The organism is Fictibacillus solisalsi (assembly GCF_900103485.1).
In the GTDB taxonomy this organism is placed as follows: domain Bacteria; phylum Bacillota; class Bacilli; order Bacillales; family Fictibacillaceae; genus Fictibacillus_C; species Fictibacillus_C solisalsi.
In genome coordinates, this window is sequence record NZ_FNHW01000001.1 from 1,127,548 (window position 1) to 1,242,510 (window position 114,963).

A 114,963-nucleotide genomic window follows, 5' to 3' on the forward strand; every position below is an offset into this window, starting at 1 on the left:
AAAGTTTACCAATCAATATCCACATATAAAAATAGATATTATGGAAGGGAAACAGGAGGAAATTTCTCAATGGATTTCTCAGGGAATCGTAGATTTTGGTTTTTTGATGCTGCCTGCAGCAGACTTGGAGATCCTCCATTTAAAAAAAGAACTCTTATTCTGTGTTGTTCCGGAAACGCACCATCTCGCAGCCGAAGAATTTATAAAGCCGGATGCACTTAAAGAAGAGAAGCTGATCCTTCAAAAATCTACTCTTAAAACCATTCGCAACTTGTTTAAAGCACTTAAACTTAACCCTGAAATTTCGTTTCACTTAGATGATGAACAAGCTGTGATCTCAATGGTAAAACATTCACTTGGTGTTGCCATCCTTCCGGAGATCGCTTTGCATCATCTTCCTGAAGGGGTCAAAAGAATACCACTTTCAGATGACCGGGCCATTTGCTCGATGGGCATTGGTTCCAATTCCTTTAAAAGTCTTCCTCCGGCTGCTGAAAAATTCATCGCAGCCTCGACGTTATGGTTAAATGAACATTTTACATAATTACCTTCATACTTTCCTGTTCAAACTCTGCCGTTCCCCTTTAACAAAAGAAAAGGCAGGCTGTGCCTGCTATTTCTTAAGATGAGGAGGAAGATATTCCCTTTTTCATGGAAGGGGCAGGTTGCTTATATGGTAAGACTTAAAAAAAGGTGATTCCCTGAAGAAAGGAATCACCCCTTTTTTTTATTTATGAGCATGAAGATTCCGTCTTGTTGTCTTGGTGAGCACTAACGTCTTCCGGTTTACAAGATAGATGCTTGCGATGATCAAAAAGAGGCCGGCCAGCAGGGAGTAGGTAAAAGGCTCGTCCAAAAACAAAATACCAATCAAAATGGAAATCAACGGGACGAGAAAATTAAAGGAGGCGATCTTGCTGGCATTTCCTGTGGAGATTAAATGGAAATAAATGAGCCAGGCAATGGCGACTGAGAATAATGCCAGAAAAAATAACGTTAAGAGCAATGAAGTGCTCCAGGCGATGGCAGATAAGCCTTCTACTCCGCTCCCTGTTCCCGTCATGATTAAACCGCCAAAAATGCTTTGGATGGCGATCAGCCAGATACCATCGACCTTCACACTAATTCTTTTCATATAGACAGTGCCAACTGCCCAACTTAAGGAGGTCAGAATCCCAAGTATAATCCCGACGGCTGAAATATGTGCAGACAGTCCTCCAAGACTGATTGTTGCGACACCTGTAAAGCCAAGCAGCAGCCCGGTCAATTTTAGGGCGGTCATTGCTTCTCCGATCCACAGCCAGGCGATAATACCGATCAGCACAGGCTGCAGGTAGACGATCGCACTGAACAGGCCTGCAGGAACAAAAAGAAGGCCAATCGTCTGCAGACCATAAAAAAGCACAGAGTTAAACAAAGCAGACAAAAAATACATTTTCCAATTTTCTCTGAAGTGCAGCTTGTCCAAACGATTTAATGAAAAAATAAACAACAGGATGCCTGCACCGAGCGAGCGAAACCCGGATAAAAGAATGGGAGGACAGTCAGTTAAAGCTACCTTTGAAATTGGCCATGTGACCCCCCAGGTCATGACCAGAACAGCAATTAAAAATGCATTTAACCATGGAGACATTTTTTTCATAGAGCATTCTCTCCCGTTTCAATTAAACATTTAAGTATGTAAAATATACTCTTATTTTCTGACATTCCAAATGGAATTGCAATAGATACCATACTTTCCGGTATCAGTAAGAAATAAAAGAAAAATCTACTATTTTATCTTGAGTTAAGATAATTGCTCAAAAAGACACAGTACATGCTGTGTCTGTATCTTCTTTTAAATAACAGAAGGGTATGCTTGATGGATGACCTGCAAAAAAGCGGAGACGTTTCTGTTTTCCTGGACCAGCGGGGCATAAATATAGGAAAGCTTTCGGTGAAAGGTGTGCTGGTTGATTTTGATGATCGCTAAATTGCCAGATTGCAGGTCCCTCTCAATTACACTTTTTGATAAAAGGGAAAGCCCAAGCCCATGTATGACCGACTCTTTGATGCCTTGATTGGAACTGATCGTAAGAATCGATTTTGTCTTCAGGCCGTTTGAGCGGATCACATGATTTAAATAATCGCGTGTCCCGGATCCCGCTTCTCTCGATACCCATTTCTGGTTTTGCAGATCATCCATGGTGACCTTACCCTTGGAGGCAAGCGGATGGTTTGGAGAAGAAACGATAAAGAGTTCGTCTTTCATAAAGGGTTGCACAGATACTTCTTTTTCATTCGTTTGTCCTTCGATTAATCCGATATCCACTTTATAATTTCGAACAGAAGACACTATTTCTTCTGTGTTTCCAATTAACACCTGAAGCTGCAGCTCTTGATGGTTTTTTTGCAGCTGAAATAATAGAGCAGGTAGAATATACTCGCCGATGGTAAAACTGGCTCCGATCTTCAGTTCCCCTTTTATGGTTGTGTGGTGCTCAAGGATTTGCTGCCTCGCTTGTTCATAAACGGTTAAAATCTGTTTTGCACGATCGTATAAAAGTTCACCAGTAGGCGTGATTTGAAGAAATTTCGGCGACCGGATGAACAATTGGGTTTGAAATTCTTTTTCCAGGTTTTTAATGTGCAGGCTGACGCTCGGCTGTGATATTCGGAGCCGTTCGGCAGTCTTTGTAAAGTTCTTTACTTCTGCAAGGGTAACAAAAGTTTTTAAGGCATCATAATACATAATAAAATACGTCCTCATCGATTAGACTTTTTAATAGTAATAATAATTAATATGTATTTTACTAATGTTATGGTCTGCGGTAAAGTAGATACTGTAAATTTTTTTAAGGGTTCTGACTATTTTTAAGATTAAAACCGACTTAATAGATCGATTTAATTGAGACTTAGTAGGGTGAAACCTTAATTTATAAAATGACGGGAAATTTATATGTGAGGTGTTATCATTGCAACTTCAGGCAAAAAACAGTCCATTTACCCAGGAGCAGGCAGAGCTGCTTAACAAGCTTTTGCCATCCCTGACAGAATCTCAAAAAGTATGGCTTTCCGGCTTTCTTGCTGCATCACAGCTAGTGCCTTCAGCAAGCGGCGACACGCCACAGGCGCTTCCTGCACCCGTAGCTCAACCGGTTTCAAAAGAAATTACCATCCTGTATGGATCACAAACTGGGAATGCCCAGGGGATTGCGGATAGCAGCAGCAAAATGTTAAAGGAAAAAGGGTATGATGTGACGGTTTCATCCATGAGTGATTTTAAGTCCAATCAATTGAAGAAGCTTAAAAACCTTTTAATCGTTGTCAGCACCCATGGAGAAGGAGATCCTCCCGACAATGCGATATCTTTTCATGAATTTGTCCATGGCAAACGGGCTCCAAAGCTTGAAGATCTTCGTTTTTCCGTATTGTCTCTTGGAGATAGCTCTTACGAGTTTTTCTGCCAGACAGGAAAAGAATTCGATAAAGTGCTTGAAGATCTTGGAGGAACCCGCCTGACACCTCGTGTAGATTGTGACCTTGATTATGATGAGCCGGCAGCCGAGTGGCTTTCAAATGTGGTGGAAGCATTGAATGATACACAGGAAGTAGCGGCAAGCGGAGCTACATCGGTTAATGCGCCGGCAGCCTCAGGGGAATCGCAATATTCACGAACCAATCCATTTCATGCCGAAGTGTTGGAAAACATCAACCTGAATGGACGTGGATCGAATAAAGAAACACGGCATCTCGAAATCTCTCTTGAAGGGTCCAATTTATCCTATAAACCGGGAGATAGCCTTGGAATCTATCCAGAAAACGACGCCGCTTTGGTCGATATGCTGCTGGATGAGCTTAAATGGAATCCGGAAGAAATTGTCACTGTAAACAAGCAGGGCGATGTGGCGCCTCTGAAACAAGCCTTGATAACCAATTTTGAAATTACCGTTCTGACCAAACCGCTTCTGCAGCAGGCTGCGCAGTTTACCGAAGATGAAAAACTGCATGAAATGTTGTCGGCTGGACATGAAGAAGAATTGAAAAACTACCTTTCCGGCCGCGATCTGCTGGATCTGATTCAAGACTTTGGTCCATGGGCAGCTTCACCGCAGGACTTTGTCAGCATCCTGAGAAAGATGCCTGCCCGTTTGTATTCCATTGCCTCAAGTCTTGAAGCCAACCCGGAAGAAGTTCATCTTACCATTGGCGCTCTAAGGTATGAATCGTATGGACGAAGCCGGAATGGTGTATGCTCCATTCTTTGTGCGGAACGGCTGGAGCCCGGTCATACACTTCCGGTTTACATCCAGCATAACCAGAATTTCAAGCTGCCTGAAAATGGCGAAACACCAATCATTATGGTTGGTCCCGGAACAGGGGTGGCGCCATTCAGAGCCTTTATGCAAGAGCGTGAGGAACAGGGAGCATTGGGGAAGTCCTGGATGTTCTTTGGCGATCAGCATTTCGTCACTGATTTTCTCTATCAGACAGAATGGCAAAAATGGCTTGAAGGCGGTGTGCTGACGAAAATGGATGTCGCCTTCTCACGTGATACTGAAGAAAAGGTATACGTGCAGCACCGCATGCTTGAACAAAGCAAGGAATTCTTCCAGTGGCTTGAAGCCGGAGCGGTTCTCTACATTTGTGGAGATGAGAAAAACATGGCCCATGATGTACATGAAACATTGATCGGCATCATTGAAAAAGAAGGAAACATGACACGCAAACAAGCAGAAGATTATGTTTCCCGTATGCAGCAGGAAAAACGATACCAGCGTGATGTGTATTAAGCGGGGACAGAAAGGAGTTTTATAGATGTCAAATCCTATTTTAAAAGCACCGGACGGCAAACCAAGTGATGTAGAACGTATAAAAGAAGAAAGTAATTATCTGCGGGGCACGCTGAAGGAAGTGATGCTTGACAGGATCAGTGCAGGTATACCGGACGATGACAACCGTCTCATGAAGCATCACGGCAGCTATCTTCAGGATGACCGTGATCTTCGCACCGAGCGGCAGAAACAAAAGCTTGAACCTGCTTATCAATTTATGCTTCGCGTGAGACTCCCTGGTGGTGTTGCTACACCAGCACAGTGGCTCACCATGGACCAGCTGGGAAACCAGTATGGAAATGGAACTCTGAAATTGACAACAAGGCAGACCTTCCAGATGCACGGCATTTTGAAGTGGAATATGAAGAGTACGATTCAGGCCATCCATGCTTCTCTTATGGATACGATTGCTGCATGCGGAGACGTGAACCGGAATGTGATGTGCATTTCAAATCCTTATCAGTCCGAAATTCATTCAGAAGTATACGAATGGTCCAAGAAACTGAGTGAATACCTTTTGCCGAGAACCAGAGCGTACCATGAGATCTGGCTTGACGAAGAAAAGGTGGCAGGCACACCGGAAGCAGATGAAGTAGAACCGATGTACGGGCCGCTTTACTTGCCGCGTAAATTTAAAATCGGCATTGCTGTTCCACCATCTAATGATATTGATGTCTTTTCACAGGATCTTGGGTTAATTGCGGTTGTTCAAGATGGTAAGTTGACTGGTTTTAATATTGCGATTGGCGGAGGCATGGGTATGAGTCACGGGGACAAAGAAACCTACCCGCAGCTGTCCAAAGTGATTGGTTTTTGCACACCTGACCAGATCCTTGAGGTGGCGGAAAAAGTTATTACCATTCAACGAGATTACGGAAACCGTTCCAAGCGAAAAAACGCCCGTTTTAAATATACAGTTGACCGCCTGGGGGTTGAAAACGTAAAGGAAGAATTGGAAAACCGACTGGGCTGGAGACTGCCCGAAGCTAGAGACTTTTCCTTTGAGGATAATGGAGACAGATATGGCTGGGTTAAGGGTCTTCAAGATCAATGGCATTTTACGCTGTTTGTTGAAGGTGGTCGTATTACAGACTTTGAAAACTATAAGCTGATGACCGGCCTGCGTGAGATTGCCAAGGTTCACACCGGGGAGTTCCGTTTAACTGCGAACCAGAACCTGATCATTGCTAATGTGTCCGAGGACAAGAAGCAGGAGATCACCAATCTTCTCAATCAGTATGGAATGCTCAACAGCCAGAACGTTTCTGCCATCCGCCGTAATTCCATGGCTTGTGTAGCACTTCCGACGTGCGGCCTTGCAATGGCTGAAGCAGAGCGCTATCTGCCATTGCTGATGGACAAAATTGATCAAATTGCAGATGAAAACGGGTTGCAGAACGAGGAAATCACCGTTCGGATGACCGGCTGCCCTAATGGATGTGCAAGGCATGCACTTGGTGAAATCGGCTTTATCGGCAAGGCACCGGGGAAATACAATATGTATTTGGGTGCTGCATTTGACGGCAGCCGTTTGAGCAAAATGTACCGTGAGAATATAGGGGAAGAAGAAATACTAAAGGAATTAAAGATTCTTTTCCCCAAATATGCGAAAGAGCGCCTGGAAGGGGAACACTTCGGAGATTTTGTCATTCGAAGCGGAGTCATTGAAGCAACTACAGATGGCACAAACTTTCATCATTAATAAACAAACAGCGGTCCGGCATAACTGCCGGGCCGCTGTTTGTTTATTTTTAGTGTAAAGTGCGGTACACCCCGATTACTTTTCCGAGGATGGTCACGTTTGGAAGAAGGATGGGTGATAAAGAAGCATTTTCAGGCTGCAGACGGATATGATCTTTCTCTTTAAAGAACCGTTTAACGGTTGCTTCATTCTCTTCTGTCATCGCAACGATGATGTCACCATTTTCAGCAGTAGGCTGCTGCTTCACGACAACCAGGTCCCGGTCATATATGCCTGCTTCAATCATACTATCTCCTTCAACAGTTAACATAAAAACATTATCGTCTCCAACTACATGCTCTGGAAGAGAGAAGTAATCATCTACATTTTCAATGGCCGTAATCGGAGATCCTGCAGTAACTTTACCGATGATCGGTACATTTACGGATCGTGATTTTGTGATGATCTGGTCGGATTCAAGCCCCAATACTTCAATAGCCCTTGGCTTGGTAGGGTCCCTGCGGATCAGACCTTTTTTCTCCAAACGCGAAAGATGGCCATGAACGGTAGAGCTGGATGCCAGCCCGACCGCTTCCCCGATTTCACGTACGGAAGGAGGGTATCCCTTTGCATTTACTTCCTCTTTAATAAATTCGAGGATATCAATCTGTCTTCTGGATAACTTTGTCATTATATTCGCACCTCATTCACTGAATACTCTTGAAAAAAGTATAGCATTTAAAAACAAGATATACAAACATAAGTTCGAAAAAAACCCTTGAAAAGAACAACTGTTCCCATTATAATGAGAACAAATAAGAACAAACATTCGCAGGGGTGATAGGAAATGAAGGGATTTTCACCGATAGTTATGCTAATATCAATTGTGGCAGCAGGCTTTTTTATGTTTGCTCATCAGACACATGTTGAAGGCTCAAAAGAATATATGGAGATTACAGTTTATAAAGGAGACTCACTCTGGGAAATAGCAGAAAAATATAAAAAGGATCACAAAAGCAACTGGGAATTTGTAGACTGGGTGGAAAAGAACAACGGAATACAGGCAGGGGCCATTACACCGGGGCAAAAGCTCATCATTCCTATTAAAGCAGAAAAAGACAGGTGATGTTACTTGAACGCGATTATTTATTGCAGGGTGAGTACGAACAAGGAGGAGCAGGCCGCTTCACTTTCCCGGCAGGAAGAAGAATTAATAAGATTGGCCAAACAGCATGATTTTACGATTGTTTCCGTCATCAAGGAACGGGAAAGCGGATATAGCCTCGAACGGGAAGGTTTGCTGCGCATCATTGAAATGGCTCAGAACAGTGAATTTGAAGTTCTTTTGGTATCAGATGATACCCGGCTGGGCAGGGGGAATGCCAAAATTGTACTGCTTCATGAACTGCTGAAACGTGAAATTAAAGTGTATACCTTCAGCAGCCAGGGAGAGTATCATCTTTCCGAAGCAGAATCGATGGTGCTTGAAATTGTTGCTGTTGTAGAGGAATATCAAAGAAAACTCCACAATTTAAAAATTAAGCGTGGAATGAAAAAAGCGGTTCAAAAAGGATACAAGCCGCAAAAAAATTTAAAGAATATCCACAATGGCGGCCGAGAGCGCAAAGAATTGCCGATTGAAGAAATTATTCGTCTTCGCAGGATGGATCTTACGTTCGCTGAAATTGCAGGAACCCTCCGGGGATTCGGGTATGAAGCATCCAAGGCAACAGTTCACAGACGGTATAAAGAGTATATAGAAAGTGCTAAGACTGGAAACCCTACCTGATATTCGTTTATGATAGGCATATCGAATATAAAAGGAGAGGTGTTCATGCTTACACCAGACAAATTGGAACGGATCAACATTCTTGCAAAAAAGTCGAAACAAGAAGGTTTATCTACTGAGGAAGCTGAAGAGCAAAAAAAATTACGAGAAGAATATCTGAAGAATGTCAGAACTTCTTTTCAAAATAGATTGCATTCATTGACCATCATTGACCCTGAAGGCAATGATGTGACTCCGGAGAAGCTGAAAGAAAGCAAAAAAAGCCAAAAAAATATAAAACATTAAAACGAAGCCTGATTTCATTTGAAATCAGGCTTTTTTTCTTGTTGCAAAATTCTGACTTTCCTATATACTGTACTATAACAACTCTGGAAGGGGAGAACAAAGTGGCCTTTTCAATAACTGATTCTGTTGTCAAATTGTATCGTGAAATCGATCTCAATGAAGGTGAAGCCATTCGGCTTTTCGCACGGTATGCAGGAAGCACTAGCCATGGCGGATACTCTGTGGGCGTAATCCCGGCAATGCCAGGTGAAGGAGATCAAATCCATGAAGTGAGCGGCCTGACGTTTTTTGTAAGACCGGATGATGAGTGGATTCTAGAGGAAATGAAGCTGGACTATGATGAAACGGAAGACATCTTCTACTGTGACCTTCCCGCACTGGCTTAAGTGATACGGCCTGTATTATAACAAAAGTTATAATACAGGCTTTTTTGTTGTATGAAGAGAATGGTTTAAGGGAAACTAATGAAGGGCATTGTGCTTGTATTAACGGGCTAAAATGTTTATGATTGAATCGACAAATCTTTTACATATGTTCATATGTAGATGAAGGGATGATGAAATTAATGTCTACAGCTTCAATTGATCAATTATCAATTAACACAATTCGTACTTTGGCTATAGATAGCATCGAAAAAGCCAAATCTGGTCACCCGGGAATGCCTATGGGTGCAGCACCTATGGCTTACAGTCTTTGGACAAAGTTCATGAACCACAATCCTGAGAACCCGCAGTGGTTCAACCGTGACCGTTTTGTACTGTCTGCAGGACACGGTTCCATGCTTTTATACAGCCTGCTTCACTTATCTGGCTATGATCTTTCCATGGATGATCTTAAAGAGTTCCGTCAGTGGGGAAGCAAGACGCCTGGACATCCGGAATACCGCCATACTGCCGGTGTTGATGCGACAACTGGCCCACTCGGACAAGGTATTGCGATGGCAGTGGGTATGGCCATGGCTGAACGCCACCTTGCTGCCACTTATAATAAAGATGGTTTTGAAGTGGTTGACCACTTTACCTACTCCATCTGTGGTGACGGAGACTTGATGGAAGGCGTTTCTGCTGAAGCCGCTTCTCTTGCAGGCCACCTTGGACTTGGTAAACTGGTTGTTATGTATGATTCAAACGATATTTCACTCGACGGTGATTTGGACCTTTCATTCTCTGAAAGTGTAGAAGACCGTTTTAAAGCATACGGCTGGCAAGTGCTGCGTGTCGAAGATGGTACGGATCTAAATGAGATCGAAAAAGCGATTGCTGAAGCGAAAAAAGATACGAAACATCCAACACTCATCGAAGTTAAAACGGTTATTGGTTTTGGATCTCCAAACAAATCCGGTAAATCAGCTTCTCACGGTGCGCCGCTTGGAGCAGATGAAGTTAAATTAACGAAAGCTGCATATGACTGGGTATTTGAAGAAGACTTCTACGTTCCTGACGAAGTAAGAGATCACTTTGCTTCCGTAAAAGAAGAAAACCAGAAGAAAGAAGCGGAATGGAATGATTTGTTTGCCCGCTATGAAAAAGAGCACAGCGAAGCAGCTGCTCAATTAAAGTTGGCAATTGACAATAAGCTTCCAGAAAACTTTGATGCAAACCTTCCTGAGTTTGATAAAGCGATCGCCACTCGTGCTTCTTCAGGAAATGCATTAAATGCGTTTGCCCAAAACATTCCTTGGCTGTTCGGTGGCTCTGCTGACCTTGCAGGATCCAACAACACCATGCTAAAAGGCGAAACCAACTTCAGCCGTGAAGATTACAGCGGACGCAACATCTGGTTTGGTGTTCGTGAATTTGCAATGGGTGCAGCGGTCAACGGTATGGCGCTTCACGGCGGATTAAAAGTGTTTGGAGCAACATTCTTCGTATTCTCCGATTACTTGCGTCCAGCCATTCGTCTTGCCTCCATCATGGGGCTTCCTGTAACCTTTGTATTCACACATGACAGTGTGGCTGTTGGGGAAGACGGACCAACTCACGAACCGGTTGAACAGCTTGCGTCTCTTCGTGCGATGCCTGGATTGTCTGTAATCCGTCCTGCGGATGCATATGAATCCGTAGCAGCATGGAAATTGGCTCTTGAGAGCACAGATACACCAACGGCTCTTGTGCTTACAAGACAAGCTCTCCCAATTTTACCTGGAACTAAAGAGAATGCATATGAGAACGTTAAAAAAGGTGCATATGTAATTTCTGAAGCAGAAGGGACTCCACAAGCGATTCTTCTTGCTTCTGGATCTGAGGTAAGCCTTGCAGTTGAAGCTCAAAAATCTCTTAAAGAAGAAGGTATCAGCGTTTCTGTCGTTTCCATGCCTTCTTGGGACCGATTTGAACAGCAATCTGCAGAGTACAAAGAAAGTGTATTCCCTTCTTCTGTACGCGCACGCCTTGGCATTGAAATGGCTGCTTCCCAAGGCCTTCATAAATATGTTGGTCTTGAAGGAGACGTATTAGCCATTGATAAATTTGGCGCGTCTGCACCAGGAAACAAAATCATCGAAGAGTATGGCTTCACTGTTGAAAATGTTTCTAACAAAGTTAAAGCATTGTTAAAATAATAAAAAAATGGCCCGGAGGAAATCTCCGGGTCTTTTTGTGTTCGACAAAAGTAGTGCTTTCAATCTTCATCATCAGACAACTATTTTATTGGACATGCTATATACTGGGGAAAAAGCGAGAGTAGGTGGCGGGGGCTTGAGAGAGTATTTCATTTATAAGCTAAAAGAAGAGGTTGCTGAACAATACTTTGGAAAAGAGTCAAAGCTTTTTCAGCTCTTTTTAGAGGAATACAAAACCTTTACCGCACAGAAGAATGTCCTGCAAAAGCAAATCGAGTACATCACGTCTCCGCTTCATATCGATCCTTTACAAACCTTTTTAAAGCAGATGCTGCTCTCCAAAAAGGGATTCCATACGGAAGTTCATTCCTTTTTACTGGAAAGTGACAATAGTTCTGCCAGGCTCAGCTTTTCAGATCGCTACCTCATTCTTCAGAGCGTGGGTGGTTTTGAAGCGGAAACTATTATTTTTGAAACGATGCGCAAATACGAGCGCTGCTTTTTTGCCATGGATTTTAAATATTACCGTTATGGATGGCTGAATCCGTTGAAAGCGAAGACCGGGTACGGCTCATAAATATTTTAGTGTCCATCTTGTATATGTTTATCACTTTATAGTAAACTAGTGCTAGACAACATGAAGGAGGAAGTTTTACTATGTTTTATTATATCCTTGTGGGTATTCTAGCGCTTCTTGCAGGCGTAGCTATCGGCTTTTTTATTGCCCGCAAATACATGATGAGTTATCTGCAAAAAAATCCGCCAATTAATGAAAACATGCTTCGGGTCATGATGATGCAAATGGGCCAGAAACCATCCCAAAAGAAAATTAACCAAATGATGCAGGCAATGAACAAACAAATGAAGTAATGAATCAGTGACAAGCTGATTTTTCTTCAACGACGATAGAGAGTTGATCATTTCTTACGTCACTGGTTAAATTCATCTTTATCCTTGATACCGGATTTGTTCTTCTTAGATCTCGTAATCAGCCGCCTTATGGTCCATGTGGACTGTAGGGCGGCTTTTTTTATTACAGGAAAGGATTTTTAAAATTTTCATTATTTGGTAAAATAAAGAGGGGTTTTTGGGAAGGGGATGTATGGTTTGAATGTGTTTTGGGACTTGATGTGGTACTTCAAACAGGAAAAAAGAAGGTACCTCACGGGGATTGCTTTGCTTGCACTTGTGTCGCTGTGCCTTCTTATTCCGCCAAAAATCATTGGCTATACGGTGGATCTTATAAAAAATGATTCGTTGAGTGGGAAACGGCTTGGGAGTTACATGCTGATTCTGGCGGTGGTGGCAATTACGGTATACATATTGCGCTTTTTCTGGAGAGTTCTGATTTACGGAGCCTCCATTCAGCTGGCTTTGCTTCTGCGGAACCAGCTTTATACCCATTTTACGAACATGTCTCCCCGCTTTTATCAAAAAAGAAAAGTAGGGGATTTGATGGCTCACTCCACCAATGATCTGCAGGCGATTCAGCAGACTGCGGGGGACGGGGTTCTGACGCTCGTTGATTCCTCGATGATGGGCGGCTTTACACTGATTACAATGGCAGCTACCATCAGCTGGAAGCTGACGCTCATCAGTCTGCTCCCGCTCCCGTTTATGGCCTGGTCGACCAGCCGGTATGGTACCATGCTTCACGAGCGCTTCCATAAAGCGCAGAAAGCTTTCTCGGAAATGAACGATAAAGTGCAGGAAAGCATTTCAGGAGCACGGGTCATCAAAGCGTTTGGCCAGGAAGAGCAGGACGTGGATGCCTTCAAGAGGCTATCGAAGGGTGTAATCCAAAAAAATATTTCGGTGGCCAAGGTGGATGCTTTGTTTGATCCAACGATATCCCTCGTTGTCGGCGCTTCCTTTTTTCTTGCAGTTTCTTACGGCTCTTCACTTGTCTTAAACGACGAGCTTACGATCGGACAGCTTGTGTCCTTCACCAGCTATCTTGGTCTCTTGATCTGGCCGATGCTGGCATTCGGCTGGCTGTTTAATATCGTTGAAAGAGGAAGAGCTTCCTATGACCGGGTGACAGCTCTATTAAAAGTGGATGATGTGATCTCTGAAAAAGAGGAAGGATTTCAGGATCCGCCTGTCGGCTCGGTCGTTATGAATCTGTCATCCTTTTCATATGAAAATTCTGGTCCGTTAGTTCTAAAGAACATTCACTTTGAACTGGCGGAAGGGAAAACCATGGGGATTGTTGGAAAGACAGGCAGCGGAAAAACGACTCTTTGCCGGTTGCTGCTCAAAGAGTTTGAAGTGGGAGATCAACAGATCATGCTGGCCGGGCACGATATAAACGATTACAGACTTCATGCGGTAAGAGAAGCCATCGGCTATGTGCCGCAGGATCATTTTCTCTTCTCTGCAACCGTTGCAGAGAATATTGCCTTTGGAAAATATAACGCTTCTTTTCAAGACATCAAACAGGCAGCAAAGGATGCGGCTGTTTATGAGGACATCGTTCAATTTAAAAATGGGTTTGAAACCGTAGTGGGCGAGCGTGGCGTAACTCTCTCCGGCGGGCAGAAACAGCGCATTTCTATCGCACGTGCCCTGCTGACAGACCCGGAGTTGCTCATCCTTGATGATTCGCTTTCGGCGGTTGATGCACGGACAGAAGAAGACATTCTGAAAAACCTGAAACGTAAGCGGAAAGATAAGACGACAATTATCACTGCTCACAGGCTGTCCAGTGTAGATCATGCCGATCTGATCCTTGTGCTGGATGAAGGCCGGATGATCCAAAAAGGAACACATGAAGAACTGATTGCCAAGCCCGGATGGTACAGGGATACATACGAACGCCAGGCACTGGAATCAATGATCGCAAAAGGAGGATGAACATGGACCAGGCAAATACAAAAGAAATCAAGCAGCGGGCAGTGTTCAACCGGCTCCTCTCTTATCTAAAACGTGATCAGAAAAGGCTCATTACTGCTTTTGTACTATTGATAATCGCGACGGGAACCGATCTTCTCGGTCCGATTATTATTAAAGTATTTATCGACGAGCACCTGACTCCGCGAAATTTTGATCATAGCGTCATCCTCCTTTTGGCTCTGGGATACATCAGTATTATCATATTGTCTTGTATTCTGAATTACATTCAGCTTGTTTTGTTCCAAACGGCGGCCATGAACATCATTCAGAGCATGAGAATCGATGTGTTTACGAAGGTGCACAGCCTTGGACTTCGTTTTTTTGACCGCACACCTGTAGGAAGCCTCGTTTCAAAAATAACGAATGACACAGAAGCGATCAAGGATCTTTATGTTAGTGTTCTTTCTGCATTTGTCCAGAATATCGTATATTTAGCGGGCATATTTATGGCGATGTTTTACTTGAACGTAAAATTGGGACTGTTCTGCCTGGTGCTATTGCCGGTGATTGCTTTCATTATGGTCTTGTACCGCAAATACAGCTCCAAATCGTTTTTGCTTATGCGCGAAAAACTCAGTGAACTGAATGCCAAACTTAATGAGTCGCTGCAGGGGATGAGCGTTATCCAGGTTTTTAACCAGCAGAAGCGCCTCAAAAGAGAGTTTGCGGATGTTAACATGGAACATAATGCAGCATGGATGAAAAATATTAAATACAATGGCCTTTTGCTTCGGCCGGCGGTAGATCTTGTGTATGTTCTCGCCATCATGATTGTTCTTACGTTTTTTGGGATCAAATCGTTTTCGAGCCCGGTTGAAATCGGCGTGATTTATGCGTTTGTTAATTATATGGACCGCTTTTTTGAACCCGTCAATATGCTCATGATGAGGCTGTCCATGTTTCAACAGGCCATAATTGCCGGTGGCAGAGTATTTGAACTGCTGGATGAAAACGATGAAGCACCTGGGACAAAGGGCGGCAGTCATCCTTTCATCACCGAGGGTTCCGTTGAGTTTAAAAATGTTTCGTTTTCGTATGATGACAAGCACCTGGTTTTGAAAAACATTTCGTTTCATGCCCGTCCCGGTGAAACGGTGGCCCTTGTCGGGCATACCGGAAGCGGCAAAAGCTCGATCACCAATTTGTTAATGAGGTTTTATGAACTGAAACAGGGAGAGATTACAATTGATTCTGTTCCGCTGTCACATTTCAGAAACCCGGAATTAAGAAGTAAAATGGGGCTGGTACTGCAAGACTCATTTCTTTTTGCCGGTAATATCGCCCATAATATCTCCTTATTCAATACGAACATTACAAGGGAGCGGGTGAAGGAGGCAGCTGACTTCGTACAGGCTTCCGAATTTATTGAAAAATTGCCTGGAGGGTATGATCAGGAAATCGGCGAGAGAGGCTCGACCTTCTCTACTGGTCAGCGGCAGCTTATTTCGTTTGCCCGTACTATGGCTTTTGAACCGAAAATTCTTATTCTGGATGAAGCCACCGCAAATATCGATACACAAACAGAAGATGCAATCCAGCATGCCCTGCAAAAGATGAGGGCAGGAAGAACCACCATTGCGATTGCCCACCGGCTGTCAACCATTCAAGATGCCGACCAGATTCTTGTCCTTCATAAAGGAGAAATTGTGGAACGGGGAACTCACCAGCAATTGATTCAGATGAAAGGGCTTTACTTTAAAATGTATGCTCTTCAGCAAAAAGACAAACTTTCGGAAGAGGTGGGCTAGAAATCTTTTTTTCATTGAAGAACAGGTCCACTTTCATTTAAACTTAAAGTATTACATATAGAGGAGTCGACACAATGGACTTAAACATTTGGCTCGCTTTCGGAGCAGGATTGCTTTCCTTCATCTCACCTTGCTGTCTGCCGCTCTATCCGGCCTTTCTTTCCTACATCACCGGAATTTCGGTCCGTGATTTGAAAGAAGAACATGGAATGAAAAAGAAGCAGGCGCTGCTGCACACGTTTTATTTCCTGCTCGGATTTTCAATTATCTTCTTCGTGCTTGGACTATCGTCATCGTACATCGGCGGTCTTTTTGCACAGTACAAAGATTTCCTGCGTCAGTTTGGCGCCATTATCATCGTGGTCTTTGGACTCCTGGTGCTCGGCGTATTTAAGCCTGCTTTTTTAATGAAAGACAGGAAGCTGACGTTCAGAAATCGTCCTACGGGATATCTTGGTTCAGTGTTGATCGGAATTGGATTCTCTGCAGGATGGACACCGTGTACCGGTCCCATCCTTGGTGCGGTGATTGCACTCGCGGTCTCCAACCCGGGAGCGGGCATGCTGTATATGGGCTGCTATGTGCTCGGTTTTGCTGTTCCGTTTTTCTTTTTAAGCTTCTTTTTGGATAAACTAAGCAGTATTAAACGGTACAATGTGCAGATCATGAAATCAGGCGGTTTTCTAATGGTTGCCATGGGGGTCGTGTTATACTTTGATTGGATGACGAAATTTACTTCATTTCTTGTGAACCGGGTGTTTGGCGGCTTTCAAGGATTTTAAGGAGGTATAGCTTGGATAGAGGCAGTAATGATCTTATTTTAAAAACCACCACGAATATTATTGTGTTTATCATTCTTGCTTTTTCGGTTAATTCCTTTTTCTCCGGCCATAACGCGCCGGGCGGCGGATTTATTGGAGGATTGATGGGAGCGGGAGCGATTGTTCTTTTATATCTGGCATACGGTATAGGACCCATCAATCGTGTCATTCCCGTGAATTATCGAATCGTGCTGGCAGCAGGTCTGTTAATTGCCTTTTTGACAGGGATGGGTTCGTTTGTGTTTGGTGTTCCGTTTTTAAGCCATTCATTTGGACACTTTCACCTGCCGCTGCTCGGTGATACCGAGCTTGCTACAGCCATGCTGTTTGATCTTGGCGTTTATCTTACGGTGCTTGGCGTAACCATGACAATTATCTTATCGATCGCAGAGGATGATGGGGATACATCTGATTAAGAAAGAAGGAAAAAATGTTGTTCTTCATTGCGAGCAGTATTGTGGCAGCTGTCATGGCTGTAACTGTTATTTTTGTCCGTTTAAAAGCTACGAAAAAACCGGCTTCTTTAAAAAAAATTATCCTGCCTCCGTTTTTCATGTCCACCGGTTTTCTGATGTTCGTGGTTCCCATGTTTCGGGTAACATGGATGGAAGCAGGGGAGGCCTTTCTGGTAGGCTGTCTTTTTTCCATATTCCTTATCAAAACGAGCAAGTTTGAGAAGAGGGGAGGGGAAGTCTATCTGATCCGGTCAAAGGCGTTTGCCGCGATTTTGATCATTCTGTTTTTGATTCGGATGGCGATGAAAACCTACCTGGGACATCAGATATCTTATCCAGAAACAAGCGGGTTGTTTTTTATCGTGGCGTTTGGCATGATTCTCCCCTGGAGAGTGGCCATGTATTATGGCTATAAAAAAGTGCTGCAATCATAAAAAACTCGATCACCAATTGGTGATCGAGTTTTTTTTATCCCAGTAAGCTCCGGTAAGGGGAGAGGTCGATCTGTTTTTCGTTCAATTTTTTAACGAGCCATTTGTGGTCACGTTTGGGAGTGGCGATAATGTATCCACGAACAATCAAATCCTGAGTCATCACTGGAGCTTTCTCGGAAAGAGCGAGTTCCCCGATTTTCCCTGCTATTTTTTCGCGTGCCACGTCCCGAAACAATTCGGGTACCGGTGAGACGAGTTCTTCCAAAAATTCTTTTTGTTTCGGTGTCCATAGGTGTTTCGTTTGGGAGATGTAATACTCCTGCCAATCAAGTATGGACTTGCCGTCTTCTTTAGGAAGGCGTTTTAAAAACTTTCGAAACATAAAATATCCGCCGATCGCAAACATAGAGATTAAAAAAACGGTCCAAAGTGCGATGAACAGAAAAAAGCCTGTAGACATGTATGTCACCCCGATCGATATGGTTGCCAGAAACCACATTATGTATCCTTTCTTTATTATAAAGGGGGAAAGCGCTTTAAATCAATATCCATCTGTTAATGGGTGGAGAGAGGGGAGAAGCTCGGGAAATAATTCGAGCGACAGCAAACGACAAGGTTTTCAGACTGTAACAGATAAGAAATTTGAACTATAACAGTTTGCAGGATGGTACAGAAGGTTATAAACATTGATACAGGGGCAGTTGTGGATAAGTGTGAATAACCGAAACTGTGGATAAACATGGGGAAAACTCGGTATGTATAAATATTCATCGGTGCATAAAATAAATATACATCCATGCATAAAAGTGGTTTTGTTTTGGATGAAAGGGAACGATACCCCCCTACTGTGTCAGGGTTTTGGGAAATAGAAGATCCTCGGCTTGACTTCTGTCCGTAAGCAAGGGTACGCTGTCCGTACAAACAATCATTATTTTGGAGGTGCTTTGAAGCGTGCGGTTGAATAACAAAAGAATTTTAAGTTTTGTACATCATGACTTTGAAGATTTGGAATTGTGGTATCCTGTTTTGCGTTTGCAGGAAGAAGGGGCATCAGTGGACCTTGCCGGGGAAAAAGCAGGAGAAGTGTACAAAGGGAAATATGGAGTGCCTGTCACGGCTCAGCTTTCGTTTGATGATGTTGATCCGTCAAATTATGATGCGCTGCTCGTTCCTGGAGGCTGGGCGCCGGACAAGCTCAGACGTTTTCCAAAAGTAATCGAAATTGTGAGGCACATGGAGGAGCATAAAAAACCGATCGGACAGATTTGTCACGCGGGCTGGGTGCTGATTTCCGCTAAAATTCTTGAAGGCAAAAAGGTAACAAGTACTCCCGGAATTAAGGATGATATGGAGAATGCAGGTGCTGAGTGGCTCGATGAAGCCGTGGTGGTTGACGGTCATTTGGTATCAAGCCGCCGTCCGCCAGATCTGCCACACTATGTTAAAGCATTTGCCGATGTGATTGCAGGGGATCACAAGGGACAATAAAAAAAGAAGGCGGCGCTGGCGCTGCCTTCTTCTTTTTACCTTTTATTTATAATCTAATCATTTAAATTGGCGGGACCATGTGGGAATCGAACCCACCGGAGACGGCACGCGCCTCCCAAAAAGTTTTGAAGACTCAGGCAAGCACCAGCTACGCTTCTGGCCCCGAGAAAGTAGTATTATTTTTTGGCGAGTTCTTCTTCAAAATAAAAAGTAGATGGGTTTTCTTTTACCACATAGGAATAACGCTTCATATTTTTGATAAACTTGCAGCGTAATACAGTAACCATCTCATCGGTCGCTTTGATTTTTACGGATTCCCCCGCAGTAAACAGGTTTGTTTTCAGTTTTGCTCTCTCCTTTGTTCATTATAAAAAATGGTTATTCTTTACGTGAAAAAAGAGTGAAGAATTCACTCTTTTACTACTTTCCAGTCATATAAATCCTCAACCTGGCAGTCAAGTTCTTTTGCGATGGCCATTGCATTGCTCAAGCTCATGACTTTTTTTGATTGATAATCGTTTAATTGATCCACTGAAATATTCGTACTTTTGGAAAGAGCTTCAATCTTCATTTTCTTCTTTGCGATCAATGATTTCAGGTTGCTTTTCTTCGGCTTATAATTGCTCAAAACGCCACCTCACTTTTATTAAGTATAGCACAATGCAGGCAGGATAGATAGTTTTGATAACATGATGACGGTACGGCATGATAAAATGAACCCAAATAAAAACAAAAGGGGAGCGGGAACTTTGGCAACAAAACATATCACCATCGGCATTGCCGGCCATATCGATCACGGAAAAACCGCCTTGACGAAAGCGCTCAGCCAGGTGGATACCGATACGCTGAAAGAGGAAATAGAACGAGGCATAACGATTGAGCCGGGGATCGCCCCTTTTTCGTTAAGTGAAACGATTTCCGCTGCCATTATTGATGTGCCGGGGCATGAAAAGTTTATTCGACAGATGATTGCAGGTGTCGCCGGAATTGACTTGGTGATCCTTGTGATCGCGGCTGACGAAGGCATTATGCCGCAAACTATTGAACACTTTGAAATTTTGCAGTTCTTAGGTGTTACAAAGACGGTTTGTGCCGTGACCAAAAGTGATAAAGCCGATCCCGAATGGAAGGAATTGCTGAAAGACGAGATTGAAGAGCTCACAAAAGGGACAACTCTTGAGGAGCTACCTGTTTACTTTGTTGACAGCCTGAGCGGGACGGGAATAGCATCTTTTAAAGATCAGCTGGTTCGGCTGGCGCAAGCCGTTCCATCTAAAATTCGTTCGGGTCCGTTCCGGCTGCCCGTTGACCAGGCATTTACTGTTAAAGGGCAGGGAACGGTGGTGCGGGGAACAATCGTTGAAGGGCGGGTCACAACCGGTGACATGATCGCACTGGAACCGGGGGAGGAACACGTACGGATCCGGCAGCTGCAAGTACACAATAAAGTGGTTGAGTCTGCGGGAGCAGGCCAGCGTGCGGCATTGAACCTGGCAGGTGTGGGCAGGGAGAAGGTCAAACGGGGACATGTCCTCGTTTCTCCCGGTCAGTATTCGGTAAGTGATTGTTTGGATGTTCTGCTGATTCTTTCGAAAAACGCAAAAAATCTGAAGCAGCGGCAGCTCGTTAAGTTTTACATAGGAACGTCTGAAGTAATGGGGAAAATTGTTTTCTTCGACCGGAATGAGACCAGGGAAAAAGAGAATGAAATTTATTGCCAGGTGAGATTGGTGCAAACGATAGTCGCCAGAAAAGGCGATCGGTTTATTCTCAGGCGGCCTTCCCCGGAAGAAACCATAGGCGGTGGCGAAATCATCGATCCCATGGGGAGGAAATATAGGTTTGGCATGTCTACCGTCAATCGTCTAAAGGAAAAAAAGGAAGGAACACCGATGGAGTGGGCAGCCAGGGAACTAAAACGCAGTGGTGCTTTATCAGAAGAAGAACTTTCTACCGTTCTCGGCATGAAAGAAGGTTGTTCAGAAACCATAAAAGAACTTCAATTAACTTCTTTCATTACAGAAATCCAAAAGGGTGTTTATGCGTTCACTGAAAAAGTGAATGAAATGAAAGAAGCGCTGATCCGCCGTGTAACAAACTACCACCAGCAGCATACTCTTCGCCTGGGGATGGACAAAGCGGAACTGCTTCACAGCTTCCGGGATGAAAAGGAAGAATTAATGCAATATTGTCTGAAAGAATTGCTGGCCGAAGAGGTTCTTGTGCAGAAAAATCAGTACATCCGCCATCAGTCATTCGCACCCCATGTGCCGGCAGGCTGGGAAAAACGCTTTGAGCAGCTTGAGAAAAAAATGCTCAGTCAGGGAATGGAAGCTCAGCCATTTTATGATCTATACCAGGATGGGCAGCTTCCTGCTGATCTTTATCAGGATGTTGTCCAGTTTATGATCCTCTCGGATGCAGCTTATAAACTTGATGATGACAGGCTGATCCATGCCCTTGTGGTCCATAAGCAAATGGAAGAATTGGAGAAGATATTCCCTGAATCCTTTTCTGTACAAGAAGCCAAAACGTTGCTTGGGGTTTCGAGAAAATTTTTAATACCATATCTCGAGCTATTAGACAGGATGGGTTACACTGTACGCGATGATGGGAAACGAAGGTGGAAAAATAAAAAAACTCCGAAATAACGGAGTTTTTTTAGTAGTTGACATGAATCAGTTTTTCATTTCGTTTGGATACGGTTCCGATTTTGGCCGCATGAACCACGCCGGTTCGGTGAAGATCAGCAAGGCAATCATCCGCTTCCTCTGCAGGTATACTGATCAGTAGCCCGCCTGATGTAACGGCATCGCATAAGATCCATTGATCACTTTCCTGCAAATCGCTGTGATAGGTGATCAGATCTTTTATCCACCTGTGATTTGCTTTGGTTCCCCCGGGAACCACGCCATCAAGAGCGAGCTCTTTTGTTCTCTCTACGACCGGAACGGCAGAATACGTAATGTTCATTGAAACATCCTGACTGCCTTTGGCCATTTCGCTAGCATGCCCGAGCAGCCCGAAGCCCGTAACATCGGTCACGGCATTGGGATGATAAGAACCCAAGACTTCGGCCGCTTTTTTGTTCAGACTGGCCATGATTTCAGAGACCTCTTGAATTTGTGTATCGTTCAACCGTCCCTGTTTAATGGCTGTCGTTTGGATGCCGATACCAATAGGCTTGGTTAAAATAAGCACATCTCCCGGCTTGGCCCCGACATTTTTATAAATGTGGTCAGGATGGACAAATCCTGTAACGGAGAGCCCGAATTTCGGTTCCTGGTCGTCAATGGAATGTCCGCCGACGATGGCTGCACCTGATTCTTTTACCTTATCAGCCGCGCCTTTCATGATTTCAGCCAACACGTCATGTCCAAGTGTCTTTAATGGAAACCCGACAATATTGAGAACAGTCTTTGGCGTACCGCCCATCGCATATACATCACTTAACGAATTGGCAGCCGCAATTTGGCCAAACATATAAGGATCATCAACGATTGGTGTGAAAAAGTCCACCGTCTGGATCAAAGCGAGCTCATCGCTTACTTTATAAACCCCGGCATCATCGGATGTTTCGAGTCCTACGATCAGGTTGGGGTCCGGTTCTCTTTCTGGTAAATGGCACAAAACTTGTGCCAGGTCCTCTGGACCAATTTTGCAGCCTCAGCCGCCTTTTGTGGAAAGCTGGGTTAATCGAATTTTATCCTGGCTTGTCATGTGCTACACCCCCTTAAGAATTAGTATAATCATTTTTGCGCGAAAGTGCGAAAAAGGGAGCTTGGCTTGAGAAAAATTACTGAGATAGAAATGAAAGGAAGTAATACTCTATGGAAGAGTTACGATTGCTGCCTTCTGTTCATGCCGTTTTGCAACAGAACGATTGGGAAGGCGGTGAAAAGGACATACCCGTCTCTGTTATTAAAAAATGGGTGCAAGAAGAAATTGATGCACTGCGCCTTTCTTTATTGAAAGGAAGCTATGGGAAAGATCGCGAGAGGGAGCGTTTCATGGCTATTGTAAGTGCCGGAGTCTGCAAAAAGATGGAGATCAATGGGGCTTATACTTTAAGAAAAGTTGTTAATGCAACAGGGATAGTACTTCATACGAACCTTGGACGGGCTCGATTAAGTTCGGCTGCGGTGGCACATGTGATGTCGGCTGCTTCTTCTTATACCAATTTGGAATACAGCCTTGAACAAGGAACACGCGGATCGCGCCACGATATTATCGAGAATCAGATTTGCGATATTACTGGCTGTGAGGCCGCGTTGGTGGTCAACAATAATGCCGCTGCTGTATATATGGTTTTATCCGCATTGGCCAAACAAAAAGAAGTAATTGTTTCGAGGGGAGAACTGGTGGAGATCGGAGGTTCTTTTCGCATTTCTTCCATTATGGAAGAGAGCGGTGCAATTTTGAAAGAGGTGGGAACAACCAACCGGACACACCTTCATGATTATTCCGCGGCGATCAATGAGGAAACGGCCATGCTGATGAAAGTACATACAAGCAACTTTAAGATCACCGGATTTACCAAAACGGTTTCCTCCAATGAACTTCTTACTTTAAAGGAAAAGCACCAGGAGCTGATCGTATACGAAGACTTGGGAAGCGGCTCATTATTTCCTTTTCCACGGTATGGAATTGGAGAAGAGCCTGAAATAAAAAGCAGAATATATGCCGGGCTAGATCTTGTTTCGTTTTCTGGTGACAAATTGATCGGGGGACCACAGGCTGGCATCATTGCAGGAAAGAGCAAATGGATCAATCACTTGAAAAAACATCAGCTGGCAAGGGTGCTTCGAGTAGACAAATTGACATTGGCGGCCCTTGAAGCCACCCTGCTTTCCTACCACAAGGAAGAAGCGGCCAAAGAAATTCCTGCCATTCGCGATATAGTCAGGTCTGAAGAAGAAATAAAGATTCAGGCCGAGCGGATTAATGAGAAGCTTGCCTCAGAGTACGAGTGCCATATCATCAAGGGACATTCCATGGTTGGCGGGGGAACGATGCCTGATGTTGTGCTGCCTACCTATATTATAGAAGTAACACATCCCGCATTTTCTGCCTCCGAGCTTTCAAGGAGGCTGAGGGAAAAAACTGTTCCAGTGATTGTTACCGTCAAAAATGATTGTTGCCACATTGATCCCAGGACCGTGGATGAAGCGGATGAGGCTGCCCTGCTTTCTGCTTTTCTTTCCCTTTAAAAAAAGCCAGCTTTTTTGGCTGGCTTACATTTTTCCGCCATGATTTTGGCGGGTATGATTTCGGTTTTTCACTTTCTTTGAACCGCTTAACGGTTCCGGCTGCCCGGGATTTTCACCCTTCGGGGCATTTTTCCGAATATCTTTAAACCGGTTATGCTCTGTCATAGGTGACCTCCGAAAATTGAATAATTTGCCGCTTGTTTTGGCATAGTAAATGCATCTCAATCAAAAAGGAGAACAACAATGCCGTATCATAAAGACAAGCAACAAGCGTTTCAGGATGCAGAAAAAGGATATTCGCAAGCCGTTGAAGCACATCAGCTGATTCAATCAGATGCTGCGGACTATGGCACAAGAGTTAAAGAACTGAGAAAAGAGGCAGAGGAAGCTCTTCAGCAGATCGATAATGCCCTTGAAGTGTCTTCCGAACATCAAAGACAGCAGCTTGAGCAATACCGTGACGAGCTTAAGGGCTACATAAACCAGTACCCGAATTAATGACGTTTTTTCGTCTTTTTATTGTTTTGCTTTTGGGCTTCGGTCAACGGTTCATTATGTGCCTGCAGCTGTTCATTGCCGAACTCTGTATTATAACCTGCACCGCCGCCTTGTGCTTTTGCTGCGTTCATGCCGGGACGGACATGATTTGCTTTTCCTTTAGGCTTGGACATTTGTATTCCACCCCCTTGTCTGTTAGTCTGCGCAGTAGCACGAAAAAAAGCACTCCCTATTTCTGGAGTGCTTTTTTTAAAGTGGTAATTTTGGTAATTCAACTATTTTTTCCTGAACCAATCGATCAGGAGCCAGAGTCCGCTCAAACCTACGAGGACATAAATGACCTGCCCGGTTGTGGAACCGCTTCCAAAAATAGCGCTGACTACATTAGTATCAAATAATCCGATTAATCCCCAGTTCAATGCTCCGATAATCGCAAGCAATGTGGCCAAATGTTTTAAGATCGCCATGCCGTCGACTCTCCTTTCAGTATCTTTTTGAAGTCTTTATATCATACGAAGACCTAGCGGTTTGGTGATTATTTTACTTTATAAGATTTACTTATATCGTTTAATAACTATTCTGTACTTTACTTATTGAAAGCACTTTCGTATGATAAGTAAGGGAAAAGATTGTAGAACAGATAGAGCGAATATTGCATGGGATTTAGCAATTTTTCGACAATTTTTCTCTGAATTAGTGTATGATTGGTATGATGGTTTTTTTGAAGGAGGAGAGTGGAGTAATGAGTAAACAACAAAATGATGTTTTCAAGGCGCGTTCATCATTCAGCGTCAATGGAAAAACCTACAACTATTATCGTCTAAAGGCACTCGAAGAAGCGGGTGTGGGCAATATATCCAAATTGCCTTATTCCATTAAAATCTTGCTTGAGTCTGTCTTGCGTCAATATGACGGCCGAGTAATATTGAAAGAACATATTGAGAACCTCTCTAAATGGGGAACTTCAGATGTCAAAAATATCGATGTTCCTTTCAAACCGTCCCGCGTTATCCTGCAGGACTTTACAGGTGTTCCGGCAGTGGTTGACTTGGCTTCCCTTAGAAAAGCCATGAAAGATATGGGTGGAGACCCTGCACAAATCAATCCTGATATTCCAGTTGACCTTGTCGTTGACCACTCTGTCCAAGTTGATAAATTTGGTACAGCTGACTCTTTAAATGTAAACATGAATCTTGAATTTGAACGAAACGAAGAACGTTACAAGCTGCTTAGCTGGGCACAATCCGCGTTTGACAACTACCGTGCGGTTCCACCTGCAACAGGTATCGTTCACCAGGTAAACCTTGAGTATCTTGCATCCGTTGTTCAAAGCCATGAAATTGACGGAGAGCTTGAAGCATTCCCTGATTCATTGGTTGGAACCGATTCCCATACGACCATGATCAATGGTCTTGGCGTACTTGGATGGGGTGTTGGTGGAATCGAGGCGGAAGCCGGAATGCTCGGACAGCCGTCTTATTTCCCGGTGCCTGAAGTAATTGGTGTGAAGCTTGTTGGTGAACTTCCTGACGGCGCAACAGCAACTGACCTTGCGCTTAAAGTTACCCAAGTGCTTCGTGAGAAAAAAGTAGTCGGCAAGTTTGTAGAATTCTTTGGCCCTGGACTTGCGGAAATGCCTTTGGCTGACCGTGCGACCATCTCTAACATGGCTCCTGAATATGGTGCTACTTGTGGATTCTTCCCGGTTGATGAAGAGGCGCTTAACTATCTTCGTCTGACTGGAAGATCTGAAGATCAAATCAAGCTTGTTGAAGAATATAGCAAAGCCAACGGGTTGTTCTACACTGCAGGTTCTTCTGAAGATCCAATTTTCACTGACGTGGTGGAAATCGATCTTGCTGAAATCGAATCCAATCTTTCCGGACCAAAACGTCCACAAGATTTGATCCCTCTTTCTAAAATGAAAGATGCCTTCAATAAAGCACTTGTTTCTCCACAAGGAAATGCCGGATTTGGCTTGACTGAAGAAGAGATCAATAAAGAAGCAACCGTTAAGCATCCAGATGGCGAAAAATCCGTGATGAAAACTGGTGCTGTTGCGATTGCTGCGATCACAAGCTGTACCAATACCTCCAACCCTTACGTAATGCTTGGTGCTGGTCTATTGGCGAAAAAAGCTGTTGAAAAAGGATTAAAAGTACCTGGATATGTGAAAACTTCACTAGCTCCGGGATCCAAGGTTGTTACAGGCTACCTGGAAAATGCAGGACTTATGCCTTACCTGGATCAACTTGGCTTCAACCTTGTTGGATACGGGTGTACGACTTGTATCGGTAACTCCGGTCCTTTGTCACTTGAAGTAGAACAAGCGATTGCCAAGAATGATCTGACCGTCACTTCTGTACTTTCTGGTAACCGTAACTTTGAAGGACGTATTCACCCGTTAGTGAAAGCAAACTACCTGGCTTCTCCGCCGCTAGTTGTTGCTTATGCGCTTGCAGGAACAGTTGATATTGACCTTCAAACGGATTCTTTTGGAAAAGACAGCGAAGGCAATGATGTATACTTTAAAGACATTTGGCCATCTTCTGCAGAAATTAAAGAAGCAATGAGCCAGGCGGTAACTCCTGAGTTGTTCAAAAAGGAATACGAAGATGTATTCGATGAGAATGCACGCTGGAACGCATTAAAAACAACTGGAGATAAGCTGTACAGCTGGGATGATAAGTCCACTTACATCCAGAACCCGCCGTTCTTCGAAAATCTTTCTGCGGAACTTAAAGAAATTCAGCCGCTTAAAGACCTTCGCCTGATTGCGAAATTCGGAGATTCTGTTACAACTGACCACATTTCACCAGCTGGGGCAATTGCCAAAGATTCTCCTGCAGGGAAATACTTGATCAGAAATGGTGTAGAACCACGTGAATTCAACTCATACGGTTCCCGCCGAGGAAACCATGAAGTCATGATGCGCGGTACGTTTGCGAACATCCGTATCCGTAACCAGATCGCTCCTGGAACTGAGGGAGGATGGACAACATACTGGCCGAATGAAGAAGTCATGAGCATCTATAAAGCAGCGATGAAATACAAAGAGAACAATACTGGCTTGATGGTCATTGCCGGTAAGGATTATGGAATGGGAAGCTCCCGTGACTGGGCAGCTAAAGGTACAAACCTTCTTGGAATCCAAACCGTTCTTGCTGAAAGCTTCGAGCGTATTCACCGCAGCAACCTTGTATTGATGGGCGTTCTTCCATTGCAGTTTAAAGAAGGCGAAAACGCTGAAACGTATGGTCTGACTGGAAAAGAATCCTTCACTGTACAAGTGGACGAAAATGTGAAGCCTCGTGATGTTGTTAAAGTTACAGCGGTGTCCGAAGATGGCACAAAAACCGAATTTGATGTGGTTGCCCGTTTTGACAGTGAAGTGGAGATCGATTACTATCGCCATGGAGGAATTCTTCCAATGGTTCTCCGCAACAAGATTGCCAACAAACAGCCACAAAACTAATAATAAAAGCTCTCCTTTTGGAGGGTTTTTTTTTGTGCTTATTTTTCTGAACATTTGAATAAAAAAATGTTATTCTGTCAAAAGTAATAATAGACCAATCAGGAAGAAGGAATGCAAAAGTGAGAAAAAGCAGACATGCTTCATTTAAAGACCTGGTAATGGAAAATAAACGCGAGTTGTTGAGCAATCAGGATGAAATGGAAAGAATTGAAAAGAAGCTGGAAGAAAGACATACAAGAAGAGCCTAAAAGAGACAGGAAGTACCTGTTTCTTTTTTGATTTGCGGGAAATGCTAGAAAGGAGCTTGCTGACAATATTGATGTCCCGCAAGCCTTAAGCCCTTTAAGGAGGTTGAAGCAATGAGCAATCCTAAAAGACATCCTCAGGGATTCGTGCCAAGCCACCTTGGCACACAGCCGCGGGAAGGAAAAGGGAACAAAGGGAAGCAAATGGCCAATAAAGGCAACGAGCATCCCGATTATGTACCTCCAAAAGGATAACTGCGATACCAAGCCATTTTGCTTTTCGAGAGCAAAATGGCTTTTTTTTGTCCCATTTTCTGCTTGTTATGTGTACTACCACCATATAAATCGACTGAAAGCGAATAATTGTATATAGATGAGAAATAGGAGGGGTAGGGTTGATTACTGCTGAAGTAAAACCGCTGCCTGTTTCAACCAAAAAAGAAGACCAGGATTTGCTTTACCGCGAACTTGAGCTGCAAATGCAGCGTCTTGGCCATCTGGTTCCTTTTCGTGAAGAACTCAATTGGGGAAATGAGATTGGAACGGTTGAGATAGGTTCAGAAACCATTATTACAAAATTAAAGAAAGCTGCCGCAAAAAGTGATGGTGTGCTTTTGTTATATGCAAAGCTGACAAAAGGCACTGTATATCAGCATATTATTATGCATCCAAACGTTGAGGGATTTTACCTGCCATTTCGTTTCGAAGAGCCCTTTTTTATTACGGTGAAAAATAAAAAAATCTGGATTGGATCTTCCATCCGACTGGCTGAAGAATTGAACTGGCTTGAAATTACGATGCAGAATCACGATGAGCAAGAAGTCGTGGAGTGCTGGAGGGCTTTAAAGGAATTATGCGAACTCAGCATGGAATATAACTCGCCGATTATCTTGAAAAAGCTGGGATAACGTATAGATTCTCCGGTTTGATACAAACTATAATGGATCAAATATTGGGAGGACAGATAATCATGGCGAAACCAGATGATAGAAGCAATAATGCTGAAAGACTGCAGCAAATGGTTGAAAATACACAAGAAAACATTCAGGAAGCAAACGACTCCCTGCAAAATACGGATATGACGGATCAGCAAAAACAGCAAATCCGTGAAAAAAACCAGCGAAGAGAAGAAAGCATTCAGTCGTTTCAAAATGAAATACAGGATGAACAGTCTTTTCGCAAAAACCAATAAGTGAAAAACAAACCCCCGTTCATGGGGGTTTTTTGCATTTTATTTCTATGGTTCGCCTTCCTGTGGTACACTCAAATTCGAGGTGAAAGCAAACGATGTTGCGTTCAAAGACAAAAGTGGAAGTAAGGTATGCTGAAACCGATCAGATGGGTGTCGTTTATCATGCCAACTATCTGGTCTGGTTCGAACTGGGAAGAACGGCTTTTATTCGAGATCTGGGCTTCAGTTATGCGCAGATGGAGCAGGATGGCATCCTCTCCCCGGTGACCGAAATTCATGCGTACTACAAAAAGCCGCTGACCTATGGCCAGGAAGCTTTTGTGGAGACTTGGGTGGAGGAATATACAGGAGTCAAGGTGGTATATGGCTATGAAATTAGAAACAGCCAGGGTGATCTGTGCATCACAGGCAGCTCCACCCATGTTTGTGTGAAAAAAGACAGTTTCAAACCAGTGTCCATGAAAAAGTATTTTCCTGAATGGCATCTCGCGTATGAAAAAGAGAAAAAGCGGAAGCAGGAACTGTAATGGCGTTCGGGTTGCAACGAGAAGAACTGCAGCACTGGAAGGCCGCAGTGGAGGACGGTGAAATCGCGTTTCTAACCCATTTTTGGTATGATCCCCGGTTTCCTGACGTTAAAACGGTAACCAAAGTCGGCTGCAGTAATCTTTCCAAACTTGAAGCATGGGGAAGAAGGTATGGACTGAAGAAAGAATGGATCGACCACCATAACGGCTATCCCCATTTTGATTTGATGGGAACCAAACAGTCCGAAATCTTGAAAAGCGAAAATAAAATGGACCAGCTGGAGAAGCTGATAAAAAAAGGAAGGAACCACTAACCTGCGGTTCCTTCCTTTTTCATTATTCATATGAAAAATCTACATCTTCGTCATCTTTATTAAAATCAATGGTCAAATCATGACCATCAAAGTACCAAAGATCTTCCCGCTCAACGTAAAACGTAATACCGTCTTGCTCAACCAATGCTCCCGCTTCTTTGGGGGCTTCCTTTGTCACACCGAGTGAGAACCCGCTCTGTACCGTGCTGCAGCCTCCAAGGCGCACATAAAAACGCAATTGATCACCCTCGCTTAATTCCAGTTCATTACGGTACCAGTCTGCGGCAGGCTGTGTAATCGTTATTTTCATATCCATCATCCTCTCTCTTCATCGCACAGTGATCTTCTTCCACCTTTACTACTCTCCTGATACTATAGCCGAGATCGATTTTTATGAAAAGGATTTTGTGTTACAGCTGACTTTTCTTCTTCACTCAAAAAGGGTATAGTCCATAAGTGGACCTCTTAATAAAGAAAGGATGATCAGGCCATGTTATCGGACATGAAGAAGATCTTTTTGCAGGCTAAAGAGCAATTTACGGTTTCAGATCTTTTCTCTTCAGACTTACATATTTTATTCATTCTCGAATCTCCCCATCGTGAAGAAATTAAACATGGAGCACCCCTGGCGGGTTCTTCAGGTCGTTCTGTAAGCAAAGTGCTGTTTGGAGAACAGGAGGATTTACCGTTTGGCCGGCTTCTGAAAAAACACAGCGAACAACGGCCATACAAAGGTCTGGGCATTATGAATGTCTGTCCGTTCCCGATGCAAAGTGAGGCCATTCCGTCCGGGGAATGGGTGAATGAGCATTCTGATTTTGTAAAGGTGGTTGAAAAAGTACGAACGTCCAATGACAAAGATACCTACAAACAGGATGAATGGAATTCGTTTCAGGAAATCATGCTTGCGGATTTTAAAGAGCGGTTGAAAAAGCTAAGCAGCCGTCCGCTTGTGATCGTTCCTTGCGGCCGTTTTGCGCAAAAGCAATTCAGGCTGGCTGAAGTACTAAGCCCACGCTGGAGCCTCATCGAAAATGTCCCTCATCCATCCTATAATTCATGGACAAAGGAACGGTACAGTACGCAAATTCAGGAAGTTAAACATGCAGTGGAGTCACTGAAAGCGGGGGAATTAAAATAAAAGCATTGTGACTCCATATAATACCGCCGTTATGCCCGCTGCAATCAGAGCGGGTTTTAATTTGTATTTGGCATATTCAATCACCGGAATATTGAGGATGCGGGCAATGGTGTTCGTATCATCGCTAAGCGGGGAGGCAAATGCTCCGAACGTGCCGCTTGCAAAAACAGCACCGATGACAAGCGGTAGGGATATGCCGGCTGCTTCAGACATGGAGATGCCAAGGGGCATTAAAATTCCCCACGTCCCCCAGGCAGATCCGATAAAATAAGAAACAGCACCACCGAAAATAAATAGCACCGGAGTAACAAAAGCCGCTGGAATCCAACCGGCATGGCTGGTAATAAATGCAGAAAATCCAAGCTTGTCCGTAACGGATGACAGCCCCCATACCACAGTGAGCAGCACGATCACCGACATTAAATCATTGCCTCCAGCGATAAAGCCTTCAAGCAGCGGCCCGGTTTTCATCCCCTGGAACCGGTAAAAGATAAAAGAAAACAAGATCGTAATCACAAGGGCAATGACCATTGCATCCAGCACATCCGCTTTGATGAAAGATTGAAGGAAGCCATCCGCTTTTTTACTTCCGTCCCACCAGGTGAGCAGCAATGTGAGAATGACAGTAATAATGAGCGGAATTAAAAGGTTCCAAGGCTTTACCGGAAGCTCTTTGGAGACTGCAGGATCACAGTTGTGCCAATCCTCATCAGGTTGATCAATGGATTCGTTGCTGCTCATTGGTTTTGAGCTGGAATGATGAAAAAAGCTTAAATAAATCCCCAGCAAAATCATCACAAAGGAGAAAAAATTGTAGGGAATGCTACGTATAAATAAAGAATAAGCATCCTGATGAATGTTTTCATTCTCGAGTGCCATATCCACAATAGAGGTCATATAGCCGACAAACGCGGTTGCAACCGGAATTAAAACAATGATGGGTGTAGCGGTCGACTCAATGACAAAACCCAGTTCTTGTGTTGACATTTTCACTTTTTTCAGCAATGACCGCATAATGGGGGCGATGGTAACAAAGCGGAAACTCGGCGCACTGAATGTCCCGATGGTAGAAACATACGTCAGAAAAAGGGCGCCTTTTTTTGTTTTAATTTTTGAGGAGGCAGCTTCCACAAATCCGCGTATTCCGCCTGACAGTTTGATGATGCCAACCAGACCGGAAAACGCGTATAAAAAGAGCAGGATTTTCAGGTTGCTGTGGTCAGTCAGCCCTTTTATGATAAATGAAAGCATCTTTTTGAGACCTCCGATGAGGGAAGGCTCAAGCAAATAGCAGCCGGCAAGTAAACCGATAAATAAACCGGGAAGTACCTGCCGCGTTTTAATGGCGATTGGAATTACCACAAGAAAAGGTATAATGGACAGCCAATTATGATTCATTATTTCACCCGTTTCATCGAATTAATCTAATGATTAGCTTGCGATGGAACCAGGAAATTATTCTCTTTTTCCACTTCCTCTATCGTAACGGTCCAGCATGTTAAGGTTGCATTATTTCTTCTGGCGTGGTAAGGTTATGTTCGATAATAAATTGTACGGCAAAACTGTTTATATATACTTCTGTATAGGGGCATATTACATATGTGCCTTTTTTTAAGGCCTACTTTGTTTAATGATCTTTATTGTGAACAAAAAGACCAAGATGGGTATGGTTTTTTTAAGATTGTAAAAGATGATTTCAGGATGTTTTGGGAAGTATAAGGAAATGGTTTTGACGAAAAAGGAGACAGTTACACATTGACAACATTCAGTGAATTAGGTTTAAGTCCCGAATTGCTAAAATCCATTAATAATATGGGATTTGAGGAAGCGACACCGATCCAGCGTGATACGATTCCTACAGCACTTAAAGGAACAGACCTTATCGGTCAGGCACAAACAGGAACAGGGAAAACCGCGGCTTTTGGTATTCCGCTTATTGAAAAAATTGACGTGAAGGCCCGTAAAATTCAGGGTATCGTTCTTGCTCCTACTCGTGAACTTGCAGTTCAGGTTGGAGAAGAATTAAATAAAATTGGCCAATACAAGGGAATCAAAACGCTGCCGATCTATGGTGGACAATCCATTGTACGTCAAATCAAAGCGTTGAAGAATGGTCCTCATATTATTGTGGGTACTCCAGGTCGTGTCATTGATCATATCAACAGAAAAACGTTAAAACTTGAAGATGTACACACCGTGGTTCTTGATGAAGCAGATGAAATGCTGAATATGGGCTTCATTGAGGATATTGAGACTATTCTTGAGAACGTACCAACTGAACGCCATACCATGCTCTTCTCGGCGACTATGCCGAAACAAATTCAAAAGCTTGCTGAACGGTTTATGAAGGATGTCCTGATTATCCGCGTGAAAGCAAGTGAAATGACTGTTAAAAGTATTGAACAGGAATATGTAGAGGTTAAGGAAAAGCAGAAATTCGATGCTCTTACCCGACTGCTTGATATTCAATCACCTGAACTTGCCATCGTGTTTGGACGTACAAAGCGCCGTGTGGATGAATTATCTGAAGCACTGAACAAGAGAGGATATTCAGCTGAAGGAATCCATGGTGACCTTCCACAATCCAAGCGTGATATGGTGCTTCGCGCATTCAAAAACAATACCATTGAAGTGCTTGTAGCAACGGACGTTGCAGCACGTGGACTGGACATCAGCGGAGTTTCTCACGTATATAACTTTGATATTCCTCAAGACCCTGAAAGTTATGTCCACCGTATTGGACGTACAGGCCGTGCAGGAAAAACAGGTTATGCGGTAACCTTTATTACACCGCGCGAAATCGACCACCTTTATACCATCGAAAAAATAACAAAACGCAAGATGGTCAAACGTCCGGTACCATCCATGAATGAAGCGATGGAAGGGCAACAGCGCATGGCTGTTGAGAAGCTTTTGAATGTCATTGAAGATGGTGATATCGGCGGCTATAAACAAACAGCAGTGGAAATGCTTGAAGAACACGATTCAGTATCCCTTGTATCAGCGGCCTTAAAATTGCTGACAAAAGAGCCGGATACTACGCCGATCGAGTTAACCTTTGAACCGCCATTGGCTGTTAAAAAAGGACGACGCGACAACCGCTACGGTGACCGCAGACGTCCTCAGCGCGGCAACGATTCCCGTGACAAGCGAAGAAGCGGAGGCCGCAATGACAAGCAGCGCCATCAGGGCGGCGGAGGAAGCCGCGATATGTCCTATCGTGCTTCAAAACGTATGAGAGAAGATAAAAAAGCAAGATAATTAAAAAGCAGAGGAGTCCATTCATATTCAGGTGAATGGACTCCTTTTTACGTCCGGTGATTGTTGATCCTCTTATTTGGCATACTACCTGTTAGGAGGGATTACGATGATTACTCAAAATACCAACCATACATTTACGGCGAAGAACGGTGAAACGATAATACTTCGCCCTGTTGTTTTTTCGGATGCCGTTCAAATCATTGAAGCTGTAAGAGAAATCGTGGAAGCCGGTGAGTTTTTACAGAAAGAGAGACCGCGCACCATCGATGAAGAAAAGGCTTTTATTGAAGAGTGTCAGGAGAAAGGAAACATGTATACTGCGATTGAAAAACAAGGAGAAGTAATCGGCATTGCCCGAATCCTTAGAGGAGAATTGGCGATGAAACGTCATACCGGGATGTTTCGGACATGGATTAACTCAAAGGGACAGGGTTTGGGTATCGGTAAGGAGGTTATGGGTTATTCGATTGCCTGGGCAAAAAGGAATGGGCTGTATAAGATCAGCCTGACCGTGTTTTCGGAAAACAAGGTGGCTATCAAATTGTATGAAAAGGCTGGCTTCGTGGTTGAAGGCGTCCAAAAAGGACAGGTGAAGATCAACGATTCTTTCCAGGATGAATGGTGGATGGCGTACTTTCTGTGAAGAAAATCTCTTGGGATTTTTTTAGTATAGGTTGGCTTGATGAAATCTGAATTGTCTGCTTGTTTTTTCGTGCTATTGTGTGTTGGTGCCGTGCAATTATAGCCTTCCCGCTCAATATAACGTATCTTAAGGGTGCTGGAAAAAAACGGATGATCTTTTTTCGTGAATTAATGCACAATTCTCTCATCAATAGCATAGAGAAAGATACATAATTATGGTAAAGTGTAAGGAACGACTATTATAAATGGAGAGTTCAATGAATAGAGCACGAACGACTGAAACCAAAGACAAAACGATCAATCCGACAGCAGCTTCACTTGCTGCCGTTTACCGCGGGATGAAAGAACTGGATGCACAACAGGAAGCCCGCGCTGTGTTGGAGTTATATGACAAAGTAAAGAATCAGCAGTTTGCCATCGCTTTTTGCGGCCATTTCTCGGCTGGTAAATCAAGTATGATCAACGAGCTGATCGGTGAAAACATTCTTCCTTCAAGCCCGATCCCGACAAGCGCGAACGTGGTAAAAGTTCAAAGTGGAATACCATCAGCAAGGGTGACAGTTCGGGACAAAGGGATCATTCATGTCGATGCCCCCGTTAATTTAGAAAAAATCAAAAAATGGGCGAAAAATGGAAATGAAATTGAAAGCATCGAAATCAATGTGGAACAGGATCTGCTTCCTGACCGCATCGCCATTTATGATACGCCTGGGATTGATTCCACGGATGATGCGCATAAAGTGGCCACTGAATCTGCGCTTCATATGACCGATGTGGTTTTTTACATTATGGACTATAACCATGTCCTCTCACAGCTTAATTTCACCTTTATCCGCCTGTTAAAAGAGCAGGGAAAAAAGGTTTATTTGATTGTTAACCAAATTGATAAGCACAATGAAAAGGAATTGGCATTCTCTGCGTTTGCTGAAAAGGTGAAAAATGGCTTCAAAAGCTGGGACATTGAGCCGGAGGATATCTTTTTTACCACGATCATGGAGAAGGGGCATCCAGGCAATCAGCTGCGTGAAATTAAAATGCTTTTTCAAAAGTTTTACCTGGCCAAGGATGAATGGGTGGAAGAGAATGCCCGCAAAGAGACTGAGCGCTTGATCAGAACAACCGTACAGAATGGTCTTGATCTTGATGAAGCACACCATCATGAAGCATTTGAGCTGGCAGGTCAGCAAGACAAGGAAAGTGCCAAGGCCATCGCCGGAAAACTCTCAGAGGAAATCGAAACAGCGGAACGGAAGAAGAAAGAAAATCAGACCGGCATCATGAAGGAATTTAAGGATATTCTGGATAATGCGATTCTCATGCCGTTTCAGACCCGCGATCTGGCTAAGAATTACATCGAGAGCCGCCAGGACAGCTTTAAGGTAGGTCTTTTGTTTGCTGGAAAGAAAACCGAAGCAGAAAGAAAAGCAAGACTGGATGCGTTTTATGAGTCGGTAAAGGAAAATGTGAAAACACAAATCAGCTGGCATTTGAAAGACTTTTTACAGTCGCATGGGGTTTCTGTAAAAAGTGAACCTGTCATTGGTGAGGAGACCATGGCAGCACTCATCAAGCCTGGCGCTTCATTAAACGGCAATTATGTGCTGCAGTATTGCAATGACGTGGTGGCTGAAATCAAAAAACAATATACGACTCATTTCCGGGATGAATTGCATCAATTGGCCGATAAAGCTTCAGAAGCGTCGGATCATGAACTTAAGAAACTGCGCTCAGAGCTGGATGCACAGGAAAAAATCCTTGTCGCCCACAAAACCAAGCAAGAAATACTGGAAAAATGGAATGAGGTATCAGAGGAACTGAATAGCTCTCTGAACGGGCCATTAAACACAGAAGGTGCGGTTGAAGAGGCGGAACAGCATCTGATTCAGCGTATACAACGAGTTACCATGGCTGAAATTCCGGAAAATACGGATGTAAAAAAAACCATTGAAGAGGATGATACTTCTGTAACTGGTAGCAACAAGAACGCCAAAACAGAGGAAAATGAATTGCTGAAGGAAGCGGAGCAGCTTCAGAATGCAGCAGCTGTTCTGTCAAAGCTCCATTTGATGAAAAATCGAGCATCGGATATGAACCAGTTCGCCGAAAAAATGAAGAACAGAGATTTTACCGTATCTTTATTTGGTGCTTTCTCGGCAGGAAAATCTTCGTTTGCAAATGCTTTGATTGGCGAGGATCTTCTCCCGGTTTCTCCAAATCCCACGACGGCTACCATCAACCGAATAGCACCCCCTGATGAGAAGCATTTGCATGGGACTGCACGTATTTATTTTAAAAAGGAAGGGGATTTACTGGGTGAAATCAATCAATCCCTTGTCCATTTTGGAAAACAAGCCGGATCGATGAAAGAAGCGGTTTCCATCTCAGAGTCGATTGACCGCTCCCAACGATCCAATGAACTCCGCCCGCACCTCCAATTTCTTCAGGCCGTCTGCAGGGGTTTCGATGCGGTTAGGGATCTGCTTGGTAAAGAGCAAACCGTTTCTGTTGAACAGTTTAAATCCTTTGTGGCAGATGAAGAAAAAGCTTGTTTTACCGAGAGTGTCACCGTTTATTATGAATGTGCATTAACTTCGATGGGGGTAACCCTTGTCGACACACCGGGAGCTGATTCGATCAATGCCCGCCATACGAATGTTGCTTTTGAATTTATCAAAAAATCAGATGCGATATTGTACGTCACATACTACAACCATGCCTTTTCGGCTGCAGACCGTGAGTTTCTCATTCAGCTTGGCCGGGTAAAAGATACATTTGAACTCGATAAAATGTTTTTCGTCATTAATGCTTCAGATCTGGCCAAAGACGATGATGAACTTCAGGATGTGGTCGGGCACGTGGGCGATAACCTTCGCCAGTTTGGAATCCGGAAGCCAAAATTATTCCCAATGTCCAGCTACTTTTCACTTTTAGGGCAAAAAGAACCATCAGCTTGGCTTCCTGATGAAGCTGGCAGGCTGAAGAAAAAGTACGGAAACCTGGCCGGGCAGCAGGACAATCTTTTAAAGGAAACCGGCTATATCCGTTTTATGAATGCATTTACCGGGTTTTTGAATCATGATCTGGCCCATGTGATGGTAACTGCCGCTAAAAAGCAACTATCACAAGCGAGGAATGTACTGGACCGTTTCATTGCAGAAGCCGTCGCCAATCAGGAAAACGCGGAGCAAAAGAAGGAAGAACTACAGAGAACAATGAGTGAACTTCAAAAGAAGATCAATGATTATTCACTGGAACAAAAACAGGAAGCTCTGGAGAAAGAGATTCTGGAATTGTTATTTTACGTGAAGCAGAGGGTCATGCTCCGGTTTACTGAATTTTTTAATGAAGCCTTTAATCCCGCTGTGATTTCCGGATCGGTGAAAGAGCAAAAAAGTGCACTTCCTAAGAGCGGGAAAGAGCTTCACCAGGCAATTCAATTTGATCTTCAGCAAGAATCGAGAGCTACTGTCCTCCGCGTGGAAAAAGTAATTGTCAGGTTGATGTCGGAGATGAATGAAGAGCTTGACAGGAAGCTTGCCCAATGGGATCCGCCGCAGTATGAGATGCAAAAAGAGCGGGTCCAATTTGAAACGCTCGTGGTTGAAACTGAACTGGGACAAGTGGAAGGCAGGGAATCCGTTTATAAAGAGTTTAAAAATGCCAAGCAGTTTTTTGAGCAGGGGGGCAAGAAACAGGCAATGGAGCAAATGTATACCTTATTCGAAGGACCGGTATCAAGGTTTACAGATGAGAGTGCAGACGTATTTGGCCGTTATTATCAGCCGCTGTTGTCAGTAGAGGCTCAAAAAGAAAGGGAACTCCGTATAAAAGAATATACTGATTATTACGAGGGGCTTCTTCAAACATTGAATTCGCCATCCGTGGTGGAAGAGATGAAGAAAACCCGTGAAGCGTTAAACAACCTCGTTTAATCAAAAAAAGAAACCGTCATTTGTACGGTTTCTTTTTTTGTTTTATTGAAGTTCATTTGCAAAGTTGGCATCAATCAAACCGAGTTTCTTGTGAATTTTATTCACTTGATCCTGAAATTTCTGGAATTCTTCGTCTGCCTGAGCGGTTTTCTTTTCATCTCCAAGGCCATCTGCACGTGTCTGATAGGACGCTCCAAGATCTGTGAAAGCTGCTTTAAACGTTTGCTGGTCATCTTTAGGCAGGGAGGATGGTACATCAAGGTCTGGAATCTCTTTTGCTGCTTTTGCTCCTGCTGATTTTGCAGTTTTTTTCATCTTCTCAATTTCACTCTTCGGTGTTTTCTTTTCCGGATCCAGTGCGGCAGTGTAGGCATTAAATGGGGCCTGATAGTCACGCAATTTAGCTCCAAGATTCACTTCAAAATCGAGAAGTGCAGATTTTTCCGCATTTTTGGATGATGAAGCTTCTGTTGTTGTCTGCTCTTTGCCTTTTGTTTCTTTTTCCTGGCTGCAGCCCACATTTAAGGCTAACAGGAGCACTATTCCTAAAGTTGCTGCTTTTTTCATTGTTTACTTCCTCCCCCAATATGTAATATTCTTGAAATTTACCGGCAAAATCTAGTTTATTCTCTTTTCAATCTTTTGTAAAATGATAAATTATTGCAAATCTTTTGAAGAATAATACAAACAGACAGGCACATGGTATACTCTAATCAATAAAGAAAGGTGGGCATCATGATGAGCGTACATTTGGAAATCAGCAAGCATTCAAGTAAGCAGCATGAGGTTGTAGCTCAGTTTCTTCGTTTTGAACAGAGAAGGGAACAGTTGATCGAGGAAGCTGTTGAGCACTGCAGCAAGCAGGAACCTTTTAGTGTAAAAGAAATCAATGACCTTAGCCGGCAAATGAACCAGCTGGCACAAAAGGGCATTGTGCCCCAACGGAAAATCATTACGGAAGACATGGTAAAAGAATATGTTGACCGCAAAAAAAACCAGGCAGCCGATTAAATCGATGCCTGGTTTTTTGATAAGCAGTTTTAGTTGGCCAGTGTGGCAATAAATGTTTCTAGCCGGTTGAGACCCGTAGTCAGCTGTTCCATTGATGCTGCGTAGGAAATGCGAATGTAACCTTCACCATAGTCGGAAAAAGCGGAACCGGGGACAACGGCCACTTGCTGGGATTCAAGCAGTTGGGTGGCAAATTCCAGCGACGTGAGCCCGAATGGTTTGATATTTGGGAAGACATAAAAAGCACCGCCGGGAGTTTCCGCATGCAGACCCATATCAGAGAGCCTTTTCATGACGTAGGAAAGGCGCTGACTGTATTCTTTCTTCATTGGAAGCGCATCATCAATTCCCTTGGTCAATGCCTCGAGAGCGGCCATCTGTGAAATGGTTGACGCACATGTCACATTGTACTGGTGGACCTTTAGCATATGTTTCGCAATTTCTTCAGGTGCAAACAGCATACCGATTCTCCAGCCTGTCATGGAATGAGATTTGGAGAGACCGTTGATTACGATTGTCCTTTCTCTCATTCCTTCCATCGAAGCAATGGAAACGTGAGGAGCGGTGTAAGTCAGTTCACTGTATATTTCATCTGATAAAACAAATAGATCGGCTTCACACAGCATAGCGGCGATCTCTTCAAGCTCGGCCCGGTTTAACACGCAGCCTGTCGGATTGGATGGATAGGGTAAAATAACACACCTTGTTTTTGGAGTTAAATGTTCACGTATCAAATCTGCTGTCAGCTTGAAGCCGGTTTTTGTGGTATCTATGTATACAGGCTGTGCCTTGCACATTTCAATAACAGGAGCATAGCCGGGATAGACTGGACCGGGAAGCAGAACTTCGCTGCCTTCTTCCAAAATCGAACGAAGAGAGATATCAATCGCCTCGCTCGCGCCATTTGTAATGATCACTTCATTTTCGGGATTATATTGGAGCCCGTACTTTTCAGACACAAAGCTTGCCGCAGCCTGCCGCAGTTCCAAATAGCCTGCGTTGTGAGAGTAGATGGTTTTATTTTCATCGATCGCACGCTTTGCAGCTTCCTTGATGTGGTCAGGGGTCGGAAAATCGGGCAGGCCAAGGGTAAATGAAATCGCTTCGGGATAGTTGCTCACCTGGTTATAAAATTTTCGAATCCCTGAAATCTGGATATGTTTCACTGAAGGGTTAAGTAAATGTTCCAACGTATTTCTTCCTCTCTGTGTCCTTGTTCGTTGTTCCTAAGTTTAGCCTTAATCTTTGTTTCCAGTCAATGGGTTTGATTTTCTTGTATGGTAAAAGCGCATAAAAGCATACTAAGAAAGATCAACGCCTGTTTGCGATTTGGAGGAGAATATGGAATCAAATCATAAAGATTCAAACAACAAGCTTGCTCTGATCTCACTGGCATCCATACCGCTTGTGATGACACTGGGCAACTCGATGCTTATTCCTGTCTTGCCATCAATTGAAAAACAACTTCATATTTCATCGTTTCAAGTATCCATGATCATCACGGTTTATTCCATAGTGGCCATTATACTCATTCCCGTTGCAGGCTATCTCTCTGACCGGATTGGAAGAAAAAAAGTAATCATTCCCAGCTTAATCATTGCTGGACTCGGCGGTCTGGTCACCGGATGGGCATCATGGAAAATGGATAATCCCTACTACATTATACTTTTAGGAAGACTGCTGCAGGGGATTGGGTCTGCTGGTGCAGCACCGGTTGTTCTTCCTCTTGTAGGGGACATGTTTAAGGATGAAAAGGACGTGAGCTCGGGCCTTGGTTTAATTGAAACAAGCAATACGTTCGGAAAAGTGCTGAGCCCAATTATCGGGGCTGCCTTGGCCATAGTCATCTGGCATTTGCCCTTTTGGTTTATTCCGATTTTTTGTCTGATCTCCATCGGCCTTGTTTCGTTTCTTGTAAAAACTCCAAAAAAAGAAGAAGACGCACCTGCTGCATTCAAGGAGTTCTTGCAGTCGTTTAAGAAAACCTTCAAAAGTAATGCCAGATGGCTCATCGCAACTTTTGCCATCGGTGGCATTGTTATGTTCGTCCTTTTTGGTGTTTTATTTTATTTGTCCACAACGCTTGAGGAAACTTATGGCATCAATGGTGTGAAAAAAGGGTTTGTTCTTGCTATCCCATTGTTGGCGCTTTCCATTTCTTCGTTTGTTGCCGGGAAAAAAATCGGCCAAAATAAAACGGTGATGAAATGGTTTACCTTTTGCGGTATTTTTCTTTTGTCTGTATCCATACTTAGCGTGACGTTCACAGACGGGCTTTATTTTCTGCTTGGCATTTTATTTGTGAGCGGAATCGGAATCGGAGCCGCTTTGCCATGTCTCGATGCGTTAATTACTGAGGGTATTGACAAAGAAGAAAGAGGAACGATTACTTCACTTTACAGTTCGATGCGGTTTGTTGGTGTCGCCTTGGGACCGCCGATCTACGCTCTGATCATGAAATCGGATCATTCTTATGTATTTTATGTTTCTTCGGGCGTAAGCCTGCTGGCCGCACTGCTCGCATTCTTTGCGATCAAGCCTGAAAAAGGTGAAAAAGGGGAAAAGGAAAAGAAACAAAGTGACGAAAAGGAACAAACAGAAGAACCTGCCAAATCCCTAAATCCTGCTTTACATTAAAAAACTCACGGCTGTGAAAGCCGTGAGTTTTTTTTATTGATTAATTTCGTTTCGAACGTTGGTCGGCGGCCACCATGTATAACCGTCTTCATTAAGGAGCTCTTCAGCTTCAAGAGGTCCCATGGTACCAGACGAATATTTGAAAAGTGGAATGTCCTTATTTTTCCAGGCGTTTGTAATGCCGTCAATGAATTCCCAGGAAAGGGCAACTTCATCCCAGCGGGTGAAGTACGTTGAATTGCCCTGCAGGCAGTCGTGCATCAGCTTTTCATAAGCCTCTGGTGTGTTCAACTCATTTTGGCAGTTATTGCAGTAGTTCATGTTAATTGGAAGCAGGGCAGGAAAATCTCCTTGCGGCTTCGCATTCAATGAAAGGCTCAACCCTTCATCCGGTTGGATGTGGATTCTCAGCAGGTTCGGCTGGTAGTGGTCATTATGTTCATGATAAAGGGCCATAGGGCCATTCTTAAATTGAACAACGATCTCTGTCGCTTTGGTTGCCATACGTTTTCCTGTACGAAGGTAAAACGGGACGCCAGCCCAGCGGAAGTTGTCGATGAAAATTCTTGCCGCTACAAATGTATCGGTTTTTGACGCTGGATCTACGTTTTCTTCGTCAACGTAGGCAGGAACCGTCTTCCCGTTCATTGAGCCTTCTTTGTATTGGCCGCGAATAATATTTTTCGCCACTTCATCTTCATTATAAAAACGCAGCGCACGGAGGACCTTTACTTTTTCGTCCCGGATCAGTTTTGGATCCAATCCGCCAGGCGGCTCCATGGCCACCATCATAGCCATTTGCAGCATATGGTTTTGAAGCATGTCCAGAATCGCTCCGGATTTTTCATAATATGAAGCGCGGTCTTCTACACCGAGGGTTTCACTGGAAGTAATCTGTACAGAAGAAATGTACTTATTATTCCAGATGGATTCAAAAATTGCATTTCCGAAACGGATTACCTGGATGTTTTGCACCATTTCTTTTCCAAGATAGTGGTCGATGCGGTAAATGCTCTCTTCCGGGAAACTTCTTTGAAGCTGTTCGTTAAGTTCGGTGGCAGAAGCAAGATCATGGCCGAATGGTTTTTCAATAACCAGACGCTGCCAACCACTTGTCTCTGTCAATCCTTCCGATTTCAGGAAGGTAGGAATGGTCCCGAAAAATTGTGGGGCCATGGCAAGATAGTACATGCGGTTTCCGTTAAGGGAATAGGTGCTGTCAAGTTCATCGGCAAGTTCTTTCAATTGATGATAGCTTTTTTCATTTGTAACATCCATTGGAATAAAATAAAAATGTGATGCAAATGTATCCACTTTCTCAGATGGGAAATCCCCAGTTTTGGCAACGGAAGCAATAACATCCTCCCGGAATTTCTCATGTGAAAAATCTTTTCTTCCCACTCCGATTACTGCAAACTTTTCGTTGAGCTTTTCCTTTTGGTACAATTGGAAGAGCGCAGGGTACAGTTTACGGTGAGCCAGGTCACCTGTAGCTCCAAAGAGTACAATACAGGCTTCTGGAATATGATTATCCATGTTATCAATCCTCACTTTACTAGTAATGCTTATGACATCAGTTTCCCCTATGTTTCAAAAAATAACGTAATTATTTTCGAAAGGAGTCGCCTCATGAAACACATTGTAACACAAGAATGGCTTAGGACTCATTTATCACGCTCGAATATCCTGATTTGCGACTGCAGGTTTAATTTGGCAGAGCCGGAAGAAGGAAGAAACAGGTATTTAAAATCCCATATTCCCGGATCCATCCATGTTGATCTGAACAAGGATTTATCAAGAGAAGTAACAAAGCACGGCGGCCGCCATCCATTGCCCTCCAAAGAAGAGGCAGCTGCAACGTTTGGCAGACTTGGCATCAATGATGAAAAAACAGTAGTAGCCTATGACGACCAGAATGGTTCAATGGCCGCACGGTTATGGTGGATGCTTAAATTTCTGGGACACGAAAAAGTGTTTGTTTTACAGGGAGGGTACTCCGCCTGGGAAGCAGCCGGGTATCCTGTTACAGATGAACGTACCATCGTTGAACCAAAAGACTTCAATATCCGCGAAAGTGATTGGCAGGCAGTGGGAATGGAAGATGTAAAGCAAGCGATGCAAAAAGAAGATGCGGTTATTATCGATTCAAGGGATGCGGCAAGGTACAGTGGTGAACAAGAAACGATCGATAAAAAGGCGGGACACATTCCGGGGGCTGTAAACAAACCATGGTTACAGAACATCAACAGCACAAAAGAATGGCATCCGACAGAGGAATTGAAGCGCCTTCATAAAGATCTTGCCGGCAAAAAAGAAATTATCGTATATTGTGGCTCCGGAGTCACAGCGTGTGCCAACATCCTCGGCATGAGTGAAGCGGGTATTGAACAGCTGGTACTGTATCCAGGCAGCTGGAGCGACTGGATATCCTATGACGACAATCCGGTTGAAACGAAAAAGTAAAATTTCACGTACCGTATATAAAGTATCAAATAAAAGAAAAAGCAGCTCAATGAAATGCCAGTGAAAGGCTTCGTTGGCGGCTTTTTTTCTGGAAAAAAGAATCTTGAAGGAATCCCTTCATTACATATGGAATAGGGAAGAAGAGTAAATCAGGGGGTGCAAGAGTATGCAAACAGATACATTCTACAAAGATACAACGATTGAGCAGCATGACATTAAAGCTTCCATTTGCCTTGATTATTTTAATGAAAGGCTTCGAGTTGACGATTACAGAGGAAACATCCAATCGATAGTCAAGGCTATTCACGACCTGGCCGAGCAGCATAGCTTTTCTAAAGTAATTGTTAAAGCAAGAGCAGAACATCTTTCTGAACTGCTTTCATTAGGATTTCTACCTGAGGCATGGTTCAGCCGTTATTTTAATGGCAGCGATTGCGTAGCCATGTGCAAATATTATAGCAACGAACGCAAACGAAGTGACTTTTGGGTGGAAGAGGACCGAATCATGGACAAGATTCATTCCAATCCGCCCGCGAAACAAGAAACTGTTTTGCCGGAATCGTATTCAATGCGCCAGGCGGTTCCTGAAGATGGCAACCGGTTGGCAGGATTATACAGCAAGGTTTTTGAAGTCTATCCCACGCCTATGAACGATTCTGACTATATCGAAAAAACAATGGAAAATGGCACGGTATACTTTGTCATCGAACATCAGGGGGAAGTAGTAAGCGCGGCTTCTGCCGACATCAACCAGACCTACCACAATGCTGAACTTACGGATTGTGCCACACTTCAGGAACATCGAAAATACGGTTTGATGAAAATACTGATCGACCAACTGGAACAAGAGCTAAAATCCCGCCACATCTATTGTGCCTATTCAATTGCTCGTTCCTTATCTTTTGGAATGAACGCTGTTTTCTCTCAGAGAGGCTACCTGTATCAAGGGAGATTGATCAAAAACTGCCTTATTTTTGATAAATACGAAGACATGAATTTGTGGGTAAAAGATTTATCCTCCATGTAGTGCCGGATTTTCGGCAGTTGTGATGAATTTTCAGCAGCATGTCTTTTATCCCAATGGAGGTGCCCGTGATGAAAGAAAAAGTGGAAACCATCGAAATACTGAAGGCCATTTTAAAAACGATTGACGAGGGCATTCATGCGGTCGATGCAAAGGGGATGACCATTTTTTATAATGAAGTAGCAGCCTCACTGGATGGGTTGAAGGTAAGTGATGTCATCGACTATCATGTTCTCGATGCTTTTCCTTCCCTCAATCAGGATACGAGTACATTATTAAAAGTAATCAAAACCGGAAAGCCCATCATCAATGAGCAGCAAACCTATACGAACTTTAACGGAAAGAGAGTGGATACAGTCAATACCACTCTTCCACTGTTAGTCAATGGTAAACTGATCGGGGCGATTGAAATCTCAAAAGATTTGACTAAAATCAAACAGCTGTCCGAAAAACTTCTCGATATGCAGGCGCAATTTCATAAAGCCCATCCAAAATCAATGTCCCACGGGCACTTTGCTTCCTACCATCTGAATGATTTTATTTCGGCGGACCCGGCCATTGAACAATTGAAACACCTCCTGATAAAAGTGTCACAGACATCATCTCCCGTGTTGATGTTTGGGGAAACGGGAACCGGCAAGGAAGTTTTAATTCAAGGGATTCACAATCAGTCTCCCCGAAAAAACAAACCGTTTATTGCGCAAAACTGCGCAGCTATTCCGTCACAGTTGCTCGAAAGTATTTTGTTCGGCACCTTAAAAGGCAGTTTTACGGGAGCCGTGGAACGGCCGGGGCTTTTTGAGATTGCAGACGGGGGCACATTATTTCTTGACGAGATCAATTCCATGCCTCTTGATATCCAGGCCAAGCTGCTGCGGGTGCTTCAGGACGGAGTGGTGAGCAGGGTAGGAGAAACAAAAGGGAAGGCTGTCAATGTGAGAATTATGGCAGCATTAAATGAACATCCGGTGGAATGTGTTAAAAATAATAAACTTAGGGAAGATCTCTACTATCGTCTGAATGTTATTTTCTTTGAGGTTCCTCCACTTCGCGAACGGCAATTGGATATTGAACTTCTGGCCCGGCATTTTATTTCACACTACAACCATACTTTTCATAAACAAGTGAAAGGCATTACAGATAAAGCGCTGCAGTTCCTGTGCGAGTATCATTGGCCGGGAAATGTACGTGAGCTCAAGCATGTCATTGAATACGCAATGAACATGGCAGAGGATCATCAGCCTATCCGGAATTCCGACCTCCCCGATCACCTTTTGGGTAAGAGCAAACCACAGGCAGAAACATCTATCGTGCCTTTGCGAGAAGCACTGGCAAGAAGGGAAGAGGAACTGATTTCCACCGCGCTTTCCAAAACAGACGGCAACATCCAACAAGCAGCACAGCTCTTAAAAATCCCGCGACAAACCCTTCAATATAAATTACGAATGAAAACATGACGAACCGCCGAATTTTCGGCGGTTTTTTCTTTTTCCCATCCAGGTGTGCTACCGCATACAGTGGTAATAAACCGCACAGACGCAGAAAAACCGTCAATCATGCGGGGCTGTGCATTTGGCACGAAACTTGCAACTGGAGTATATGAGCTCAGTATACAAGGAGGTAACATCATGCCGATCGTAAATGGATTGTACCAGCCAAAACGACATTGGAAAGAGATCGAGTTATGGAAGGATGTCACAGAAGAACAATGGAATGACTGGCTATGGCAGTTGACGCATACCGTAAGAACCCTGGATGATTTAAAAAAGGTTGTCAATTTAACGCCTGAAGAAGAGGAAGGCGTCCGCATATCAACTATGACCATCCCGCTGAATATCACCCCCTATTATGCCTGGCTGATGGACCGGGATGATCCCCGCTGCCCGATACGAATGCAGTCGGTTCCTGTTGGCAAGGAAATCCTGAAAACAAAATATGATTTGGAAGATCCCCTTCATGAAGACGAGGATTCACCTGTACCGGGATTGACCCACCGATATCCTGACCGGGTCCTTTTTCTTGTAACCAATCAGTGCTCGATGTATTGCCGGTACTGCACAAGGCGAAGGTTCTCCGGCCAGATTGGCATGGGGGTTCCAAAAAAGCAGCTGGACGCCGCAATTGATTATATTGCCGCTACTCCACAGGTACGGGATTGCCTGATTTCGGGAGGCGATGGTTTATTAATTAACGATAACATTCTCGAATACATTTTAAAGAGGTTAAGAGCCATACCGCATATGGAAATTATCCGAATTGGAACCCGTGCTCCAGTCGTGTTTCCACAGCGGATTACAGAGAACCTATGCAATATTTTAAAGAAATACCATCCTGTCTGGCTGAACACTCATTTTAATACATCGATAGAAATTACCGAGGAATCCAAACGGGCTTGTGAAATGCTGGCAAATGCCGGAGTTCCGGTCGGCAACCAGTCTGTTATCCTTGCCGGGATCAATGACAGCACACATATTATGAAAAAATTGATGCATGACCTCGTAAAAATCAGGGTCCGCCCTTACTATATTTATCAATGCGATTTGTCCGAGGGAATCGGCCATTTCCGGGCGCCGGTCTCTAAAGGTCTTGAAATTATCGAAGCACTTCGCGGGCATACGTCAGGTTATGCGGTTCCAACTTTTGTTGTAGATGCACCTGGAGGTGGCGGAAAAATTTCCCTGCAGCCGAATTACCTTATATCACAAAGTCCCGATAAAGTGATCCTGAGAAATTTTGAAGGCGTGATCACTTCCTATCCTGAGCCGCAAAACTATGTGCCGGGAAAAGCGGACGGTTATTTTAATGAAACGATGAATATTACAGAGCAGCCTGCAGCGATCGGCATCACCGCTCTTATGAAAGATGAAAAGTTTAATATAGTTCCGGAAGGATTGAACCGGTTCGACCGCAGAAAAACGTATGAGACGAATCCCGAGCATGCCACTCTTAAGGATAAGCGCGGAAAAAGGGATGAAATGAAAGAAAAAAAATATAAGCATGAACAGCAAAAAGAAGCCGTTAAATCTGACGATGCCCCGGTAAAAGAAGCCTAAAGGAGGTGCAGCTGGTGAAGGAATGCATGTGGTGCAATGAAGAAGCAGCTGAGCATATGACAAAAACAGGCTACTGGGAGCTTCATGATGGAACCCGCGCGCTCCAGATTGATGAGATTCCTGCTGTATGTTGTTCATCCTGCGGCATGGAATACCATGAAGATCATGTGGTTGAAGAGATCGAAGATCAATTGCTTTTGATTGATACAAAAAAGCTGGGCAAAGTGGTGTCATTTAACGAACTGATGGCCACAGAACGTTTTTTAAAGAAGAATTACTTTAAATTTTATAATTGAACCTTTTAAAGCAACGGATCTACATCCGTTGCTTTCCAACATAAGAGAGAGGGGTGCCCCCCGTGGAGAAATCAGGCATCATCAAACCGGTTTTGGACGCAAATTATCCGACAATCAGCCATGGTAAGGGTATATATTTGTACGATTCAGAAGGGAAACGGTATATCGATGGTTCATCTGGAGCGATAACAGCGAACATTGGTCATGGCGTGGAGGAAATTGCCCAAGTCTTGGAGAAACAAGCAAAACAGATTGCGTTTGTGTATCGTTCCCATTTCACAAGTGCTCCGTCTGAACGTCTGGCAAATAAACTCGCAGCTATGGCTCCGGGAGATTTGAACTGGACATTTTTTGTAAACAGCGGTTCAGAAGCAACCGAAACAGCATTGAAGGTTGCGATTCAATATTTTCAAGAGCAGGGGATCCGCACAAAGACAAAAATCATTTCCAGATGGACCAGCTACCATGGAATAACCCTGGGAGCGCTGTCAATGTCAGGGCATGCCCTGAGAAGAGAACGTTTTTCTGACCTGCTTGAAGATTTCCCTGCGGTTGCAGCTCCCTATTGTTACCACTGCCCGCTGAGCAAATCCTATCCGGGATGCGGGCTTGCGTGCGGCAATGAGCTGGAGCGGGCCATCGGGGACATAGGGGCCGAAAACATTGCGGCTTTTATTTTTGAACCAATTGTGGGTGCAGCTGGAGGTGCCATAACCCCGCCTCCGGGCTACTACGGGAAAATCAAAGAGATTTGTGACCGGCACAACATCCTGACGATTGCAGATGAGGTCATGACAGGTATGGGAAGAACAGGGAAAATGTTTGCGGTAGAGCATTGGGGAATTGAGCCCGATATCATGACATTAGGCAAGGGTATGAGTGCGGGATATACACCAATGGCCGCTACAATGGTATCTGACCGGATCATTGATGTGATTCGAAAGGGCTCTAAAATTGTCATGAGTGGGCATACCTTCAGTGCCAATCCGCTGTCAGCGGCAGTTTGCGGGGAAGTGATCGAGTATATGGAGAAGCACGAACTTGTACGGAACGCAGAGGAGCAGGGAAAAAAACTGATAGCGGGTCTTCAGGACCTTCAGAAAAAATATTCAATCATCGGTGAAGTCAGAGGAAAAGGGCTGCTATGCGGGCTGGAGATGGTTAGCGATGCGGCCACCCGGGTTCCTTTTTCAGCCTCCCACCGTGTGGGGGAACTGTTTATTTCACTCTGTTTTAAAAACGGGCTTGTTATATATCCGGCATTTGGCGGAGTTACTGGATTTGAGGGAGATTCCGTACTGATTTCCCCTCCTTTAACCATTACCTCATTCCAAATCTATGAAATGCTAAGAATACTGGATGAAAGTATGGAGGAACTGATGAACAGCCTCATTTCAGCTGGTATACTCGCCCATAAAGCGACAAGTTAAGGAGGGATGATAAAGAATGGTATCCCAATCAACAGAAGGTTCATCAAAAACCAAGCAGATATCTATAGAAGCAGCAGCAGCCCATTTCTTTAACGGCATGACACTGATGGTCGGCGGATTTGGTGGGGTGGGCGCTCCACCGGGCTTGATTAATGTGTTGATTGATAGACAGATTAAGGACATTTACATGATCAGCAACGATACAGGATTCCCCTGGATTGGACCGGGAAAGCTGATTACCGAAAAACGGGTTTCCCGATTAATCGCCTCTCATATCGGTTCCAACCCGGAGGCAGGTAAACAGATGCAAAATGGTGAACTCGCCGTCGAATTCATTCCTCAAGGAACGCTCGCTGAAAAAATCAGAGCCGGTGGAATGGGGCTTGGCGGGATTCTGGTGGATGTCGGATTCGGAACCATCGTGGAAAAGGGAAAGCAAACAGTGGAAGTGCAAGAAAAAACGTTCATGGTTGAACCGGCGCTTACAGCGGATGTTTCCATCGTATATGCAAAACAATCGGATACGTATGGCAATCTCATATACGATAAGAGCGCAAGAAATACCAATCCGCTGGTGGCTATGGCCGGGAATGTGACTATAGCCGAGGTGGAAGAAATCGTTCCTGCAGGACAGCTGGATCCGGAATGTGTGGTAACACCGGGGGTCTTTGTGGATTATATCGTTCAAAGCAAAGGGGTGGACTGGAAATGGGTCTGGGAATTGAAACAAGACACCAAATAGCAAGGAGAGCCGCCCTGGAAATTGAACGGGGGATGATTGTGAATTTGGGGATCGGTATTCCGACTCTTGTCGCGGACTATATTCCAGGAAACTATGGGGTGATGCTGCATACGGAAAATGGCATTCTCGGCATGGGAGGGTCTCCACCGCCGGGAAAAGAAGACGGCAACCTTTCCAATGCAGGGGGGTATCCGGTAACGCTGATTCCCGGGGCCTCATATTTCGACAGTGCCACGGCATTTGGGATCATACGCCGTGGGCTGCTCGATATAACGGTGCTGGGCGCCCTGGAAGTAAGTGAACAGGGGGATATTGCCAACTGGATTGTTCCTGGAAAAAGAGTGCCAGGTATGGGTGGTGCGATTGATCTTGCCCAAAAATCAAAAAAAGTCATTGTGCTGATGAACCATTCCGATAAAGAGGGGAACCCCAAAATCGTAAAAAATTGCAAATTGCCGCTTACTGTAAAAAGAGGAGCTCATATGATCATTACCGAAAAAGCGGTGATTGACATCGAGAATGAAAAGCTTGTCCTGAGAGAAGTCATGTATCCGCATTCGGTCGAAGAAGTGGTTGAATCAACAGGCGCTCCGCTTGAAATCCGTAATGAGGTTATGACCTTTCAATAAAGCCTAATATTCAGGAGGGATCATATGTTAGAGGAAATTCAGAAGTGGATGATAAAGAAAAAACCGGAGGCGGTCTCGTTCCTTCAGCAAATGGTTCGTAAGAACAGCGAACAGGGAAATGAAAAAGAGGTACAGCTGCTGATTGCCGAAAAGCTAAAAGATATAGGCTGTGAAGTAGATCTTTGGCATCCGGACGAAGAGGAGTTTCTTTTGCATCCCTATTTTTGTGCGACTCGAACAGATTTTTCGAACAGCCCTAACGTAGCCGCAGTAATTAAAGGAACAGGAGGCGGCAGGTCAGTTGTTCTCAATGGCCATGTGGATGTCGTCCCACCGGGCGATATCAGCCAGTGGAAAAACGATCCGTACAGCGGTACCATTAAGGATGGAAAGCTGTACGGCAGAGGGGCTACTGATATGAAAGGTGGCAATCTCTGTCTGTTGCTCGCAATGGAATGCATCAAGGATCTGAAGCTGGAACTAAAAGGGGATGTCATCTTTCATAGTGTGATGGAAGAGGAGAGTGGGGGAGCCGGAACACTCGCCGCCATATTAAGGGGATACACAGCGGATGCCGCCATTATCCCAGAACCGACTAACATGAAAATTTTCCCTAGCCAGCAAGGTTCCATGTGGTTCAGAGTCCATATTTTTGGCCGCTCTGCACACGGCGGAACCCGGTATGAAGGAGTCAGCGCGCTTGAAAAAGCCATAGTCGTCATACAGGAAATCCAGCGGCTTGAGAAAACGAGAAACGAAAGAATCACCGATCCCCTGTATGAGAAGATTCCGATTCCAGTTCCAATCAACCTTGGAAAAATATCAGGCGGTGACTGGCCATCTTCAGTTCCTGATTGTATTGTGATTGAAGGGAGAATTGGAGTTGCTCCAAATGAAACGCTAGAGCAAGTAAGGAACGAGCTTGAAGATAGAATGGCAAGTATTCAGGACGATTGGTTAATCAATCATCCACCCCGGGTGGAATGGTTCGGAGCCCAATGGCTTCCTGGCTCCATTGATCCGGAACATGAGTTAATGCAGCTTCTCAAAAAGCGATTTAAGGATATCTCCGGCGCCGAGCCTGTTATTGAAGCTTCACCATGGGGAACAGACGGCGGACTTCTGACAGCAGTAGGACACACGCCGAGCATAGTATTTGGGCCTGGCGTCACTTCTGTCGCTCATTATCCGGATGAATACATCGAACTGGATAAAATTTTTGAGGCGGCAGCTATGATCATCCTAACGATTTTGGACTGGTGCGGAGTAAACCATCAGCCACAACAAAAAGAGCTTCTTAAAAAGGAGAAGTAACGGCGATTAACTATAATGAAGAGGAAGATTCGGGCAAATCAGGGCCTGTGATTGGTGGAAGAGAGCGCCAATGGATGGCTAAAGAAGAGATGTGTTCTTTGGTGATTAATGATGAAGTATGGCGGGGGCATGGAGCTTTGAGCATGTCATACACAAAGTTCAATCCAAGGGGCAGCAAGAAAGCAGGAGTATAAAGGGGAAAAAATTGGCTCAGCTTGTACACAGCTTCATACGTGATGGCAAGCTCGTACAACAGGTACGGCGCTCCTGATTGGGTAACAATAAAGGTTCTGTAAGCGAAGGATTCACTTTCATAATATTGAGAAACAATCTGATACTCTTTTTTCTCGATTTGGCAGTTTGGAATTTTAAACAGATGGGAATCTGGATTTCTAACAGACAATCGTTGTCCTCCTTTCGTCTCATTTCATTATGATTTCGCGGTAAAAAGAGGTTTTTCCTTTTATGAAATAAAAAAAGATGAACAAAATGTTCATCTTTAAAGGGGATTATTTTGAGCTCTTTTAATAAAGGTCTCTTCTTCACCCACTACGCCGCAGGCAGCACATTGAATGAGTTTGCTGGCTCCGTTGTAAGGAATATGAAAAGGATCAAGCTCTTCATTGCTGTTGTACTGGTTGACAACGGAGCCAGTTGCAGGATCCAGTTTTACCGATTGCGGGACCTGATCAATAATGTTAAACCGTGTACGGTTGGTTTTGCAGTTTGGGCATAAATAAGCATTTGCCATGAGTAAACCAGCCTCCTTTTAATACATAGGATTGCCATTATGAGGAAAATTATAAGGAGGATTCTTTTTTTGACTTTCGGGAACCATAGGTATATTCTATAAACAGGAGCTGACCACATTGGGAAGACAGAAAAAAGGAAATGCCAATGCCCAGCGTAACAACAACGCAAAGAAAATGGAACAGCGCAGTGATACAGAATTTGCCGCTATGGATGAGCAGCAAAGTGACAATCACCGCCACGGCAAGAAAACAAAGTAAGTATTTACAAATTCCAACATTAGAGTTATAATTACATTCTGCGATGTTAGTGGCTCTTATTTTGTCTTAAACCGATATGAGTAATTCGGGAATCCTAAATGACGGGTTGAATACACCGTGCCTCTCCATTACGCAGAGGAAGGTGGAAAGACCGCTGCGGATACCCACCTGTGAGAACGGGTTTTTAAGACAGGATGAGCTACGGCAAAGCGGATATACATAACAAGCTTATTTTACTCCTTAGGTAAAATAAGTTTTTTTATTATTGGCGGGATGGTGGAAAGTATGTCGGAAGAAACACAAGAAAAATTGCTGTTAATCGATGGGTTTAACCTGCTGAGCAGATGTTATTTTGCCACAGCATACGGTAAGGAATGGGATCAGCTCACGCGCAATTCACAGGGCCTGTTTATCAATGGACTGCGGGCCAAGATCCAAAAGCTTCTCCAGCTCGTAAGAATTCATGAACCTACACATTTGGCCATCGCTTGGGATGTAAAGAGAAACGAAACGTTGCGCAAAGAAAAGTTCCAGGACTACAAGGGAACCCGAAACGAGCTTCCTGAACCTTTGATCCAGCAGTACGAAACAGCGGTTACGCTCTTTAATACATTAGGTCTTCCGCAGTTTACCATTCCGAGATATGAAGCAGATGATATTATCGGTACGTTTACCCAAAAATGGCGGGATGAGAAACAAGGAGAATGCATTATCTACAGCAATGACCGTGACTTGCTGCAGCTTTTATGCGAACAAACGTCCCAGCTTATTGCTGCCAAAAAGGGTGAAATTAAATATACAGTGCATGATTTCCGCGATGACTATGGAATTGAGCCTTCCCAATGGATCGATGTGAAAGCATTGCTTGGTGATAAGAGTGACAATATCCCAGGGGTAGCAGGGGTCGGCGAGAAAGCAGCGCTGCCTTTGGTTCAGCAATATAGAAGCGTGGAAGGCATTTATGAATCCGTGGATGAACTGGATGTGAAGTACAAAAGATATTTCAAGAAACTGCAGCTGGGTCGTGAGATGGCGTTCCTAAGCCGCGACCTCTGTGAAATCTACAGGGATGTTCCTGATATTCTGGACTTGAATTTTGATGATATCCGAATTAAAGTCAATCGTTCGTTATTGAAGGATGAATTATCCCGACTTGAAATCAATGTCAGAGTGGGCTGAAAATGGCCCGCTCCTTTTTTATGTAGTTTTATTCAGTTGGACAGCCTTTCGGGCGAGTTCGTCGGCAACCTTATTTTGTTTGCTTGGGATCCATTTGATAAAGAATAATTGCAATGTATCCATCTTTGCCAATGCTTCTTGAAGAAGGCCGTCATATCGTTTGTCTTTGGCAAAACGTTTTTCAACTGCCCGATCAACGGCCTGAGAATCCGTACGGAATGAAACGGAATCATACTTCTTTTCCAAACAAATATCAAGAGCGAGAAGCAAGGCTTTGAACTCCGCTTCATGATTGGAGAGGCTGCCGAGCGGGATACTGTGTTGTTCAACTTTACCATTTCCGAGTTTAATAAAGATCCCGGCTCCTGATGGCCCCGGGTCTCCCGCACTGGCTCCATCAATATAAACTTCAATCACATCTCATCCCTCCTGTTAGTTCTATTATAGCCAAATGGGATACAATAAGGTAGGAGATTAATTTTGATGGGAGGTCATGGTTTTGAAACTGACGCTGGAATGGGAGTACAAACCTTCAAAGTCGAAAGAAACGGTTCGATTTGTATCAGATCCGGTTACAGTTGAGCGTGCAGTACAGCTTGCGGCTGATATTGAGAAAACAGGGAGGCTCGGCAACTTAAGTTTTATGGATGAATCCGGAGTCTATTGGTCCAGGAAGGAACTTCAAAAAATGGTGGCGGTCATTGTGACAGAGCCAACGGATATTGTTGCCTACTTTGACGGAGGCTTTCAAAAGGATATCCAGGAATCCGGCCAGGGGGTAGCGATCTATTATACACAAAGTCACAAGAATTACCGTGTAAGGACGAATGCCGCTTTCGACGAGATTTCATCAAACAGCGAATCGGAATATGCTGCTCTCTGGCTTCTTGTCAATGAACTGGATGCATTGGGTGTGCATCATACTTCTGTTACAATCAAAGGCGATTCGATGGGTGTGATACATCAAATGAGCGGCGAATGGCCTTGCTATGAAGAAAACCTTCAGCGGTGGATGGACCGGATTGAAGAAAAAATGAAAAAACTCGGGCTTCAGCCTGTCTTTGAACTCCTGAACCGAAATGACAATAAAGAAGCAGATACCTTAGCCACACAGGCGTTGAACGGCAATATCATTCATGGAAAAAAAGAAATTATTGATTAAAGCCATTTTGAATTGTTAAAATTTAAAGGAAACTTTTTTAGAATGGGATGGGATATTTTGTCGCAGTTTTCAATCCAGGACTATTTCCAGCACCTTGCATCCAAAGGGATTAAGTTGAAAGAAAGCGATACAGCCTTTATTGAATTTGGAAAACAATTTACCGGGATGAGTGATTATATGGTCAGTATTTCGATCGAAATCACATTGAAGGTCCAACGGGAGTTTGATGGAAGTTATTATATTGCTCTTCTGGAAGGGTTTAAAGAAAATAACATTACGACCAAGAAAAAAGCGTATGCGTATGTAAACTATCTTGAACTGGAACTTACCGTTTAATATTCATAATAAAAAGCCGGAGATCTCCGGCTTTTCCTTCTTTAAGGCTTTAATGCCTCATTAATTTGCTGTTCACACTGCTGAAGAGTTTCTTTGGCATGCTCCAAGAACATGCCATCCATGCCTGTGGGGTTTTTGAGTGCTTCCTCATACTGCTGCTTGGCGGTATCAAGCGCTTCTTTGGCTGCATGCAGCTGTCCAGGGTCCATGCTCATTGTTGCATGTCCGATGATTCGCTGTGCACTCTGGATTGACATATCCACTTGTTTTAACTCATTGTACGGTTCTGACATCCCATTCACCTACCTGTTTTTGAATTAGTATGTCTACCGCAGCCATTTTTTATAAGGAATGAAGAAAGTAGGGAGTAATTTTGAACAAAATACTGAAAGCAGCAGAGAACTATGCAAAATCGGTGCACGGTCACGAGGGAAGCGGGCACGACTGGTGGCATATATATAGAGTGAATAAATTGGCCTGTTCCATCGCCATAGAAGAAGGGGCAGATTCTTTTATTTGCAGCCTGGCTGCGCTCTTGCATGACATCGCCGATGAGAAATTGAATGGTTCAGAAGAAGAGGGGCTTCAAAAAGTCCAACGTTGGATGCGAGATAACGATGTCCCTGCTTATGTATGCACAGAGGTTCTTAACATCATTTCAACTATGTCCTATAAAGGCGGCAACACTGTTCCGATGTCGTCTCTTGAAGGCAGAGTGGTTCAGGATGCTGACCGGCTGGATGCCATCGGAGCGATTGGCATTGCGCGTACATTTGCTTATTCGGGACATATCGGACAGTTGATTTATGATCCGGATATTAAGGTTAGAAGCAATATGACAAAAGAGGAATACCGAAATGGGAGATCGACGGCCGTAAATCATTTCCACGAAAAACTTTTGAAACTCAAAAGCAGGATGAACACATCCTATGGAAAACAGCTGGCAGCACGCCGCCATGAAGAAATGGAGCACTTTTTAGCCGTGTTTTTTGAGGAATGGGAAGGAAGGCGATAAAAAGAAGGGGAGATTCGCATGGAGCATGCGGCTCCCCAGGTAGTGGCGTTGGATTTATTCTGCCGGACGTGGTCCTGCGTCAACACCGTCTTTTGAGGAAGTCATGGCGGGTGCGATTTCAGCATCCCCACTGACTCTTACCTGGCAGGAAAGGCGGATATTCTCACCAAGGCCTTTCGTTTCGATGATTTTCCGTTCTGCTTCGCCCATCTCACCGAAGCTGCCCTGCAGCACTTCCACCCGGCAGGTCGTGCACCTTGCATTGCCCCCGCAACGGTGAAGAATATCTACTCCTTGGTCTTCGAGTCCAAGAACGAGTTTCTTGCCGCTTTCAATTTCATATTCGCCGAAACCCTTTACAGTGATCTTTGCCATTAAAAAGAACCTCCTTAAATATGTAAATTGTAATCCCTTCCATTATAGTATACATGGGTCTGCAGCAAAAATGAAAATTTGGATACATAATTAAGGCAGGAAAAGCAACATTATCTTTTATGCCTGTTTTTTTGTAGAATAAGAATAGCACGTATTTTTACAGGGGGTACACTATAGATGACAAAGGAAGTAACGCACAAGTCTGACATCGAGATTGCACAGGAAGCAAGCATGAAACGGATTGAAGAGATCGCTGCCCAACTGAACCTGACCGAAGAGGATTGGGAACCGTATGGTCGCTACAAAGCCAAGTTATCCCTGGATTTATTTGATAAACTAAAAACCGCATCGGAAGGCAAGGTGGTCCTGGTGACTTCCATCAATCCCACACCCGCCGGAGAAGGGAAATCAACCGTCACCGTTGGTCTTGGCCAGGCATTGAACCGGCTTGGTGAAAAAGCCATCATTGCACTTCGAGAACCTTCGCTTGGACCAAGCATGGGACTCAAAGGTGGAGCGGCTGGCGGTGGCTATTCACAAGTCATACCAATGGAAGATATCAATCTTCATTTTACGGGGGATATTCACGCGATTACAACAGCAAACAATGCGTTGGCTGCATTCATCGATAATCATATACATCGGGGAAATGAGTTGAAGATCGATCCTCGCCGCATTGTCTGGAAACGGGTAATTGACATGAATGATCGCGCCTTGCGTAACATCGTGATTGGCCTGGGCGGACCGATACAAGGTGTCCCGCGTGAGGATGGTTTTGACATAACTGTTGCCTCAGAGGTGATGGCCATATTCTGTCTCGCCCGGGATCTGAAGGATTTAAAGAAAAAGCTTTCCCGAATGGTGGTTGCATATACATATGATAACCAGCCAGTAACCGTTAGTGATCTGAAGGTGGAAGGTGCGCTTACCCTGCTGTTAAAGGATGCGCTACGTCCCAATCTGGTACAAACCCTGGAAAATACACCTGCCATTATACATGGAGGGCCTTTTGCGAATATTGCCCACGGCTGTAACAGCATTATTGCGACCAAATTGGCCAGTAAGCTGGGTGACTTTGTGGTTACCGAAGCAGGATTTGGTGCAGACCTTGGAGCCGAAAAGTTTTTAAATATCAAATCACGATACGGCGAACTAAAGCCTAGTGCAGTTGTTATTGTGGCCACTGCCCGTGCCCTGAAAATGCATGGTGGTGTAGATAAGACCCAACTATCGGTTGAGAATATAGCCGCCCTTGCAAAAGGGATGGCCAACCTTGAAAAGCACATTGAAACCATTCAGGCGTTTGGTTTACCGTTTGTCGTAGGGTTGAACCGGTTTGTATCGGATCATGATGAGGAAGTGCAGCATATCCTGAATTGGTGCAGAGAGCGAAACATTCCTGTGGAGATTGCAGATGTTTGGTTAAAAGGCGGAGAAGGCGGCGAGGATCTGGCACGAACGGTGCTGAATATCATCGAAACCCAATCGAATGCGTTTGAACCTTTGTATACGCTTGATCAACCTCTGGAAGAAAAAATTATTACCATCGCTGAAAAGGTGTATGGTGCGGCAGGTGTCCAATTCTCGCAAAAAGCGTTGGCGCAGCTCAGGGAATTTGAACAGCAAGGCTGGTCCTCCCTTCCTGTTTGCATGGCGAAAACACAATATTCCCTGTCGGATGATCCTAAGAAGCTTGGGCGGCCGACGGAATTTGTGATTTCCATTCGTGAATTAAAAGCATCTATAGGTGCGGGTTTTATTGTCGCGCTCACAGGTGATGTCATGACAATGCCAGGCCTTCCGAAGTCACCTGCTGCCCTGAATATGGATGTTACGGAAGATGGAAAAGCGGTAGGATTGTTTTAAAGAACAATCAGGTCTGCTATACTTAGCGGAGGGAGGCTGATCGAATGAAACCTTTACAAATATCTGCGGAGACAGCTGTTATGCTGTCCGAAAAACTTAATGTTCCGTTAGAGCAAATCATGCATATGCCGCAGCACATCCTGATCAAAAAACTGATGGAATTGGAAGCCGAAGAAAACAAGAAAGATGAATAATGGGAAAAAGGAAGCCTGCTTTCTAAAAAGTAGGTTTCTATTTTTGATATAAAGGTGAATACTATGAAAAAGAGCAAAAGGATTGAGCGGTTATGGAAAATAAGTTAAGGGCAGGAGAAGTCACGGCCTTAAAAGTGGCGAGATTGAGTGAGTTTGGTTATTTTTTAAGCAATGGTGCAGAGGATGTAATGCTTCACAAACGCGAAGCATCACGGGAGTTGAAAGAAGGAGAAACCGTTGATGTCTTTTTATATCAAGATCATGAGGGCCGCCTTTCGGCAACGATGTCACAGCCAAAAGTAAGGCTGGACACATTGGCCTGGCTAACGGTCGTCGGCTCACAAAAACGACTCGGAGTATTTCTCGATATGGGCATACATAAAGATGTATTATTGTCCAATGATGACCTTCCGGGGCCGTTGGATCAATGGCCGGTTATTGGAGATCAGTTGTACTGCGGACTCCGTCTTGATAAAAAAGGCAGACTATTTGCCGACCTTGCCACAGAACAGGAGATTGTGGATCAAGCGGAATCGGCAGAAGAAAACCAATTTAATCAGATTGTGACAGGCCATGTTTACAAACTCAATGAAGCAGGAGCATTGGTGTTTACGGAAAATCATCTGATTGGTTTTATTCACAACGATGAAATGACGCGCCGGCTCCGGCTTGGCGAACAGGTAGAGTGCCGTGTAACGTTTGTGAGAGAAGACGGAAGAGTCAATCTTTCCATGAAACCAAGAAAAGAACAGGCGTATAATGAAGACGCAGAAATGATCTATCAGTACTTGAAGAATCATAAAGGCCGGATGCCGTATACCGATAAATCAGACCCGGATGACATTAAAAATGAATTTGACATCAGTAAGGCAGCATTTAAACGGGCACTGGGCAAATTAATTAAAGAAAACAAAGTAAAGCAGGAAAATGGAATGACATTTTTAAAAATTTAACGAGGTATAAAGCATACAGATTTTTTCTGTATGCTTTTTTGTGTGCGATGAAAAACGGTTAGTGATAGCCAAAGAGGGAGATAGTAGGGGAGGAGGGATCATGAATATGAATGAACATAAGCTTGGTTTGCCGGTGCTTACCGCATTGGTTATAGGAAACATGGTGGGGTCAGGAATATTTATGCTGCCCCGGTCGCTGGCTGAAGTGGCGAGTCCCGGAGGCGTTCTCGGTGCATGGTTGGTTACAGGATTGGGCGTTTTATTGACGGCCCTAGTGTTCGGCAACCTTGCATTAAGAAAACCTTCTTTGAATGGCGGACCGCAAAATTATGCTATGGCCTTATTCAAGGAGGACACTGAAACCTCACTGGTCGCAGGATATATCGTGGGCTGGGGATATTGGGTGGCAAACTTCGCGGGCAATGTGGCAATCATTACGACGTTTGCCAGCTACCTGTCCACCTTCTTTCCGGTGATGACCAGTAAACAACTTCTTTTTAAGGCAGGAAGCACAGATGTCACGCTTGGAGGAGGGATCACTTTTTTAGTGTGTTCTGCATTATTGTGGGGTCTTCATTTTATGATCCTGAAAGGAATCGAAGGAGCAGGGAAGGCAAATCTTGTAGCGACCGTGGCAAAGGTTGCGGGCTTTTTGTTTTTTATCTTAATCTGTTTGTTTGCCTTTCAGTCCAGCTACTTGTCTCCTCTTATCGAACTGAAGCCGAGCAGCTCGGGAGGAACAATCGGGTTTATGGGGCAGTTGAATGCGGCGGCTATTTCCACGCTTTGGGCGTTTGTTGGCGTAGAATCTGCGGTGGTCTTTTCCAGCCGGGCCAAAAGGCAAAATGATGTTAAGATGGCGACCATCTTCGGGCTCCTGATAGCTCTTTTGATTTATATAGGGATTACGGTACTTGTCATGGGAACTCTTCCTCAAAAAGAATTGATTCATTCGCAAAAGCCCCTTGTTGATGCGCTTGAAAGTGTCATTGGTCCCTCGGGAAGCAGTATTATGGCTATTCTTGGGCTGATTTCATTGTTTGGAGCGACGATAGGCTGGATTTTGCTCGCCGCCGAGGTTCCTTACCAAGCGGCCAACAAATCGATGTTTATACCGGCGTTCGCAAAAGAAAACCGTTTTGGTGCACCTTCCTTTTCCTTGATTGTCACCAATATCATGACACAGCTTTTTATTTTTTCCGTTGTTTCCCAGTCGATGGCTGATGCATTTGACTTTGTCATCTTTGTTGCAACATTGGCTTTTCTCGTTCCTTATTTGATGGCTTCCCTGTATCAGGTAAAACTCGTTTTCAGCGGGGAAACGTATGAAGGAGCCTCAAGATCAAGATTGGGCGATGGTCTGATTGCGGTTCTCGCGGCTTTGTATTCGTTATGGGTCATAAAAGCAGGAACGGAAGATTTAAAAACCTTCCTTTTTGGCATGGCACTTTTGGTATCGGGCATCGTTTTTTATCCGCTCGTACGCAAACATGCCAGGAACAAGGAAAAAGGACAGCATGAATGAAATGCTGTCCTTTTTGCCGGTTAAGCGTTATCCCGGAGTCCGACACCTGTATTCACTTTTACGAGAATTTCATCAAATTTGCTCTGGTCCACGGTCTTCTTGGACAACAGAGTTCCAACGATGGCTCCAATGAAGCCTAACGGAATGGACACGATACCTGGATTGGCGAGCGGGAACAATGGCTCTCCGACAAGAATGGCGACACCCGCTTCCGGAGACCAAACGCTCGGACTGATGGCGACAAGGATCAAGGAACTAAAAAGGCCGACAAGCATTCCGGTTACTGCTCCCGTCGTGTTAAAACGCTTCCAAAAGACGGTAAGAAGCAAAATAGGCAGGTTGGCACTGGCAGCAACGGCAAAAGCAAGAGAAACGAGGAATGCTACATTCAATTTTTGGGCAAAGAGTGCCAGCAGAATCGAAAGAACAGCAACACCGATGGATGCCCATCTTGCCGCACTCATTTGTTCTTTTTCGGTTGCCTTGCCCTTTCGCAGGATTTGGCTGTAAAAGTCATGGGCAAAGGCCGATGCGGCAGAAAGCACAAGGCCGGCAACCACGGCAAGAATGGTCGCAAACGCAACCGCTGATACAAAGGCGAACAAGAAATCTCCACCGAGTGCACGGGCAAGCAATGGAGCTGCCATATTGCCAGCAGCATTTGCTTTTACAATACTTTCCGTTCCTACAAACGCTGCTGCTCCAAATCCTAGAAAGACCGTCATGATGTAAAAGATGCCGATCAACCATGTGGCATAGACGACAGACTTTCTCGCTGTCGGGGCATCTTTTACCGTAAAAAAGCGGATCAGGATGTGAGGCAGGCCGGCTGTTCCCAAAACAAGAGCCATATTGAGAGAAATCGTATCCAGCGGGTCTTTATATTTATTGCCGGGATTCAGGAAGCTCTCTCCGAGCGGAGTAGCGGTTTTCATATGCTCAAACATGCCTGTTATACTGTATCCGAATTTGGCAAAGACCATGACGGAGATAATAAAAGTTCCAACCATGAGCAATACCGCTTTCACAATTTGTACCCAGCTCGTGGCCATCATTCCGCCAAACACGACATAAACCGTCATAAGCACTCCCACGATTAATACCGAGGTTGTGTATTTTAAACCAAGCAATAATGTAATGAGGGCTCCGGCTCCTACGAGCTGGGCAATCATATAAAAGATAGAAATGGTGATGGTATTCAAGGCGGCCACACCCCGGACCTTCCTGTCATCGAACCGGGAGGCGATCATATCGGCCATCGTGTATTTACCAAGATTTCTGAGCGGTTCAGCCACTAGATAGAGCACGACAAGATACGCAACGAGAAACCCGATGGAATAAAAGAACCCGTCAAATCCTGAAAGTGCAATAGAACCGGCAATCCCTAAAAATGATGCGGCTGACATGTAATCCCCTGCGATGGCAAGGCCATTTTGCCAACCGGTTAATCCACCGCTTGCTGTGTAAAAATCGTTTGCATTATTGGTCCGTTTGGCAGCAAAGTAGGTTATGACAAGCGTAATGGCAACAATTCCGACGAACAGCATGAAAGCTGTATTCATTTCGTTTTCCCCTTTTCAGATTGGGTGATGACGTGAGCGGCGATTTGGTCAAATTTTACCGCTTTTCGGGAATAAAGAATGCAAAGCACCCAGGTCATAACAAACTGGGCAAACGCAAATATCCATGCCCAGCTAATGTCTCCGATTGCATTTTTATTTAAGAAGGTTGAGTAAGACGTCATGATGGGAAGAGTAAAGTAAAAGACCAGGAAGAAAATCGACATAGGCAAAAGGAAATTCTTTTTTTGGCGAATCAAATTCTGAAAAGAAGGGGAAGAGGCAATGGCTGAATAATCTGTTTGTCCTTCTTTCTTTTCTCTTTCGGCTAACATTTCATCCCCTCCTGAAAACACAAGTGAGAATCCACGAATGCAACACTCCTTTCTCTAATTTTTCAGAAAAATTTGAATCATTTTTATTATATAAGATGCCTTTCTGTTTATCTACATTTTCTGAGATATAGTTGAGCTTTCCGGAAGGTTATAGTATTTTTAGGGTATTTACCATACATATAAACTATAAGAGGGAGGAGAATGGCAATGAGCCTCATTTTAATCAAGCTTGGAATATCAGCATTCCTCGGTTTGGTCATCGGCCTTGAGCGGGAACTGAAACGAAAACCGGTTGGCCTGAAAACTTGCCTGGTCATTTCGATCAGCAGTTGTCTGTTAACAATCGTTTCCATTGAATCAGCAAGCACATTTTCTGAGCTGACAGGAAGAACGATGATGGATCCTATGCGTTTGGCGGCACAAATCGTCAGCGGTATCGGTTTCCTGGGAGCAGGTGTCATATTAAGGCGGAGCAATGACGTCATTTCAGGTCTGACTACGGCTGCGATGATATGGGGTGCTTCCGGATTGGGGATTGCATCGGGTGCAGGTTTTTACTTGGAGGCTTCAGCAGGGGCACTTATGATTTTGATCAGTGTAGAATTGATCCCTATGATTATGAAATGGGTGGGCCCAAAAACGCTGAGGGAAAAAGAAGCCAAAGTACGACTCATTGTTCCTGATGGAAGGGATATGACGGAAATGGTTAAAGAAATCAAGAAGAGACAGATGAAAATTTACAATGTGCGTGTGAAGGATCTGGAAAATGGTATGAGCAAAATGGAACTGACCATTGGGACATACGATAAAAGATATACAACCGACATTTATTATGATATTAAAGAAATAACAGGAGTACAAAACGTAGAGATTGAAACGCTTGGATAAAAGCAAAAGGGAGCTGGGACGATGAAAGCTTTGATCGTTGTGGACTATACATTTGATTTTGTTGCGGATGAAGGAAAATTAACATGCGGTGTTCCGGGCCAGTCCATTGAGAACCGATTAACTGCGATTACAAAGCAATTCGTTGAGAATAATGATTTTGTTGTTTTTGCGGTTGATTTGCACGAAGAAGAGGATACATATCATCCCGAAACGTCACTGTTTCCTCCTCACAATATTAAAGGAACAAAGGGGAGAGAGCAATACGGAAAGCTTGGAGGGTATGTCTCCTCTTTGCCAGACGAACAGAATAAATTGGTGTACTGGATGGATAAAACGAGGTACAGTGCTTTTGCCGGAACTAATCTGGATCTCAAACTGCGGGAACGCAGCATTACTGAAATTCACCTCGTTGGTGTTTGCTCTGATATTTGTGTATTGCATACAGCGATTGATGCCTATAATAGAGGCTTTACCATTGTGATTCATGAGGATGCTGTACAAAGTTTTAATGCCGCCGGCCATGATTGGGCGCTTCAGCATTTTACCGATGTCCTTGGAGCCAGAGTCGTAAACGCGACCTCATTTTAGTAAAAAAGGGTCATGGGAAGGAATGGTAACATGGGAAAAACGGCAGTGATTGCCGGAGCAACGGGACTCGTCGGGCGGGAATTGCTCCGTTTGCTTGTAGAAAGCAACACGTATGAGCACATTATTGTGTTTACACGAAGGAAAACAGGAATCAGAATTGAGAAGGTGACAGAAGTAATCACCGATTTTAACGGCCTTGAAGAGCACACACAGTACTTTAAGGCAGCAGATGTATTTTGTTGCCTTGGTACAACGATAAAAAAGGCCAAGACGAAGGAGGATTTCAGAAGGGTTGATCTGCATTATCCCGTTGTGATGTCCCGGATTGCGGCCGATCAGAGAGCGCATTCTTTTCTGGTCATTTCCGCCCTGGGTGCAGATATGGATTCACGCTTTTTCTATAGCAGGGTTAAGGGAGAGATGGAGGGTAACGTAGTAAAAGAAGGTGTGCCATTGATCGGGATATTCCGCCCGTCTCTGTTAACAGGCGAACGAGAGGAGTTCCGGGCAGGAGAACGAGCTGCTGACTGGATTTTCGGGCGGTTTTCCTTTTTATTCAAAGGTGGTCTTAAAAAATACCGCCCTGTAAAAGCGAGCTCGGTCGCCGCTGCCATGTTTGAGTTTGCCCAAAAAGAAAAAACAGGAGTTCATCTCATTTCATCAGAAGAGATGAATGAGTCTCCCAATTCTTTTTATAAGTGAAATGAGTTTCTTCCATTTGGATTATGGGCTATAATTACAGTACAGATTGATTTGGAGGGATATTATGAACGCTTACGAAGAGTACATGAAGCAAATGGCCCAGCCGATGAGAGCCGAGCTTACAAATGCAGGATTCAAAGAATTAACAACACCAGAAGAAGTGGACGGTTTTATGGAAAATGCAGAGGGAACTTCCCTTGTTTTCATCAATTCCGTGTGCGGCTGTGCTGCAGGCCTGGCCAGGCCATCGGCAATTTATTCACTTAACCATGAAGCAAAACCCGATCATTTGGTTACGGTTTTTGCTGGACAAGATAAAGAAGCAACCGCAAAAATGAGAGAATATTTCGAAGGATATCCTCCTTCTTCTCCGTCCATGGCCCTATTAAAAGGCAAAGAAGTGGTTCACTTTATTCACCGCCACGATATTGAAAACCACAGTGCGGAAGAGATCGTTGGAAACCTTGTGAACGCTTATAACACGTATAATAAATAAACTATATCAATACCGGAATCTCCAGGGGAGCTTTTGCGATCCACTGGAGATTCTTTTTTTTATGCAGAAAATAGGAGATAAGTAGGACAAATTAATCAACTTATTTTGAAAAATATTCAGAAAACAATTGCACTTTCTTTTCACATGTCATATAGTATACCTATTAGATGTTAGAAAACATGACATGTAGAAGGGTGGAGATGTAACATGAAGGAAAGTACAATCATGATGTATATGGATTCTCTGTGGGTGATGGTTGCAGCGGTCCTGGTAATTGGGATGCAGGCGGGATTTGCGCTACTTGAAGCAGGATCCACACGCATGAAGAATTCAGGGCATGTTGCCGGAAAACAAATTTTGAGTTTTGCCCTTGCTACGATTGCTTTTTGGGCGGCGGGATTTGGAATCACATTCGGAGAGGGCAACAGTTTATTTGGAACTTCCGGGTGGATGCTTGAAGGAGACAGCAAAACATTCGATGCTTTATCCTGGGCCAATGTGCCGCTATCTCTTAAATTTTTGTTTCAATTGGCGTTTGTCGGTGTATCACTGGCCATTGCGTGGGGAGGATTTGCCGAGCGTGCGAAATTATCCGTTTATTTTATTTTCGGCATCGTCTTCACCGTTTTAATTTATCCGGTCATCGGTCACTGGGTTTGGGGCGGTGGATGGCTCGGAGAAATGGGGATGCAGGATTTTGCCGGCTCAACGGTTGTCCATCTGCAAGGTGCAATTGCTGCTCTGGTAGCTACGCTTCTTCTTGGGCCGAGGATTGGTAAGTTCAATAAGGATCGTACACCGAACCTTATTCCTGGACATAACCAGGTCTATACGGTGCTTGGCGGGATTATTCTTTGGATTGGCTGGTTCGGATTTAACGCAGGAAGTACGATGGGTACGGCGGATGGATTTTTTGGCTATGTTGCTTTGACGACTAATCTGGCAGCGGCGGCTGGCGCAATCGGGGCAATCCTGACTTCCAAGTTCCTGACAGGGAAAGCGGATATTCCTGCAATGGTAAATGGTGTACTTGCCGCTTTGGTGGCAATTACTGCAGCGTGTGCTTTTGTGGAAGCCTGGGCAGCAATTGTGATCGGATTCTTTGCAGGGGCGTTTACCTTCTGGACATCGGTCTATTTTGAAAGAAAAGGGGTTGATGATCCAATTTATGCTTTTTCTGTTCATGGGATTGCCGGTATTATTGGGACAATTTCAACCGGGTTTTTTGCTTCACCTCGTCTTGTGGAACAGACAGGAGTAGGAAAAGCGGGACTTTTCTATGGCGGAGGATTTGAACAATTGTTTGTTCAAACCATTGGTGTTATTGGCGCGGCAGTTTATGTCGGAGTTATTTCGTTCATTTTATTGTTTGCCATGAAGAAACTTGTCGGCCTTCGGGTAACTCCGGAGCAGGAGATTTCCGGACTGGATATCAGTGAACATGGTTCATATGGTTACCCTGAGCACCTTGATCCTTCACTTACCAGCGCAAAGAAAGCCAATTAGGTTCATGTTGAATTTTTTTGATGAATCCAAAGGCAAACAGGTCGCCTTTAAGATTCATAGTGTAAAGGAGAAGGTACAAAAAGCGGCTACACTGGAAGAATTGCGAAGGGTCCACGAGAAGTTCATCTCGTGGATTCAGGCGTTGCAGGATTCCCAGCATTCAATTGGGGAAATATATGCTCATTTGAATGAAACGCACGATGTGATTGCGAGGAAGGCGGTTGCCTTTGCATACGAACGTGTTATTCAGGACATCGGAGAGCCTGAAGGGAATCTTTGTTTTTTTAGCATGGGATCAAGTGCAAGACAAGAACAGACGATCTGGACGGATCAGGATAATGGGTTGATCCATGATTTCAGAATGGATCAAGAGAAGGCTGAACGATTTGCAAGGGAATTCTCTGAAGCGTCCGTTCATTATCTTTCTGAGGCTGGCTATCCTTTATGCCCCGGGAATGTAATGGCATCCAATCCTCGTTGGAGACACAGTGAAAGCGAATGGAAAACACAGATGGCCGCCTACTGGAACAAGACGAGTGAGCATGATTTAAAATATTTGATGATGCTCTTGGACACCAGGCCAATTTTCGGCAATCCCGGTCTACTGTATCAACTGAAATCTTGGTACCTTCATGAACTTCGGCAACATCCGAATGTAATCATGAAGATGTCCTCCCTTGCAGGATCTCATGATATACCGATTAACTTTGCGGGAATGATATTCACTGAACGGTGGGGGAAATTCGCCGGCCGTTTTGATGTAAAGCAAGGTGTGTTTGCTCCCTTTACAAATGCTGTTAAAGTTTTGGCTGCCATCAGCAATGTTGAAGAATCTTCAACACGGGCAAGATTGATTGTTTTAGAGGAACGGGGTGAGCTATCCCTGCTTCAACTGGAAGACTGTATTCTGGCCTATGACTTTCTTCTGGACCTGCGGCTCTGCCATTCAGTGAAAGCCAGGGAAAATGATGACAAGCTGGATTATCATATCCTGTTAAGCCGTTTGGGAACCAAGCGTGTTCATCAGTTGAAGGACACAATGCGCCTGGTAAAATGGCTGCAAAAAAAGACAAAAAAGAGAGGAATACAGTTTGAACAATCAACCGGGTTTTGACGGAAATCTGAAGCAGTTCATGAACCGCCTGTTCAATCTGGGTCTGAAAAGAAGGGAAGTACCGCCAGGAAGCCCCGGGTCCTTTCAGCATGAAGCATGGATCAGGAGAATGCTGAAGGAAAAAGCGTCGAAGCGCGCTGATCTTCAAACCCGGTTGGAAGATGTCCTTTTTATTGTGCTGGATACAGAGACAACGGGTTTCCGGCCGGAGCACGGAGACCAGATCTTTTCTTTGGCAGCGGCCCGCATCCAAAATAGATCGGTTATTGATGAGTTTCGTAGTTTAATCAATCCCGGAACAGAGATTCCGAAAGAAATTAGTCTTCTTACTGGTATCGCCGAAAAAGATGTAAAAGAGGCACCGGCATTGGATGAAAAAGCAGAAGAATTTCTGGACTTTTTATCCGGAGGCATTATCATTGGATATCATATTTCTCATGATTATGCGTTCTTGAACCATTACTTGTGGAGAAGATATCGTTCATCCTTAAAACAGCCGGCCCTGGAGCTGGCTCTCCTGACGGAACGTCTCACCGGGGAGGGTCCTTTTCCGAGCCTGGACAGTGCTGCCGATTATTTTAATATTCCCTGCCAGAACCGGCACAAGGCGGATGGTGATGTGAAAATTATGAGCAATTTGTGGTTGAGCCTGCAGCGGTTATGTATTGAAAAGGGAATTGAGACACTGGAAGACTTGTATATTCATATCAAATAGTAAAGCAGGAGCGGTTCGCCCCTGCTTTTTTATTAATGACTTTTTGTGCTGCTGCATGAACTGCTGCTCGAGCTACTGCTTTCGCAACGTTCCTCGCTGCCAAATCCGGACCAGCAGGAGCAGCCAATAATGATTAACAAAATAAAGAGCACGATGACCAGGGTAAATCCGAAGCGTCCGCCATACCCGCCATACCCACCATCATAGCCGCCGTATCCGCCGCCATAACCATAATCATAACAAGGTGTTCCTCCGTATCCATAACCATCATAGCCGTGGCCGTAGACGGGTGCTGCGGGAGCCATTGGTATGTTAAGTGGCTTGTTTAACGGGATGTTGGCGGGTTTGTTTACAGGCATATTGACAGGGGCGTTCACCGGTTTATTTGTCGGTGCCATAGGTACATTTATTTTTTTGTTTTCCATTATTGTCCCTCCGTTATTAAATAATATAGGTATATATCACCCTACAGCCTATGTACGTTTGCCCTGGTCGGTAACGGGGACAAATGCGGATTTTTTTAAAAAAATAAAAAAACGTTCCTTTTCGGAACGTTTAAAGCCATGTGATCTTCGGCTCTGTTTTGGCTATGATTCTTACAATGTTGGTACGGTGACGATAAAGAAGAAACACCAGAAATGCCGTCATTACCCCCGTTAGGAGCATGTCTTTTACGATCAGTCCGTAGACTACAGCGCCCAAGCAGGCGATGAGGGAAGAAAGAGAAACATACTTGCTCAGGTAAAGGACAACGAAAAATACAGCCACAAGGACGACAAACATAAGGGGAGCGTAAAACAATAAGATTCCTGCGGACGTGGCAACCGCTTTACCGCCACGAAACCTTGCAAAAATTGGATAGCAATGGCCGAGCACTGCCGGAATGCCGGCAACAAGGATATGAAGATCTGTGTGAAACAAAACGGGAAGACAAGCGGCAAGGGTTCCCTTGAGAATATCTGAAATGGTTACAATAAAGCCTGCTTTTTTTCCAAGGATACGGAAGGTATTCGTGCCTCCTAGATTTCCGCTTCCATGCTGTCTGATGTCAATGCCGTAGCCCCACTTGCCTACAATGAGCGCAAAAGGAACCGATCCAATAACGTAAGATAATAATAGAATAAAAAATACCATACGATTCACCTTTCGCTGATCTTTTCTCCTATTATATAATCATTGCGATGGTTTAGGATAGGAATTTTTTAAACAAGCAAATAGCAAAAACCACGGCCGTTACTGGGCGTGGTTTTTTGCTGTAGTTTTCTTGAAGGGCAGCCACCAGTTCCATTTGCCCATCAGTTTCATTAAGGAAGGGACAAGAATCATTCTGACGAGAGTGGCGTCTATGAAAATGGCCAGCGCAATGGCTATGCCGATTTGTTTTACTGGCATGACATCCGTTGTTACAAACGAACCGGTAATTACGATCATAATGGCAGCGGCAGAGGTAATGATTTTGGAGGTCGACGTTAAACCATCAAGTGTTGCCTTGTCGTTGTCGCCTGTGTTTTCATAGACTTCCTGTATTCGGGAAATGAGAAAAACTTCATAGTCCATGCTCAGCCCAAAGACGATACCGAACGTAAAGACGGGAATCATTAATCCAATACTGACGGGATCCATAAGATTTCCGCTTTGGAAGATCCACACCAAAAGGCCAAAAGTTGCCGAAAGACTGAGAATGTTCATAGCAATTGCTTTTAATGGAATAAATAACGATTGAAAAGCAAGAAGAAGGATAACAAAGGTTGATAGCAATACGATCAAAAGCCCTTCAGGTGTTTTATCTAGAATTTCATCAAATATTTCTTGATTAAATTTGGTCGAACCGCCCAATGCGAGTTCTAAACCGTTTTTTTTACCTTCCCAATCTTTGACCCATTGTTTTGCCTTGTCGGACGTTACACCTACTGAAAGGTACGCCTGGATGACGGTTAGATTATCCTTTGTATAATGGTCAAGCACCGGCTGCAGACGGCGTTTTCCTTCCGTTGTTTTGATGAAAGATTGGAGTTGATCAGGAGGCATGCCACCGGCATGGGAGAATAGGGAGTCCACCCGGTCGACCACCTTTTCTTTTTTCAGCCGTTCGACCAGCCGCTCCGTTCTGTTAAGATTATCACTGCTCGTTATATCTCCATCACTTTTTGCCACGATGGTGACAGGGTATAAATCTTTTCTGCCGAATGTGTCCTCGAATTTCTCGAACATGATCCTTGATTCGTAATCAGGAGGAAGAGACTCCGCCTCGGGAATCGATAATACTAAATGACGTACGGGCAATAAGAAAAGGATAAGAATGGCGATGGACGCGATCAGCATGATTCCTGGCCGTTTCATCACAAATGAAGCAAAAGCTTTCCAGCCCGCTCGTTCGCGATTGCGTTTTAAAATCATTAGCGAGTTAATGCGTGGGCCGAAGACACTTAAGACGGCCGGGAGAAACGTGAGCGCGTTGATGACCGAAATGATAACAACGACCATGCCTCCGAGGGCAACGGACCGAAAGATATCGATTCGGATGAGCAGCATGCCTGAAATCCCCAGAAACACACACAAGCCAGAGAACGCGATGGATCTGCCTGCTGTTTGTACTGACGTGATGACTGCTTTTTCGACTGGATTCTTCTCCAATTCCTCTCTGAAACGGTTGACGAGCAGTAGCGCGAAATCAATTCCGAGTGCAAGGCCGATCATCGGAACGACATTTAATATGAAAATCGTTAAATTGAGTTCCGGACTTACCAGGAAAAGCACACCCATCGCACAGGCGACACTGATTAAACCAATAAGAATCGGCAGGCATGCTGCGACCAGGCCGCCAAACGCAAGCAGAAGAATGATCAGGGCTGCGGGAAGTCCTATCGCCTCGGCGCGTGCCAAATCTTTCTGGCTCGCTGTGTTCATGTCTTCGGCGATAACCGGACCGCCTGTGATTCCGATTTTGACATCCTTTGTGCTTGTCGTTCTGGAGCGGATCTGTTCGATCGATTTTTTTAGTTCCCCGAAATTCAGGTCAAAATTCACAGTCGCATATGAGGTGTTTCCTTTGATCATCTTTGCTGAAGTGTAAGGTGAGGTTATACTGACCGCATGATCCACATCTCTTAATTTTTTTAGCGTACGATCTACGGTGTTTTTGTACTCTGTATCTTGGGGTGAGAGGGTATCAGATTGAAAAAGCACCATAACCGATGATTTAGGCTGGTCAAAATCCTGCTGCATCATGTTTTCCACTTTTTTAAATGAACCTTCCATCTCAAAACCGCTTCCGCTAAGGGATTCTGGAAGTTTCAATGCCAGTACACTAAATGTTGCGGCAAGCAAGATCCAAACCATAATGATCAGCTTCCGATATGTATAAACGAATTTTCCGATTCCCTGAAACAAACTCCACTTCTTCATGAATTTCCTCCTTAAAAGCTGATGTCTGGGGTGAAGGATTGCTCTTTCGGCGAATGTGTGATAAAAGATTAAATAAAAAAGGTTCTGGTGAAACAACAATGATTGTGACAACGGCAGGTAAATTTGATCAAAAATTGATCGAAAAAGCGGAAAAAATCAACGAGACGGTCGGGGGAACGTTTGTGTCGAGAAAAAATAAATCCATCTCTTCCTTACATACCCAATTTCAGGATCATCTATTAATGGTTGGTAAAGAAAAACTGACCTTGCATCCATATGGAGGATCAGAACCGCTATTTTTTCATCCGAATTCCTCCATGTTCCGGGTTAAGCAAATCGTAAGGGGAGAGCATGATCCTTTGCTCACAGCTGCAGGGCTGAAAAAAGGCATGACCATTCTTGATTGTACGGCCGGTCTGGCTTCTGATGCGATTGTATGCAGCCTGGCTGTCGGACCAGAGGGGAGAGTGACCGGATTGGAGAAAAACCAATACATCGCCTTTTTGGTGAAAAGCGGATTGATAACATGGGAAAGCGGGCTGAAGGAAATGGATGAAGCCATGCGCCGAATCACCATTCTGTACGAAGATCATTTGGACTATCTGAAGCAACAGTCCGACGAATCCTTCGATGTTGTTTATTTTGATCCGATGTTTGAGGAATCCATACAATCTCCTGGTCTGGGCGGTCTGAAAAATATGGCGGAATATTCACCGCTCACAGCTGATATCATTGCGGAAGCAAAGAGGGTCGCAAAAGAACGGGTTGTATTGAAGGACCATTATAAAAGCAGCCGATTTAAACAATTTGGATTTACCGTAATAAAACGGCCTTCGTCCAAGTTCCATTATGCCACCATTGAACTAGGGGATTGAGGAGAAGGCGATGCTGACGGGGTTAATGCTGCTTATTCTTGCGGGTGCCGGGATTGTGGGATTTGTTAAAAAGCATATATTAAGGATAAAAGATCCTGATCTTAATCACTATTTGGCGGAATTAAAAAAACAGTCTTGGTATCAAGAGTTTGTGAACGATCCGCAATCTTCCGGTCTGATTCAATCGTTTGAAAAAAACGGTCCGTTAAAAGATGTCCACTATGTACAGAAGCTTCTTGTGAACGATGGATTCAGAGATGGTTTTATTGCATATATTAAAGAAAAAACCCGGTAAAGCAGTGTTGCTTGCCGGGTTTTTGTTTTTTATTTCGAAAGTACCTCAGTGTTCATGGCCCACTCGTTAACCACGCAATCTCTGGCACCGGTTGCAACGTACGGATCCTTTTTGGCAAGTGAAGTCGCTTCTTCCAGATTGGCAGCCTTGTAAATTACAAGTCCACCAGTTCCGTCGGTGAATCTTCCATATGTAAAGATATTCCCTTTTTCTGCAAGGTTTTGTAGATAGCTGAGATGTTCCTCACGGTGAACCTTGCTTTTTTCTTCGTCTAATACAGGTAAACGGACAGCATAATAATTCATTATTTTACCTCCCGGATGTGTAGTCTCTTTCATTATGAAGTCAAACCGCCAAAAAGAAAAGTCGTATGCCCATTGAAAAATGTAAGAAAGTTTTTTGATCTGCATCCATAAGGTTAAATGAATACCAGTAAAAAAATAATCAGGATGCATGGGGGAGTATAATGAGAACAAACAGAAGATATCCTGCATGGAGTTCGTTTGATTGCAGCATGAGTCGAGATGAAGGACATGAAAATAATTGGCCGACCTTTTTCCTGAAACGAAACAGGAGGGGAGAGTTTACCGACAGTAAAGGGAACGTGGTCATTTGGGAGTTGAGGAATCCGGCTTCTGTTGATTTTAAAGGCAATGAGCTCGAACAAGTGCGTTCGTCCTTACGAAATTTGACTCCTGACAAGCGGCGGAAGATCAGCTTTTATGGTGAGCATCTAAAAGATTTTTGGTTTCGGGTAACTGAAAATCTGATTTTTTCTTATGAATTATCACCTATGTTGTCTGCAAGAGTTAGGGCAGCTCTGGCTATGGGATTGTCGGATACCGCGGCTGCCGTTCACTATGTGAAAAACATGCATGATGTTCCACGCCCCCAACAGCTGGATGCCTCCCTTGAGCCGGTTCTTTCAGTCCGCTCTTCTCCTTCGTTTGTATGTGAGCAGGCCTCCGCTGCAGGCTGTGCCCATATGATCTTGTCCTACTTTTTCCCCCATGAGGACGGGAAGCTGAAATCGCTGGCTGAAGAGATCTCATGGACTATGTTTCTGGCAGGCATTCAATATAAAGCAGATGTTGAGGAAGGGATGAATTTGGGAAGACAGATGGGTGTCATGGTCGTTGGTTCTCTCCGCTATCAGCGAGTGGAAGGGGACATTCAAAAAAGCAAAAGAAGCAGTGACCTTACTGCTGGATTTCAACAAAAGAAAAGCGAAGTCATTCCAAGTTAAACATAAATGGACTCCGGGCTGCCGGAGTTTTTTTCTTTTTTAAAAGATAAATGTGTTACGATAGACAAAAAACATCCGGAGGGGTATAGTGCAATGATCGATCTTAGAAGCGACACAGTGACAAAGCCGACAGAGCGTATGCGAAAGGCGATGTATGAAGCTGAGGTAGGGGACGATGTCTATGGAGAAGATCCTGCTATTAATTCCTTGGAAGAAACCGCTGCTGACATGCTTGGAAAGGAAAAAGCACTGTTTGTCACGAGCGGTACACAAGGAAACCAGATTGCCGTATTGACTCATACAACACCTGGCAGTGAAGTTATCATGGAAAGTGATTCCCATATTTATATGTATGAAGGAGCTGCTGTATCTGCTTTTGCAGGGATTCAGCCTCGATTGGTCAAGGGAACCAACGGCTCCATGCAAGCAGAGGATGTTAAAAATGCGATACGGAGTGACGATATTCATCACCCTGAGACAAGCCTTGTTTGTTTGGAAAATACGCATAACCGTGCAGGTGGAGCGATCGTTCCTCTTCATGATATGAAAGACATTTACAAAATTTGTTCTGCTGCCTCGATCCCAGTACATATGGATGGTGCACGCCTTTTTAATGCGGCAGCGGGCAGTGGAACGAGCGTGAAAGACTACGCTTCTTATTGTGATACGGTACAAATTTGTCTTTCCAAAGGGCTTGGGGCACCGGTCGGCTCCCTGATTGCGGGATCGGCCGACTTTATCCGGAAAGCACGAAAGTGGAGAAAACGACTGGGCGGCGGGCTCCGCCAGGGAGGTGTGCTGGCCGCACCCGGATGGATCGCACTTACCGAGATGACAGAGCGTTTACAAGAGGATCATGAAAAAGCCCGCAAGCTGGCAAAGGGCTTGGCGGAAATCCCGTCGCTTAGCATCGAAAACCAGGTGGATACCAATATTGTTTTGGTTAATATTGGGCAAACCGGATTTTCTGCCGACCATTTCCTTCAATTGCTCAAGGACCAAGGAATACTTGCTGTTGCTTTTGGACCTCAAACGATTCGATTTACCACTCACTATGATGTTAGCTTTGAAGATATTGATAAAGCGCTCGCCAGCATTTCGGCGATTATCTCTTCAAAAGTCATTTTGCATTAATATCAAAAACCGGCTTCCGTTTGGAGCCGGTTTTTTGTAACCTCACATTTTTGGCGGTACACGGTATTTCGTTGCCTGTTCGAAGGAGTAGGCCAGTGCGATCAGCTTGGGCTCGGAGAATGCATCTGCTGTAAAAAGGATGCCAAAGGGTTTGCCCTCATTATCATAGCCTGCTGGTACACTGATCGAAGGATAGCCTGCCTTAGCAGGAAACCCATAGCCGGCATCTGTTGGATACAAGATGGCATCCAGCTGAAACTCGTTAAGAGCCTGATTAATTCCGAGATCTCTTGTTTTTTTAAGATCATCCAGTCGGCTGTTTAAATACGAGGATTCGGTAAGTGTACCGGATGTGTTTTCGCTTTGCTCCAAGAGAACCTGCCCGTATTTCAGGCATTCTTCAGGGTGCTTTAGATTATAGCCAATCACATCTTCAAGAGAGGTGATTGATGGAAGTTTAGTATGCCGATTCAAGTAGGAGTTGATACCCGATTTAAATTCATAAAGCAATACATTAAAATCCCCCTCTTCTTTTTCGAGAGGAGTTACTGAATTCAGAGTCACGATTTCTGCACCCTTTTCTTTCATAATTGCAATGGCATGATCAAATAATTCCCTTTGAGAAGGAGACAATTCTCTGACAGAATATTCATAGGAAATACCGATACGTGTACCGTTTAATGCATGTTCCCTCAGGTAGGCAGTATAATCAGTTCTGCTTGAGTAGGCAGCTTTTAATGTGGCGGCATCATTGTGATCAAAACCGGTCATCGCCCCAAGGAGTATGGCGGCATCAGCTACTGTCCGTGTCATGGGGCCGGCGGTATCCTGGCTGACAGAAATAGGAATGATTCCAAACCGCGAAAGCAGGCCAACGGTTGGTTTGATTCCGACAATGCTGTTGGCAGCGGCGGGACTGGTGATCGATCCGGACGTCTCGGTTCCTATAGCGGCCACGGCGAAGTTTGCAGCTACTGCCGATCCGGATCCGGAGCTTGAACCGCTGACATCAAATTTTCCAGGTCCATATGGGTTTAGGACCTGTCCTCCCCGAGAACTAAATCCGTTGGGCATGTTTTCCGTCATAAAATTTGCCCATTCTGTGAGGTTGGTCTTCCCGAGAATAATGGCACCTGCTTCTCTTAGTTTTGCGACGATAAATGCATCCTGGTCGGCATACGATTCGCTCATGGCAAGCGAGCCTGCACTTGTGTGCATGGCATCACCGGTATTAATGTTATCTTTGATCAAAACTGGAATACCGTGAAGAGGACCTCTTGCACCTTTAGACAATCGTTCTGCATCGAGTGCTTCAGCAATGTGGATGGCGTCAGGGTTAATTTCTATAACCGCATTTAGTCCTGGGCCGTTGTGGTTATATTCCGAAATTCGTTCTATGTACATCCTCACCAGCTTTAGCGAAGTAATTTCTTCTTTTTTGAGCGCTTCCTGTAAATATGAAATCGTTGCTTCTTCCAGTTGGAAGGAATTGGTTTTTGTAACTGGCATTGCTTTTTCCCCGCTTTTCACTTTAATTTTAATTAAATTTCCCATTTTTTGATAATTCAATTAAAGCAAAAAATCGTCCGTATCGCAAACTGCACCGTCTAGTATTTAAAATAAGTTTACTAGGAGTAATAGATTTATTTACCAAGGGGTAGTATATTTCTAAAAACATTGAATAATAATGGTAAAAAGAACGTGAAGGGGATGGTGATGGAGAATGAAAGGAATTACTAGTCTTACACTCTATAGGGGAAATCATACCAATTTTAGTGCAGATGATAGAATGATGCTGTTTGTGACAAAGTTTCATTTAAAAACAAAACAGGAAAAGTGGCTGACTCTCCGCCGACTCATGAATAAAAATTCCGGAACATTGGCAGCCCACATTTTAATCAGTTCTGAGTACCGGAGAGACTTCCCGGAGCTGCTTGAAGATGAGAAGGTAAGAAATTTTTATCTGGATCTGAAACAGCCGAAAAAGCAGACAGCAAACGTCTAATTATAAACCAGGGTTTTCTAGGCGGGAACATTATTAATGCTATTCATCCGAAGTGTTGTTATAATGAAAGAGTATTAAACACTAGAGGAGTCTAATAGCATGAAATATTTTACTGTTGAAGAAGCGAATCAGCTTTTGCCTGTCATTATTCGTGAGTTAGAAGCCCTTCAGCAGCTTCAGCTTTCTTTTGTGAAATTTTATGATCAATTGGAAAAATTGCGGTTGTCGGATAATCCGCCGGATGAGGATTTTTTTGTACTAGAAAGCAAGCTTGATTTTATGGAAATGGAAGCTCAAAGTTACATCCATAATATTCATGCATTTGGAGCGGAACTAAAAGATATCCACGCGGGGCTTGTCGATTTTCCGGCAATGATCGAAAACGAGGAAGTATTGCTGTGCTGGAGACAGGGAGAACCGGCGATTACGCATTATCACGGCATTGAAGAAGGGTATACCAACCGGAAATCGCTGGAAAATTAAGTTTGAAATAAAAAATAAAAATATTTTCTTGAAAAGGGTTGTTTTATTCCTGAAAATTGTTTATGATATATCTCGTGACGGTAACCAAGCAGTTCATTAAGCGCCTATAGTGAAATGGATATCACACGAGATTTCGGCTCTCGTATTCTGGGTTCGAATCCTGGTGGGCGCGCCAATTAAAGTTATAAATACCACGGGGTAATTCCGGTGGTTTTTTATATGCATTTCATAAACAAAATTCAACGTTGCAGGTTGGTGATTAATATGACAAACGAAATGCAAAAGCCTTATCGGATTTTATTGTATTATAAGTATGTACCAGTCGAGGAGCATGAATACTTCGCAAGAAAACATTTAAAGTATTGCAAGGAACTCGGCGTCCTGGGGAGAATCATTGTTGCTCCTGAAGGAATCAACGGAACAATCTCGGGTACGGTTGAACAAACAGAGCAATATATGCGGGATCTGAAGAGTGATCCTCGTTTTGAAGATATCGTTTTTAAAATCGATGAATCAGACGAGCATGCCTTTAAAAAAATGTTTGTCCGTCCAAAAAAAGAGCTGGTTACATGGCGCTTTGAAGAGGACGTGGATCCGAACGAGGTTACTGGAAAACGATTGAGCCCTAAAGAATGGATGGAAATGATCCAGCGGGATGATGTCGTGATTGTAGACGGAAGAAATGACTATGAATATGAAATCGGCCATTTCCGGAATGCCATTCGCCCGGATGTAAAAGCATCCCGTGATTTTCCGGAGTGGGTTAAAGAAAATCTTGATCAGTTCAAAGATAAAAAAGTACTCACATACTGCACAGGCGGAATCCGTTGTGAAAAGTTTTCAGGATACCTTCTGAAAGAAGGTTTTAAGGACGTTTACCAGCTGCATGGCGGGATTACGACATACGGTAAGGATGAGGAAACAAAAGGCCGTTTTTGGGATGGCAAAATGTACGTCTTCGATGAGCGGATTTCTGTTCCGGTTAACCGTACCGAGGAAGATGTGGTCATCGCCAAATGCTATTATTGCGGTAAAACAGAAGATCGTTATGTAAACTGCGCAAATCCTGATTGCAATCGTCAGCACGTTTGCTGTGAGGAATGTGAAGTAAAATATAAACGCTCTTGTTCGGACGAGTGCCGTGAGCATCCGAAAAACCGATATGAGCTTGAAAATGAAATGAACGAAACAAAAGCGCAATAATGTAACCAATCAAAAGCAGCCAGCGAAAGCTGGCTGCTTTTTTCTTTTGTCAAAACCGATCACAGGAATGAATGGTTTTGACTGAAAATTACAATTATTGATTGAAAATGATTGTTTTTGAAAGTTTTTGATTGATTTTTGAAAAGGCTTACTTTATAATGAATAACAGCAAGGAGGGATAAGATGCTGTTTTCGCAACGTCAGGAAATCATTTTGTCGTTAATCGATCACCAAAAGGTAGTGACCCTTGAAGAGCTTGTCCAGGAAACTGGTTCTTCAGAGTCAACCATACGCAGGGACCTGGATAGACTTGAAAAAGCTAAAAAGCTAAAACGTATACATGGCGGGGCATCAAGGATCGAAGATAAAGCAGAAGAACCTTCCCTTGCCGAGAAAAACCTCCGAAATGTGGAGGAAAAACAGAGAATTGGCCAATATGCAGCTTCATTGGTTCAGGAACATGAATGCATTTACCTGGATGCCGGGACAACTGCAATGCAAATGATTCCTCATTTGAATCTGGAAAATCTGATTGTTGTAACAAATGGAATTCAGCTCGTCGAACCGCTCGTAGAAAAGGGGATCCCCACATACCTGGTTGGCGGTCTTATAAAGCCAAAGACTGGGGCCATGATTGGCAGCGGAGCGATTAAGAGCCTGGAAAATTACCGTTTTGATAAATGTTTTATCGGTATAAACGGGATCCATGAGGACTGGGGATATACGACACCAGATCCTGAGGAATCCATCTTAAAGCAAAAGGTACTTGAACTTTCTCAAGAAAAATACGTACTCGCAGATCCGTCAAAATTTGGAAAATCCAGTTTTTCTAAAGTCGCCTTGCTTGAAGAAGCATTTATTATTACCGTTAAAAGCAAAAACGTACAGCTTGCATCATTTGAAAAGAAGACCCTGGTTAAGGCGGTGGAAAAATGATTTATACAGTAACACTAAATCCTTCCATAGATTATTTTGTGAAAACAGATGGTTTAAATGAAGGGGAGATCAACCTTGTCAATGAACAATCCATAGTGGCAGGGGGAAAGGGAATCAACGTATCAAAAGTATTGAAAAACCTTGGCGTAGAGAGCGTTGCGACCGGATTCGTCGGTGGGTTTACAGGTGATTTTGTTGAAAGTTCCCTTCGAAAGGCCGAAATTGGCACCCGATTTATCCGAGTGGAAGAAAATACACGAATAAATATTAAATTAAATACCGGAAAAGAAACAGAAATTAATGGAATTTCTCCGGCCATTCCAGCATCTGCATTGGAACAATTGGAAGAACATCTTTTGGCTAATCTTGAAACTTCAGATTTTGTGGTGCTGGCAGGAAGCCTGCCATCCAGTTTACCCTATGATTTTTATGGTCAACTAATTTCCTCCATACGGAAAAAGGGAGCTCAGGCCATTCTTGATTCAAAAGGAAACCCTTTGCAGCAGGCACTGGCCCATCAGCCATTTTTAATTAAACCGAATCATCTTGAGCTGGGAGATCTTGTAGGAGCCACTATTCAAGAGCCCCGGCAGGCTGCTGCATATGCAAAACAGCTTGTAAATGAGGGGGCACAGCATGTGCTTGTATCCATGGCCGGAGCCGGGGCGGTGTTAGTCAGCAAAGAGCTTGCTGCCTTTGCCAATGTGCCAGCCGGAACCTTAAAAAATTCTGTTGGAGCGGGCGATTCCGTAGTTGCCGGTTTCCTTGCGCATTACACCAGACACGGTAATGTGCTTGAAGCTTTTAAATTTGGGGTTACAGCAGGAAGCGCTTCTGCCTTTTCAACAGGGTTTTGTAATGCAAAAGACATTGACCGCTATCTGCCTGAAGTAACCGTAAACCTGATAGAGGGGGAAGAAGGATGAAGATTACAGAACTGATTACAAAAGAAACCATCAAGCTTAATCTTGTTTCTACAGATAAGCCGGATGTGATTGATGAGCTTGTCAATAAATTGGATGAAGCAGGAAAGCTGAATGATAAGGAAGCTTATCGGGAAGCAATCCTTGCAAGAGAAGAACAAAGTACAACCGGAATTGGTGAAGGAATTGCGATTCCGCATGCCAAAACCGCAGCTGTTAGAACCCCTTCCATTGCGTTTGGCCGCAGTGAGAAGGGAGTGGATTATGATGCCCTTGATGGCATGCCGTCCAACCTGTTTTTTATGATCGCAGCCAGTGAAGGCGCAAACAATGAACATCTTGAAACATTATCCAAGCTGTCTTCCTATTTGATGGATATGGCATTCCGTGAAGGTTTACTGAAAGCGGAAACAGAAGATGAAATCATTTCATTGATTAATGAAAAACAAGACGCCGAGGCAGCAGAAGAGGAAATGGAAGAGGAATCAGTAGAAACTAGTGAAGACGAAACGTATGTACTTGCTGTTACTGCTTGTCCTACCGGTATCGCCCACACCTATATGGCCGCTGACGCATTAAAAGCCAAGGCTAATGAACTTGGGCTTAAACTAAAAGTGGAAACCAACGGCTCAAGCGGTGTGAAAAACCGGTTAACCTCGTCGGATATTGAAAAAGCTTCAGCCATCATTGTCGCTGCAGACAAGCAAGTGGAAATGGACCGTTTTCAGGGTAAAAAACTCATTCAGGTTCCGGTGGCGCAGGCTATTCGAAACCCGCAAAAACTGCTGAATGATGCGGCAGAAAAAAAGGGAACAATTTATACAGCAGGCAGCAGACCGCAAGCCGCTGAAGGTGGAGAAAAACCAAAGCGTCAATCAGCATTTTACCGCCACTTGATGAACGGTGTTTCCAACATGCTTCCTTTTGTTGTGGGAGGCGGGATATTAATCGCCATTTCCTTTATGTTCGGCATCCATTCAGCTGATCCAAAAGATCCTTCCTATAATCAGTTTGCGGCCGCGCTTGATACGATCGGCGGTAAAACGGCCTTTGCTTTAATGGTTGCCGTACTTGCCGGTTTTATTGCTCGAAGCATCGCGGATAGCCCCGGATTTGCACCAGGGATGGTTGGGGGATTTCTGGCATCCACAGGAAACAGCGGATTCCTTGGCGGACTGATCGCCGGATTCCTTGCGGGTTACATTGTTCTCGGGTTGAAAAAATTGTTTTCCAAGCTTCCTCAATCCTTGGAAGGCATTAAACCCGTGTTGCTCTATCCGGTGTTTGGCATACTGATTACAGGTTTGATCATGCTATTTGTGATTAATGATCCGGTACAGGCTTTAAATGAAGCTCTTTCTTCCTGGCTCCAGGGCTTGGGTAAAGGGAACGCCATCCTGGTCGGTCTTCTGCTTGGCGGAATGATGGCTATTGACATGGGTGGCCCAATCAATAAGGCGGCGTTCACATTCGGTATCGCAATGATTGATGCCGGTAACTTTGCACCACATGCAGCGATTATGGCTGGCGGTATGGTTCCACCGCTCGGACTCGCTATTGCAACGTCCATTTTCAGAAATAAATTTACAAAGCAGGAGCGGGAAGCAGGAAAAACTTGCTATGTAATGGGTCTTTCTTTCATCACCGAAGGCGCCATTCCATTCGCGGCAGCAGATCCAGGACGGGTCATCCCCTCTCTGGTGGCAGGCTCCGCAACAGCAGGAGCGCTCACGATGCTGTTTGGCATCGGTCTCCGGGCGCCTCACGGCGGAATCTTTGTTGTTCCGTTTGTTGAAGGAAATCCATTCCTGTACGGGCTGGCGATCCTGATTGGTGCCCTTGTTACAGCATTGCTCGTTGGCTTCTGGAAAAAACCAGTACAGCAATAACCTTATCAGATATCCGATCTGCCAGTGGAGGGTTTTTCACAAAACTTCACTGGCTTTTTCTTTTTGTAAAAGGGATGCTAAAATAGGGGAGAGGAATGAAGGAGTGAAATAAAAATGGATCAAAAAGAGTTGGAACAGCAAATTATTCAAAATTATAAACAAGATGAAGGCATGATGATCCTTGTGTTTGCCCAATGGTGCATCAATCACGATATCGATCCGAAAGCACTGTACTTCCGTGCCTATCCGGCTCAGCAGGAAAATGAAAGGCTCAACCATATGCTCGAACAAACCGTTTCTAAACAAGAGTCCGAAGAAATAGCGGACGAAACCGTACTCGGAGTGCTTTCGTTATTCGGGAATGAAGATTTGGCCTTTGAAGTGATGAAAGAAATCGAAAGGAGACCAAAACCATGAATATAATCGAACCGGGAATGAAAGTTACTGCGTTATACAAAACTGGGAAATACATAGGTGAGGCAGAACAGGTGAAAAATGGAAAAGTACTTGTGAGTATTCTGGCTGTTTTGAAGCATCCAAAACAGGGAGACCTGCACAATCCAAACCAGGCAGATGTTCCGTTTTTTCATCAGCGAAAAGCACTGGCTTTTCAGGAAAAAACATGGGCTCCAGAGCATACGGTCAAACCTTACGAGGAGCAGGTTCCGGACTATCATGAATCATTGAAAACTTCACTGGAGGAGATGCAAAAGGAATTGGAGCAAAGAGCGGATGACTGGTCCGCACGCTCTCTTTCCGAGCTTTCTGAGTTGAAAAAGGAATACCGTTTGTAACAAAAAACAATACAACTGGGTATCATGAATGGTATAATACCATGTGATAAAAGCTAACATAGTTTTTCGTTTTTAATAACAGGGTAATATAATTGTATTACTTCGACAAAGGTGGATGAAATCATGACTGAAACACAGCAGAAGATAATTAATGATTTAGGAGTGAAACCCGAGATAAATCCACAGGAAGAAATCCAAAACAGAGTTGGATTTATGAAGGAATACGTCAAGAAGAATAAGTTGAAAGGCTTTGTCCTCGGAATCAGCGGCGGCCAGGATTCTTCACTTGCAGGTAAACTGGCCCAGATGGCGGTTAATGAATTAAAGAAGGAAACAGGAGATGACAGCTACCAGTTTATCGCTGTCCGTCTTCCTTATGGCGTCCAAATGGATGAAGAAGATGCACAGCGAGCATTGAACTTCATTCAACCGGATCGCACGGTTACCGTGAATATTAAAAATGCAGTGGATGCATCCGCAGACGCCTTTCATGAAGCGACCGGAGGAAAGATCACGGATTTTCTAAAGGGCAATATCAAAGCCAGAGAAAGAATGAAAGTTCAATATGATATTGGAGCAGCCAATCAATGCCTTGTAATTGGGACGGATCATGCGGCTGAAGCTATTACCGGATTTTTCACCAAGTATGGAGACGGAGCATGTGATCTTGTGCCATTGACCGGTCTGAACAAAAGACAGGGGAAGGCATTGCTGAAAGAATTGGGAGCAGAAGAAAGAATCTACATGAAAGTTCCTACGGCTGACCTTGAAGAGGACAAACCTGGGGTACCCGATGAAACAGCACTTGGCATTACGTATAATGAACTCGATGATTACCTCGAAGGGAAAGAAGTTTCGGCGGAAGCCATAGAAAAAATCGAACACCGGTATGCCATTACAGAACATAAACGGCACTTGCCTGCCGCTCCGCAGGATGACTGGTGGAAATAGGACGAAAAAAGCAGACCAAACGTCTGCTTTTTTTCATGGCAAAGATAAGATATACTTATCTTTGGAATCATATGGAGAAAGGGAGCAGGCCGTGAGCAGAAGAGCAAAGATTATTTTTGTCATCAGCACCGTTGTTTTTGTAATCGTTTTATCGTCTTCCATTCAAAGAGAGAATAATCGCAAAGCAAACTTAAAAGCAATTAACGATCATTTTCAGCAGAAATTTGAACTGGATGAAGATTTAAAGAACCAGTACGATGATGAATTCAAAGTAAAAGTGGGGAAAGACAAATACATCGTAACACTGAAGAACCAAAAAGTAGTTTCCGCTGAAAAAGAATAGAATTCATCAAGAAAGATTGCCCATATACACTGGCAATCTTTTTTTAAACTGTCGCATAAAGACATTGGAGGTAGCTAAACACGGTAATCCTGTCATATAATCGATTACGAGGTGATATAAAATGGAGAATCAATTTGTTTTATTTGGAAACCAGATTATTGAACGGGATCATGTCTCTATTGATATGGAAGACAGAGGCTATAATTTCGGGGATGGCATCTATGAAGTTGTCTATATTTATGGCGGTGAACCCTTTTCCCTGAATGAACATTTTCGCCGTTTTGAAGAAAGTGCCAGCAAGCTCGACATGAAACTGCCCTATTCTATAGAGCAAGTAAAGGAGAAGACCGCCGAATTGATTAAGGCGAACAACATCCATAATGGCATTGTTTACATACAAATGACGAGAGGCGCTTCACCAAGGGCCCATTTGTACGAAAGAGAATCAGCCAGTCTGATTACCGGATTTGCCCGAAAAATGGATCCTCCGGCAGATGCTCAAGAGAAGGGCATAAAAACATACCTGACACCAGACATTCGCTGGCTCCGCTGTGACATTAAAAGCCTGAATCTTCTTGGAAATACGATGGCAAAACGAATTGCGGCCGATCATTCCTGCGGTGAAGCTCTTTTGCACCGGGACGGAATCTGTACGGAGGGTTCTTCCTCCAACCTCTTTATCGTTAAAAATAATGAAGTGCACACACATCCGGCAACAAATCTTATTTTAAACGGAATAACACGGCAGCATATTATTGAAATTACCGGGGAAGAGGGAATCACTGTAAACGAAGAGCCGTTCACAACCGAAGAACTTCAAGCAGCAGATGAAGTCTTTATCTCAAGTACAACCATGGAGATTGCACCTGTCATCTCCGTTGAAGGAGCTGTGCAGGCAACCTATCCAATAGGCTCTGTAACGCGCCGACTGCAGGAAAAGCTGAAAGACAGAATCAAGCAGCACCGTGTGCATCAATAGGAGAGAAGGATAGTGAAAACCGTTGCCAAGTATTTTATGAACGGAATCCTTACCGCTCTTCCGATCATTCTAGTTTTTTATGTTCTTGTCAAAGTGTTCGATTTTCTGGACGGGATCCTTGGGGATACACTTAGAAGCTATATGAAGGGCGGCTATATACCAGGCATTGGCATTCTGGCAACAATTATTCTTTTGACACTTCTCGGCTGGCTTTCGTCACAGGTCATCAGCGGCCGGATCATTTTTCTTATTGATTCTGCTCTGGAACGGATTCCGCTGGTTAAAACGCTTTATACCGTTATTAAAGATACCTTTCAGTCGCTGCTCGGTGAAAAGAAGTCGTTTTCAACAGTTGTCCTGGTGGAGATACCTGCTACTGGTTTAAAAAGCATTGGGTTTGTTACCGCTGAAGACCTGAAGGATCTGGGAGATGATCTTTCGGGGCATGTTGCCGTCTACATTCCACAAACTTTCCAGATCGCCGGATTTACCTTTCTGGTACCCAAAAATGAGGTTACGGTTCTTGATATTAAGGCCGAAGACGCCATGAAATTCATTCTGTCAGGCGGCGTTGCCACCAAATCATGATTCATAAACCATCATCCAGCAATCGGCATGGATGATGGTTTATTTTTGCTTCTCCTTTCATACCTTTTATCAGAACGGTGTTGAAGGAGATGCCTTATGAAAAATCACCGCATTAACCGGACGCTTTCCAAAGCCTTTCTTATTCCGTCCGCTCTAACAGCCCGCTTTTTTAAACGTCTTAAGCCGGCTGCAGAAAAAGAATATTTTTGGAAAATGTCCCCAGATGATAAAAACTGGCTGTCTTTCCGGCTGAAAAAGCATGATTTCGATGGGAAAATTCCTGTATATATTGGCGATGAAAAGAGGATCATTGAGGACATACTGCAAAAAACGAGGGAAAAAAACCAAAATAATATTACCCGAACAGATGCCTATTACCGATATTTCAAACGGCATCAAAAACTGCATTGGGCTTTTCTGGCACATATGGTCTCACGTAACGCAGGCTATCATATGACCGACCTTCAGGGAGAATTTTTGAAGAGGCTGCTTACTGATGAGCAGCGGCAAAAGATTTACTGGACGCTGGAAACAGCAAACAGTATAATCTTTCAGGACGTTTATCCTCAATTGCTGCTGTATGAAGAAAGCAAAAGGCTGGGGAGGAGTTTATTTCATCTGCTTAAAGGATTTGATGTTTCTTCATTCATGAGGGGAGTATGGGAGCATTTTTTCTGGAAGAAAGACAGCCGAATTCTTACGATGGCATTAATCATCAATGAACAGAACGTGATTGAAAAGGAAGTAATTCAAAATGATATCCATAAAGAAGTCTTTCAAAGTCTCCCTTTTCAGCTGCAAAATCTGTTTCAGCTGACCAAGATCTTTTTTCCGGTGGCAGGTGAGAAGCCTAAATTGGCCGGAATCCCGGTAACAGCGTTCCGTGACCTGTCCAAACGGATAAAAATTGGAAAGCGCCTGTACAGCCTGCTCTTTCATGAGAAAATTTTTTCAGGGATTTTGGAATTTGCAGACAAGCAAAAGCATACAGGATCAAGAGCAGACTATTGGGGACATGTTTTCAGTTCGGATGCCGCCGTTTATTTGCCCTGCTATAAAAAGGAACGAATCCGTTTTTTTTCACTAAAAAGAAAAGCATCTCCGTTTTACAGTCCTGAACTCCTGTCATGCTGGACTATCTTTTACAGCAGTGTTTCCCAAAAGGAAGACTGGTTTACCGGGACAGCTCTGCCGCCGTTTTTTGATGGTATCTCTCACGAAAAACCGCTGTTCATCGACCGTGCGTATTGGATTGATCTTCATCATCTGGAGGGGGCAGTTTTGGCGAAACAGCTATTTACATAAAAAAAGACTCAAAAGCTTGAGTCTCTCTTTGTATTATTTGAAGAGGGAGATAATCGAACCCAATTGCTGCATCATACCCATGGCCGAGTTAATGCCGTTAAATGTCTTCCCCCAGCTGAATTGGCCGCCGGGATTTTGGAAAGGCTGCTGCTGATTGAATGGAAACTGCTGACCTCCGGGAAAACCTCCATTTCCAAAAGGAAATCCATTCGGCAGGGAAGGCAGGTTCGATTGCGCGGCTTTCGTGTTTTGCTGTTTTCCGTACGCACCCTGTGGCATATAGTAGGGATTGTATGGATATGGGGGACGTGGCGGCAGCATTTGAGAGTTCATATAGGCACCTGGACTTGGAGGCGGCGGAAAGGCGCCCATTGCTGCTTCAGGGAAAAGTCCCTGCGCTGGTGCTGGAAACGGAGGCCGTGGCGGGGAAGGTTCAATCAGTTCAGGATGGTGGGAAACAGATTCTTTGTGGAATGGGTCATATCCGCCATAAGGAAAAAAGCGCAGGGATTGGTTGTTTTTTCTGCTTCTGGACAAATTTTTCACCTCAAATTGGTTTTCTTCCTATGTATATGCTTGTTTAGGGTAGATCGTATAGACAAGGGTCTCGGTTGGGATCAGAATGAATTTGGAAAAAGCCTCAGGTGATTGATTCCCTGAGGCTTTTTCCAAGTTCATTTATAGAAATAGATTTAATAGTTGATAGACGATGGCAGCAATAACGGCGGAAATAGGGAGGGTAATAATCCATGTCATGACAATGCGTCGCGCCACGCCCCATTTTACACCTTTCACCCGTTTCGCTGAACCAACCCCCATGATTGCTGAGGAAATAACATGTGTCGTGCTGACCGGCAGCTTTAACGCTGTAAATGTAAAGATGATAATAGCAGAAGATAAATCAGCTGCTGCACCGTTTACTGGCTGAAGCTTCATGATTTTTCCGCCAACGGTTTTAATGATCTTCCATCCGCCGACCGATGTACCAATACCCATAGAAAGCGCCGCAGCCACCCTTACCCACATAGGAATGCCTTCAGTTGCATGATATCCACCGGCAATCAAAGCAAGAGTAATGATCCCCATGGCTTTTTGCGCGTCGTTCGTACCGTGTGAGAAGGATTGAAGGGCCGCTGTGAAGATCTGAAACGTACGGAATCCTTTGTTGGTTTTCGTCTTGTTGAAATTTTTGAAAATTGCTGCAAAGATGCTCATGATGATAAAGCCGACAGCCAAAGCCACAAAAGGCGAAATAATTAATGCCTGAATGATTTTAACAAAACCGTCGTAATTTAAAACACCGAACCCTGCAGCAGAGATGGCCGCTCCGGCAATGGAACCAATAATGGCATGTGAGGAACTGGAAGGAATACCATAGTACCAGGTAATCAAGTTCCAAGCAATACCGGCAATCAGAGCCGATAGCACAATCATCAGTCCGATTTTTTCATCGTTGAACTGGAAAGGATCAACGATGTCTTTACTTACGCTTTTTGCAACTCCTGTAAAGGTAAGGGCACCGACAAAGTTCATCGTTGCCGCCATCGCAATCGCTACCTTTGGTGGAAGAGCTTTTGTTGACACAGAGGTCGCAATTGCATTGGCGGTATCATGAAATCCGTTAATAAAATCAAACGCCAGTGCAAATATAACGACTAAAATAATCAGAACAAATAACATATCCATAGCCAATCACTCCTTAGGCATTTCGCATGATGATAGTTTCGAGAGTATCGGCCACGTCTTCTGTGCTGTCGGAAATCGCTTCAAGAAGCTCGTAAAGCTCTTTATACTGAATAATTTTGATAGGGTCTTTTTCCGTGCTGAATAAGTTTTTAATACTTACACGTAGAAGGTCGTCCACTACAGATTCAAGGTCATTCAATTTGATCGCATGAGGACGGATTTCCATAAGTTTTTTCTTGTGAAGCAACTTGGCAGATTCAGCAACTTCATAGGTTGCTTCGAGAATATGCCCTGCAAATTTTACCATGTATTGGTCGGGTTTAACAATGTTATACATTTCGAAGCGGGAAGCACATTGTTCCATGCCGTCCAGGATATCATCCATTTTATTCGCAAGTTCCAAAATGTCTTCACGTTCTAGGGGAGTAATAAAGGTTTTATTTAAACCGATAATGAGCTCATGAATAAAATCATCGCCCTTGTTTTCGTATTCTTTCATTTTTCTCGCAAATTCTTTCAAGTCTGCTTCAGAACCGATTTTAAAATCCACAAAGTACTGAGCGGAGTCGCGTACGTTATCTGCGATGCTTGATAGTAAGTCCAGAAACAAATCTTTTTTTGATCCAAAAATCATTGACTAAAACCTCCGTTTGTTAAGAAAAAGTAAATTTACCCTAAATATTTTGTTAACCCAAACCATTCGTAATTATAACTTTAATGATTGTAAAGATAAACAGCTTTTACAATTTGAAATAAAACATTTACAAATGCTTTACAATTTAAAAACATTCACCTATAAAGTATACCCCCTAAGACATAAAAACAGCAGCCCCCGCTGCTGTTTTTTGATTATGTACCCCGGTCGAAAAAAAAGGATTCAAAATCCGCACCCAAATGCCAGTCAATATATGAGAAAGTGCAGATTCCATAAGTCTTTAATACCATTTTCCCCTACCTAATTTCAGTTTAACCACAAGCATAATAGGTAGTCAAGAATTGAAGACAGGAGTTCCCGAATGTAAACGTTTCAGTGTGGCGCTGGTTTGAAAACCATAATAAAAAAGACCACCTAATGATGTGTTCAATAGTGGTCTTTGTATGGAAATAGGATCGGGGCAAGTAGCAGGTCATTGCTTCAAATCCCGTAATGCTATTTAAATTTATTGGACTGGTCGGGATGACAGGATTTGAACCTGCGGCCTCATGCACCCCATGCATGCGCGCTACCAAGCTGCGCCACATCCCGTAAACTAATTAAAATATATCATCCCATCAAAATAATTGGCAAGATATTTAATTCAGAAATTTCGTACCTCTTTCTCTTTTTCTTCATATTTATAAATAATTGAGTGCGAAAGGTGCGAGCACGATGGGCTTATCTTGGAAAGTGCATTCTCACTATACTGCCTTGGGGGACTCTATTTCCGTAGGAATCGGTTCTTCTGATGAATGGGGAAGCTTTGCTCACAGGTATCATCTGTTGACCGAACATGCGTTGCTTAAGATGTACGACCTTCATAACTACTCCAAAAACGGGTATACGACCCAGGATGTGTTGGCATCGATTGAGGAGCCGAAGGTGAGAAAGGCTTTGCAACGGTCGGAGATTATCACCATAACCGCCGGAGGAAACGATCTGATCAAAGCTGGAAAAAAATACTTGTTAAACAAACAAGAGGCAGAACTGCACATGACGTTAAAAGAGTGCCAAAAAAATATGAGCCGAATATTGAAACAGATTATTCAGCTTAAAGAAAAAGGAAGAAGCAGCTATATTATCCGTCTGACGAATATTTATAATCCTTACCACCGCTGGGACACCGCCTACAAATGGGTCAGACTTTTAAACCGCCATATCGAGAACTTTCAAACCTTGCCAAATGTAAAAGTGGCCGACATATATTCTTTATTCGTTGGACGTGAAAAAGAACTTTTGTCCTGGGACAGTATCCATCCAAACAGCGTCGGGCACAGGGTGATCGCACAGGCTGTTTACGACACTGGGTACGGGCGGCTCAGCCCGCACCTTGATTGACGTATTTGGTATGCACATGGCTTAAAGCCAGAAGAGGATAGATATGGCTGTAGCTGTGGTAGATCACATAATTGTAGCCTGGGAGGCCGATGCCTGTCGGATAAGACTGAGCTCCTGGCAGATCATGTGAATGAAGCAGATATTGGACGGCTTTTTTAATTTCAGGGGTAGGCGCAGAATGCAGACAGGTCAGACTGTCTAGTGCCCAAGAAGTTTGGACAAGGGTTCCATAGGGAAGCGGCGTAAAGATTTGATGAATATCGCTTGCACACGATTCCCCCCAGCTTCCATTACCATGCTGAACATTGCGGATCCACTTCTCAGCTTTTTTTAAATGATCATTATCTTGAAGTGAATGGCCTGCCGCAGCCAAACCGGTAACAGCAGCCCATGTTCCATACAGATAGCAAACTCCCCAGCGGCCGAGCCATGAACCATCAGCTTCCTGTTTACGATGTAACCAGTTGACCGCTTTCTGAATGGCTGTGTCATCTAGGGTGAGGGGACTGTATGTTCCAAGAAATTCGAGGATCCTGCCTGTCATGTCTGGAAACGAAGCATCAATTAAGGCGTCATACGCATGGTCTATGGGAAGCTCTCCAATCCATGCTTTATTTGTGTTTTTTTCGAAGGATGCCCAGCCCCCGTCATCATTTTGCATGGCTAGCAGCCAGTTGATCCCCTTTTGCCAGGTATGAAGAACCTGGCCAGAATAATGGGCAAGAACAGAAAGTGGCCGCAATGCTGCCTGGGTGTCATCCGGATCAGGATGAATGGTATTGCTTTCCGAAAACCCCCATCCTCCCGGAGCAACTTCTGGACAGTGGTGCTGCCAGTCGCCTTTTTCAGTATGCTGATGTTTCAGTAAAAAATGAATCCCTTGTTGGATACGCGGGTCTGCAGGTGACATTCCTGATTCCAGCAAAGCGTATAAGCTTAGGGAAGTATCCCAAATGGTTGAGGGCGAGTTTTGGACGATGTAATGCTGTCCATTGTAGCAAAGTAGAGAAATGATGCCGTTAATCCCATTCTGAATAACGGGAGAATCCATGGAGTATCCCAAAGAGAGAAGTCCATACACCATAAAGACAGTCGAAATGGCATAACTGAGAAGGGTTCCGTCCTTTTCGATTCGGTCCAGCATATACTCTTCCAGCTTTGCATCGATGGAGTTAGAGGGAACGGTATGCTCACTGAAAAAGCGGATAAAGGACTGGTTTTCAAACTCCTCCCAGCAACTTTTGCTGTCACGAGAGAGAGCTAAATCGGCAAGGTGATCTTTGGAAGGATGGGATATCGAAAATTGGTTTCTCATGGCAGCGATCATGGGAACAAAATGGATGCGGGCGAAACTGCTTAAGTCAAAAAACTGAAGCGGTGATATAGCCGGCATATCGATTAACAGGCCAGGATCAAAAGGGAGACGGGGCCAGGGAAGTATTCCATTCATGGACAAAAAGGCTTTGGTCAGTAAAGCTGCTTTTTTTAAGCCTCCTTCTGACAAAATAAAGTTTTTAGCCCGCTGCATGTTTTGGTCATGAATGTTCTGCCCGTAATAGCAAAGCGCACAATACGCTTCAATGGTTACAGAAAGATTGCCTTTCTTTTCATCAGGGTAAACTCTCCATGTGCCATCGGAAGATTGTTTGGAGAGGATCCGCCTGGCAAGTACGTTCTTCAAATGATGATCCTTCCAGTTAAAAAGAACAAGTAACACCAATAAATAAGCATCCGTGGTTACGGGGTTTTCAAAACAAAATCGAAAAGAACCATCCTCCTGCTGCATGGAAATCAGCATATTTCGCCTGGAGTGGATGCCTTCTTTTAATCCGATGAACGTTTGCATCTATCTGCTCCTTCTGCTCCATTCATTTTAATTTCATGATCTTCAAACTATATGATACAGGTGGTGGTGTTTATGATTAAAAACAAGTTGATTCAGCGCATTTCACCCTATTTAAAAGAATGGGGAGATACAGGAGAGGACATTTCCTTGATGAATTTGACCGGAGGAAGTATCAATAAGTCATACAGAGTCAAAACAAAACAGAACACTTATTTTATGAAGGTTCAGGAACAAACCCGCCATCATTTTTTCACTTCTGAAACAAAAGGACTTAAAGCTCTCCGCGAAACCGAAGCCATAAAAGTGCCAGACGTTTATTTCTGCCACGATACTGAAAAAGAAGGGACACCAAGTATCTTGATCACCGAATGGATCAAGGAAGTGAAAGGAAAGGACTCAGAACGGCGTTTGGGGGAAAACCTGGCAAAGCTACACAGTTGCTCTTTGCAGGAATCATACGGTCTTGATTATGATAACTATATCGGCACCCTGAACCAGGAAAACGGGTGGCATAATTCGTGGAGTGACTATTACATCAACAAAAGAATCAAGCCCCAATTGCAATTGGGGGTGAAGCTTAAAACCATCCATGGCAGACGGCATGAGAATCTTCTGAAACTAATGGATGACATGAAACAATGGATTCCTTCACAGCCGGAAGTTTCATTGCTCCATGGCGACTTGTGGGGAGGTAACTGGATGAGTGATTCAAAGGGAGAACCAGTGTTAATTGACCCGGCCATTCTTTTCGGCCACAGTGAAATGGATCTGGCGTTTACCGAACTGTTTGGAGGGTACTCTCCTTCTTTTTATAAGGCTTATACATACTATCGTCCGCTAGGACAAGACTATGAGGATCGCAAAGAACTTTATCAGCTCTTTTATCTTCTCGTCCATTTAAATATATTTGGGGAAGGATACGGCTCTTCAGTTGACCGGATTTTACTTCGGTTTCAATCCTGAATCAGCCATTTTTCTGTCGTGTAAACGAGTGAACAGAATTAGACAGAGAATGGATCCCATGAAGGCCAGGCTCATGTCCCATTGGGAGTCCCATATATCCCCCTGTGTGCCCAAAAAGTCCTTTGCCGGTGTACCGGCAATTTTTGCTGTCAGCCATTCAAGGATTTCATACAGGGCAGCGATGGACATGACAAAACTCAAGCTGATAGTGCTTGTCCAAAATTTGCTCGTTATACCAGTTAAACGGAGGATCATTTCCCGAATGGGGAGTATTGCAAACCCTTTTATAAAATGGCCAAACCGGTCATAATCATTCCGCTTGAAGTGGCCGGCCTTTTGGATGCTTTCAAACAAAGGAACATCATCATAGGTATAATGTCCTCCAATAAACATCAAGAGAACCAAAACAGTGAGGACCGTATAGGAGAGAGTGGTTAGCGAAAAACGATGATATGTGAGAATGAGAACGATCAGCAATACCACAGCGGGTGAAACCTCAAGAACCCAGGTGAAATAATCTCGCGGTTGAATCGCTGACCATATAAAAACTGCGGCTATGGTTGCCAAAAGAATCATATCAATGATCTTAAAACGAGGCATATTGTGACAGCTCCTTCCGTTTCTCTTTAACAGTATGAAGAAGAGCAGGAAAGGCTATACCTTTTATTACTCCAAACAAAAAACCATCACCCCGAAATAAAAGGGGTAATGGTCTTGCTGGTTTAAACTGAAACTTTTTCAAATTCCTCCCGGATCTGAGCCGACCTTTTCTTGGCGCTCAGAATGGCTTCGGAAAATGCCTGTCCGGCATGGTTTTCACGAAGGGCATCAAGCCCGGCGGCGGTTGTCCCGTTAGGGGAAGTTACCTTTTTTCTTAAGGTTTCCGGATCAAGATTTGTATCAAGCACCATTTTGCTGGCGCCAAATATGGTTTGGGCGGCAATTTCTCTTGCCATGTCTTCATCCAGTCCCTCTGCCACCGCTGTTTTTTCAATATACTCAAGAATGTAATAAATATAGGCTGGTCCGCTTCCCGCAATCCCTGTGAAAACGTCCATTTGCTCTTCTTCAATTACTTTCACTCTTCCAATCGCAGTGAATAACGCTTTGGCCAATTCAATATGCTCCATTGATACTGAATTTCCACCTGTAATGGCGGTGATTGATTCTCCGATCGTACTTGATGTGTTCGGCATCACCCGGATCACCGGCTGTCCTTCTGGTAGCAATTCTTCGATATAAGAAGTGGATATCCCCGCTAATACCGACATGATGATTTGGTTTGAATTCACATGAGGAGCAAGCTCCAACAGTGCATTTTCTGCATCTTTTGGCTTCATGGCTAAAATAATGACGTCTGATTCATCAATTTTAGCTTCATGGTAGGGCAATGCCCCTATCTTGTATTTTTTCATAAGTTCAATTCTTCGTTCTTCATTTTGTTTGTTTGTCATTATTATGTTGCTGGCAGGCAGCTTATCCTGTGCGACCATTCCGGCAGCAATTGCTTCTGCCATTGAACCTGCTCCAATAAAAAGCACTTTCTTTGTTTCTAACATGCAACCTCTCCTTATTGCCGTTTAGTCATTTTCGTCATATAAGTTCTTATCTTAACACGATGAGGGAGAGTTTCAACCCTTAACGGTGGACATGGAGAGGTAAGGGTAAAAAAGGAATAAAACGCTAGGAAAACGTAACTGTTTTGTGCACAAGACCATAAATCACTTGAAATCATGTGATATGAAAAGATTTAAGGTTCAATTTCAAATGGGCTTTTCAGCCGAAGCGTTTTAAGCTGCTGTTTTTGTTCCTCTGGCCACCAGGCACCGCAATCCTCTGAAACAATACAGGCTGCACATTTATTTAAATCATAAACCTTCATCCCACTGATTGGTGGTGAATAAACATGCAGGGTGATCAAAGACTCCTCTCCTCGGGATCCCATTTTATGAATCATTCCTTTCCCCACATTCAAATAGGAACCGCTTTTTTCCTTCCGTTTTAATTTCTCCCATGGAAGGCTGTCGTGAGAAATCTCATAAATCCAATGATCGGAGCAGCCGGCAATAATCTGAACCCAACCATAGGACTGGCCGTGGTCATGAGGAGCACAGTCGAGATAAGAAGACCATTGCATCACAAGAATTTCAATGTGATCATTCTGATAAATTATCTGTCTTCCGTAAGGTTTATTGCCTGGTTTTTTTAAGTAGGGAATCACATCCCCAAGGCGGGCTCCCAGTTGTTTCAAGGCTCTTAAAAGTTGTCTGGAAGAGGGATTTTGCATGGAACCAAACAGCATTTCAATGCGTTCTTGAAGGATCACGCTCTTCATCCTCTCTGATTACTTTTTAATCAGTTTATGAGGGGGACATTATGTTCATGTAAACAGACAATTTGTGAGGCAATGGTCACAAAATAACATGAATACCCGAAATTTACCTCCTAGGGACTGCGTTAGGTTAAAACGTCCGCGTTTTGTTTAGAATCGTCTTTTTCACCGCAGACGAAATTTTACGATTCAGGGAGGAACGAATCATGATAAAAAAGATGAGTATCATCACAGGAATCACAGCCATTGGGCTTTCTATAGCTGGAGGAACAGGAGCAAGTGCACATACCGTTAAAGAAGGGGATACGCTTTGGAAGCTGGGGCAATCCTATAACGTGCCGTTTCAGGAGATCAAAAAGGAAAATGGACTTACCGGCAATTTGATTTATCCGGGACAAAATTTAAAGGTGCAGCCGGTGAAGGGAATAAGCGATGAAAAAACAAACGCTGCGACAGAACAAATAAAAGCAACGCCGGAAGATAAAAAATTGCTTGCTTCTCTTGTTGAAGCCGAAGCGATGGGAGAAAGCTTTGAAGGAAAAGTAGCAGTGGCTGCAGTTGTGCTGAACCGCGTTAATGATGACGGTTTTCCTGATTCCATTCATGACGTAGTCTACGATAAAGGCCAATTTCAGCCGGTTATGGAGAACAATTTAAAGAAACCTTCTCCGGCGGCGGAAAAGGCCGTGGACAAGGCGTTATCTGGTTTTGATAACACGAATGGTTCCCTATTCTTTTACAATAAAAGGACAGCTGTGAGCAGGTGGCTCGATACGAAACCTGCTAGTACGGTTATCGGAAACCACACATTCAGCAAGTAATTCATGCCCCCGCCATTCACAGACGGGGGGTATTTTATCGCTGGCTCGTACTTTTAATGCTTAATCCTGAAGATTCAATTTTTTGGCTGTTTCTTGCGATCAGCACATCGCAATTGGCATGACGGGTTATATACTGTGAGACGCTTCCGATAAAGATGCGTTCCACTGTATTTAAACCTGTGGCTCCACAAACGATCAGGTCGGATTCATGCATGGAAGCAAATGAAAGAATTTCCATTTTGGGCGATCCTGAATTTGATAAAGTGGTTACATGCGTTAAACCATGGTTTCTGGCCAATTGTTCATAGTCGTCCAAAAGTGTTCCGGCTGCAATCCGATCTCTGTCCATTTCAATATTGATGGCTCCGGCATCCAATGGAGCAGCGGGAAGGCGGTCTTCGGTGATGTGGACGATGTATAACTTGGCATGATATTCTTTTGCCACTTCAATCGCTCTGTAAAACGCCACTTCCGCTGAACGGGAACCGTCAACCCCCACCAGGATTCTTTGGTAAGAAGGCATACCTTCACCTCTTTTGGAATATTGTTTAATTAAGTTTTACCCGCTGGAGGAGAAAGGCAAACACGAAGACAAACAATAAGAAACTTTCGAAATTTAATTGACAAATTCGTAAGACTGCTGTATTTTTGAACGTATTAAAGTTGTTCATAAAAACGAATAGTAAACTCTTATCAAGAGTGGTGGAGGGACTGGCCCGATGATACCCGGCAACCTGCAGAAGAGATTCTGTACTGGTGCCAAATCCTGCAAAGGCAAAGAACTTTGACAGATAAGAGACGGTACAACCCGAAATGGATGATTGCACCTCTCTGAATCTAAAAGAGAGGTGTTTTTTGTTTGATAAAATCGGAGGGATATCTGATGGCAAATGCACAAGCAGCAATTGAAAATGAAGTGGCAGAAATAGGGGATCTTGTTCTGGAGTCCGGAAAAACATTATCTGATGTTCATATTGCGTATCAGCGCATAGGAGCCGCTGATGCTCCGGCTATTCTTGTGTGCCATGCACTTACAGGAAATCAATATACATTGACAACAGAAAACGGACCTGGGTGGTGGGAAGGACTCATTGGACCGGGCCAATATATCGATTCAGAAAAGTACCAGGTTATTACGACGAACGTTCTTGGGGGCTGTGAAGGGACGACGGGACCGCTTTCCATTAATCCTTTGACAGGGGAGAAATATGGCGGAGAATTTCCGCTTATTACCATCCGTGATATGGTCAATGCTCAAAAACGATTGCTTGAAGTTCTTCACGTTCATTCTCTTGACACGGTTATCGGAGGCTCGCTTGGCGGAATGCAAGTTCTCGAGTGGGGATTGCTCTATCCAGATTTTATGGACCGTTTGATTCCCATTGCAGTCACCCCCGCACTTAGTGATTATGCCATTGGTTTTAATGCTATTGGGAGAACGGCGATTGTGAGTGATCCGGAATGGAATAATGGGAACTATTCTTCAGAATTGTCGCCTGCCAAAGGGCTGGGCATTGCCAGAATGATTGGAATGCTCACCTACCGTTCGGGTACGTTATTTAATCAACGGTTTCAACGAGAACAAACGGAAGAATGGTATTCCATATCAGATGAAGCTTCTTTTTCTGTCGAAACTTACCTGCATTATCAGGCACAGAAGCTGTCCCAGCGGTTTGATGCCAACAGCTACCTGACGTTACTGAAAGCGATGGACAGCCATGACATTGGCAGAGGAAGAGGAGGCACCCATCAAGCAAGCAAAGGATACAGGGCAAAAATGCTTTGTCTTGGATTTACAGAAGACCTGTTGTATCCACCAGCGATGATGAAGACTTTTACAGAAAGTGTGAATGAAGAAAGCCAAAAGGCCCTGTTTCATGAGGTCAACACCATTTTCGGTCATGATGGATTTTTAACAGAATTCGAAAAGTGGGGCCCGTTCCTGGAAGGATTTTTCTCCGAATAAAAAAGACATGAAGCGATAAATAGCTTCATGTCTTTTTGTTTTACAGTTCTCCTGCAGCTTGATCCGCCAAAGGAACCGTTGTTTCCTGTTGTGTTGATTCATTTTTAATACGTCCGCTGCCTACAGAAAGGGCAACAACTATACCTGCTCCGATAAAGATAAGTCCGGTCATGAATACGGTCGTAAACGAACTGCTCCATGCCGTCTGAATGGAATGGATCACCGTATCTTTAATTGAACCCGGGAGTTTAAGCATGTCTGGATGAATAAGAAGACTGAACAAGGCATCTGTTTTATCCGCCAGTTTCTGGAAAACACCTTGAAGCATCGGGTTGCTCTGTTCTTTTACTACATCTTTCATGTTAGTTTCCAAAGAGTGGTTCATAACAACATTCAGGACTGTAATGCCGATCGTACCACCAATAGAACGGAAGAAGGTGGAAGCCGATGTAACAGCCCCCAGTTTCGTTTTCGGAAATTCATTTTGTATGGCAATCATAAGGGTAGGCATAACAAGACCCATACCAAATCCCATGATAACCATATAAGCATAAGCTGTAATTTCTTTAGATTCCACACCCATAGTGCTCATCAAGTAAAATCCAAGTGCCGTAATCAGCATACCTGCTGTTAATACAGTCCTGTATGGGAGTTTCAATAATAGCCTTCCCCCAACGATACTTGCAAGGATGAGTGAGATCATCATTGGCGTCATGGTTGATCCGGCCTGTGTAGGAGTTACACCCAAAATGCCCTGCATGAACATTGGAACGAACATAATAGCACCAAACATTCCTAGACCCAGCAAAAAGCCTAATGCATTCGTTGTAGCAAACACACGGTTTTTAAACAAAGTCAAATCAAGTACAGGTTCTTTTGCTTTTCTTTCTACAAACCCGAAAATAATCATGAGAAGGATCGATGAACCAAAGATTAAAACACTTTCGAGCGATCTCCATTCAAATTTATCCCCGCCAAAGGTGAGGCCGAGCAACAACAGGACGATAGCCGGAATTAGGGTGATAATACCCCAATAGTCAATATGGACCTCATTTTTTGGCCGAACCATTTCGTGTTTCATTCCAATAAAGATCAAAATAGCGGATAACAAACCAAATGGCACGTTAATCAGGAAAATCCAGTGCCAGCTGATGGTATCCACAAGGAATCCACCAATGAATGGACCAATTACAGAGCTTAAACCAAAAATGGCCCCGAAGACACCCTGCCATTTTGCACGCTGCTCGGCAGTGAAAATATCACCAATGATGGTTTGGGAAAGCGGCATGATCATACCTCCGCCAAGACCTTGAAGACCACGGTAAATAATTAATTCTTCCATGGAGCTGGCGGTCGCACAAAGGGCAGACCCAATGACGAAAATGACCGTACCGATTAAATAAAGCAACCGGCGCCCATAGAGGTCCGAAAGCTTACCAACAATAGGAATAATGGTGGTGGATGTAATAAGGTAAGCGGTAGTGACCCAGGCGAAAATGGAAAAACCGTTCAGTTCACCAATGATGGTCGGCATAGCTGTACCGACCACAGTTTGTTCCATGGCACTAAAAAACATACCAATAATGAGGCCCAAGAGTACCATATTACGGTTGATAGAGGGGGTTAAATCATTGTTCATATATTGTCTCCTATCTTTTATAAAATGAATGCATCACAAAAATGACCCACTGGTCAGTGGGCGAATGCATTACTTATTTTATTAACACTTCCCCATTATATTCCGGAAATGACCGGTCAGTCAACCTTTTTTAAAAGAAAAACGCTCCAAAAAAAGGAGCGTTTTTCATGCGATTTACGCTAAAAGGGACAGACCGCCATCCACAATAATGGTTTGGCCCCTGATCATGCTTGCAGCAGGGGTGCATAAAAAATAAACGGTTTCCGCAAGGTCTGCCGGCTCAACAATGCGGCCCGCTGGATTCTTTTGTTTGGCTTCATCCAATAATTCCTCGCGGTTAGGGAAGTGCTTCAATGCATCTGTATCAACAGCACCTCCGGAAACTGCATTAACCACAATATTCTTGGAAGCCAATTCAACCGCTAAGTAGCGAGTGATTGCTTCAACAGAGGCTTTGGACACCCCGACAGCAACGTAATTTGGAAGCGCTCTGATTGAACCAAGGCTGGAAAGGGCCACAATGGCTCCTGAACCTGTTTTCTCCATCAGTTTTGCTGCTTGCTGGGCAGCAAACAGGTACGCTTTTGCATTAATATCCTGTGTCCAGTCCCAATGGGATTCTTCAATTTCCATAAGAGGGCGCAAGACACCGGAAGCCGCATTGTTAATAAAGACATCCAGACGGCCGAATGTTTGCTCCACTTCCGTAAACAAAGCTTTAATTTGTTCCAGGTCACCTACATTGGCTTTTACGATATGAACGGTTATTCCGTATTTTTCTTCAAATTCTTGTTTCGTTTGCTCAGCATCTTTCTTTTTTCTCATAAAATTTAAAACAAGGTTGTATCCTTCAGCCGCAAACTTTGATGCGATCGCCTTACCGATGCCTCTTGTTCCGCCTGTGACTAGAGCTACTTTTTTACTCAAAAAAACACGTCCTTTACGTCATTTAGCACTTGGTACTAATTCTAAATTCTAAAGAGATTCAAGAGCAATGTCAATGCAAGGGAAAACCAAGTATTTGAAAGGACATGTGAAGAAAGATACTATATAATAGGTGTTTACAGTTTATATGGATGAAAGGAATTTTCCCATGAGTATAGATGATTTGAATTTGCCCAATGGATTATTGGAAAAGCTGAACAATTTCAGAAACAACCTTGGAAACCGCTTGAGTGATTATCAGCATTTGATCGGGACCAAAGGGTATACCTCAGAAAACCAGGAGATCGTAAATGACGCCGTCATCGCACTCCTGATGGGTAAAAATGTCTTGTTAAAAGGGCCAACTGGTTCAGGAAAAACGAAGCTCGCAGAATATTTATCATTTCTTTTTCAGCAGCCACTACATTCGATCAACTGTTCAGTGGATCTTGATGCGGAAGCATTGCTTGGCCACAAGACGATCAGCTATGAAAATGGCCATTCTGAAATTGAATTTATACCGGGCCCCGTGACAAAAGCCGCTGTAAATGGCCACTTTTTATATATTGATGAAATTAACGTTTCCAAGCCAGAAACCTTGCCCATCCTCAATGGAATGCTGGATTACCGGAGAACGGTGACCAACCCGTTTACCGGCGAACTGCTCAAAGCCTCTGAAGGCTTCAACGTCATTGCAGCCATTAATGAAGGTTATATCGGCACGGTCCCATTAAATGAAGCATTAAAAAACCGGTTTGTAGTGATTGAAGTGCCATATATACAGGGAGATACACTGTATGAGATGCTTCTCAGCCAGTCCGAGCAGAAGGATGAAGAATTGTTAAAATCATTTGTTCAATTTTCTGCCGATTTGGTTCAGCAAACCAGCACCGGCCAGCTCTCGGAGGATGCAGCATCCATCCGTGCGTTGCTTGATGCGGCAGATCTCTCTGCATATATGCCTCCAAAACGCGCCATACAAAGAGCAGTGATCGATAAATTGGAGGATGAACGGGAACGGACACTGATCCACAATATAGCTGACACTCTTTTTCTTTAAGGTTCTTTCTTAGCGGGACGAGGACGGAAATCAACGACTTCCAGAAAACTGGACAGTGTAAAAAGGAGGTGTAACCACATGAAGTTTTTATCGTTTGCAGATACCAAGATTGATGCTTTTCTTCATATGCAACTTATAGATTTGGCGAAAGCCTTATCAAGAGAACCAAAGCTGGAGGTTGAGTTTTCGTATCATTCCTACTTAAATAAACCAGGGCATATCATCCATGTCAGCCAGTTTTGGATGACATATCCTGGACCGGTTCAGCTTCAGGGGTTAAAGAGTGAAGTGTATTTGCGAAGCTTTGGTAACTTTTATTACAGTGATCTTCAGGTGTTGCAAGAAACGCTTCAGTCGTTCAAACAGGAACCACATCATCAGTTTTTAAAGCACCTTCTGCTTTTTGCTGAAGATTACCGGCTGGAGAAGGAATGCATTGCCAGACGTCCGGGAATGGCGGTTTCTTTTTCAGAACGAAAAAAGGTTCTTTTTACGTATTATCAACGCCAACTGCGCCAGCATCGCCAGCAAAGAAAGTGGCTTGATGCATTTTTCTGCAGTATCTTTATTCTGGCCAATCACCGCCTAGTGCAGCTGAATTCTCCGCTCGGCGGGTTTTATGACAAGCTGCGTGCGCCTCTGCTTCAATTGAATAGAGCCGACAGCACCAAGGAAATCGCAGAAATCATGCAGGTGATTCGAAGAAATCTTCGGGAATGGGATATCAAGGATATGACAACTTCCTATTTATCCTTTTATGAATCCACGGTGCCGGCTTTCAAGGACCTTACGAGAGACAACGAAGTTAAAGCTCCACACACCATGGAAACGGAAGAAGAAACGGACGGGCAAGAAACCGAACATGAGGAAATGCCAAGCTGGCATGAGGAAACCTCCACACCGACGGATTCCTTTCTGCAATTTGACCTGGATCAGGGTACAACAACTGATCTACTTGGTGAAGGAGGAAGAAGGGCTGAAGAAGGAGACCAGGCATATGGGGCGGTACAGGCGGGAGCAAAACAGTCGAAAAGTAACGATTTTTCCGGTGAAATAGACGCCGGACTGGATGATAAGGGAAGTGCTCCCGGAAAGGAAGTATTTCCTTATGGAGAGATGAACCGATATGCGGTTGAGAAAAAGGTGGAGAATAAATACCCGACACCCCATGAATTGATAAAATACCAGGAAATCAAATCAGCCGTCCAGCCTTCCATCAGTTTATTGAAGCAAAGTTTCCTGAAAACGATTGAACATAAAAAGAATGTGCCTAATCAGGATTTGCATTTTGGACGACTGAGCAAGAAACTGACGCGGCTGTTGACGGATAAAAACCCGCGCCTTTTCTATAAAAAAATGGAATCGCCGCAAGAGCTTGATGCCGTGTTTACCTTGCTGGTCGATTGTTCTGCCTCCATGTTTGACAAGATGGATGAAACTCACCAAGCGATTGTTTTGTTCCATGAAACTTTGAAAGCTGTCCGGATCCCACATTCAATTGTAGGCTTTTGGGAGGATGCTGCAGATGCTAAAAAAGACAGTCAACCCAATTATTTTCAAGAAGTTATTTCATTCACCCATTCGCTGAAAAATCAATATGGTCCGGAAATTCTGCAGCTGGAACCTCAGGAAGACAACCGGGATGGCTACTCGATCCGAAAAAAAGCAGAGGATTTGCTAAGGCGGAAAGAAAAACAAAAATTTCTGCTTGTTTTTTCCGATGGAGAACCTGCAGCATTTGATTATGAAAACCATGGCATACTTGACACGCATGAAGCGGTTACACATACGCGCAAACTCGGAATCGAGATTCTTGGCATGTACATTTCTAACGGAAAAGTGACAGAGGAAGCTCAAAATCTGATGAAAAATATATATGGCAGCCACCAGGTTGTCGTACCAAGCGCCACGGAATTGGTCAGTTATTTAGTACCTGTGCTGAGGAAGTTGCTGTTTAGATTGTCATAGATCTTCAAAGAACGTGTTTGTAAAAAAAGCTGTCCATCCAGAAAAAATGGTCAGGAGGCAATCATGAAAAGACATAAATACTCCGCGTATGTAACCAGTATTGAGGAACAATGTAAGGATCTAAACGTTGATTCTGTCCAAAAGCTTGGTAAGGGATGGATGAGTATGGTCTTGAAAATAAATGAAGAATGGGCATTCCGGTTTGCGAAGAACAAAAGAGCCTCCGCTGATTTAGATAAAGAAGCACGCATTTTGCCTGTTCTCTCTACTTTTGTTTCTGCGGCAATACCACAATTTAAATATTACGGCAAACAAAAAGATGGGCTGGTTTTTGCAGGTTACAGATTACTTCCCGGAGAAATTTTGAAAGAGGATTCCATTTTTTCTTTTAGCCCGGAAAACAGGAAAGTTTTCATTATAGGCTTGTCACAATTTATCAAGGAATTAAGGGCTTTTCCAGTGGAACAGGCAAAGGCGCACGGGGTTCCTCAGCTTGATCTTCATTGCTTTTATTTCGGCTTGTGGAAAGAGGTTAGAAAACACGTCTTTCCTTTGATGGAAGATGGTTTGCAAAAGTATATTTCCTCACGTTTTCATGACTATTTACATCATCCGGTCTATACGGAGTATACTTCTCTCATCCATGGTGACCTGTCGATGGACCACATTTTAATTGATCCTGAAACACATCGTATTACGGGTATTATTGATTTTGGTGATCTTGCAATCTGTGACCCTGATTTTGAATATCGATATATCTTAGAAGATTGCGGTAAACTATTTTTGGAAAGTCTTCTCAATTTCATGGGAGACCAAAATAGTGAGGATCGTATAACTAAAATCTCCTATTTTGTAACTTTTGATCATTTGCAATATATCCTGGAGGGAATCCGAAGAAAAAACAGCAGCTGGATACAAGAGGGAATGGAAGAAATCCAGCGGGAAATGAATAAAAATGGGTGGCAGATTCCATAACGAGCGTTAGGAATCTGCCATTTTTTTAATGATTCAAGGTGGCTTTCTCTTGTCTTTTTTGAATATAGGCCATTCGAAAATAGAGCAAGATGGCGCCCATCGCCAGCCCGGAAATCAAACCGACCCAATAACCAAACGCAGCCAGAGGAGTGGAGGCTGCAAGAATGTATCCCACAGGCAGTCCGATTACCCAATATGAAATCAAGGATAATATAAGGGTGACATTCACATCTTTATACCCGCGCAGTGCGCCTTGGATGGGAGCTGCAATCGCATCTGACAATTGAAAAAACACCGCGTACAGCAAGAAGTGTTTCGTCAGGGAGATCACTGAAGGGTCACTTGAATACAGTGCCGCAACCTGATCACGGAAAAGCAAAAGGCCACCCGCGCAGAGCAGGGCCAAAATCACTGCAGTACCCATCCCGAGGTAACTGTATTGTTTCGCATCGGTATAACGTTTTGCGCCAACCTCATAACCAACAGCAATCGTTAGGGCGAATGATATGCTGAGTGGCAGCATGTAAAGAAATGACGCAAAGTTAATGGCCGATTGATGAGCTGCGATTGTCGCTGTGCTGAAAGAACTCATAAGTAACGTTACCGCGGCGAAGATGCTGGTTTCAAAAAAGATGGCAGAACCGATGGGAATGCCAATTTTCAGTTGTTCCTTCCAGGCGTGGATTGATACAGCCGGGAAGCGATGAAAAACATGGTAAAGGGAAAATGGCTCCACTTTATGAATGATAATAAATGTGAGAACAGCGATGAACCAATAGGTGATGCTTGTGGCATAACCTGCTCCAATTCCCCCAAGCTCCGGAAATCCCCATTTTCCAAAGATAAGGAGATAATTGAACAGCGCATTGACCGGGAGAGCAGCAACAGTCACTAACATGGACACACGGGTTCTTCCGAGAGCATCAATGAACGACCTGAGAACATTGTATAAAAAGAGAGGAATGATTCCTGTTGACAACGCGATTAAATATCCTTTCGCGACATCACTGACTGTTGAATCAAGATTCATCGCTTGAAGAAGGGGATCGAGAACAAAGTATCCCGCCAGTATAACGGCTACCCCCAAAGCAAGCCCCAAATAAAGACTTTGTTTTACAGCTCCTGGAACGCTGTCCTTTTTTCCAGCACCGTTAAACTGTGAAACAATGGGGGTCAGAGCCATTAAAATCCCACTTAAACCAGTAAATACGGGTACCCAGATACTTGAACCGATCGCTACCCCGGCCAGTTGTGCCGCTCCTGAATGGCCGGACATTACAGTATCCAGAAAATTCATGGCATAGATGCCAAGCTGGGTAATTAAAACAGGGAAAACCAACCGGCAAAATAGTAATGCTTTTTGTTGAAGTGTTTGTGTTTTTTCCATAGGCTTGATCCTTTTCTTATTCGTACAATATGGAAAGTATACCACAGCAAAAGGGCAGGGGGTGGTCTCTACATACAAAAAAGACGGCCCTTGGAGGGACCGTCTTTTTAGGTTAAGATGTGAATACAGCTGCGTGTTTTTTAATTTCGTTCATGAAATCATGGAATTGAGGAATGTTCATCTGCTGTGCAGAGTCTGACAATGCGACGGCAGGATCAGGGTGAACCTCTGCCATTACGCCATCTGCTCCAATAGCAAGTGCCGCTTTTGCTGCAGGAAGCAGGAGATCCTTTCTTCCTGTAGAATGTGTTACATCAACCATTACCGGAAGATGAGTTTCTTGTTTTAGGATTGGAACAGCAGAAATATCAAGCGTATTTCGGGTCGCTTTCTCGTATGTCCGGATACCACGCTCACAAAGGATGATCTGGTCATTACCTTGAGCCAGGATGTACTCAGCAGCGTACATGAACTCTTCAATAGTTGCTGAAAGTCCGCGCTTTAATAGTACAGGCTTGCGGATGGCACCGGCAGCTTTCAATAGTTCGAAGTTCTGCATGTTGCGGGCACCGATTTGAACCACATCAACATAGTCCAGGGCTTCTTCCAAGTCGTTCGGGTTCAGGATTTCGCTGATGACAGCAAGATTTTCCTCATCTGCAACCCTGCGTAAAATCTTCAGGCCTTCCATTCCAAGACCCTGGAAATCATATGGAGAGGTACGCGGCTTAAAAGCACCGCCACGCATGAGGGTTAAGCCTTGATCTTTAAGTGCTTTGGCCACTTGCTTCACTTGTTCGTAGCTTTCAACAGCACAAGGCCCCATCACGAAATGCTGTTCGCCTGTTCCGATTTGCTCTCCTTTAATATTGATAATTGTATCATCCGGTTTCTTTTTACGGGATACCAAGAGTGCTTTGCGATTGTCATCTTCCTGGAGCTCAAGGCTCGCTTTAAAGATTTGCTTAAAGATATATTGAAGAGTAGAGGTCTCAAATGGTCCTTCATTTCTGGCTTCGATCAGATCCAGCAATTTGCGTTCCCGAACAGGATCAAAACGTTTTACACCTTGCATTTCTTTTAGTTTTCCAATTTCTTTCACAATGGAAGCACGGTTGTTCAGTAAACTCAGTATCTGTTCATCGACCGCTTCAATTTCACTTCGTAATTCTTCTAGCTCTTTAGACATTTAAGCTCCTCCTCTTATTTGAAAATCAATCCATGGCTGTTAATAGGGATGGACCTAGCTATTGTTTCCGATGCCGTTTTGGCCTTCCGAAAAAAAACAGCTCCGAATAAATTTTATTGAGTATTGTTTGCTACTTTAAAGCATGTCAGTGTATCTTGTCAAGGTCTTATTTTCAGATTTTTTTTGAGAAACTGTAAAATTATAAAAATTCCTCTGACCCTCTTTACAATCCGCGCCAACCATGTTAAAACTTGATATAATACAATCTTAAAATGCAATGACAGGCAACAGTAGTATTCTTCTCCCTGTTATAAAGAGAGCTGATGGACGGTGTGAATCAGCACAAAGGAGAATGCGAATTACACCCTCGAGCTTCCTTTTTGAACGGTTGGTTGATTCAATCAGTAAAAAAGGACGGTTAATTACCGTTATCCTGAATGAAGAGGCGGATGATGTTTGTCCGCAATGAGGGTGGTACCGCGAATAAATTCGTCCCTGCTATTTTTTAGCAGGGGCTTTTTTTATATTCCATTAAGAGAAACTGGAGGAAATGTAACATGAGATATCTAACAGCCGGAGAATCACACGGACCACAGCTAACTACCATCCTGGAAGGTGTGCCATCGGGACTGCCTTTAACTGCGCAGGCCATCAATGAAGAACTGTCCCGAAGACAAAAAGGGCACGGCCGCGGCCGCAGGATGCAGATTGAAAAGGACCAGGCCATCATTAACAGCGGCGTACGCCATGGTTATACACTGGGTTCGCCTATTACACTGGCAGTTGAAAACCGCGATTTCAAACACTGGACGAAAATCATGGGCGCTGAACCCCTTGAAGATGACAGTGAAGAAGTGAAACGCCAAATTACGCGTCCCCGCCCCGGGCATGCTGATTTAAATGGAGCGATTAAATATAATCACCGGGACATGAGAAATGTATTGGAGCGTTCATCCGCAAGGGAAACGACAGTACGGGTAGCAGCAGGGGCAGTTGCGAAACAACTATTAAATGAGTTGGGTATCCAGGTTGGCGGCCATGTCATCGAAATTGGCGGGGTAGTGGCAGAAAAAACGGACTATGACACTCTTAAAGATCTTCAGGAAAGAACAGAAGCCTCACCTGTGCGCTGTTTGGATGAAGAAGCAGGCCTTAAGATGATGAAAGCCATTGATGAGGCAAAGGAAAACGGGGATTCGATTGGCGGAATTGTAGAAGTGATTGTGGAAGGCATGCCGATCGGTGTTGGCAGCTATGTCCATTATGATCGTAAATTAGATGCGAAACTTGCTGCCGCTGTAATGAGCATTAATGCTTTTAAAGGAGTGGAAATTGGAATCGGGTTTGAAGCTGCCCATAAGCCAGGAAGCCTTGTCCATGACGAAATCACATGGAACAAAGAAGACGGCTACTCAAGAAAAACAAACAATGCCGGAGGGTTTGAAGGCGGCATGACAACAGGAATGCCTGTTGTTGTGAGAGGTGTTATGAAGCCGATTCCTACATTATATAAACCATTGCAAAGTGTGGATATTGATTCCAAAGAGGCTTTTCAGGCAAGCATTGAACGTTCGGACAGCTGCGCTGTACCTGCTGCCAGTGTTGTGGCAGAAGCTGTTGTCGCCTGGGAACTTGCCGCTGCCCTTGTGGAACAATTTGGCTCTGACAACATCGAGCGCATGAAGGAAAACATCGCACGCCATAACCAGCAGGCGAGTGATTTTTAATGGAAACCTTGCACGTTGAAACCGAAACGAAGCAATATCCTGTTTTCATTGGAAATGAGATTATAACGGACCTTTCTCCTTTTATAAAAGAATTAAAGCCGGTTGTAACAAGTGTTCTTATCCTTTCCGACAAAACAGTCAGCGCGCTGTATATGGATAACGTCATTGAAGCCCTCCAAGGCTTGGACTTGCCCGTACACACCTTTGTTGTACCGAACGGAGATGGAGAAAAATCATTTTCCAACTATTATAATAGTCTCACGTTTGCGCTGGAAAATGGCTTGGACAGAAATTCGCTCATATTAGCGTTAGGCGGGGGTATGATCGGCGATCTGGCAGGATTTGTGGCTGGAACGTACATGCGGGGCATCCGATTCATCCAGATCCCGACGACTCTTCTGGCCCACGACAGTGCGGTAGGGGGGAAAACTGGGATTAATCATCCGCTCGGCAAAAATATGGTAGGTGTGTTCCACCAGCCGGAAGCGGTCTTTTATTCCATTAATTTTCTGGATACTTTGCCTCTCACGGAATTGCGTTCCGGTTTCGCAGAAGTGATCAAACATGCATTGATTCAGGACGAAGAATTTTATAATTATTTAAAGGAAGAAATCTCAGACTTATCCGATATCCAGCTGGAAAATCTTTCTCATATTTTAAAAAAGGGAATCTCGATTAAAGCAGAAGTAGTTTCACAGGATGAAAAAGAAAAAGGACTTCGGGCGATTTTAAATTTTGGTCATACACTTGGCCATGCTATTGAGAGCGAATCTGGATATGGTACCATCTCTCACGGTGATGCAGTGGCGATTGGAATGAGATTTGCACTGAAACTGAGTGAGGAGCTCGGAAACACAAATCTTCATTATAAAGAAATCTCCAACTGGCTAAAACAATTCAATTACCCTGGCGTTCCATTCCAACTCGATGCAATGCGGCTGCTGAGCGCCATGAAGAGAGATAAAAAATCAACATCCGGCCACGTCAAAATGGTGCTGCTTGAGGCGATCGGGCAGCCGTATGTCAAAGAAGTAAGTGATTCCATCTTGCTGGATGCTTTGCAGAAATTTTTACTGACAGACAAGGAGCAATAACTGTGAAAAAAAGGGTACTGCTGATCGGATTGGGCCTTATCGGCGGATCCATTGCCATGGCAGTTAAAAAAGAACACGAATGTATTATTGTTGGACATGACATTTCTAAGGACCATGAAAATTTGGCAAAAAGACTGCAGATTGTGGACGAAATCGGCAGCGATTTGGAGAAAGAAGCAGGAGCTGCTGACCTTATTGTTCTGGCAACACCAGTGGAGGAAACCGAACGCTTGCTGGATTGGTTTGCTTCTTTTGAAACCCCGCCTAAAGCACTGATCACCGATGTAGGGAGTACAAAGAGCAAAATCATGCAGAAAGCCATAAAGCTGCAAGACAAAGGCATCGACTTTATTGGCGGCCATCCAATGGCCGGTTCCCATAAATCAGGCCCTGGAAGTGCAAAAGCACACCTGTTTGAGAATGCGTTCTACATGATGACTCCAACTCCTTCAACTCCGGATGACCATATCAAT

121 protein-coding genes, 3 tRNA genes, 1 other RNA gene, 1 pseudogene, 1 riboswitch and 1 other annotated feature (2 of these 128 cut by a window edge) are annotated in these 114,963 nt (G+C 44.0%); of the genes and pseudogenes, 86 read left to right on the forward strand and 40 right to left on the reverse strand.

Annotated features, from left to right (window positions below; translation table 11 throughout):
- Positions 1–544, forward strand: partial view of a LysR family transcriptional regulator gene (locus tag BLT53_RS05845; protein WP_090233422.1) — the 3' portion only. The gene continues 332 nt to the left of window position 1, outside the view; 544 of the gene's 876 nt are visible here — the last part of the coding sequence; the start codon falls outside the window, past its left edge; it ends in the stop codon at positions 542–544.
- Between the two features lie 183 nt (positions 545–727).
- On the opposite strand, the gene BLT53_RS05850 is transcribed toward BLT53_RS05845, so the two are convergent.
- On the reverse strand, positions 728–1,642 hold the full coding sequence (locus BLT53_RS05850; protein WP_090233424.1) for a DMT family transporter: 915 nt from the start codon (positions 1,640–1,642) through the stop codon (positions 728–730).
- A 195-nt stretch (positions 1,643–1,837) separates the two neighbouring features.
- On the reverse strand, positions 1,838–2,731 hold the full coding sequence (locus BLT53_RS05855) for a LysR family transcriptional regulator (protein ID WP_090233426.1): 894 nt from the start codon (positions 2,729–2,731) through the stop codon (positions 1,838–1,840).
- A gap of 223 nt (positions 2,732–2,954) precedes the next feature.
- Between BLT53_RS05855 and BLT53_RS05860 the strand changes: the two genes are divergently transcribed.
- Both BLT53_RS05860 and cysI read left to right on the forward strand, forming a co-directional pair.
- Entirely contained in the window at positions 2,955–4,772 is a 1,818-nt protein-coding gene (locus tag BLT53_RS05860) for an assimilatory sulfite reductase (NADPH) flavoprotein subunit (protein ID WP_090233427.1), read from the forward strand.
- 25 nt (positions 4,773–4,797) lie between these two features.
- Entirely contained in the window at positions 4,798–6,516 is a 1,719-nt protein-coding gene (cysI, locus tag BLT53_RS05865; RefSeq protein ID WP_090233428.1) for an assimilatory sulfite reductase (NADPH) hemoprotein subunit, read from the forward strand.
- Between the two features lie 49 nt (positions 6,517–6,565).
- Here the strand turns inward: cysI and lexA are convergent, their stop codons facing one another.
- Entirely contained in the window at positions 6,566–7,186 is a 621-nt protein-coding gene (gene lexA / locus BLT53_RS05870; protein ID WP_090233430.1) for a transcriptional repressor LexA, read from the reverse strand.
- Between the two features lie 156 nt (positions 7,187–7,342).
- Between lexA and yneA the strand changes: the two genes are divergently transcribed.
- From yneA to BLT53_RS05930, 12 genes are all read left to right on the forward strand, one after another.
- On the forward strand, positions 7,343–7,621 hold the full coding sequence (gene yneA / locus BLT53_RS05875) for a cell division suppressor protein YneA (protein ID WP_090233431.1): 279 nt from the start codon (positions 7,343–7,345) through the stop codon (positions 7,619–7,621).
- 6 nt (positions 7,622–7,627) lie between these two features.
- Positions 7,628–8,284, forward strand: a complete 657-nt coding sequence (locus tag BLT53_RS05880) for a YneB family resolvase-like protein (protein ID WP_090233433.1) — start codon at positions 7,628–7,630, stop codon at positions 8,282–8,284.
- Positions 8,285–8,329: 45 nt separating this feature from the next.
- On the forward strand, positions 8,330–8,569 hold the full coding sequence (locus BLT53_RS05885; RefSeq protein WP_090233435.1) for a DUF896 domain-containing protein: 240 nt from the start codon (positions 8,330–8,332) through the stop codon (positions 8,567–8,569).
- Between the two features lie 101 nt (positions 8,570–8,670).
- Positions 8,671–8,955: a HesB/YadR/YfhF family protein gene (locus BLT53_RS05890; protein WP_090233436.1), complete on the forward strand. Its 285-nt coding sequence runs from the start codon at positions 8,671–8,673 to the stop codon at positions 8,953–8,955.
- A 179-nt stretch (positions 8,956–9,134) separates the two neighbouring features.
- Entirely contained in the window at positions 9,135–11,129 is a 1,995-nt protein-coding gene (tkt, locus tag BLT53_RS05895) for a transketolase (protein WP_090233437.1), read from the forward strand.
- Between the two features lie 136 nt (positions 11,130–11,265).
- Positions 11,266–11,706, forward strand: coding sequence for a sporulation inhibitor of replication protein SirA (sirA, locus tag BLT53_RS05900; RefSeq protein ID WP_170834247.1), 441 nt, complete (start codon positions 11,266–11,268; stop codon positions 11,704–11,706).
- Between the two features lie 80 nt (positions 11,707–11,786).
- Positions 11,787–11,999, forward strand: a complete 213-nt coding sequence (locus tag BLT53_RS05905; protein ID WP_061969769.1) for a YneF family protein — start codon at positions 11,787–11,789, stop codon at positions 11,997–11,999.
- A gap of 237 nt (positions 12,000–12,236) precedes the next feature.
- Complete coding sequence (locus BLT53_RS05910) at positions 12,237–13,985, forward strand: ABC transporter transmembrane domain-containing protein (RefSeq protein WP_090233440.1); 1,749 nt, start codon at positions 12,237–12,239, stop codon at positions 13,983–13,985.
- Positions 13,982–15,772 carry an ABC transporter ATP-binding protein gene (locus BLT53_RS05915; RefSeq protein ID WP_425284651.1) on the forward strand — a complete coding sequence of 597 codons (1,791 nt, stop codon included), beginning with the start codon at positions 13,982–13,984 and terminating at the stop codon, positions 15,770–15,772. Before BLT53_RS05910 ends, BLT53_RS05915 begins: the two co-directional genes overlap by 4 nt.
- A 74-nt stretch (positions 15,773–15,846) precedes the next feature.
- Positions 15,847–16,554 (forward strand): cytochrome c biogenesis CcdA family protein, encoded by a 708-nt coding sequence (locus BLT53_RS05920; RefSeq protein ID WP_090233442.1) that lies wholly within the window; start codon positions 15,847–15,849, stop codon positions 16,552–16,554.
- 11 nt (positions 16,555–16,565) lie between these two features.
- The gene (locus tag BLT53_RS05925; RefSeq protein ID WP_090233443.1) at positions 16,566–17,009 is read left to right on the forward strand and encodes a Na(+)/H(+) antiporter subunit B; all 444 of its coding nucleotides are present in this window, start codon (positions 16,566–16,568) and stop codon (positions 17,007–17,009) included.
- Between the two features lie 14 nt (positions 17,010–17,023).
- On the forward strand, positions 17,024–17,482 hold the full coding sequence (locus BLT53_RS05930; RefSeq protein WP_090233445.1) for a CcdC family protein: 459 nt from the start codon (positions 17,024–17,026) through the stop codon (positions 17,480–17,482).
- 34 nt (positions 17,483–17,516) lie between these two features.
- Here BLT53_RS05930 and BLT53_RS05935 read toward each other — a convergent pair whose 3' ends face one another.
- Positions 17,517–17,942, reverse strand: a complete 426-nt coding sequence (locus BLT53_RS05935) for a DUF2621 domain-containing protein (protein WP_090236726.1) — start codon at positions 17,940–17,942, stop codon at positions 17,517–17,519.
- Positions 17,943–18,433: 491 nt separating this feature from the next.
- On the opposite strand from BLT53_RS05935, the gene BLT53_RS05940 reads away from it, so the two are divergent.
- Complete coding sequence (locus tag BLT53_RS05940) at positions 18,434–18,970, forward strand: type 1 glutamine amidotransferase domain-containing protein (RefSeq protein ID WP_090233446.1); 537 nt, start codon at positions 18,434–18,436, stop codon at positions 18,968–18,970.
- 67 nt (positions 18,971–19,037) lie between these two features.
- On the opposite strand, the gene BLT53_RS24935 is transcribed toward BLT53_RS05940, so the two are convergent.
- A tRNA-Sec gene (locus BLT53_RS24935) sits at positions 19,038–19,134 on the reverse strand.
- A gap of 245 nt (positions 19,135–19,379) precedes the next feature.
- On the reverse strand, positions 19,380–19,598 hold the full coding sequence (locus BLT53_RS05945) for a helix-turn-helix domain-containing protein (RefSeq protein ID WP_061969781.1): 219 nt from the start codon (positions 19,596–19,598) through the stop codon (positions 19,380–19,382).
- A gap of 121 nt (positions 19,599–19,719) precedes the next feature.
- Here BLT53_RS05945 and selB point away from each other — a divergent pair, with 121 nt between their 5' ends.
- A complete protein-coding gene (gene selB, locus BLT53_RS05950) occupies positions 19,720–21,621 on the forward strand; it encodes a selenocysteine-specific translation elongation factor (RefSeq protein WP_170834248.1) in 1,902 nt (633 codons plus the stop codon).
- A 10-nt stretch (positions 21,622–21,631) separates the two neighbouring features.
- Here selB and selD read toward each other — a convergent pair whose 3' ends face one another.
- Entirely contained in the window at positions 21,632–22,690 is a 1,059-nt protein-coding gene (gene selD / locus BLT53_RS05955) for a selenide, water dikinase SelD (RefSeq protein WP_090233449.1), read from the reverse strand.
- 110 nt (positions 22,691–22,800) lie between these two features.
- Here selD and selA point away from each other — a divergent pair, with 110 nt between their 5' ends.
- Positions 22,801–24,180, forward strand: a complete 1,380-nt coding sequence (selA, locus tag BLT53_RS05960; protein WP_090233451.1) for an L-seryl-tRNA(Sec) selenium transferase — start codon at positions 22,801–22,803, stop codon at positions 24,178–24,180.
- 24 nt (positions 24,181–24,204) lie between these two features.
- Here the strand turns inward: selA and BLT53_RS05965 are convergent, their stop codons facing one another.
- Positions 24,205–24,345: a small acid-soluble spore protein P gene (locus BLT53_RS05965; RefSeq protein ID WP_061969788.1), complete on the reverse strand. Its 141-nt coding sequence runs from the start codon at positions 24,343–24,345 to the stop codon at positions 24,205–24,207.
- Between the two features lie 78 nt (positions 24,346–24,423).
- Between BLT53_RS05965 and BLT53_RS05970 the strand changes: the two genes are divergently transcribed.
- Positions 24,424–24,678, forward strand: coding sequence for a hypothetical protein (locus BLT53_RS05970; RefSeq protein ID WP_090233453.1), 255 nt, complete (start codon positions 24,424–24,426; stop codon positions 24,676–24,678).
- Here BLT53_RS05970 and sspO read toward each other — a convergent pair.
- Positions 24,675–24,851 (reverse strand): small acid-soluble spore protein SspO, encoded by a 177-nt coding sequence (gene sspO, locus BLT53_RS05975; protein WP_090233455.1) that lies wholly within the window; start codon positions 24,849–24,851, stop codon positions 24,675–24,677. The two genes, BLT53_RS05970 and sspO, sit on opposite strands and share 4 nt — an antisense overlap.
- A 102-nt stretch (positions 24,852–24,953) precedes the next feature.
- On the reverse strand, positions 24,954–25,145 hold the full coding sequence (locus BLT53_RS05980) for a DUF378 domain-containing protein (protein ID WP_090233456.1): 192 nt from the start codon (positions 25,143–25,145) through the stop codon (positions 24,954–24,956).
- Between the two features lie 275 nt (positions 25,146–25,420).
- Between BLT53_RS05980 and acnA the strand changes: the two genes are divergently transcribed.
- The 7 genes from acnA (at position 25,421) to BLT53_RS06015 (ending at position 30,431) form a co-directional block, all read left to right on the forward strand.
- Positions 25,421–28,153 (forward strand): aconitate hydratase AcnA, encoded by a 2,733-nt coding sequence (gene acnA, locus BLT53_RS05985; RefSeq protein WP_090233458.1) that lies wholly within the window; start codon positions 25,421–25,423, stop codon positions 28,151–28,153.
- A gap of 119 nt (positions 28,154–28,272) precedes the next feature.
- Entirely contained in the window at positions 28,273–28,401 is a 129-nt protein-coding gene (locus BLT53_RS05990) for an FbpB family small basic protein (protein WP_090233459.1), read from the forward strand.
- Between the two features lie 111 nt (positions 28,402–28,512).
- Positions 28,513–28,653, forward strand: a complete 141-nt coding sequence (locus BLT53_RS05995) for an acid-soluble spore protein N (RefSeq protein ID WP_090233460.1) — start codon at positions 28,513–28,515, stop codon at positions 28,651–28,653.
- A 140-nt stretch (positions 28,654–28,793) separates the two neighbouring features.
- Positions 28,794–29,306, forward strand: coding sequence for a hypothetical protein (locus BLT53_RS06000; RefSeq protein ID WP_090233462.1), 513 nt, complete (start codon positions 28,794–28,796; stop codon positions 29,304–29,306).
- Positions 29,307–29,368: 62 nt separating this feature from the next.
- The gene (gene tlp / locus BLT53_RS06005; RefSeq protein WP_061969803.1) at positions 29,369–29,590 is read left to right on the forward strand and encodes a small acid-soluble spore protein Tlp; all 222 of its coding nucleotides are present in this window, start codon (positions 29,369–29,371) and stop codon (positions 29,588–29,590) included.
- 95 nt (positions 29,591–29,685) lie between these two features.
- Entirely contained in the window at positions 29,686–30,117 is a 432-nt protein-coding gene (locus tag BLT53_RS06010; protein ID WP_090233463.1) for an acyl-CoA thioesterase, read from the forward strand.
- Positions 30,117–30,431: a hypothetical protein gene (locus BLT53_RS06015; protein WP_090233464.1), complete on the forward strand. Its 315-nt coding sequence runs from the start codon at positions 30,117–30,119 to the stop codon at positions 30,429–30,431. Before BLT53_RS06010 ends, BLT53_RS06015 begins: the two co-directional genes overlap by 1 nt.
- Positions 30,432–30,453: 22 nt before the next feature.
- Here the strand turns inward: BLT53_RS06015 and BLT53_RS06020 are convergent, their stop codons facing one another.
- A complete protein-coding gene (locus BLT53_RS06020) occupies positions 30,454–30,741 on the reverse strand; it encodes a HesB/YadR/YfhF family protein (RefSeq protein WP_090236727.1) in 288 nt (95 codons plus the stop codon).
- A 180-nt stretch (positions 30,742–30,921) separates the two neighbouring features.
- On the opposite strand from BLT53_RS06020, the gene BLT53_RS06025 reads away from it, so the two are divergent.
- Positions 30,922–31,572 (forward strand): uracil-DNA glycosylase family protein, encoded by a 651-nt coding sequence (locus BLT53_RS06025; RefSeq protein ID WP_090233466.1) that lies wholly within the window; start codon positions 30,922–30,924, stop codon positions 31,570–31,572.
- On the opposite strand, the gene BLT53_RS06030 is transcribed toward BLT53_RS06025, so the two are convergent.
- The gene (locus BLT53_RS06030) at positions 31,564–32,970 is read right to left on the reverse strand and encodes a Na+/H+ antiporter NhaC family protein (RefSeq protein WP_090233467.1); all 1,407 of its coding nucleotides are present in this window, start codon (positions 32,968–32,970) and stop codon (positions 31,564–31,566) included. The genes BLT53_RS06025 and BLT53_RS06030 overlap by 9 nt on opposite strands.
- A gap of 357 nt (positions 32,971–33,327) precedes the next feature.
- On the opposite strand from BLT53_RS06030, the gene cshA reads away from it, so the two are divergent.
- From cshA to BLT53_RS06045, 3 genes are all read left to right on the forward strand, one after another.
- Positions 33,328–34,833: a degradosome RNA helicase CshA gene (cshA, locus tag BLT53_RS06035; protein WP_090233468.1), complete on the forward strand. Its 1,506-nt coding sequence runs from the start codon at positions 33,328–33,330 to the stop codon at positions 34,831–34,833.
- 106 nt (positions 34,834–34,939) lie between these two features.
- A complete protein-coding gene (locus tag BLT53_RS06040; protein ID WP_090233470.1) occupies positions 34,940–35,476 on the forward strand; it encodes a GNAT family N-acetyltransferase in 537 nt (178 codons plus the stop codon).
- A 256-nt stretch (positions 35,477–35,732) separates the two neighbouring features.
- Positions 35,733–39,407, forward strand: coding sequence for a dynamin family protein (locus tag BLT53_RS06045; RefSeq protein ID WP_170834249.1), 3,675 nt, complete (start codon positions 35,733–35,735; stop codon positions 39,405–39,407).
- A gap of 42 nt (positions 39,408–39,449) precedes the next feature.
- Here the strand turns inward: BLT53_RS06045 and BLT53_RS06050 are convergent, their stop codons facing one another.
- Positions 39,450–39,974: a hypothetical protein gene (locus tag BLT53_RS06050; RefSeq protein WP_090233473.1), complete on the reverse strand. Its 525-nt coding sequence runs from the start codon at positions 39,972–39,974 to the stop codon at positions 39,450–39,452.
- Positions 39,975–40,142: 168 nt separating this feature from the next.
- Between BLT53_RS06050 and BLT53_RS06055 the strand changes: the two genes are divergently transcribed.
- Positions 40,143–40,418, forward strand: a complete 276-nt coding sequence (locus BLT53_RS06055; RefSeq protein ID WP_090233476.1) for a DUF2533 family protein — start codon at positions 40,143–40,145, stop codon at positions 40,416–40,418.
- A 29-nt stretch (positions 40,419–40,447) separates the two neighbouring features.
- Here the strand turns inward: BLT53_RS06055 and BLT53_RS06060 are convergent, their stop codons facing one another.
- Positions 40,448–41,608 (reverse strand): aminotransferase A, encoded by a 1,161-nt coding sequence (locus BLT53_RS06060; protein ID WP_090233477.1) that lies wholly within the window; start codon positions 41,606–41,608, stop codon positions 40,448–40,450.
- A 151-nt stretch (positions 41,609–41,759) separates the two neighbouring features.
- Between BLT53_RS06060 and bcbE the strand changes: the two genes are divergently transcribed.
- Positions 41,760–43,055, forward strand: coding sequence for a bacillibactin exporter BcbE (bcbE, locus tag BLT53_RS06065; RefSeq protein ID WP_090233478.1), 1,296 nt, complete (start codon positions 41,760–41,762; stop codon positions 43,053–43,055).
- A 33-nt stretch (positions 43,056–43,088) separates the two neighbouring features.
- On the opposite strand, the gene zwf is transcribed toward bcbE, so the two are convergent.
- A complete protein-coding gene (gene zwf / locus BLT53_RS06070) occupies positions 43,089–44,591 on the reverse strand; it encodes a glucose-6-phosphate dehydrogenase (RefSeq protein WP_090233480.1) in 1,503 nt (500 codons plus the stop codon).
- Positions 44,592–44,684: 93 nt separating this feature from the next.
- Here zwf and BLT53_RS06075 point away from each other — a divergent pair, with 93 nt between their 5' ends.
- The 9 genes from BLT53_RS06075 to BLT53_RS06115 all read left to right on the forward strand — a co-directional run bounded on the left by BLT53_RS06075 (position 44,685) and on the right by BLT53_RS06115 (position 54,006).
- Positions 44,685–45,518, forward strand: coding sequence for a sulfurtransferase (locus tag BLT53_RS06075; protein WP_090233481.1), 834 nt, complete (start codon positions 44,685–44,687; stop codon positions 45,516–45,518).
- Positions 45,519–45,684: 166 nt separating this feature from the next.
- Positions 45,685–46,545 (forward strand): putative beta-lysine N-acetyltransferase, encoded by an 861-nt coding sequence (gene ablB / locus BLT53_RS06080; protein ID WP_090233483.1) that lies wholly within the window; start codon positions 45,685–45,687, stop codon positions 46,543–46,545.
- Positions 46,546–46,613: 68 nt separating this feature from the next.
- Positions 46,614–47,999 (forward strand): sigma-54 interaction domain-containing protein, encoded by a 1,386-nt coding sequence (locus BLT53_RS06085; protein WP_090233484.1) that lies wholly within the window; start codon positions 46,614–46,616, stop codon positions 47,997–47,999.
- Between the two features lie 171 nt (positions 48,000–48,170).
- Positions 48,171–49,595, forward strand: coding sequence for a lysine 2,3-aminomutase (gene kamA / locus BLT53_RS06090; RefSeq protein ID WP_425284652.1), 1,425 nt, complete (start codon positions 48,171–48,173; stop codon positions 49,593–49,595).
- Positions 49,596–49,621: 26 nt separating this feature from the next.
- Positions 49,622–49,891, forward strand: coding sequence for a YokU family protein (locus BLT53_RS06095; protein ID WP_090236730.1), 270 nt, complete (start codon positions 49,622–49,624; stop codon positions 49,889–49,891).
- A gap of 62 nt (positions 49,892–49,953) precedes the next feature.
- Positions 49,954–51,321 (forward strand): aspartate aminotransferase family protein, encoded by a 1,368-nt coding sequence (locus tag BLT53_RS06100; RefSeq protein ID WP_090233485.1) that lies wholly within the window; start codon positions 49,954–49,956, stop codon positions 51,319–51,321.
- Positions 51,322–51,337: 16 nt separating this feature from the next.
- Positions 51,338–52,063: a CoA transferase subunit A gene (locus tag BLT53_RS06105; protein ID WP_090233487.1), complete on the forward strand. Its 726-nt coding sequence runs from the start codon at positions 51,338–51,340 to the stop codon at positions 52,061–52,063.
- Positions 52,030–52,692 (forward strand): 3-oxoacid CoA-transferase subunit B, encoded by a 663-nt coding sequence (locus tag BLT53_RS06110; protein ID WP_090233488.1) that lies wholly within the window; start codon positions 52,030–52,032, stop codon positions 52,690–52,692. The genes BLT53_RS06105 and BLT53_RS06110 overlap by 34 nt, the downstream gene beginning before the upstream one ends.
- Before the next feature lie 24 nt (positions 52,693–52,716).
- On the forward strand, positions 52,717–54,006 hold the full coding sequence (locus BLT53_RS06115; protein ID WP_090233489.1) for a peptidase: 1,290 nt from the start codon (positions 52,717–52,719) through the stop codon (positions 54,004–54,006).
- 10 nt (positions 54,007–54,016) lie between these two features.
- On the opposite strand, the gene BLT53_RS06120 is transcribed toward BLT53_RS06115, so the two are convergent.
- Positions 54,017–54,409 (reverse strand): hypothetical protein, encoded by a 393-nt coding sequence (locus tag BLT53_RS06120; RefSeq protein ID WP_090233490.1) that lies wholly within the window; start codon positions 54,407–54,409, stop codon positions 54,017–54,019.
- 96 nt (positions 54,410–54,505) lie between these two features.
- Positions 54,506–54,757: a hypothetical protein gene (locus tag BLT53_RS06125; RefSeq protein WP_061969852.1), complete on the reverse strand. Its 252-nt coding sequence runs from the start codon at positions 54,755–54,757 to the stop codon at positions 54,506–54,508.
- A 118-nt stretch (positions 54,758–54,875) separates the two neighbouring features.
- Between BLT53_RS06125 and BLT53_RS24940 the strand changes: the two genes are divergently transcribed.
- From BLT53_RS24940 to BLT53_RS06135, 3 genes are all read left to right on the forward strand, one after another.
- Positions 54,876–55,016 carry a hypothetical protein gene (locus BLT53_RS24940; protein ID WP_170834250.1) on the forward strand — a complete coding sequence of 47 codons (141 nt, stop codon included), beginning with the start codon at positions 54,876–54,878 and terminating at the stop codon, positions 55,014–55,016.
- 32 nt (positions 55,017–55,048) lie between these two features.
- Positions 55,049–55,236: non-coding RNA, 6S RNA (gene ssrS / locus BLT53_RS06130), on the forward strand.
- A 65-nt stretch (positions 55,237–55,301) separates the two neighbouring features.
- Positions 55,302–56,195: a 5'-3' exonuclease gene (locus BLT53_RS06135; RefSeq protein WP_090233492.1), complete on the forward strand. Its 894-nt coding sequence runs from the start codon at positions 55,302–55,304 to the stop codon at positions 56,193–56,195.
- Between the two features lie 18 nt (positions 56,196–56,213).
- Here BLT53_RS06135 and BLT53_RS06140 read toward each other — a convergent pair whose 3' ends face one another.
- The gene (locus BLT53_RS06140) at positions 56,214–56,612 is read right to left on the reverse strand and encodes a reverse transcriptase-like protein (protein WP_090233493.1); all 399 of its coding nucleotides are present in this window, start codon (positions 56,610–56,612) and stop codon (positions 56,214–56,216) included.
- 82 nt (positions 56,613–56,694) lie between these two features.
- On the opposite strand from BLT53_RS06140, the gene BLT53_RS06145 reads away from it, so the two are divergent.
- Together BLT53_RS06145 and BLT53_RS06150 are read left to right on the forward strand one after the other, a co-directional pair.
- Positions 56,695–57,357, forward strand: coding sequence for a reverse transcriptase-like protein (locus tag BLT53_RS06145; RefSeq protein WP_170834251.1), 663 nt, complete (start codon positions 56,695–56,697; stop codon positions 57,355–57,357).
- A 57-nt stretch (positions 57,358–57,414) separates the two neighbouring features.
- Positions 57,415–57,693 carry a DUF6123 family protein gene (locus BLT53_RS06150; protein ID WP_244520361.1) on the forward strand — a complete coding sequence of 93 codons (279 nt, stop codon included), beginning with the start codon at positions 57,415–57,417 and terminating at the stop codon, positions 57,691–57,693.
- A gap of 41 nt (positions 57,694–57,734) precedes the next feature.
- On the opposite strand, the gene BLT53_RS06155 is transcribed toward BLT53_RS06150, so the two are convergent.
- Complete coding sequence (locus BLT53_RS06155) at positions 57,735–57,986, reverse strand: DUF2564 family protein (RefSeq protein ID WP_090233499.1); 252 nt, start codon at positions 57,984–57,986, stop codon at positions 57,735–57,737.
- An 80-nt stretch (positions 57,987–58,066) separates the two neighbouring features.
- Here BLT53_RS06155 and BLT53_RS06160 point away from each other — a divergent pair, with 80 nt between their 5' ends.
- Positions 58,067–58,708: an HD domain-containing protein gene (locus BLT53_RS06160; RefSeq protein ID WP_090233500.1), complete on the forward strand. Its 642-nt coding sequence runs from the start codon at positions 58,067–58,069 to the stop codon at positions 58,706–58,708.
- 54 nt (positions 58,709–58,762) lie between these two features.
- On the opposite strand, the gene BLT53_RS06165 is transcribed toward BLT53_RS06160, so the two are convergent.
- Positions 58,763–59,083, reverse strand: a complete 321-nt coding sequence (locus BLT53_RS06165; protein WP_090233501.1) for a 2Fe-2S iron-sulfur cluster-binding protein — start codon at positions 59,081–59,083, stop codon at positions 58,763–58,765.
- 177 nt (positions 59,084–59,260) lie between these two features.
- On the opposite strand from BLT53_RS06165, the gene BLT53_RS06170 reads away from it, so the two are divergent.
- From BLT53_RS06170 to BLT53_RS06185, 4 genes are all read left to right on the forward strand, one after another.
- Positions 59,261–60,949, forward strand: a complete 1,689-nt coding sequence (locus tag BLT53_RS06170; RefSeq protein WP_090233503.1) for a formate--tetrahydrofolate ligase — start codon at positions 59,261–59,263, stop codon at positions 60,947–60,949.
- Between the two features lie 44 nt (positions 60,950–60,993).
- Positions 60,994–61,143, forward strand: a complete 150-nt coding sequence (locus BLT53_RS06175; protein ID WP_074440479.1) for a YycC family protein — start codon at positions 60,994–60,996, stop codon at positions 61,141–61,143.
- A 92-nt stretch (positions 61,144–61,235) separates the two neighbouring features.
- Complete coding sequence (locus tag BLT53_RS06180) at positions 61,236–62,096, forward strand: CvfB family protein (protein WP_090233504.1); 861 nt, start codon at positions 61,236–61,238, stop codon at positions 62,094–62,096.
- Positions 62,097–62,202: 106 nt separating this feature from the next.
- Positions 62,203–63,621: an amino acid permease gene (locus BLT53_RS06185; RefSeq protein ID WP_090236732.1), complete on the forward strand. Its 1,419-nt coding sequence runs from the start codon at positions 62,203–62,205 to the stop codon at positions 63,619–63,621.
- 20 nt (positions 63,622–63,641) lie between these two features.
- Here the strand turns inward: BLT53_RS06185 and BLT53_RS06190 are convergent, their stop codons facing one another.
- Both BLT53_RS06190 and BLT53_RS06195 read right to left on the reverse strand, forming a co-directional pair.
- Complete coding sequence (locus BLT53_RS06190) at positions 63,642–65,183, reverse strand: solute symporter family protein (protein WP_090233506.1); 1,542 nt, start codon at positions 65,181–65,183, stop codon at positions 63,642–63,644.
- Complete coding sequence (locus tag BLT53_RS06195) at positions 65,180–65,515, reverse strand: DUF485 domain-containing protein (RefSeq protein WP_090233507.1); 336 nt, start codon at positions 65,513–65,515, stop codon at positions 65,180–65,182. The genes BLT53_RS06190 and BLT53_RS06195 overlap by 4 nt, the downstream gene beginning before the upstream one ends.
- A gap of 207 nt (positions 65,516–65,722) precedes the next feature.
- Here BLT53_RS06195 and BLT53_RS06200 point away from each other — a divergent pair, with 207 nt between their 5' ends.
- The 7 genes from BLT53_RS06200 to BLT53_RS06230 all read left to right on the forward strand — a co-directional run bounded on the left by BLT53_RS06200 (position 65,723) and on the right by BLT53_RS06230 (position 71,524).
- A complete protein-coding gene (locus BLT53_RS06200; RefSeq protein ID WP_090233508.1) occupies positions 65,723–66,403 on the forward strand; it encodes an MgtC/SapB family protein in 681 nt (226 codons plus the stop codon).
- 21 nt (positions 66,404–66,424) lie between these two features.
- A complete protein-coding gene (locus tag BLT53_RS06205) occupies positions 66,425–66,991 on the forward strand; it encodes a cysteine hydrolase family protein (protein ID WP_090233510.1) in 567 nt (188 codons plus the stop codon).
- A gap of 30 nt (positions 66,992–67,021) precedes the next feature.
- Entirely contained in the window at positions 67,022–67,693 is a 672-nt protein-coding gene (locus BLT53_RS06210) for an NAD-dependent epimerase/dehydratase family protein (protein WP_090233511.1), read from the forward strand.
- Between the two features lie 61 nt (positions 67,694–67,754).
- Positions 67,755–68,189 carry a BrxA/BrxB family bacilliredoxin gene (locus BLT53_RS06215; RefSeq protein WP_090236734.1) on the forward strand — a complete coding sequence of 145 codons (435 nt, stop codon included), beginning with the start codon at positions 67,755–67,757 and terminating at the stop codon, positions 68,187–68,189.
- A gap of 207 nt (positions 68,190–68,396) precedes the next feature.
- Positions 68,397–69,695 (forward strand): ammonium transporter, encoded by a 1,299-nt coding sequence (locus BLT53_RS06220; protein ID WP_090233512.1) that lies wholly within the window; start codon positions 68,397–68,399, stop codon positions 69,693–69,695.
- Positions 69,696–69,699: 4 nt separating this feature from the next.
- A complete protein-coding gene (locus BLT53_RS06225; RefSeq protein ID WP_170834252.1) occupies positions 69,700–70,809 on the forward strand; it encodes a DUF294 nucleotidyltransferase-like domain-containing protein in 1,110 nt (369 codons plus the stop codon).
- The gene (locus BLT53_RS06230; protein WP_090233515.1) at positions 70,787–71,524 is read left to right on the forward strand and encodes an exonuclease domain-containing protein; all 738 of its coding nucleotides are present in this window, start codon (positions 70,787–70,789) and stop codon (positions 71,522–71,524) included. Before BLT53_RS06225 ends, BLT53_RS06230 begins: the two co-directional genes overlap by 23 nt.
- 101 nt (positions 71,525–71,625) lie before the next feature.
- On the opposite strand, the pseudogene yjcZ reads toward BLT53_RS06230, so the two are convergent.
- The 3 genes and pseudogenes from yjcZ to BLT53_RS06245 form a co-directional block, all read right to left on the reverse strand.
- Positions 71,626–71,829: pseudogene (gene yjcZ / locus BLT53_RS06235) on the reverse strand (sporulation protein YjcZ); the annotation flags it as partial.
- Positions 71,830–72,079: 250 nt separating this feature from the next.
- Positions 72,080–72,658: a glycerol-3-phosphate 1-O-acyltransferase PlsY gene (plsY, locus tag BLT53_RS06240; RefSeq protein WP_090233516.1), complete on the reverse strand. Its 579-nt coding sequence runs from the start codon at positions 72,656–72,658 to the stop codon at positions 72,080–72,082.
- A 99-nt stretch (positions 72,659–72,757) separates the two neighbouring features.
- Positions 72,758–74,929: an MMPL family transporter gene (locus tag BLT53_RS06245; protein ID WP_090233518.1), complete on the reverse strand. Its 2,172-nt coding sequence runs from the start codon at positions 74,927–74,929 to the stop codon at positions 72,758–72,760.
- A gap of 98 nt (positions 74,930–75,027) precedes the next feature.
- On the opposite strand from BLT53_RS06245, the gene BLT53_RS06250 reads away from it, so the two are divergent.
- Complete coding sequence (locus BLT53_RS06250) at positions 75,028–75,804, forward strand: class I SAM-dependent methyltransferase (RefSeq protein WP_090233519.1); 777 nt, start codon at positions 75,028–75,030, stop codon at positions 75,802–75,804.
- 10 nt (positions 75,805–75,814) lie between these two features.
- Positions 75,815–76,099 carry a hypothetical protein gene (locus tag BLT53_RS06255; protein ID WP_090233520.1) on the forward strand — a complete coding sequence of 95 codons (285 nt, stop codon included), beginning with the start codon at positions 75,815–75,817 and terminating at the stop codon, positions 76,097–76,099.
- Positions 76,100–76,128: 29 nt separating this feature from the next.
- Here BLT53_RS06255 and BLT53_RS06260 read toward each other — a convergent pair whose 3' ends face one another.
- Positions 76,129–76,404: a YciI family protein gene (locus tag BLT53_RS06260; RefSeq protein WP_090233521.1), complete on the reverse strand. Its 276-nt coding sequence runs from the start codon at positions 76,402–76,404 to the stop codon at positions 76,129–76,131.
- Between the two features lie 161 nt (positions 76,405–76,565).
- Here BLT53_RS06260 and BLT53_RS06265 point away from each other — a divergent pair, with 161 nt between their 5' ends.
- Complete coding sequence (locus BLT53_RS06265) at positions 76,566–77,345, forward strand: phosphatase PAP2 family protein (protein WP_090233522.1); 780 nt, start codon at positions 76,566–76,568, stop codon at positions 77,343–77,345.
- A gap of 93 nt (positions 77,346–77,438) precedes the next feature.
- Positions 77,439–78,479 (forward strand): low-specificity L-threonine aldolase, encoded by a 1,041-nt coding sequence (ltaE, locus tag BLT53_RS06270; protein WP_090233524.1) that lies wholly within the window; start codon positions 77,439–77,441, stop codon positions 78,477–78,479.
- 42 nt (positions 78,480–78,521) lie between these two features.
- On the opposite strand, the gene BLT53_RS06275 is transcribed toward ltaE, so the two are convergent.
- On the reverse strand, positions 78,522–79,988 hold the full coding sequence (locus BLT53_RS06275) for an amidase family protein (RefSeq protein WP_090236737.1): 1,467 nt from the start codon (positions 79,986–79,988) through the stop codon (positions 78,522–78,524).
- A gap of 214 nt (positions 79,989–80,202) precedes the next feature.
- Between BLT53_RS06275 and BLT53_RS06280 the strand changes: the two genes are divergently transcribed.
- The 14 genes from BLT53_RS06280 (at position 80,203) to BLT53_RS06345 (ending at position 90,878) form a co-directional block, all read left to right on the forward strand.
- Entirely contained in the window at positions 80,203–80,484 is a 282-nt protein-coding gene (locus BLT53_RS06280) for a hypothetical protein (RefSeq protein ID WP_139168372.1), read from the forward strand.
- Between the two features lie 99 nt (positions 80,485–80,583).
- The gene (locus BLT53_RS06285; protein WP_090233526.1) at positions 80,584–80,967 is read left to right on the forward strand and encodes a DUF2203 domain-containing protein; all 384 of its coding nucleotides are present in this window, start codon (positions 80,584–80,586) and stop codon (positions 80,965–80,967) included.
- Between the two features lie 100 nt (positions 80,968–81,067).
- Positions 81,068–81,142, forward strand: a tRNA-Arg gene (locus tag BLT53_RS06290).
- An 89-nt stretch (positions 81,143–81,231) separates the two neighbouring features.
- Positions 81,232–82,170 (forward strand): oxygen-dependent tRNA uridine(34) hydroxylase TrhO, encoded by a 939-nt coding sequence (gene trhO / locus BLT53_RS06295; protein ID WP_244520362.1) that lies wholly within the window; start codon positions 81,232–81,234, stop codon positions 82,168–82,170.
- 183 nt (positions 82,171–82,353) lie between these two features.
- The gene (locus BLT53_RS06300; protein WP_090233528.1) at positions 82,354–83,106 is read left to right on the forward strand and encodes a DeoR/GlpR family DNA-binding transcription regulator; all 753 of its coding nucleotides are present in this window, start codon (positions 82,354–82,356) and stop codon (positions 83,104–83,106) included.
- Positions 83,103–84,032, forward strand: coding sequence for a 1-phosphofructokinase (gene pfkB / locus BLT53_RS06305; protein WP_090233529.1), 930 nt, complete (start codon positions 83,103–83,105; stop codon positions 84,030–84,032). Before BLT53_RS06300 ends, pfkB begins: the two co-directional genes overlap by 4 nt.
- Complete coding sequence (locus BLT53_RS06310; protein WP_090233531.1) at positions 84,029–85,918, forward strand: PTS fructose transporter subunit IIABC; 1,890 nt, start codon at positions 84,029–84,031, stop codon at positions 85,916–85,918. Before pfkB ends, BLT53_RS06310 begins: the two co-directional genes overlap by 4 nt.
- A 114-nt stretch (positions 85,919–86,032) precedes the next feature.
- Entirely contained in the window at positions 86,033–86,335 is a 303-nt protein-coding gene (locus BLT53_RS06315) for a hypothetical protein (protein ID WP_090233532.1), read from the forward strand.
- Complete coding sequence (kapB, locus tag BLT53_RS06320) at positions 86,332–86,712, forward strand: kinase-associated lipoprotein KapB (protein WP_090233533.1); 381 nt, start codon at positions 86,332–86,334, stop codon at positions 86,710–86,712. Before BLT53_RS06315 ends, kapB begins: the two co-directional genes overlap by 4 nt.
- 123 nt (positions 86,713–86,835) lie before the next feature.
- Positions 86,836–87,663, forward strand: coding sequence for an ammonia-dependent NAD(+) synthetase (gene nadE / locus BLT53_RS06325; RefSeq protein ID WP_090233535.1), 828 nt, complete (start codon positions 86,836–86,838; stop codon positions 87,661–87,663).
- A 91-nt stretch (positions 87,664–87,754) separates the two neighbouring features.
- On the forward strand, positions 87,755–88,006 hold the full coding sequence (locus tag BLT53_RS06330) for a hypothetical protein (protein WP_139168373.1): 252 nt from the start codon (positions 87,755–87,757) through the stop codon (positions 88,004–88,006).
- Between the two features lie 121 nt (positions 88,007–88,127).
- On the forward strand, positions 88,128–88,985 hold the full coding sequence (dat, locus tag BLT53_RS06335; protein ID WP_090233538.1) for a D-amino-acid transaminase: 858 nt from the start codon (positions 88,128–88,130) through the stop codon (positions 88,983–88,985).
- A 12-nt stretch (positions 88,986–88,997) separates the two neighbouring features.
- On the forward strand, positions 88,998–89,573 hold the full coding sequence (locus tag BLT53_RS06340) for a DUF502 domain-containing protein (protein ID WP_090233539.1): 576 nt from the start codon (positions 88,998–89,000) through the stop codon (positions 89,571–89,573).
- A gap of 96 nt (positions 89,574–89,669) precedes the next feature.
- The gene (locus tag BLT53_RS06345) at positions 89,670–90,878 is read left to right on the forward strand and encodes a DUF2515 family protein (RefSeq protein ID WP_090233540.1); all 1,209 of its coding nucleotides are present in this window, start codon (positions 89,670–89,672) and stop codon (positions 90,876–90,878) included.
- A 33-nt stretch (positions 90,879–90,911) separates the two neighbouring features.
- On the opposite strand, the gene BLT53_RS06350 is transcribed toward BLT53_RS06345, so the two are convergent.
- From BLT53_RS06350 to BLT53_RS06365, 4 genes are all read right to left on the reverse strand, one after another.
- Positions 90,912–91,415 carry a hypothetical protein gene (locus tag BLT53_RS06350; protein ID WP_090233542.1) on the reverse strand — a complete coding sequence of 168 codons (504 nt, stop codon included), beginning with the start codon at positions 91,413–91,415 and terminating at the stop codon, positions 90,912–90,914.
- Positions 91,416–91,556: 141 nt separating this feature from the next.
- On the reverse strand, positions 91,557–92,564 hold the full coding sequence (locus tag BLT53_RS06355) for an inorganic phosphate transporter (RefSeq protein WP_090233544.1): 1,008 nt from the start codon (positions 92,562–92,564) through the stop codon (positions 91,557–91,559).
- A gap of 13 nt (positions 92,565–92,577) precedes the next feature.
- Positions 92,578–93,198: a DUF47 domain-containing protein gene (locus BLT53_RS06360; RefSeq protein WP_090233547.1), complete on the reverse strand. Its 621-nt coding sequence runs from the start codon at positions 93,196–93,198 to the stop codon at positions 92,578–92,580.
- A gap of 535 nt (positions 93,199–93,733) precedes the next feature.
- Positions 93,734–93,810 (reverse strand) — tRNA-Pro (locus BLT53_RS06365).
- 123 nt (positions 93,811–93,933) lie between these two features.
- Here BLT53_RS06365 and BLT53_RS06370 point away from each other — a divergent pair.
- A complete protein-coding gene (locus tag BLT53_RS06370; protein ID WP_090233549.1) occupies positions 93,934–94,599 on the forward strand; it encodes a GDSL-type esterase/lipase family protein in 666 nt (221 codons plus the stop codon).
- On the opposite strand, the gene BLT53_RS06375 is transcribed toward BLT53_RS06370, so the two are convergent.
- Positions 94,580–96,445, reverse strand: coding sequence for a prenyltransferase/squalene oxidase repeat-containing protein (locus BLT53_RS06375; RefSeq protein WP_090233551.1), 1,866 nt, complete (start codon positions 96,443–96,445; stop codon positions 94,580–94,582). The two genes, BLT53_RS06370 and BLT53_RS06375, sit on opposite strands and share 20 nt — an antisense overlap.
- Before the next feature lie 72 nt (positions 96,446–96,517).
- Between BLT53_RS06375 and BLT53_RS06380 the strand changes: the two genes are divergently transcribed.
- Positions 96,518–97,408 carry a fructosamine kinase family protein gene (locus BLT53_RS06380; RefSeq protein ID WP_244520363.1) on the forward strand — a complete coding sequence of 297 codons (891 nt, stop codon included), beginning with the start codon at positions 96,518–96,520 and terminating at the stop codon, positions 97,406–97,408.
- Here the strand turns inward: BLT53_RS06380 and BLT53_RS06385 are convergent.
- The 3 genes from BLT53_RS06385 to BLT53_RS06395 all read right to left on the reverse strand — a co-directional run bounded on the left by BLT53_RS06385 (position 97,388) and on the right by BLT53_RS06395 (position 99,734).
- The gene (locus BLT53_RS06385; protein WP_090233552.1) at positions 97,388–98,008 is read right to left on the reverse strand and encodes a DUF2238 domain-containing protein; all 621 of its coding nucleotides are present in this window, start codon (positions 98,006–98,008) and stop codon (positions 97,388–97,390) included. The genes BLT53_RS06380 and BLT53_RS06385 overlap by 21 nt on opposite strands.
- Positions 98,009–98,130: 122 nt before the next feature.
- Positions 98,131–98,967 (reverse strand): pyrroline-5-carboxylate reductase, encoded by an 837-nt coding sequence (gene proC / locus BLT53_RS06390; RefSeq protein WP_090233554.1) that lies wholly within the window; start codon positions 98,965–98,967, stop codon positions 98,131–98,133.
- Positions 98,968–99,158: 191 nt separating this feature from the next.
- Complete coding sequence (locus BLT53_RS06395) at positions 99,159–99,734, reverse strand: cysteine dioxygenase (RefSeq protein ID WP_244520364.1); 576 nt, start codon at positions 99,732–99,734, stop codon at positions 99,159–99,161.
- A gap of 212 nt (positions 99,735–99,946) precedes the next feature.
- Here BLT53_RS06395 and BLT53_RS06400 point away from each other — a divergent pair, with 212 nt between their 5' ends.
- On the forward strand, positions 99,947–100,561 hold the full coding sequence (locus BLT53_RS06400) for a cell wall hydrolase (protein WP_090233555.1): 615 nt from the start codon (positions 99,947–99,949) through the stop codon (positions 100,559–100,561).
- A 34-nt stretch (positions 100,562–100,595) separates the two neighbouring features.
- Here the strand turns inward: BLT53_RS06400 and BLT53_RS06405 are convergent, their stop codons facing one another.
- Entirely contained in the window at positions 100,596–101,084 is a 489-nt protein-coding gene (locus BLT53_RS06405; RefSeq protein ID WP_090233557.1) for a universal stress protein, read from the reverse strand.
- A 164-nt stretch (positions 101,085–101,248) separates the two neighbouring features.
- Positions 101,249–101,359: riboswitch (SAM riboswitch) on the forward strand.
- A gap of 85 nt (positions 101,360–101,444) precedes the next feature.
- On the opposite strand from BLT53_RS06405, the gene metX reads away from it, so the two are divergent.
- Entirely contained in the window at positions 101,445–102,527 is a 1,083-nt protein-coding gene (gene metX / locus BLT53_RS06410; protein ID WP_090233559.1) for a homoserine O-acetyltransferase MetX, read from the forward strand.
- 40 nt (positions 102,528–102,567) lie between these two features.
- Here the strand turns inward: metX and BLT53_RS06415 are convergent, their stop codons facing one another.
- Together BLT53_RS06415 and fabL are read right to left on the reverse strand one after the other, a co-directional pair.
- Positions 102,568–104,166 (reverse strand): MDR family MFS transporter, encoded by a 1,599-nt coding sequence (locus tag BLT53_RS06415; RefSeq protein ID WP_090233561.1) that lies wholly within the window; start codon positions 104,164–104,166, stop codon positions 102,568–102,570.
- 174 nt (positions 104,167–104,340) lie between these two features.
- On the reverse strand, positions 104,341–105,093 hold the full coding sequence (gene fabL / locus BLT53_RS06420) for an enoyl-[acyl-carrier-protein] reductase FabL (RefSeq protein ID WP_090233562.1): 753 nt from the start codon (positions 105,091–105,093) through the stop codon (positions 104,341–104,343).
- Positions 105,094–105,259: 166 nt separating this feature from the next.
- Here fabL and BLT53_RS06425 point away from each other — a divergent pair, with 166 nt between their 5' ends.
- The 3 genes from BLT53_RS06425 (at position 105,260) to BLT53_RS06435 (ending at position 109,093) form a co-directional block, all read left to right on the forward strand.
- Positions 105,260–106,150, forward strand: a complete 891-nt coding sequence (locus BLT53_RS06425) for an ATP-binding protein (protein WP_425284653.1) — start codon at positions 105,260–105,262, stop codon at positions 106,148–106,150.
- Between the two features lie 78 nt (positions 106,151–106,228).
- The gene (locus tag BLT53_RS06430) at positions 106,229–108,118 is read left to right on the forward strand and encodes a vWA domain-containing protein (RefSeq protein ID WP_090233565.1); all 1,890 of its coding nucleotides are present in this window, start codon (positions 106,229–106,231) and stop codon (positions 108,116–108,118) included.
- A gap of 63 nt (positions 108,119–108,181) precedes the next feature.
- Complete coding sequence (locus tag BLT53_RS06435) at positions 108,182–109,093, forward strand: phosphotransferase family protein (protein ID WP_090233566.1); 912 nt, start codon at positions 108,182–108,184, stop codon at positions 109,091–109,093.
- 25 nt (positions 109,094–109,118) lie between these two features.
- Here BLT53_RS06435 and BLT53_RS06440 read toward each other — a convergent pair whose 3' ends face one another.
- Together BLT53_RS06440 and BLT53_RS06445 are read right to left on the reverse strand one after the other, a co-directional pair.
- Positions 109,119–110,480: an MATE family efflux transporter gene (locus tag BLT53_RS06440; RefSeq protein WP_090233568.1), complete on the reverse strand. Its 1,362-nt coding sequence runs from the start codon at positions 110,478–110,480 to the stop codon at positions 109,119–109,121.
- 112 nt (positions 110,481–110,592) lie between these two features.
- Entirely contained in the window at positions 110,593–111,669 is a 1,077-nt protein-coding gene (locus BLT53_RS06445) for a bifunctional 3-deoxy-7-phosphoheptulonate synthase/chorismate mutase (RefSeq protein ID WP_090233570.1), read from the reverse strand.
- 268 nt (positions 111,670–111,937) lie between these two features.
- Positions 111,938–112,169: a binding site (T-box leader), on the forward strand.
- A 57-nt stretch (positions 112,170–112,226) separates the two neighbouring features.
- On the opposite strand from BLT53_RS06445, the gene aroC reads away from it, so the two are divergent.
- The 3 genes in view from aroC to BLT53_RS06460 are tightly spaced (at most 2 nt apart) and all read left to right on the forward strand, a layout consistent with a single transcriptional unit that may run on beyond the window.
- A complete protein-coding gene (gene aroC / locus BLT53_RS06450; protein WP_090233571.1) occupies positions 112,227–113,396 on the forward strand; it encodes a chorismate synthase in 1,170 nt (389 codons plus the stop codon).
- Positions 113,396–114,490 (forward strand): 3-dehydroquinate synthase, encoded by a 1,095-nt coding sequence (gene aroB / locus BLT53_RS06455; RefSeq protein ID WP_090233572.1) that lies wholly within the window; start codon positions 113,396–113,398, stop codon positions 114,488–114,490. Before aroC ends, aroB begins: the two co-directional genes overlap by 1 nt.
- 2 nt (positions 114,491–114,492) lie before the next feature.
- Positions 114,493–114,963 carry the start of a prephenate dehydrogenase gene (locus tag BLT53_RS06460; protein WP_090233574.1) on the forward strand. The gene runs 630 nt beyond the window's last position, so only the first 471 of its 1,101 coding nucleotides appear in the window; the start codon lies at positions 114,493–114,495; the stop codon falls past the right edge of the window.

Coding starts and splice junctions, on each gene's coding strand:
- BLT53_RS05850 (WP_090233424.1), bottom strand. CDS start 1,642: ATGAAAAAAATGTCTCCATGGTTAAATGCATTTTTAATTGCTGTTCTG.
- BLT53_RS05855 (WP_090233426.1), bottom strand. CDS start 2,731: ATGTATTATGATGCCTTAAAAACTTTTGTTACCCTTGCAGAAGTAAAG.
- cysI (WP_090233428.1), top strand. CDS start 4,798: ATGTCAAATCCTATTTTAAAAGCACCGGACGGCAAACCAAGTGATGTA.
- lexA (WP_090233430.1), bottom strand. CDS start 7,186: ATGACAAAGTTATCCAGAAGACAGATTGATATCCTCGAATTTATTAAA.
- yneA (WP_090233431.1), top strand. CDS start 7,343: ATGAAGGGATTTTCACCGATAGTTATGCTAATATCAATTGTGGCAGCA.
- BLT53_RS05885 (WP_090233435.1), top strand. CDS start 8,330: ATGCTTACACCAGACAAATTGGAACGGATCAACATTCTTGCAAAAAAG.
- tkt (WP_090233437.1), top strand. CDS start 9,135: ATGTCTACAGCTTCAATTGATCAATTATCAATTAACACAATTCGTACT.
- BLT53_RS05905 (WP_061969769.1), top strand. CDS start 11,787: ATGTTTTATTATATCCTTGTGGGTATTCTAGCGCTTCTTGCAGGCGTA.
- BLT53_RS05915 (WP_425284651.1), top strand. CDS start 13,982: ATGAACATGGACCAGGCAAATACAAAAGAAATCAAGCAGCGGGCAGTG.
- BLT53_RS05920 (WP_090233442.1), top strand. CDS start 15,847: ATGGACTTAAACATTTGGCTCGCTTTCGGAGCAGGATTGCTTTCCTTC.
- BLT53_RS05930 (WP_090233445.1), top strand. CDS start 17,024: ATGTTGTTCTTCATTGCGAGCAGTATTGTGGCAGCTGTCATGGCTGTA.
- BLT53_RS05935 (WP_090236726.1), bottom strand. CDS start 17,942: ATGTCTACAGGCTTTTTTCTGTTCATCGCACTTTGGACCGTTTTTTTA.
- selA (WP_090233451.1), top strand. CDS start 22,801: ATGGAAGAGTTACGATTGCTGCCTTCTGTTCATGCCGTTTTGCAACAG.
- BLT53_RS05965 (WP_061969788.1), bottom strand. CDS start 24,345: ATGACAGAGCATAACCGGTTTAAAGATATTCGGAAAAATGCCCCGAAG.
- BLT53_RS05970 (WP_090233453.1), top strand. CDS start 24,424: ATGCCGTATCATAAAGACAAGCAACAAGCGTTTCAGGATGCAGAAAAA.
- sspO (WP_090233455.1), bottom strand. CDS start 24,851: ATGTCCAAGCCTAAAGGAAAAGCAAATCATGTCCGTCCCGGCATGAAC.
- BLT53_RS05980 (WP_090233456.1), bottom strand. CDS start 25,145: ATGGCGATCTTAAAACATTTGGCCACATTGCTTGCGATTATCGGAGCA.
- acnA (WP_090233458.1), top strand. CDS start 25,421: ATGAGTAAACAACAAAATGATGTTTTCAAGGCGCGTTCATCATTCAGC.
- BLT53_RS05995 (WP_090233460.1), top strand. CDS start 28,513: ATGAGCAATCCTAAAAGACATCCTCAGGGATTCGTGCCAAGCCACCTT.
- tlp (WP_061969803.1), top strand. CDS start 29,369: ATGGCGAAACCAGATGATAGAAGCAATAATGCTGAAAGACTGCAGCAA.
- BLT53_RS06010 (WP_090233463.1), top strand. CDS start 29,686: ATGTTGCGTTCAAAGACAAAAGTGGAAGTAAGGTATGCTGAAACCGAT.
- BLT53_RS06015 (WP_090233464.1), top strand. CDS start 30,117: ATGGCGTTCGGGTTGCAACGAGAAGAACTGCAGCACTGGAAGGCCGCA.
- BLT53_RS06020 (WP_090236727.1), bottom strand. CDS start 30,741: ATGAAAATAACGATTACACAGCCTGCCGCAGACTGGTACCGTAATGAA.
- BLT53_RS06025 (WP_090233466.1), top strand. CDS start 30,922: ATGTTATCGGACATGAAGAAGATCTTTTTGCAGGCTAAAGAGCAATTT.
- BLT53_RS06030 (WP_090233467.1), bottom strand. CDS start 32,970: ATGAATCATAATTGGCTGTCCATTATACCTTTTCTTGTGGTAATTCCA.
- BLT53_RS06040 (WP_090233470.1), top strand. CDS start 34,940: ATGATTACTCAAAATACCAACCATACATTTACGGCGAAGAACGGTGAA.
- BLT53_RS06045 (WP_170834249.1), top strand. CDS start 35,733: ATGAATAGAGCACGAACGACTGAAACCAAAGACAAAACGATCAATCCG.
- BLT53_RS06050 (WP_090233473.1), bottom strand. CDS start 39,974: ATGAAAAAAGCAGCAACTTTAGGAATAGTGCTCCTGTTAGCCTTAAAT.
- BLT53_RS06055 (WP_090233476.1), top strand. CDS start 40,143: ATGATGAGCGTACATTTGGAAATCAGCAAGCATTCAAGTAAGCAGCAT.
- bcbE (WP_090233478.1), top strand. CDS start 41,760: ATGGAATCAAATCATAAAGATTCAAACAACAAGCTTGCTCTGATCTCA.
- zwf (WP_090233480.1), bottom strand. CDS start 44,591: ATGGATAATCATATTCCAGAAGCCTGTATTGTACTCTTTGGAGCTACA.
- BLT53_RS06075 (WP_090233481.1), top strand. CDS start 44,685: ATGAAACACATTGTAACACAAGAATGGCTTAGGACTCATTTATCACGC.
- ablB (WP_090233483.1), top strand. CDS start 45,685: ATGCAAACAGATACATTCTACAAAGATACAACGATTGAGCAGCATGAC.
- BLT53_RS06085 (WP_090233484.1), top strand. CDS start 46,614: ATGAAAGAAAAAGTGGAAACCATCGAAATACTGAAGGCCATTTTAAAA.
- kamA (WP_425284652.1), top strand. CDS start 48,171: ATGCCGATCGTAAATGGATTGTACCAGCCAAAACGACATTGGAAAGAG.
- BLT53_RS06095 (WP_090236730.1), top strand. CDS start 49,622: ATGTGGTGCAATGAAGAAGCAGCTGAGCATATGACAAAAACAGGCTAC.
- BLT53_RS06105 (WP_090233487.1), top strand. CDS start 51,338: ATGGTATCCCAATCAACAGAAGGTTCATCAAAAACCAAGCAGATATCT.
- BLT53_RS06110 (WP_090233488.1), top strand. CDS start 52,030: ATGGGTCTGGGAATTGAAACAAGACACCAAATAGCAAGGAGAGCCGCC.
- BLT53_RS06115 (WP_090233489.1), top strand. CDS start 52,717: ATGTTAGAGGAAATTCAGAAGTGGATGATAAAGAAAAAACCGGAGGCG.
- BLT53_RS06125 (WP_061969852.1), bottom strand. CDS start 54,757: ATGGCAAATGCTTATTTATGCCCAAACTGCAAAACCAACCGTACACGG.
- BLT53_RS06135 (WP_090233492.1), top strand. CDS start 55,302: ATGTCGGAAGAAACACAAGAAAAATTGCTGTTAATCGATGGGTTTAAC.
- BLT53_RS06155 (WP_090233499.1), bottom strand. CDS start 57,986: ATGTCAGAACCGTACAATGAGTTAAAACAAGTGGATATGTCAATCCAG.
- BLT53_RS06165 (WP_090233501.1), bottom strand. CDS start 59,083: ATGGCAAAGATCACTGTAAAGGGTTTCGGCGAATATGAAATTGAAAGC.
- BLT53_RS06170 (WP_090233503.1), top strand. CDS start 59,261: ATGACAAAGGAAGTAACGCACAAGTCTGACATCGAGATTGCACAGGAA.
- BLT53_RS06175 (WP_074440479.1), top strand. CDS start 60,994: ATGAAACCTTTACAAATATCTGCGGAGACAGCTGTTATGCTGTCCGAA.
- BLT53_RS06180 (WP_090233504.1), top strand. CDS start 61,236: ATGGAAAATAAGTTAAGGGCAGGAGAAGTCACGGCCTTAAAAGTGGCG.
- BLT53_RS06185 (WP_090236732.1), top strand. CDS start 62,203: ATGAATGAACATAAGCTTGGTTTGCCGGTGCTTACCGCATTGGTTATA.
- BLT53_RS06190 (WP_090233506.1), bottom strand. CDS start 65,183: ATGAATACAGCTTTCATGCTGTTCGTCGGAATTGTTGCCATTACGCTT.
- BLT53_RS06195 (WP_090233507.1), bottom strand. CDS start 65,515: ATGTTAGCCGAAAGAGAAAAGAAAGAAGGACAAACAGATTATTCAGCC.
- BLT53_RS06200 (WP_090233508.1), top strand. CDS start 65,723: ATGAGCCTCATTTTAATCAAGCTTGGAATATCAGCATTCCTCGGTTTG.
- BLT53_RS06205 (WP_090233510.1), top strand. CDS start 66,425: ATGAAAGCTTTGATCGTTGTGGACTATACATTTGATTTTGTTGCGGAT.
- BLT53_RS06210 (WP_090233511.1), top strand. CDS start 67,022: ATGGGAAAAACGGCAGTGATTGCCGGAGCAACGGGACTCGTCGGGCGG.
- BLT53_RS06220 (WP_090233512.1), top strand. CDS start 68,397: ATGAAGGAAAGTACAATCATGATGTATATGGATTCTCTGTGGGTGATG.
- BLT53_RS06225 (WP_170834252.1), top strand. CDS start 69,700: ATGTTGAATTTTTTTGATGAATCCAAAGGCAAACAGGTCGCCTTTAAG.
- plsY (WP_090233516.1), bottom strand. CDS start 72,658: ATGGTATTTTTTATTCTATTATTATCTTACGTTATTGGATCGGTTCCT.
- BLT53_RS06245 (WP_090233518.1), bottom strand. CDS start 74,929: ATGAAGAAGTGGAGTTTGTTTCAGGGAATCGGAAAATTCGTTTATACA.
- BLT53_RS06250 (WP_090233519.1), top strand. CDS start 75,028: ATGATTGTGACAACGGCAGGTAAATTTGATCAAAAATTGATCGAAAAA.
- BLT53_RS06255 (WP_090233520.1), top strand. CDS start 75,815: ATGCTGACGGGGTTAATGCTGCTTATTCTTGCGGGTGCCGGGATTGTG.
- BLT53_RS06260 (WP_090233521.1), bottom strand. CDS start 76,404: ATGAATTATTATGCTGTCCGTTTACCTGTATTAGACGAAGAAAAAAGC.
- BLT53_RS06265 (WP_090233522.1), top strand. CDS start 76,566: ATGAGAACAAACAGAAGATATCCTGCATGGAGTTCGTTTGATTGCAGC.
- ltaE (WP_090233524.1), top strand. CDS start 77,439: ATGATCGATCTTAGAAGCGACACAGTGACAAAGCCGACAGAGCGTATG.
- BLT53_RS06275 (WP_090236737.1), bottom strand. CDS start 79,988: ATGCCAGTTACAAAAACCAATTCCTTCCAACTGGAAGAAGCAACGATT.
- BLT53_RS06280 (WP_139168372.1), top strand. CDS start 80,203: ATGAAAGGAATTACTAGTCTTACACTCTATAGGGGAAATCATACCAAT.
- BLT53_RS06285 (WP_090233526.1), top strand. CDS start 80,584: ATGAAATATTTTACTGTTGAAGAAGCGAATCAGCTTTTGCCTGTCATT.
- trhO (WP_244520362.1), top strand. CDS start 81,232: ATGACAAACGAAATGCAAAAGCCTTATCGGATTTTATTGTATTATAAG.
- BLT53_RS06300 (WP_090233528.1), top strand. CDS start 82,354: ATGCTGTTTTCGCAACGTCAGGAAATCATTTTGTCGTTAATCGATCAC.
- pfkB (WP_090233529.1), top strand. CDS start 83,103: ATGATTTATACAGTAACACTAAATCCTTCCATAGATTATTTTGTGAAA.
- BLT53_RS06310 (WP_090233531.1), top strand. CDS start 84,029: ATGAAGATTACAGAACTGATTACAAAAGAAACCATCAAGCTTAATCTT.
- BLT53_RS06315 (WP_090233532.1), top strand. CDS start 86,033: ATGGATCAAAAAGAGTTGGAACAGCAAATTATTCAAAATTATAAACAA.
- kapB (WP_090233533.1), top strand. CDS start 86,332: ATGAATATAATCGAACCGGGAATGAAAGTTACTGCGTTATACAAAACT.
- nadE (WP_090233535.1), top strand. CDS start 86,836: ATGACTGAAACACAGCAGAAGATAATTAATGATTTAGGAGTGAAACCC.
- dat (WP_090233538.1), top strand. CDS start 88,128: ATGGAGAATCAATTTGTTTTATTTGGAAACCAGATTATTGAACGGGAT.
- BLT53_RS06345 (WP_090233540.1), top strand. CDS start 89,670: ATGAAAAATCACCGCATTAACCGGACGCTTTCCAAAGCCTTTCTTATT.
- BLT53_RS06355 (WP_090233544.1), bottom strand. CDS start 92,564: ATGGATATGTTATTTGTTCTGATTATTTTAGTCGTTATATTTGCACTG.
- BLT53_RS06360 (WP_090233547.1), bottom strand. CDS start 93,198: ATGATTTTTGGATCAAAAAAAGATTTGTTTCTGGACTTACTATCAAGC.
- BLT53_RS06370 (WP_090233549.1), top strand. CDS start 93,934: ATGGGCTTATCTTGGAAAGTGCATTCTCACTATACTGCCTTGGGGGAC.
- BLT53_RS06375 (WP_090233551.1), bottom strand. CDS start 96,445: ATGCAAACGTTCATCGGATTAAAAGAAGGCATCCACTCCAGGCGAAAT.
- BLT53_RS06380 (WP_244520363.1), top strand. CDS start 96,518: ATGATTAAAAACAAGTTGATTCAGCGCATTTCACCCTATTTAAAAGAA.
- BLT53_RS06385 (WP_090233552.1), bottom strand. CDS start 98,008: ATGCCTCGTTTTAAGATCATTGATATGATTCTTTTGGCAACCATAGCC.
- proC (WP_090233554.1), bottom strand. CDS start 98,967: ATGTTAGAAACAAAGAAAGTGCTTTTTATTGGAGCAGGTTCAATGGCA.
- BLT53_RS06400 (WP_090233555.1), top strand. CDS start 99,947: ATGATAAAAAAGATGAGTATCATCACAGGAATCACAGCCATTGGGCTT.
- BLT53_RS06405 (WP_090233557.1), bottom strand. CDS start 101,084: ATGCCTTCTTACCAAAGAATCCTGGTGGGGGTTGACGGTTCCCGTTCA.
- metX (WP_090233559.1), top strand. CDS start 101,445: ATGGCAAATGCACAAGCAGCAATTGAAAATGAAGTGGCAGAAATAGGG.
- BLT53_RS06415 (WP_090233561.1), bottom strand. CDS start 104,166: ATGAACAATGATTTAACCCCCTCTATCAACCGTAATATGGTACTCTTG.
- BLT53_RS06425 (WP_425284653.1), top strand. CDS start 105,260: ATGAGTATAGATGATTTGAATTTGCCCAATGGATTATTGGAAAAGCTG.
- BLT53_RS06430 (WP_090233565.1), top strand. CDS start 106,229: ATGAAGTTTTTATCGTTTGCAGATACCAAGATTGATGCTTTTCTTCAT.
- BLT53_RS06435 (WP_090233566.1), top strand. CDS start 108,182: ATGAAAAGACATAAATACTCCGCGTATGTAACCAGTATTGAGGAACAA.
- BLT53_RS06440 (WP_090233568.1), bottom strand. CDS start 110,480: ATGGAAAAAACACAAACACTTCAACAAAAAGCATTACTATTTTGCCGG.
- BLT53_RS06445 (WP_090233570.1), bottom strand. CDS start 111,669: ATGTCTAAAGAGCTAGAAGAATTACGAAGTGAAATTGAAGCGGTCGAT.
- aroC (WP_090233571.1), top strand. CDS start 112,227: ATGAGATATCTAACAGCCGGAGAATCACACGGACCACAGCTAACTACC.
- aroB (WP_090233572.1), top strand. CDS start 113,396: ATGGAAACCTTGCACGTTGAAACCGAAACGAAGCAATATCCTGTTTTC.